Consider the following 100,219-nt stretch of genomic DNA (forward strand, 5'->3'; position numbering starts at 1 on the left):
CGGGGAGACAGGATTCGAACCTGCGACCTCTACGTCCCGAACGTAGCGCTCTACCAGACTGAGCTACACCCCGAAGGGAGCCGCCTATTCTAGCGATTTACCCCGATGGCGGCAAGGGGTAAATGCCGTTTTCTTCACACTGCCGAAGCAGTGCCACTTCAGGGAACAAAAAAGCCTGGACGACTTCACCAGGCTTCAATGCGACCACCGAAGTGGTCGGGGAGACAGGATTCGAACCTGCGACCTCTACGTCCCGAACGTAGCGCTCTACCAGACTGAGCTACACCCCGAAGGAGCCGCCTAAGATACCGTGTGAAGGCCAAGGCGGCAAGGTTTTTTTACAGCTCAGCGACGATTTTCTTTCTCGATGCGGTTCTGCTCGCGGGCTTCGAACCACATGCCGTTGAGGATGGCCACCGTCGAGGCGAGGCCGGCGCCGAGAATCCAGGCGAAATACCACATGATCAGTCTCCTTCATTCCGGGTAGGTGCCGACCGTTGGTCGGCACACATGCAAGCGATCAATACGCGTTCGGGTTGTTGCCCATCTCTTCGGTGGTGGTCTTGCCCTTCAGCACGCGGTACACCCAGGTGGTGTAACCGATGATGATCGGCAGGAACACCGCCGTGGCCAGCAGCATGATCCACAGGGTCAGGTGGCTGGACGAGGCATCCCACACGGTCAGGCTGGAGGTGGGCTGGCTCGAGGACGGTAGCAGGAACGGGAAGATGGCGAAGCCGACGGTCAGGATGATGCCGGCGATGGCCGCACCGGAGGCGATGAAGGCCAGGCCGCCGCGACGGGCACGCAGCAGCACCGCACTGGCCAGCAGGCCGGCCAGGCCGAGCAGCGGGGCCAGGATCGTGGCCGGCATCGTGCTGTAGTTGCGCATCCAGCCACCGGCGGCGCCGAGTTCGGCGGTCTTCAGCAGCGGATTGGTGGCGCCATCGGTGACCACCTGCGAGGTGATCTGGTAACCCGGCAGGCCGAAGGCCACCCAGGCGCCACCGACGGCGAACAGCACGAAGGCGATGATCGCGGCGATGCTGCCGAAGCGGGCCGCACGCTCGGCCACCGGGCCATCGGTCTTCAGCACCAGCATGGCGGCACCGTGGGCGACCAGCATCGACACGCTGAGCAGGCCGGCCAGCAGTGCGAAGGGCATCAGCAGGCCGAAGAACGAGCCGGTGTAGAAGATGCGCATGCTGTCATCGAAGTGGAACGGCACGCCCAACACCACGTTGCCCACTGCCACGCCCATGATCAGCGCCGGGATGAAGCCGCCGATGAACAGCGCCCAGTCCCAGGTGTTGCGCCAGCGCTCGCTGGGCATCTTGCTGCGGAACTTGAAGCCGACCGGACGCAGGATCAGGGCGAACAGGATCACGAACATCGCCAGGTAGAACCCGGAGAAGCTGACCGCATACAGCGGCGGCCAGGCGGCGAAGATCGCACCGCCACCGAGCACCAGCCATACCTGGTTGCCTTCCCAGACCGGGCCGATGGTGTTGATCACCAGCCGGCGCTCGGCATCGTTGCGGGCGACGAAGGGCAGCAGGGTGCCCACGCCCAGGTCGAAACCATCCATCACGGCGAAACCGATCAGCAGGATGCCGAGCAGCAACCACCAGATCACGCGCAGCGTGGTGTAGTCCAGAAGAATGAAATCCATCTTGGTTCTCCTGCCTCAGGCCTGGCCGGCGGCCGGCGCCGAGGCATTGTGGGAAGCATGCGGCTGGGGCGACTGCAGCGACGGCAGCACCTCGTCCGGACCCTTGCGGATCGCCTTGAGCATCAGCTTGATCTCGACCACGATCAGCGCGGTGTAGATCGCGGTGAAGCCGGCCAGGGTCAGCACGATTTCATGCAGGGCCAGGCCCGATGCTGCATAGAAGGTCGGCAGCACGCCGTCGACCGCCCACGGCTGGCGACCGTATTCGGCCACGAACCAGCCACATTCGATCGCGATCCACGGTGCCGGCAGCGTCCACAGGGCCAGGCGCAGGAACCAGCGCTTGTCCTGGAAGTTGTTGCGGCAGGAGTAGTAGAAGGCCAGGGCGAAGAAGGCGATCAGGTAGAAGCCCAGTCCGGCCATCACGCGGAAGGTCCAGAACAGCGGCATCACGCGCGGCACGGTGTCCATCGCCGCCTGCGAGATTTCCTGCGGGGTGGCGTTGAGGATGTCATCGCGGTAGCGCTTGAGCAGCAGGCCATGGCCCAGGTCCTGCCAATGGCGGTCGAACATCTCGCGCGCTTCAACGTCGTTCTTGTTCGCGCGCAGGCGTTCCAGCGCACCGTAGGCCAGCTGGCCGCCGCGCACGCGGTGTTCGGCGCGCTCGACCAGTTCCAGGATGCCCGGGATCGGCTGGTTCAACGAACGGGTGGCGATCAGGCCCATCAGGTACGGGATCTTCACCGCGTAGTCGTTCTGGTGGGTTTCCTGGTTCGGGATGCCGAAGGCGGTGAAGTCGGCCGGTGCACGCTCGGTCTCCCACATCGCTTCGATCGCGGCCAGCTTCATCTTCTGGTGTTCGCTGGCGGCGTAACCGCTCTCGTCACCCAGCACCACCACCGACAGCGACGACAGCAGGCCGAAGGCTGCGGCCACGGCGAACGAACGACGGGCTAGGTCCTTGTGCTTGTTGCGCAGCAGGAACAGGGCGCTGATCGCCATCACGAACACTGCACCAGTCACGTAACCGGCGCTGACGGTGTGCACGAACTTGGCCTGCGCCACCGGGTTGAACACCACGGCCATGAAGTCGACGACTTCCATGCGCATGGTTTCCGGGTTGAACACCGCGCCGGTCGGGTTCTGCATCCAGCCGTTGGCGATCAGGATCCAGATGGCCGACAGGTTGGTGCCCAGCGCCATCAGCCAGGTCACCATCAGGTGCTTGACCTTGGTCAGGCGGTTCCAACCGAAGAAGAACAGGCCGACGAAGGTGGCTTCCAGGAAGAACGCCATCAGGCCTTCGATGGCCAGCGGTGCACCGAAGATGTCACCCACGTAGTGGCTGTAGTAGGACCAGTTCATGCCGAACTGGAATTCCATGACGATGCCGGTGGCGACGCCCATGGCGAAGTTGATGCCGAACAGGACGCCCCAGAACAGGGTCATCCTGCGCCAGATCTCCTTGCCGGTCATCACGTACACGCTCTCCATGATGGCTACCATGAAGGACAGGCCGAGGGTGAGCGGTACGAATAGGAAGTGGTACATCGCGGTCAGCGCGAATTGCAGCCGCGACAGTTCTACGACTGTCTGATCAATCATGGCCTGGCTACCTCGTTGGATAGTGCCGTTGCAGGTGGCGGGAAGGGTGGTCTACGACGTGAATGATGTGACCGACTACTTCAAACAGCCTTGATCCAGATCAATGTATGAACAGGTGCCCCGGTTGATCGTATGCCAACCTGATGAAGACTGCGACCGCTGGCCGCAGAGGCCGGCTATTGCCTGCGCCTACAATGCCGTGTCTCCCCTGTTACCCGTGAAGACCCCTTGAGCGCTGCCGAAACGACCCCTGACGGCCTTTCCCCGGAAGCCGAAACGACCCGCCAGCGGCGTGCCCGCACCGCCTGGCTGGCCGATCTTGCGCGCTCCGCTCGAGGTCGCCAGCGTCTGGCGGCGCTGTGCATCAGCCTGTCTGGCGCGCTGCTGATCGGCCAGGCCGCTGCCATCGCCTGGCTGGTGCAGCAGGTGCTGGTGGAGCGCGCGCCGCTGGCATCGGGCCTACCGGTGCTGGCGGGACTGGCGGTGATCCTGGTGCTGCGCACCCTGCTGGGCAGCGCCACCCAGGCCGCCGCCGGTGACGTGGCCGACGCTGCACGCCTGGCATTGCGCGAACGCGTGTTCGCACGCCTGCTGGGCCACGGCCCACTGTGGCTGCGGCAGCGCCGCACCGGCGAACTGGGCGAACTGATGCTGCATCACGGTGATGCGATCGAGAGCTATTACAGCGGCTTCCTGCCGGTGCGCACCGAAGTGGTGGTGGTGCCGCTGCTGATCCTGGCCGCTGTGGCCTGGGTGGATTGGGTGGTGGCGCTGATCCTGCTGTTCACCGCACCGCTGGTGCCGTTCTTCATGATGCTGGTGGGCTGGGGCGCTGAAGCCGCCGGCCGTGCGCAGCTGGGCGAGCTTGCGCGGATGAGCGGCCACTTCGCCGACCGCATCAAGGGTCTGGGCCTGCTGCGCCTGTATGGCCGCGGCGAGGCCGAACTGGACGGCATCGCGGCCGCCGCTGAAGGCGTGCGCGTGCGCACGATGAAGGTGCTGCGCATCGCCTTCCTGTCGTCCACGGTGCTGGAATTCTTCGCCTCGGTGAGCGTGGCGATGGTCGCGCTGTACCTGGGCCTGAGTTATCTGGGCCTGATGACGCTGCATGCAGCAGTGCCGACGCTGGGCGCTGGGCTGTTCTGCCTGCTGCTGGCGCCGGAGTTCTACGCGCCGCTGCGGCGTCTGGCCGCGCACTACCACGATCGTGCCAACGCACTGGCTGCCGCCGCCGAGGTGGAGCGCCTGCTGCAGTCGCTGCCCGATGAGCAGGGCCTGATCGAGAACGAGATCGCGCCGCTGGCGGCGGAGCCGGCCGAGGCCGCATTGCCGCCGCTGCAGGCGCAGGGGCTGGTGCTGCGCCCGTTGGGCGCGCCGCAGGACGTGCTGCAGGATCTGGACCTGCTGCTGGAGCCGGGCCAGCGCCTGGCCCTGGTCGGTCCCAGCGGGTCCGGCAAAAGCACGTTGCTTGAGGCGCTGGCCGGCTGGTTGCCGCCGCGTGCCGGCAAGCTGCAGCTGCGGCCCGGCGTGCAGGTGGCCTATGCCAGCCAGCGACCGTACCTGTTCCACGGCAGCATCGCCGACAACCTGCGCCTGGCAGATCCCGGCGCCAGCGATGCGCGGTTGCGCGCAGTGGCCGAGGCCTCGCAGGTGCTGCAGTTCGCACAGCGCCTGCCACAGGGCCTGGATACGGTGATCGGCGAACGTGGCTTCGGCCTGTCCGGCGGCGAAGCCCGCCGCATCGGCCTGGCCCGCCTGTTGCTGCGTGATCCGCAGGTGCTGCTGCTGGACGAGCCCACCGCGTTCCTCGATGCCGATACCGAGGCCGCACTGCTGCGCAGCCTGGCCGCGTATGCACGTGGCCGCAGCGTGGTGGTCGCCACCCACAGCCCGGCGGTGATCGCGTGGGCTGACCGTTGCCTGCTGTTGCCGGAAGGCCGCCTGGTGGAACCGGCACAGGCGGTGCGCGCATGAGCCGCTCGCCTGATTCGCTGCGCGCGGTGTTCCTGCGCCACCGGCCGCGCCTGCTGCTGACCATGCTGCTGCTGTGGATCACGATGCTGGCCGGCACCGCCCTGCTGGGCCTGTCCGGTGGCTTCCTGACCGCCGCTGCGCTGGCCGGTGCGGCCGGGCTGGCGCAGGGCTTCAACTTCTTTTCGCCGTCGGCCGGCATCCGCGGCCTGACCATGGCGCGCATCGTGTCGCGCTACTTCGAGAAGCTGGTCGGCCACGATGCCACGCTGCGCATCGCCCGCGACCTGCGCGTGTGGTTCTTCCGCCGCGCGCTGCCACTGGCGCCGGCGCGGCTGGGGGCCACGCGTACCGGCGAACTGCTGGCACGCCTGCTGGGTGACATCAATGAGGTGGATGGCCTGCTGGTGCGTGCGATCGGGCCGCTGGTGGCGCTGGGTGCGCTGTCACTGGTGGCGATCGCCTCGGCCGCTGTGATCCTGCCGTCTGCGGCGGTACTGCTGGCGGTGCTGGCGTTGCTGATCGCCTTCGGTGTGCCGTGGCTGGGCGTGCGTGGTCGCGACGATGAGGAGGCCGACCGTGCCGCGCATCGTGCTGCCCTGCGTACCGCAGCCTTCGAAGGACTGGAGGGCGCGGGTGATCTGGCCGCGTTGCATGCCGGTGCAGCGTGGCAGTTGAAGGTGCGCGTGGCCGCCAAGCAGCTGGCTTCGCGGGATCGTCGTCGGCGCTGGCGCCTGATCGCGGCCTCGACCCTGCATGGCCTGGTCGCCGGACTGGGCCTGGTGGCGATGCTGGCGTTGGCCCTGCATGCGGCCGAACAGCAGCGCATCGCGCCGGAAATGGCAGCGGGTCTGGTGTTCCTCACCGTGGCACTGATCGAACTGTGGGCCGGCATGGGCCTGGCCTGGCAGTCGCTGCAGTCCGGGCGCATCGCCGCCGATCGCCTGCAGGCCATCGTCGAGCAACCGCCGACGGTGGAGGACCCGCAGGCGCCGCAGGCGGTGCCGCAGGCCGCGCGCGTGCATTGGGATGACGTGCACTTCCAGTGGCCCGGTGCGGCGCGGCCGGTGTTGTCCGGCCTGCAGCTGACCCTGGCGCCGGGCGAGCGGATCGCGATTCGCGGCGACAGCGGCAGTGGCAAGACCACCCTGTCGAGCCTGCTGCTGCGGTTATGGGATCCGCAACAGGGACGGTTGACCTACGGGGGCCGCGACCTGCGTGATTTCGCCCAGGCCGACTGGCACCGGCAACTGGCGTGGCTGCCGCAGAACGCGCCGGTGTTTGCCGGCAGCGTGGCCGAGAACCTGCGATTGGGTGATCCCGATGCCAGTGACGCAGCGTTGTGGGCGGTGCTGCGTCGCGTGCGCCTGGGCGAGTGGGCCGAGCGCAACGGTGGCCTGCAGACCTGGGTGGGCGAGAACGGCGCGACGATGTCGGCCGGCCAGGCACGACGCCTGGCGCTGGCGCGCGCGCTGCTGCGCAATGCGCCGATCCTGCTGCTGGACGAACCGACCGAAGGCCTGGACGTGGATACCGCACGTGCGTTGCTGCAGGACCTCTCCGGGTTGCTGGACGGGCGCAGCCTGCTGATGATCACCCACGACGACCTGCCCGACGGCGTGGTGGATGCGCAGTACCGGTTGCGTGATGGGGGAGTGGTGCGCGAAGCGTGAATGGTAGTGCCGGCCGCTGGCCGGCAACCTCATGGCGCTTGATACGGATACGGAATTGCCGGCCAGCGGCCGGCACTACCCATTCGAACGGTTACCGCGAGAACTCGCGCAGCATCACCGCGATCGAGGCCACGTTGGCCAGCACGCACAGCCAGAACACCCACTGGAATTCGGCTTTGCGATGCTTGTGGCGGAACAGCGCCTGGCCCAGCAGCGCGCCCGGCCAACCGCCGGCAAAAGCCAGCAACTGCAGTGTGCGCTCGGGAATCCGCCACTGCTTTCGCTGCGCCGCGCGCTTGTCGTGGCCGTACAGGCCGAACGACACTGCGCTGGCGAGCAGGCACCAACCGCCCAGCCACAGCGGCAGCACGCCGCTGACCGTCAGTGCGATCAACGCACCGAATGCGGCCAGCGCGAGGTTACGCCGCCATGCCACTTACAGCGCGTCGAGGAAGCCGCGCACGGCCGGGCCGAAACGCTCGAAATCGACGAGGAAGGCGTCATGGCCCTGCGGCGACTCCAGGCCGATGAAGCGCGCATCGGCACCGCCGGCGCGCAGGCCGTCGGCGACCTGTTGCTGCTGCTGTACCGGGAACAGGATGTCGGTGTTGGCGCCGATCGCCAGCGCCTTCTCCACCCGGATCTTCGCCAGCCCGGCCAGCACGTCGCCGTCGGCGTATTCGGCCAGGTCGAACCAGTCCATCGAACGGCTCAGGTACAGATAGCAGTTCGGATCGAAGAAGCGCACGAAGCGCCGTGCATGGCCTTCCAGATAGCTTTCCACCTGGAATTCGAGGCCGAACGGATCGTCGTCGGCCTGGTCCGAATCCAGCCGCACGCGGCCGAAGCGGCCATCCCATTCCAGTGCCGAACGGTAGGTGATCACGCCCAGCTTGCGCGCCATGCGCATGCCGGACTCGGGATACTCGGCATCGTCGTAGTGACCGCCATTCCAGCGCGGATCGAGACGGATCGCCTCGCGCTGCAGCGAACGGATCGCGATCGAGAACGGCAGTGCCTGCGCACTGCCGGAAATGTTGACGTGGCTGCGCGCAATGCCCGGGTGCAGCATCAGTACCGCGAGTGCGGTCATGCCGCCCATCGAATTGCCGACCACGCAGGCCAGCTGTTCGATGCCCAGTGCACGCACGACTTCGATCGCGGCGCGTGCGCCGTCTTCGATCGACAGCTCGGGGAAGTCGAGGCGATACGGTTGGCCCGTGGCCGGGTTGAGCGAGGCGGGACCGGTCGAGCCCTTGCAGCTGCCCAGCGAATTCACGCAGACCACGAACCAGCGGTCGGTATCGATCGGCTTGCCGGGGCCGACCATGCCTTCCCACCAGCCCGGTGCGGAGTTGGCGTCATTGGCCGCGGCGTGTGCATCCGGCGACAGGCCGGTCACGATCAGGATCGCGTTGCTGGCGTCGGCGGCCAGCGTTCCCCAGGTTTCGTAGGCCACGCGTGCGCCGTGCAGGGCGCCACCGCGCTTGAACGGGAACGGCGAGGGCAGGGCGTGGAAGCGGGTGCCGGGCGGAATGAATTCGGTCATGCACGCATTCTAGCGGGGCCGCATGTGGAGCTGGCGACACGCTGGTTTCCATCGGCGATGCACCCGGTAGTGCCGGCCGCTGGCCGGCAACCTCATGAATCTGGATGCGCCCGCGTGGTTGCCGGCCAGCGGCCGGCACTACGGGAACCGCAGCTCCACCACGCCTTCATGCGGCAGGCTCACCTTCACCGGCACGCTCTGCAGATCGTCCTCGCTGCGGTTGGCACTGCCGCTGCGCGAGATGCGTGCCAGCACTTCCACTTCGCGATGCGCGGACAACGGTGCGGTCGGCATCGGGCTGTCTGCGTCGCCCAGCCCGACCGTGGCCGGGAAATCGGCCAGAGGCAGCTTGCGTGCGGCCACCGGCATCGGCGGTCCACCCACGGCGCGGGCCAGCACGAATACTTGGGTGCTGGTGGGCCACTCAGCGTTGTTCAGCGCAGGCAGTTGCACGCGCACCTGCAGCAGCGCCGGTGGCGTCGCAGCGGCAGCATCGGGCGCCTGGCCGGCGGCTTCGCGGGCGATGGCGATCTGCGCCTGCAGCGCCTGCGCGGCGCCGGGCTCAAGCCGTGGCAGCAGGCCGCTCCAGATGTCGGCAGCCTCGGCATTCTTTCCGCGCTGGCGCAGGGCGATGCCCAGCAGCCAGCTGGCGCGCTCTGCATCGGGCGCCAGCGCACGGGCCTGCTGCAACCAGGCCATCGCGGTGTCATCGAACTGCTTGCCGGCATCGGCCTGCGCACGTGCCTGCGCCGCTTCCACCAGCACGCCGGGGTCTTCCGGGGCGAGAGCGGCAGCACGTGCGAAGGCATCCGCTGCGGCGGCGGCGTTGCCCAGTTCGGCCTGCGACCGGCCCAGCAACGCCCAGCCATCGGCTCGCTGCGGGTCTCGCTGCAGTGCATCCTGCAGGGCCTGCACACCATCGCGCAGGGTGGCTACCGACGGGGTCGGTTGTACCTGTGCTGCACGCGGATCACCAACCAGCAGATACAGGCAGGCACCGGCCACGCCCAGCGCGAGCACGCCCACCACGAAACCGCGGCGACCGTGGTGGCGCAGCGGCCACAGCACCAGCGCCGCCATCAGTGCGGCCACCAGTCCAGCCAGCATCGGCAGCCAATGGCTCACCATCCGTCTCCTTCATCGGTCTTGCTGGCGGGGGCGGCAGCAACCGTGCGGCCACGGCGGCGGACGATGCCCAGTACCACCAGCGCGCCGGCGCCCAGCACCAGCAGCGGACCGCCCCACAGCAGCCAGGTGCCCGGCTGCAGAGGCGGTTGATAGAGCACGAACTCACCGTAGCGCGCGACCAGGAACTGCTTGATCTGTGCGTCGTCGCGGCCCTGCTGCATCAGCTGCAGCACCTCGCGGCGCAGGTCCTGCGCGATCTGCGCGTTCGAGTCGGCCAACGACTGGTTCTGGCACTGCACGCAGCGCAGCTGCGCGGCCAGGTCGTGGAAGCGGCGTTCTTCGGCGCCATCGCGGAACTGCAGGGGCTGCGGATCATGCAACGGCTGCTGTGCCAGCACGGCCAGGGGCAGCATCAGAAGCAGCAATGCCAGCAGCCAGCGCATGGGCTCAGGGCGCCGTGTGCAGCGTGCTGCCGGCATTGCCCTGGGCCTTCTCGATCTTCTCCAGTGCCGGGATCAGCTTCTCGTCGACCACGCGCTGGGTCATCGCACCGCTGTACTTCCAGCGCACGACGCCGCTGCCGTCGACCAGGAAGGTCTCCGGTGCGGCGGTCACGCCCCAGTCGATCGCGGTGCGGCCTTCCACGTCGCTGAGCACGACCATGAACGGGTTGCCCAGCTGTTCCAGCCAATGCAGGGCATCGGTCGGTTCATCCTTCCAGTTGTAGCCGATCACGCGCACGCGCTTGCTCTCGGCGAAACGGGTCAGCACCGGGTGTTCCTCGCGGCAGGCCGCGCACCAGCTGCCCCACACGTTAAACAGGTAAGGCGCGCCGCGCAGTTCGTCGCTGTGCACGATCATTTCCGGGTCGTGCAGCACCGGCAGCGCGAACGCCGGCGCCGGCTTGTCGATCAGCGCCGATGGCAGCACGTCGCGCTGCGGGTCGCCCGATTTCATCACCCCGTAGATCATCAGCCCGAGCAGGCCGAAGAAGAACAGCACGCCGATCACGATGGCTACCGGCGGCAGCGGGCGGGAGGAGCGCGGGGTGGGGGACTCGGACATGGGAACTCCTACGGACGACGGAAGCGGCGGTCGGCGGCGGTGATGAATCCGCCCAGGGCCATCAGCAGCGCGCCCAGCCAGATCCAGCGCACGAACGGCTTGATGTGCACCCGGACCGCCCATGCATTGTTGCCCAGCGGCTCGCCCAATGCCACGTAGACATCACCATCGAAGCGTGCATCGATGCCGGCCTCGGTCATCACCTGGCCGCCGCTGGCGTACTGGCGCTTTTCCGGATGCAGCAGGGCCAGCTCGCGGCCGTTGCGGAACACGCGCAGGTGGCCGCGGTCGGCGATGAAGTTCGGTCCTTCACGATGGTCCACGCCCTCGAAGCGCACCTCGTGGCGGCCGACCACCACCTGTTGGCCCGGTGCCAGCGCCACTTCACGCTGTACGTTCAGGGCTTCCACCAGCAGCGCACCGGCCAGGAACACGGCGATGCCGGCATGGGCGACGATCATGCCGAGCATTTCGGCGGTGAAGCGGCCATTGCCGCGCAGTCGCTGCCAGACGAAGCGTGCGGTACCGAACCCGACCCAGACCGCAGCGGCGACACCAAGACCGGCCTTCCAGCCGTTCTGCGGCGCCTGCCACCAGGCCAGCGCACCCAGCAGCACCGCCAGCCCCAACCAGGGTGCCAGCAGCGCGAACGCGCGCGAGGGCTGGTCGCGTTGCCACTTCACCAGCGGGCCGAACGGCAGCAGCAGGATCATCGGTGCCATCAGCAGCAGGAACAGGCTGCCGAAGTAGGGCGGGCCGACCGAGATCTTGCCCAGCGACAGTGCATCGGCCAGCAACGGATACAGTGTGCCGAGCAGCACCATCGCGCAGGCGGTGGCCAGCAGCAGGTTGTTGGCCAGCAGCAGGGTCTCGCGCGAGGTGGCGGTGAAGCCACGGCGCGGATCGTCGGCGTCCACGCTGAGCTGGCTGGCACGCAGCGCGTACAACAGCAGGCTGCCGCCGACCAGCACCGACAGGAACACCAGGATGAACAGGCCGCGCGACGGATCTGCAGCGAACGAATGCACGCTGGTCAGCACACCGGAGCGCACCAGGAAGGTGCCGAGCAGCGACAGCGCGAAGGCGGCGATCGCCAGCAGCAGGGTCCAGCTGCCGAAAGTGCCGCGCTTCTCAGTGACCGCCTGCGAATGGATCAGTGCCGCACCGACCAGCCACGGCATGAAGCTGGCATTCTCCACCGGGTCCCAGAACCACCAGCCGCCCCAGCCCAGCTCGTAATACGCCCACCAGCTGCCCAGCGCGATGCCCAGGGTCAGGAAGCCCCAGGCGACGTTGGTCCACGGCCGCGTCCAGCGCAGCCAGCGCGCGTCGACGCGGCCTTCCAGCAGTGCCGCCACCGCGAACGCGAACGGCACAGCAAAGCCCACGTAACCGATGTACAGCATCGGCGGATGGATGATCAGGCCCGGGTCCTGCAGCAGCGGGTTGAGATCACGGCCTTCCAGCGGGGCCGGATTCAGGCGCAGGAACGGGTTGGAGGTGAAGATCAGGAAGGCGAGGAATCCGACGCTGACGATGCCCATCACCGCCAGTACACGCGCCTGCACCGGTGCCGGCAGGTGCCGCGAGAACAGCGCCACCGCGCCGGTCCACAGCGCCAGCACCAGTGCCCACATCAGCAGTGAGCCCTCGTGCGCGCCCCACACCGCCGAGTAGCGGTAGATCATCGGCAGCAGCGAATTGGAGTTCTCGGCCACGTAGCGCACCGAGAAGTCCTGCTGCACGAACGCAGCGGTGAGCACCGCGAAGGCGCCGGCGAGCAGCAGCAGCTGTGCGAAGGCGGCTGGCCGTGCCACCGCCATCCATGCCGTGTTGCCGCGATGCGCGCCGACCAGCGGCAGGCCGGCCTGCAGCAGCGAGGCGAGCAACGCGCACAACAACAGGATCTGACCCAGTTCGGGCAGCACTCAGCGCACCTCGGGTGCCGTCACCGGCACGTCATGCTTGCGATGGGCGTCGCCCATCTTGTCGGCCACTTCCTTGGGCACGTACTTCTCATCGTGCTTGGCCAGCACCTCGTCGGCGACGAACACATCGTCCTGCAGGCGGCCACTGGCGACCACTGCGGTGCCTTCGGCGAACATGTCCGGCAGGATCCGCGACGTGGTCACCGCCAGCTGGGCATCGCCGTCGGTCACTTCGAAACGTGCTTCCAGCGAACCGACCGGGCGGTTGAAGGAGCCCTTCACCACCATGCCGCCCAGGCGGAACCGCGACTGCGCATCGACATCACCGCGCAGCACTTCCGAAGGCGTGTACAGGTAGGCGATGTTGCGCTCCAGTGCCATCGCCACCAGCGCAGTGGCCAGCCCGGAGGCGAGCAGGGCCAGCAGCACCCATGCCAAGCGGCGACGCTGTACCGGGGTCATCGTTCCAGCTCCGTCGACAGCGGCACAGCTGCGTCCTGCCTGCCGGCGCGGGTCTGCTGCCGCTGCTGGCGGGCCAGTGCCAGCCGGCGTGCCACGCGCAGGCGCAGCCACGAACCGATGGCGTCGGCGCCGAGCACCAGCACGAACACGGCGTAGGCGCCGATCACATAGGGAAGGTGGGTCATGATTGGGCCTCCCCGGCCGCACGTGCGGCATCGACGCGACCACCGACCCAGGCCTTGCCGGCCTCGCGGTCGAGATTGTCGGCGCGGGCCTTGGCCAGCACCGAACCAGCGAACCAGAACTTGGTGCCGATCACCATCCACCACAGTGGCGCGATCATCGCGCTGCTGATCGCCGATTCACCGAACACGTTGATCGACTGGCGCTGGTGCAGGCCGCCCCACCAGTCCACCGAGTAGCGGATCACCGGCAGCAGGCTGACACCGACGATGGCCAGCAGGCCGGCTGCGCGTGCGGCGCTGCGGCGGTCCTCGATGGCGTGATACAGGCCGATCACGCCCAGGTACAGGAACAGCAGCACCAGCTCGCTGGTCATGCGCGGGTCCCAGTCCCACCAGGTGCCCCAGGTGCCCTTGCCCCAGATGCTGCCGGTCAACAGGGTGATCAGGGTGAAGCCTGCGCCCATCGGCGCGCAGGCCATGGCCAGGATCTCGCAGACCTTGATCCGCCAGATCAGGGCGATGGCGGCATACAGCGCCATCAGCGCGAATACGAACAGGCTCATCCAGGCACTGGGCACGTGGATGTAGAGGATGCGGAAGCTGTCCAGCTGCTTGGCTTCCGGCGGCACCACCAGCAGCGCCTGCCACATGCCGACCAGCAGCACCGGCACCGCCGCGAGGTAGAACACCCGCGACCAGCGGGCAGCGAAACGGTCGAACGTGGGAGGCGAACCGAGTTGGTGGAACCAGCGGACAATCGGATTCATGCGTGGCGGCTATCCAGCAGGGGTGGATTGGCTCTCAGCTCGGTCAACTCAGAGAAATACGTATTGCAGCGGCGGTGGCCAACGGCGCCAGCACCAGCGCGACCAGCAGGCCGGCGCCCAGCATCAGCAGCGCACCGACCGGATCCTGTCCGCGCCCCGCCGCTGCCAGGCTGCCTGCACCGAACACCAGCACCGGCACATACAGCGGCAACGACAGCAACGCCACGAGAATACCAGAGCGCCGGATGCCTACGGTCAGTGCGGCGACCACGCCACCGATCAGGCTCAGCAACGGCGTTCCCAGCAGCAACGATGCCAGCAACATCGGCAGCTGGTCATGCGGCAGATGCAGCATTTCGGCCAACAGCGGGCTGACCACGATCAGCGGCAGCGCAGTGGTGGCCCAGTGCAGGAGCACGCGCACCAGCACCAGCCAGGCCAGCGGCACCGGCGCCAGCAGCCACTGTTCCAGCGAGCCATCTTCGGCGTCGGAACGGAACAGCGAATCCAGCGACAGCTGTCCCGCCAGCAGCACGGCCAGCCACAGCACCGCGCCCGCGGTGGCGGCCAGCAGCTGTGGTTCGCGGCCTTGGGCCAGCGCGAACAGCACCACTACCAGCACAGCGAACAGCAGTGGTTGCAGCGCATCGCCGCGGCGGCGCCAGAGCAGGCGCAGGTCGCGCTTGAGCAGGGCGCCTGCGGTCTGCCACAGGCCTGGTTCGGTACCCGGCGCGATCATGCGGCACCGCCGAGGTCGAGCTGGCGGGTACGCACCGGCGGTGCGGCATAGGCGCCATGGGTGGTGACCAGCGCAGCGCCGCCGGCACGCAGGTGCGCCGAGATCATCCGGTTGACCAGGGTGATGCCCTCCAGGTCGAGGTTGGCATAGGGCTCGTCCAGCAGCCACAGCGGCGCCGGTGACAGCCAGATGCGTGCCAGTGCCAGCCGCCGCTTCTGTCCGGCGGACAGATGCCGAACGAGAGTGTCCTCATAACCGGCCAGGCCGACGATGGCCAGCGCGTTGCCCGGCATCTGCCGTGCGCGACGGCCGTGCAGGCCACACAGGAAATGCAGGTTCTCCAGCGTGTCCAGATCGGGCTTCAATGCGGGCAGGTGGCTGAGGTAGGCGACGTAACGCGCGCGCTCGGCATTGCCGGCCGGCCTGCCATCGATCTGCACCTGCCCGGCACCAGGCCGGGCCAGGCCCGCCAGCACGCGCAGCAGGGTGGTCTTGCCGGCGCCATTGCCGCCCTGAACCAGCAGGGCTTCGCCGGCGTCCACATGGAAGTCCAGCGGGCCGAACACCGGCTCGTCATTGCGGGAAAAGCTCAGGCCGCTGGCGGCCAGCAATGCAGGGGTGTTCAAGGGGCAAAGGTCTTCATGCCGGAGTGCGATGGCAATTGTAGCGGTGAATGCCGATGGTAGTGCCGGCCGCTGGCCGGCAGATGCGACCCGGCGTCGCAGATCGTCCCAGGGGTGCCGGCCAGCGGCCGGCACTACCGACGCGCGGATTGCGTAAACTCGCAGGCCTGTTCCCCCACAGCCCAGGCCGATGCAACCGAACACCAAGCTGCCCAAGGTCGGTACCACGATCTTCACCGTGATGTCCCAGCTCGCCGCCGAACACGGCGCAGTCAACCTCGGTCAGGGGTTCCCGGACTTTTCCGCACCGCAGCGCCTGATCGATGAAACCGCCAGGGCGATGGCCGCCGGGCTGAACCAGTACCCGCCGATGACGGGTGTAGCGCCGCTGCGCCAGGCCATCGCGCAGAAGGCGTTGGACTGCTACGGCGCGCAGGTCGACGCGGACAGCGAAATCACCGTCACCAGCGGCGGCACCGAGGCCATCTTCAACGCTATTCACGCTGTGGTGCGTGCGGGCGAGGAAGTGATCGTGCTCGACCCGGCGTATGACTGCTATGAACCGGCGATCGATCTGGCCGGCGCCAAGGCCGTGCATGTGTCGCTGGATCCGCAGACCTTCGCCGTCGACTGGGACCGCGTGCGTGCGGCGATCACCCCGCGTACCCGCATGCTGATCGTCAACACCCCGCACAATCCGTCCGGTGCGATGCTGTCGGCGCAGGACATGCAGGCGCTGGCCGAGCTGCTGCGCGGCACGCAGATCTACCTGATCTCCGATGAGGTGTACGAACACATCATCTATGACGGTCGCCGCCACGAGTCGGCGCTGCGCTACCCGGAACTGCGCGAGCGCGCGTTCGTCATCTCCAGTTTCGGCAAGACCTACCACTGCACTGGCTGGAAGATCGGCTATGCGATCGCCCCGCCGGCGCTGACCGCCGAGTTCCGCAAGGTGCACCAGTACAACACCTTCACCAGCTTCGGCCCGGCGCAGTACGGCTTCGCCGCGATGATCCGCGATGAGCCCGAACACCACCTGGAGCTGGGTGCGTTCTACCAGGCCAAGCGCGATCGTTTCCGCGAACAGCTGGCCAGCACCCGGCTGAAGGCGCTGCCGGTGCCGGGCGGTTACTTCCAGCTGGTCGACTACTCGGCCATCAGCGACCTGCCGGACCATGAGTTCGTGAAGTGGCTGACCATCGAGAAGGGCGTCACTGCCATTCCGCTGTCGCCGTTCTACGAGAACCCGCCGGCCGGCCAGCGCCTGGTGCGCCTGTGCTTCGCCAAGAATGAAGCAACGATGGACGCGGCGATCGAACGCCTGCGCCTGCTCTGAGCGGAGGCGTGAACATGCAGGATCTGCGCATTTCCCTCGTCCAGGGCGACACCCGCTGGCATGACCCGGCGGGTAACCGTGAGTACTACGGCGCGCTGCTGGCACCGCTGGCCGGCAACACCGACCTGGTGATCCTGCCGGAGACCTTCACCAGTGGCTTTTCCAACGAAGCCATTGCCCAGGCCGAAGGCATGGACGGCCCGACTGTGGCCTGGGTGCGTGAACAGGCCAAGGCGCTGGACGCGGCGGTGATCGGCAGCGTGCAGCTGCGTGATGGCGAAGGCGTCTACAACCGGCTGCTGTTCGCCACCCCCGACGGCGAGCTGCAGTACTACGACAAGCGCCACCTGTTCCGCTATGGCGGCGAGCACGAGCGCTATGCGGCCGGCCGCGAGCGCCTGAGCGTGGAATGGAAGGGCTGGCGGATCAATCCGCAGGTCTGCTACGACCTGCGTTTCCCGGTGTTCTGCCGCAACCGCTACAACGTTGAACGTCCACAGCAGCTGGATTTCGATCTGCAGATCTTCGTCGCCAACTGGCCGTCGGCACGTGCCTATGCGTGGAAGACGCTGCTGCGTGCACGTGCGATCGAGAATCTGTGCTTCGTGGCCGCAGTGAATCGCGTGGGCGTCGATGGCAACCAGCTGCATTACGCCGGCGACAGCGCGGTGCTGGATTTCCTCGGCCAGCCGCAGGTGGAAATCCGCGAGCGCGAACAGGTGGTCACCACCACCATTTCGGCCGAGGCGTTGGCCGCGCACCGCGCGCGCTTTCCGGCGATGCTTGATGCCGATGCCTTCCACCTGGACGAGCAGGCCTGAGCGACGGCCTGAACGCCGCCGCACCAGCGCGCGCGCCTGCATCCAACGTGCACGCGCGCGCTGCTAGATTCGCCGCCAGTCCGACCGAACTGGAAGTCCTGCCATGAACACGTCCTTCGCCCTGCTGCTGGCCCTGTCGGCCGCATCGCTGGCCCCGGCCGCGCACGCCGCCGGCAACCTCGACTGCCAGCTGCGCTACAACCTGTCCGGCTGGTCGCTGATCTACAAGACCGCCTCCGGCAATGGCACGGTCACCTGCAGCAATGGCGCCAGCATGCCGGTGCGCATCCAGATGAAGGGCGGCGGCCTGACCGTGGGCAAGTCGAAGATCACCAACGGGCGTGGCAGCTTCACCGGCGCGGTCAGCGTCAACGAACTGCTGGGTACTTACGCCTCGGTCGGCGCGCATGCCGGTGCGGTGAAGTCCAGCAACGCGCAGGTGATGACCAAGGGCGACATCTCGCTGGCCCTGTCCGGTACCGGCAAGGGCTGGGACCTGGGCGTGGACGGCACCGCGTTCACCCTCAGCCGGCGCTGAGGCGCGACGGCTCGGCAGATCCCCAGCTGATGCGGATGTAGTGCTGTTCGGAATCGCTCAACAACCGTTCGACATCGAAACCATTCTTGAGCAGTTGTGCGGTCACGTCTTCGACAAGCTGCTCGCTGGCCATCACCTGGCTGAAGGCGAACACGAGATAGCGGCGGCCATTCTCCGAGCCGATCTGGATCGAGTTGTCGAGGTCGCGGTAGAACTGTTCGATCGGGCGCTTGGCGGCATCGGCGTTGGCGCGGGCCTGTTCGGCGGTAATGGTGATCATGGGCATCTGCCTGGTGTGGGAGAGCGCGCACGATAGCCAGCGCCCTGATGTGAATTCCGGGCGTGGCGCACAATGCCTCGTGTTTGCAGCAATTCCTAACATGCGGTGTGAGCGTCGATCCGCGCCGGAAAAGTGCCGCGCGGCGGTGAGCATCCTGCATCGACATGAAGTCATCGGGCAGGGATAGGGGCCAACCGCAGTGGAGGCTGTGCAACGCACCGCCCAGAGCGGGTCCTGCAGCTATCCGACGCTGTGGGCGCGCAGTGCATTTACGTTTCCTTGACCCTGCAGTAACCCCACAATGCCTAACAGGGACGTCCCAGCGATTCTGCTGGGATCATTGGAGACGCTGGAATGGAGTTCAGAACGTCCGTGCTGCTCGTGGCCCTCATCGCCACGCCCGCCATCGCCCACGCCGAGGTCTGCCTGTCTGACAGCGGACTCGTTGTGCCGTGTCCCAGCCTGTTGCCGCATCCGGTGACGGCCAGATTCGAGATCGGCACCCTGCCGCGTGTGGCTGGCTCGCCGTCGGAAATCTACATCACAGGCGGCGGCCAGGTGGATGGAACGAGTAATTTCTCGGTCTATGCCAATGGTCAGTTCCTGTGCCGTACCAATGACAATTACGACGGTGGCAACACCACGCCCATCCGCCATTGCACCGCGACCATCGCAACACCCGGGACCTATGTGATCTCGGCGTCGCGCAACAGTCCTGGCAACTTCCTCGCGCCGATGGACGAAGTGATCAACGTGCAGTAACCCGCTGTTTGCTGATCCAGGCCCCGGGGCAGGGACCTCGGGGCCCCTGCTGCCCGCGTGGCAGCAGGAGCGAGTCCTTCATCGTTACGATCGGCAGCCAGGCCTTCCGCCGTCGACTGACCGATCCCGCTGCAGCCACAAGGCCAGCAGGCCACACACGATGAGGGTCGGTGCCAGCAGCTGCACTGCGCCGACCAACGCCATTGCCGCGCCGATCAACAGGTAGTAGAGCAGGCCGAACAGCGCGCCTGCGCTGCCGAGACAATGCGGATAGCCGCGCAGAGCCTGGCCGAGCACATTGGGAATGGCAAGGCCGAAGCCCGTCACCACCGGCACCATCGCCGCGACCAGGGCAGGGTGATCATCCAGCAGCGTGGCCAGCAGGCCTCCCGTCAGGACCAGTCCTGCGGCGATGCGGATGCGCGTGGTTGCGGCAACGCCTGCACGCAGCAGGCGGCCATTGCCCCACGCGCCCAGTGCCGAGCCCAATGCCAGCACCGCGCCGCTGGCGCCGAACCAGGTGGCTGGCCAGTGCAGGCGCGCAAACACGAAGGGGCCGAGTGCATACCAGCTGTACATCGCCACGTTGAAGGCCATCACCAGCAACGCGTGTGACCAGATCCAGCGATCGTGCAGCAGTTCGCGCAGCAGCGGCAGCATGGGCGTGTGCGGGATCTGTGCAGGGCGGCTTTCGCGCAGGCCAGCCAGGCATGCGACTGCCAGCAGGACAGCTATCAGCAGCAGGCCGGACTGTACGCCGAGATAGCCATTGGCGGTGACCAGCAGCGTGCCCAGTGCAAGACCGATGGCCGGGCTCAGGGCCAGGGCCATGCCGATCCAGGAGAATGCCTGGGCCAACGCTGGCCCCTGCAGATGGTCGCGCAGCACGGTCTGGGTCACCACCGAAGCGGCGGCGGCGCCGACTGCGGCCAACGCCTGGGCCAGCAGCACGTGGCCGAAGCTGCCAGCCACCAGCCCGCCCAATGCGCCCGCTGCGAAAACGCCGAGGCCACAGAGAAGGGCAGGGCGACGACCGATACGATCGGCCAGACGCCCCCACAGCAGCACGCCTGCAGCGAAGCCGAACAGGTACAGGCTCATGGCCTGGCTGGCGGCACTCGGCGGCAGGGCGAAGCGTTCGGCCAGATCGGCCAGGGCCGGGCTGTACAGGGTCTGTGCCAACTGCGGAAACATCAGCAGTGCAATGGTGAGCAGCAACAGGCGGCGCGACATGCGGGCGCTCCAGGAACAGGGCCGCGCATTGTGGTCGCGTCCGCAATGGCGCACTCTGTCTATCCTGTCATCGAATACATGAAATAAGACATGGCCTGGTTGCAGCCGGATGCACACTTCGACGCCGATGCCTGGGGCGCTCCGGTGCTGGGTATCGCGGCCTCATTGGCGGATCACGACTCGGGTTGGCACCAGCACGCACGCGCGCAGCTGCTGTACACCCGGCAGGGCTGTACGCGCCTGACCTACGGTGATCGCATCAGCCTGCTGCCGCCCGCGCGCGCCGCGTGGATTCCGGGTGGGCTGCGCCATCGCGCGCAGATGCGCCAGGCGGTCGACTACCGTTCGTTGTACTTCGACGCCAGCCTGTCGGCCCAGCTGCCCCGGCAGCCGGCGATCATCGGCGTGGGTCCGCTGCTGCAGGCCTTGCTGGAGCCGATCGCGCAGGCACCGTTCGACCATGACTGGCAGTCGCCGCGCGCACACCATCAACTGGCGTTGTGCGTGCTGGAAATCGCCGCTGCACCGGTGGCGCCGATGGATCTGCCTCTGCCGCGTGATCCGCGAATCGCACGGTGCTTGCCGCTGGCCGAACAGCTGCCGCCTGAACTGGGGGAGCTGGCCGCGCGCACGGGCCTGAGCGCGCGTACCGTCGGCCGGTTGATGCAGCGTGATACCGGCATGAGCTATCAGGCCTGGCGCCAGCAATGGCGCCTGATGCGGGCCATGGAGTTGCTGCTGCTGGGCCATCGCGTCGCGCACGTGGCCCAGGACACCGGCTTTTCCGCCGAGAGCCCGTTCATCGCCTTCTTCCGCAGCATGACCGGCACCACACCCGCCGCGTTCCAGCGCCACGCAAAAGGGGACGGAGGGGATTAAGTCGCTTTCGCCCCTTCGACACACGCCGTGGCAAAAACGACTTAATCCCCTCCGTCCCCTTTTTAAAGAAAAACCCCGGCCGGAGCCGGGGTTTTTCATTTCAGTCGGATCGCTGATCAGCCGCCGCGCGGGCCGCTGCGGCGCGGGCCGCCCGGACCGCGGTTGCCACCGGGGCCGCCCGGGCCACGGTTGCCACCCGGACCACCGGGACCGCGATTACCGCCCGGACCACGGTTGCCACCGCCCGGACCGCGACCGCCCGGACGGGCGCCCTGTGCCGGCTTCGGGCTGCCATACGGGTTGAAGCCCGGCGTGGCGTGGTCGGACGGGAAGCTCGGGGCATTGCCCGGATGGCCGTACGGGTGCTTGTTGCCCTGGCCCTGCGAGCGGTTGCCGGCTCCGGCCGGACGACCCTGGCCGCCTGCGCCGCCACGGCCTTCACCGCCGAAGCCGCCACGGCCCTGGCCGCCACCGGCGCCAGCACCCGGCCCCTTCGGCTTGCCGTACGGACGGCCCTGGCCGCCTGCGCCCGGACCACGGGCACCCGGGCCACGTGCGCCCGGACCGGCATTGCGATGGCCGCTCGGGCCGGTGCTCACGCCATCCGGCACGTACCAGGTGCGGAACGCGGCCGGATTGCCTTCCGGCAGCGAACGATCGTTCTTCTGGGCACGCTGCTTGAACGGCTTCTGCGACTGCTTGGCTGCCGCTTCACCGCTGACCGTCAGGCCGCCCTTGAAGCCGCCGCCCTTGCCACCGCGACCACGGCCGCGGTCTTCGCGCACGTTGTCGAAGCGACGCAGCTCGCGGCCTTCGTCAGCGGTGTTGTGACCGTTGACGTAGGCGTTGCCGCGGCCACCTTCGCGCACGCGCACGGTGGTCTTGGCGGCGCGGCGCTGGCCGATCACCGGCTGCAGGGTCAGTGCCGACGGTGCGCCTTCTTCCAGCTTCAGCTGCGCGCGCAGGGCTTCAACCTGCGCGGTGCCCAGTTCCACTGAATGGCCACGGGCCAGTTCGCGCGGCAGGCTCACCTTGCCGTAGCGGGTGCGCTTCAGGCGGCTGACCTGGCAGCCCTGCGATTCCCAAAGACGACGCACTTCGCGGTTGCGGCCTTCCTTCACCACGACGCGGAACCAGTCGTGCGAATCGGTGCCGCCGATGCGTTCGATCTCGTCGAACTTGGCCGGGCCGTCTTCCAGTGCCACGCCACGGGTGAGGCGGTCGACGATGGCGTCGGAAACCTTTTCCTCGCCTTCCGGTGCACGCACGCGCACCACGTATTCGCGTTCGACCTCGAACGACGGGTGCATCATGGCGTTGGCCAGTTCACCGTCGGTGGTGGCCAGTAGCAGGCCGGTGGTGTTGATGTCCAGGCGGCCGATCGCGATCCAGCGCGCGCCCTTCAGCGGCGGCAGCGATTCGAACACGGTCGGGCGGCCTTCCGGATCATCGCGGGTGGTCACTTCGCCTTCCGGCTTGTTGTAGACCAGCACGCGCGACGGCTCGGCCAGGGCGGTGGCGACGAAGCCACGGCCATCCAGTTCGATCTTGTCGCCGCTCTTGACCGACATGCCGGTCTGCGCGACTTCACCGTTGACCTTGACCAGGCCTTCGGCGATGCGCTGTTCCAGCGCGCGGCGCGAGCCAAGGCCGGCCTGTGCCAGCACCTTGTGCAGGCGTTCTTCCAACTTGAACTGTTCGGAGGTGGCTTCACGCTTCAGCGAGAGCTTGTTCAACGACAGCTTGCGAGGGGTGTCACTCATCAGTTTTGCTCCGGCCGACGGTTTCGAGGTCGGCCTCTGGTTCGGAATCGGCTTGGTCAACAGCCACGGTCGTCATCGCGACGGCGTTGTCTTCGCGTTCGTTCACTGGCACCGCGCGCTCGCCCGGCGCGGAATCGGGGTGCCCATCATCGAAGGGCGAAGGTGCTTGCTCATCGGAGGCCGACGCAGGGGCTGCATCGACGGAATCAGGGGTGTCACTGCCGGCCTGGCCGGCATCATCGTTTGCGGCAGCGCCTTCGGCGCCGGCCGAGAGGTCAGGGCCATCGGCGCTTGCCGCCGCCGGTGCATCGCGGTCCAGGGACAGCTGGGGTTCCAGCTCGCCCAGGTCCTTCAGTTCCGACAGTGGCGGCAGCTCATCCAATCGCTTCAGGCCGAAATAATCCAGGAAGCCCTTGGTGGTGCCGAACAGCGCCGGCTTGCCGGGTACGTCGCGGTGGCCGACCACGCGGATCCACTCGCGTTCTTCCAACGCCTGGATGATGTTGCTGCTGACCGCCACGCCGCGCACCTGCTCGATCTCGCCGCGGGTGATCGGCTGCCGGTAGGCGATCAGCGCCAGGGTTTCCAGGGTGGCGCGGGTGTAACGGGTCTTGCGTTCGGTCCACAGCCGGCTGATCCAGCCATGCACTTCGCCGGTGACCTGGTAGCGGAAGCCGGAGGCGACCTCGACCAGTTCCACGCCGCGGCCTTCGCAGGCTTCGCGCAGGCGCTCCAGTGCGCGTTCGATGCTGCCCGGCGGTGCCGGTTCCTCTTCCGGGAACAGGTCCTTCAGCTGGGCCAGGGTGAGCGGCTGGCTGGAGGCCAGCAGCGCACCTTCGACAATGCGGTTGATCAGCAATTGATCCATCGGCAGTCAGCGCTCACTCGTCTGCATTGGCGGCGTCGTTGTCGTCGAACTCGCTGCTGAACTGCAGCGGGGCGTTGGTGTTGCCGGCGGCCAGCGATTTCACGTAGATCGGCGCCAGCGGTTCTTCCTGGACGATGTCCAGCAGCTGTTCCTTGGCCAGTTCCAGCACCGCCAGGAACGTGACCAGCACGCCCAGCTTGCCTTCTTCGGCCGTGAACAAGCCTTCAAAACGATAGAACTTGCCATCTTCCAGGCGTCCCAGCACTTCGCCCATGCGTTGCCGCACGCTCAGTGCCTCACGCTTGATGGCGTGGCCGCTGAACAGCTCGGCGCGCTTGAGCACGTCGTGCAGCGCCAGCAGCATCTCCTTCAGGTCCACCGGCGGCGGCAGTTTCACCGTAGCGCGTTCGGGCATGAAGGCATGGGCCAGGCTGGTGTCGCGGTCCTGGCGGGGCAGGGCGTCGATGTCCTCGGCGGCCTGCTTGAAACGTTCGTATTCCTGCAGCCGGCGCACCAGCTCGGCGCGCGGGTCGGCTTCATCGCCTTCCTCGCTGACCGGGCGCGGCAGCAGCATGCGCGACTTCACCTCGGCCAGGATCGCGGCCATCACCAGGTACTCGGCGGCCAGCTCGAAGCGCAGCTCGCGCATCACGGTGATGTATTCCACGTACTGCCGGGTGATCTCGGCGACGGGAATGTCCAGGACATCCAGGTTCTGGCGGCGGATCAGGTACAGCAGCAGGTCCAGCGGGCCTTCGAAGGCATCCAGGATGACTTCCAGCGCGTCCGGCGGAATGTACAGGTCCTGCGGAATCTGCAGGACCGGTTGCCCATGCACCACGGCCAGCGGCATTTCCTGCTGCTGGGGGGCGGGCGGCCGGGTTGGCGGGTTCGCGTCGAGCGCGAGTTCGGAAGTCATCTAATGGACATCAGGATTGCAACGGACCAGTCGCGGCACCGGGTTCGCCGGGCCAACGCCACGGAGCCCCAGGGCACCAGACACGCCGGGATCGGCGCGATTCCACACATATCAAACAGCAGGACGCGCCGTAGGAAACGGCAGCGACGGAACTACGGGGAGGTCGTCTACGTGGCCCGGCCAGGTGGTCCGGTTTGAAGCAGCGGGACGGTCGTCGGGGGCTGCGTTGGCCGCAAAAACCGACGGGCTGCTGCATCCAGCCACGTGCAATGGAGTCTAGGGTAAGCCTTTGTTGCGCCAGTGTCCAGCCGGGCCGGGGCAGGGGCCGCATTGGCTAGAATCTGCGGACCCGACAACGCAAGCGAGGAAATGCCGGTGTGGTATGTGATCGAAGGGTATGACGGCCAGGATGTGCTGGCGCAGCGGCTGCAGGCGCGGCCGGAACACCTGGCGCGGTTGCACGCGCTGCGCGACGAGGGACGCCTGCTGCTGGCCGGCCCCTGCCCGGCGGTGGACAGTGAAGACCCGGGCCCGGCCGGTTTCAGTGGTTCGGTGGTGATCGCGCAGTTCGAGTCGCTGCTGCAGGCCCAGGCCTGGGCCGACGCCGACCCGTACGTGGCCGCCGGCGTCTACACCCGCGTGCAGGTGCGACCGTTCCGGAAGGTGTTGCCGTGAACGCGGAACGGATCTCGCGAATGCGTGATGCGCTGCAGCATGCGCTGGCGCCGAGCGTGCTCGAGATCGAGGACGACAGCCATCGCCACGCCGGCCATGCCGGTGCGCGCGATGGCCGCGGCCATTTCAACGTACATGTGGTCAGTGAACGCTTCGCCGGACTGGGCCCGCTGGCCCGGCATCGCGCGGTGTACGCCGCGCTGGGGACGATGATGGAGACCGATATCCACGCGTTGTCCATCCGCGCGCAGACCCCGTCAGAACAGGGCTGAGCCCTTGTCCCACGCTGTCCTGGCGGGTCCCTGCGGGGGCTCGCTGCAGACAGATTTCCATGTCCATTTCGGGACATTCGCCTAACGGACTGTTTACAAGCCCAGATGGAAACGCTTACATTCCGCGCCAATGCTGGTAGGTCCAAGCCGTGGAGGGCGGCTTCGTGAACAAGGCAGCTATCACAATCAAAGACGTCGCTCGCGAAGCCCGGGTCTCCGTGGCCACGGTTTCCCGCGCGCTCAACGGGCATGAAAATGTCGCCGAACCGGTCCGCCAGCTTGTGCTGGAGGTGGCCGCACGGCTGCGTTACACCCCGCACGCCGCCGCCCGCAGCCTGAGCAGCCGCCGCACCAATACGGTGGGCGTGGTACTGCCTGACCTGTACGGCGAATTCTTCTCCGAACTGATGCGTGGCATCGACAATGTCGCCCGTAGCCGTCGCCAGCACCTGCTGGTGTCCAGCTACCACGGTGACCAGGAGCAGCAGGGCGCGGCCCTGCGCGCCATGCGCGGCCGCGTCGACGGCCTGCTGGTGCTCTCGCCCTATGCCGAGAGCCCCGGTTTCCTGACCGACAACCTGCCGCAGTCGTTGCCGACGGTGTTGATCAACACCTATCTGCCCGGGCAGGACCACCCGGTGCTGAGCATCGACGACCATGCCGGTGCGATGGCGATGACCCGCCATCTGCTTGACGCCGGCCACCGTCGTATCGCTTTCATTTCTGGCCCGGATCTCAACTTCGACGCGCGCGAGCGCCTGCGCGGCTTCCGTGACGCGCTGGCGACTTTTGGCGGTGGCGCCGAGGGCATCGAGCTGCCCGGTGATTTCGACGAAGCTTCCGGCCATCGCGCCGGTCAGGAGTTGCTGGCAGCCGGAGCGCTGCCTGATGCCGTGTTCGCCGCCAACGACATGATGGCCCTGGGATGCCTGTATGCATTCACGCAGGCCGGTGTCCGTGTTCCGACCGATGTCGCCCTGGCGGGTTTCGATGACATTCCACTGGCGCGTTTCGTCCACCCGTCGCTGACCACCATGCAGGTCAGCATCGCCGAGCTCGGCGACCGGGCCATGACGCGCCTGCTGCAGTTGATGGACGGCACCTCCACGGACGGGACAGGGGACAAGCAGACCCTGGTTCCCCGCTTGATAGTTCGCGATTCCACCACTCCGCCATCGGGCCATTGAAGCCAGAGGCGTTCCTTCTTTTTTGATTGATCGCAGGGACCGCGCGAGCGGTCACCGCCACCCGGAGATTGAGTTGATGATGCATACCACCTTCCGCACGCCGGCACGCCGGCTGCTGAGCACCGCACTGGTCAGCTGCCTGATGCTGGCCGCCGCTCCGAACGTCATGGCGCAGTCGGCCAATGCCAGCCTGCGCGGCCAGGTTTCCGGCGCCCAGGCCGGCGCCGAAGTGACCGCCACCAACCTGGCCACCGGCACCGTCCGTCGCGGCACCGTCCGTGCCGATGGCAGCTACTCGCTGATGGGCCTGGACCCGGGCACCTATGACGTGGTCGCCAACGGCCAGTCGCAGAAGGTCACCGTCACCGTGGCCTCGACTGCTACCCTGAACTTCGCCGGTGCCGCCAGCAGCACCCCGGGTTCGACCGCGGCCACCAACCTGGACACCGTCAACGTTGTCGCACCGACCCTGCTGCAGGAAGTGCGCACGTCCGAAGTCGGCAAGACCGTCAGCCTGCAGCAGATCCAGACCACGCCGCAGGTCTCGCGCAACTTCCTGGAGTTCGCCGACGCGGTGCCGGGCATGATCTTCACACGCGATGCCAAGGGCAACACCTCGCTGCGTGGCGGTGCCACCAACTCCGACGGCACCAACGTCTATATCGATGGTGTGGGCCAGAAGAGCTACGTCAAGGGTGGCGGCATCTCCGGCCAGTCCGGCAGTGCGGGCAACCCGTTCCCGCAGCTGGCCATCGGTGAGTACAAGGTCATCACCGGCAACTACAAGGCCGAGTACGGCCAGGTGTCCAGCGCCGCGATCACGGCTGCGACCAAGTCGGGTACCAACGAGTTCAAGGGTGAGACCTTCTACCGTTATACCAACGAAAGCATGCGTGCGATGACCCCGGCCGAACGCCAGCCGGGCAAGAGCAAGGAAGACTCGGCCGAGAAGGAATACGGCTTCGCGCTGGGTGGCCCGATCATCAAGGACAAGGCCCATTTCTTCGTCACCTATGAAGCCAAGCGCTTCGATCTGCCGGTGACCATCGCGCCGGACGGTGCCGTCACTCCGTCGGCCGCCAATCTGCCCGCCGATGGTCTCGCAGGTCTCGGCCCGGCCAGCCAGCCGTTCCAGCAGGACCTGATCTTCGCCAAGATCGACTTCGAGCCGACTGACAACGATCGCATCGAACTGACCTTCCAGGACCGCGACGAAACCCAGCAGCAGTTCAGTGGCCAGACCGCGAAGGTACACGGCAAGGTCGTGGACAACACCGACCGCCGTTATGCGCTGCGCTGGAACCACAGCGGTGAGCGTTTCTACAACGAGTTGATGGTGACCCACGAGGAGGCCTTCAACAATCCGCTGCCGTTGACCATGGGCAACGGCATCATCTACACCGCACCGGATTTCGGCGACTCGGACGCCAACCGCCCGCAGGAGAAGACGCTCGTCCAGGTTGGCGCGGCTGATGCCTTCGCCTCGCAGGTGAAGGGCCAGAAGGGCTGGGCGATCGAGGACAACCTGACCCTGGACGGCCTGCAGTGGGCGGGCGACCACACCATCAAGATGGGCGCCAAGTACAAGCAGATCGACCTGTACGCTTCCGACGCGGCGCAGATCAACCCTCAGTTCTCCTACACCATCGACAACCCGGCGTTCCCCTCGAGCACGCCGTATAAGGCGCAGTTCACCAAGGCCAGCACCGGCGTCACCGGCGTGCAGTCCGAAGTGCGCGCCAAGGTCAAGCAGATCGGCTTGTTCATCCAGGACGACTGGCAGGTCAATGACCACCTGCAGCTGAATATCGGCCTGCGCTGGGACTACGAAAAGAACCCGGTCTACACCGATTTCGTGACCCCGCCGGAGGTAGTGAAGGCCCTGTTCTCGCAGGATCCGAACGCGCCGGCGGGCGTGTCCCAGACCTATGCGCAGACGCTGGCGCTCAGCGGGCTGAACGTCAACGACTACATCAGCACCGGCCACAACCGCAAGAACTTCAAGAACGCCTGGCAGCCGCGCCTGGGCTTCTCGTATGACGTCAATGCCGACGAACGGCACGTGTTCCATGGTGGCGCCGGCCGTTCCTATGACCGCGACCTGTTCGACAACCTGGCACTGGAAACCACCAAGCTGGCACTGCCGCAGCCGACCGTTTACTTCCGCAACCCGGCCACCGGCAACTGCATGTACGGCCAGACTCCGTGCTTTGACTGGAACCCGAACCTGATGAACGGCATCGAGAACGTGCAGGCACTGCTGGGTTCCACCAGCAATGAAGGCATGGAAGTCGATCTGCTGAACAACAACATGAAGGTGCCGTACGCCGACCAGTTCAGCCTGGGCATGAGCAACCAGTTCGGTGAGTGGCTGACCGACGCGACGATTTCTCGCACGCTGACCTATGATGGGTTCGCCTTTACCCTGGGCAACCGCTTCAACAACGGCAACTTCTTCGATAACCAGATGCTGTGTGGTGCCAAGGAGCCGACCTACGGCCAGCCGTGGAACTGCAACATTCCGGGCTTCGGCAGCCTGATCATCGGCCAGCAGGGCATCAAGACCCGTTCCACCCAGGTGCTGCTGTCGGCGCAGAAGCCGTACAGCAAGGAAAGCGGTTGGGGCACCTCGATCGCCTATACCTGGACCAACGCGCGTCACAACCGAAACATCAACGAGCATTACTCGTTCGATCGCGGCACCATCGGTGAGTACCCGACCATCAAGTCCAACGGCGCGCCGCGCCATCGCCTGGTGGTCACCGGCTCGTATGACGGCTTCTGGGGCATCACCTTTGGCGGCAAGCTGACCCTGGCCACGCCTACCCCGGGCAATGACTGGTCCTGCATCGCGCAGGCTGGCACTGCCAACTGCCTGCCGACTCCGGCCGCGGGTACTCCGGGTGGCAATGGCCGCTTCCTGCTCGGTGGCAAGATCTTCGGCTACCGCTCGCTGGACCTGCAGGCGACCAAGACCTTCAAGCTGGCCGGCGATACCGAGCTGTATGCGCGTATCGACATCATCAACGTGCTCAACTTCGACAACTTCTCGAACCTGAACTACGTGAAGAGCGATGGCAAGCTGCTGGTGAGCTACAACGAGACCGGCGATGTGATCGGTACCCCGCGTCAGGTGAAGGCCGAAGTGGGCTTCCGCTTCTAAGCGGATCCACCTGAAGCAATACCCCGATGCCGCCGCTCCGCCGGCGGCATCGGCAGGAAGAAAAAAGGCAATGGCCGGCCCCGTGCCGGTCCATTGCCCATGCCGCTGCGGGCCAGGCGGCAGCGGCATGGGCAATGATCGCGGTGTCAAACCACGTTTTTCGTGGTTTTTTCAGAACGCATCTTGTAAACGATTTCAGATCATTGGACGGTATGCTTTCCCATCGATCAGACCACCGGAGAAATCGCGCCATGCAGGCACGCCATCTGTTGTCCGCCGCAGCGTTGAGCCTGGCCGTGGCCGCCTGCCAGCCGGCCCAGCAGGAACCTGCCAAGCCGCGGCCGCCGGTGATCCTGATCGAGGCCGACGCACCGCCGCGGCCGATGAAGCCGGTGCTGCCGCCGCTGTTCGATGACATCGAGCGGCGTACCTTCCAGTTCTTCTGGGATACCACCAATGAGATCAACGGCCTGACCCCGGACCGCTATCCGTCGCGGCCGTTCGCCAGCATCGCCTCGGTCGGCTTCGCGCTGACCGCCTATCCGATCGGCATCGAGAACGGCTGGGTCAGCCGCAACCAGGCGATCGACCGCACCCTGACCACGCTGAAGTTCTTCCGCGACGTGCCGATGGGGCCGCAGCGCACCGGCAAGGCCGGCTACAAGGGCTTCTACTACCACTTCCTGGACATGCAGGAAGGGCGTCGCTACGACAGCTGGGTTGAACTGTCCTCGGTGGATACCGCGCTGTTGATGATGGGCGTGCTGTTCGCGCAGTCGTACTACGACGGTGACGATCCGCGCGAGAAGGAGATCCGCCAGATCGCCGACACGTTGTACAAGAAGGTCGACTGGCCGTGGCTGCAGCAGCGTGCGCCGCTGATCTCGATGGGCTGGTTCCCGGAGAGCGGCTTCATCGACCACGACTGGATGGGCTACAACGAGGCGATGATGGTCTACATCCTCGCCCTGGGGTCGCCGACGCACCCGGTCAGCCCGGATGCGTGGACGGTGTGGACGCGCACCTACGACAACGACTGGGGCGTCTACCAGGGCCAGGAATACCTGTCGTTCGGCCCGCTGTTCGGCCACCAGTACAGCCATGTCTGGATCGACTTCCGCGATATCCAGGACGCGTACATGCGCGAGCGCGGCAGCACCTACTTCCTCAACAGCCGCTCGGCTGCGCTGGCCCAGCGCGAGTACGCCATCGCCAACCCGATGCAGTGGAAGGACTATGGCGAGAACGTATGGGGCCTGACCGCCAGCGACGGCCCGCAGAACACCACCCAGGAGTACCGCGGCGAGCAGCGCCAGTTCCGCCACTACTCCTCGCGCGGCGCCGGCCTGCGCGAGAACTTCGATGACGGCACCATCGCCCCGACCGCCGCGATCGCCTCGGTGGTGTTCGCGCCCGAGCAGGTGATCCCGGCCACGCTGGAAATGCACAAGCGCTACGGCGACTACATCTATTCCAGCTACGGTTTCCTGGATTCGTTCAACCCCAGCTTCAACTACGACATCCCGATCAAGACCGGTCGCCTGGTGCCGGATCGCGGCTGGGTCGCCAGCGATTACATCGCCATCGACCAAGGCCCGATCCTGACCATGATCGCCAACTACCGCGATGACTTCGTCTGGGAAGTGATGAAGAAGAACCCGTACATCCGCAAGGGCCTGGAACGGGCCGGGTTCAGCGGTGGCTGGCTGGCACCGGAAGGTTCGTTCCAGCCGCTGGAACTGCAGAAAGACGAAAAGGCCGCGGCGGCACGCGCGGTGGGTATCGCCGAATCACGCGCGGCTGCCGCGCAGGAACAGAAGAACAATGCCAACCGCAATACAGGCCAGGGCAAGTAACCCGATGCCGAACTGGATCGACCGCCTGCGCCGCTGGGCGCTGCCTGCCCTGGCCGTGTTGGCCGTGGCCGGCTGCGCCCGTACCGAACCGGGCACCACCACCGTGCGCTTCTGGGCGATGGGACGCGAGGCGGAGGTGGTCAGCGAGCTGATCCATGAATTCGAGGCCGAGAATCCGGGCATCAAGGTGGATGTGCAGAACATTCCGTGGACCGCCGCGCACGAGAAGCTGCTGACCGCGTTCGCCGCGGACGGCCTGCCGGACGTGTGCCAGCTGGGCAACACCTGGGTGCCGGAGTTCGCCGAACTGGACGCGCTGACGCCGCTGCAGCCGTTCGTGCAGCGTTCGTCCGTGGTCGACCCGAAGGACTATTTCCAGGGCATCTGGGATACCAATGTGATCCACGGCGAACTGGTAGGCGTGCCGTGGTATGTCGATACCCGCCTGATCTACTACCGCAAGGACCTGCTGGCCAAGGCCGGCTACGACCACCCGCCGCGCACCTGGCAGGAGTGGGACGAGCAGATGGCGGCGATCAAGCGCATGCAGGGCCCGAACCGCTATGCGGTGCTGATGCCGATCAACGAGTTCGAGCAGCAGCTGTCGCTGGCACTGCAGCAGCCTGATCCGTTGCTGCGCGACGACGACACCCGCGGCAATTTCGCCAGCCCGGGCTTCCGTCGCACGCTGGCCTTCTACGCCAACATGTTCGAGCAGGGCTGGGCGCCGAAGATGTCCGAGACGCAGATCTCCAACGTCTGGGATGAGTTCTTCCGTGGCTTCAACGTGTTCTACATTTCCGGCCCCTGGAACATCCGCGAGTTCAAGAAGCTGCAGCCGAAGGAACTTGAAGGGCAGTGGGGTACGGCCGCGCTGCCGGGTCCGGACGGCCCGGGCGCCGGTATTGCCGGTGGTACCAGCCTGGTGATCTTCCGCAAGTCGCAGCAGAAGGCGGCGTCGTGGAAGCTGATCGAGTTCCTGTCGCGACCCGAAATCCAGGCGCGCTTCCATTCGATCATCGGCGACCTGCCGCCGCGCCGCAGTACCTGGAATGCGCCGTCGCTGGCCAACGATCCGCTGGCCGCTGCGTTCCGTGACCAGCTGGAGCGGGTCAAGCCGACGCCGAAGGTGCTTGAGTGGGAGCGCATCGTGCAGGAAATGCGCATCGTCACCGAGAAGGTGGTGCGTGGTGGCCTGGCGCAGGACAAGGCCGTGGAAGAGCTGGACCAGCGCGTGGACAAGGTGCTGGCCAAGCGCCGCTGGATGCATGAACAACAACGCCTGCAGCAGCGCGTGCCGTCGCCGCAATCGAGCAGTGTCGTGGCCGCCGGGAGCGCGCAATGAAACGTACCTCGCTTGCCGGCTGGGTTTTCGCCGGTCCCTCGCTGATCGTGCTGGGCATGTTCTTCGGCCTGCCGGTCGCCTCGGCGCTGGCGCTGAGCGTGACCGACTTCGACCTCTATGCCTTGGCAGACAGCAGCAACCTGCGCTTCGTCGGCCTCGGCAACTACATCGATCTGCTGCAGACGCCGATGTTCTGGAAGTCGCTGTGGAACACCACCTACTTCGTGTTGATCGGCGTGCCGTTGTCGATCGGCGTGTCGCTGGGCGCAGCGATGCTGCTGAATGCACCTGCCGCGCGTTTCAAGGCCTTGTTCCGCACCGCGCTGTTCGCGCCGGTGGTGACCACACTGGTGGCAGTGGCGGTGATCTGGCGCTACCTGTTCCATACCAGCTACGGCCTGGTGAACTACGGCCTGGGCCACCTGGGCATCAGCCCGATCGACTGGCTGGGTGATCCCAACTGGGCGATGCCGACCATCATGCTGTTCGCAGTGTGGAAGAACTTCGGCTACAACATGGTGATCTTCCTGGCCGGACTGCAGGCCATCCCGCATGACCTGTACGAGGCCGCCCGCATCGACGGTGCCTCGCGCTGGAAGCAGTTCCTGCACATCACCCTGCCGATGCTCGGCCCGGTGCTGCTGGTGGTCGGGGTGATCACCGTGTCCGGCTACTTCCAGCTGTTCGCCGAACCGTATGTGATGACCCGCGGCGACCCACTGCAGAGCACCGTCAGCGTGCTGTATTTCATGTTCGAGGAAGGCTTCAAGTGGTGGAACCTGGGACGCGCCTCCGCGGTGGCGTTCCTGCTGTTCCTGATCATCCTGGCGGTGACCACCGTGATGCTGCGTTTCGGCCGCAAGAGGCAGTTGGTATGAGTCGTGAAATCGGCCAGTCGCGCTGGTACCCGTGGTTGATCAATGGTGCGTTGCTGGTGCTGGCCCTGGTCAGCCTGGCACCGCTGCTGTGGATGCTCTCGGTTTCGTTCATGCCGCAGGGCGAGGCGACCCATTTCCCGCCACCGCTGCTGCCATCCAGCATCACCACGCGCAACTACCATGAGTTGTTCGCGCGCACCGGCATGGGCGGCAACTTCGCCAACAGCCTGCTGGTGTCGGTCGGCATCACCCTGGGTTCGCTGCTGCTCAACACCATGGCCGGCTATGCCTTCGCCAAGCTCAACTTCGTCGGCCGCGAGCGCCTGTTCCAGGTGCTGATGGCGGCGCTGGTGATTCCGGCCCAGGTGGCGATGCTACCGCTGTTCCTGCTGATGAAGCAGCTCGGTCTGGTCAACAGTTTCGGCGGCGTGATCGTGCCGGCGCTGGCCAGCGTGTTCGGCATCTTCCTGGTGCGCCAGTACGCGCGTTCCATTCCGGACGAACTGCTGGAAGCGGCCCGCATCGACGGGGCAGGGGAGCTGCGGATCTTCTTCCAGATCGTGCTGCCGATGCTCAAGCCGGTGCTGGTGACCCTGGCGATCTTCACCTTCATGGGTGCATGGAACGATTTCATGTGGCCGTTGATCGTGTTGACCGACCAGGAGCACTACACTTTGCCGGTGGCGCTGGCCACCCTCTCGCGCGAGCACATCATGGACGTGGAAATGATGATGGCCGGCGCGGTGGTCACCGTGGTTCCGGTGCTGGCGCTGTTCCTGGTGCTGCAGCGGTACTACATCCAAGGTCTGTTGTTGGGGAGCGTCAAAGGATGAAGCGAGCGATCGCCGTTGGACTGGGCCTGTTGTGGACCTCCCTGGCGATCGCCGCACCTCCGGCGCTGCCGGCACCGAAGGTGCTGGACGATTTCGACGACATCGCAGCCTGGAAGCTGGTGCTGTCCGACCAGGTCAGCGGTTCGCTGCGGCCGGTCAGCGGCGCCGGTGGTGGCCGCGCGCTGTGCCTGGACTATGACTTCCACGATGTCTCCGGTTACGTCGGCATCCGCCGCGCGCTGAACATCGACTACCCGGTCAATTACCGTTTCGGTTTCCAGCTGCGCGGTGATTCACCGGGCAACGACCTGCAGTTCAAGCTGATCGATGCCAGCGGCGACAACGTCTGGTGGGTCAATCGTCCCGGCTACAGTTTCCCCAAGGCGTGGACGCCGGTCGAGTACCGCCGCCGCCAGATCGACAAGGCGTGGGGGCCGTCGCCCGAGAAAGAAATGGCACGCAGCGCTGCGGTCGAGTTCACGATCTACAGCAAGGTCGGCGGCCGCGGCACAGTGTGCTTCGACAAGCTGACCCTGCAGGGCCTGCCAGCCCAGGATGACTCGGCGCTGGTGCCGTCGGTGATCGCCGATACCGCCACCGCGCTGCAGGACCGCATGATCGACGGCAAGAGCGATACGTTCTGGATCAGCGGTGGCGTCAAGCAACAGACCATCAGCCTGGACCTGCACAAGAGCCGCGAGATCGGTGGTGCGGTGATCGACTGGCTGCCGAACCTGGAAGCCCGCCGCTATACCGTGCGCACCTCCGAGGATGGCCGCGACTGGCGCACCGTGCGCGAAGTCACCAGTGGTGCCGGTGGCCGCGACTGGCTGGCGCTGCCGGACACCGATGCGCGCTACGTGCGCTTCGATCTGCAGGACGGCCCGAACTGGCGCTACGGCATCCGCGACATCGCGCTCAAGCCGCTGGCCTTTGCTTCCACCCCGAACGCATTCCTGTCCTCGGTCGCCGCCGACCTGCCACGGGGCTCGCTGCCTCGTGCCTATGTGGGCGAGCAGCCGTACTGGACCCTGCTCGGCCTTGATGGTGGCCAGGAACAGGCATTGATCAGCGAGGATGGCGCACTGGAGCCGGCCAAGGGCAGCTTCAGCATCGAGCCGTTCATCCGCCTCGATGGCAAGCTGCTGGACTGGTCGAAGGTGGCCATCACCCAGTCGCTGCAGGATCACTACCTGCCGATCGCCAACGTCGACTGGGTGCATGAGAAGGTCGGCCTGGCAGTGACCAGCTTCGTGCAGGGTACGCCGGAGCGCGCGCAGCTGATCGGCCGCTACCGTCTTAGCAATCCGGACAAGGTCGCGCACGAGTACACCCTGGCGCTGGCGATCCGCCCGTGGCAGGTCAACCCGCCCACCCAGTTCCTCAACACCGTCGGTGGTTTCAGCCGCATCGATGCACTGGATGTGGGTGAGCAGCTGGTGCGGGTCAACGGTGAGCCGCGCATCTACCCGCTGCAGGTGCCGGACGCGCGCTTTGCCAGTACGTTCGACGGCAAGCTTGATGCGATGCATCTGGAAAGCGGCACATACCCGGCGACCACAGCGGTGAAGGACAGCACCGGCATGGCGTCGGGTGCGCTGATGTACACGATCAAGCTGGAGCCCGGCCAGAGCCGTGAAGTGGCGGTGGTGCTGCCACAGACCGGTGGCTGGGCACCGCAGGCGCTGGACGTGGCCAAGGCGCAGGCGCAGGTGGCCGAGCAGTGGCGCAAGAAGCTGGGCGTGGTCTCGCTGCAGGTGCCGGCTGCGGGCCAGGCGCTGGTGGATACCCTGCGCACCGCGGTCGCGCACATGCTGATCTCGCGCGTCGGCCCACGCCTGCAGCCGGGCACGCGTTCGTATGCGCGCAGCTGGATCCGCGATGGCGCGATGATTTCCGAGGGCCTGCTGCGCATGGGCCGCAGTGATGCGGTGCGCGACTACATCAACTGGTATGCGCCGTATCAGTTCGAGAACGGCAAGGTGCCGTGCTGCGTCGATGCCCGCGGCAGCGACCCGGTGCCGGAGAACGACAGCCATGGCGAGTTGATCTACAGCATCGCCGAGTACGGGCGCTACACCGGCGACAGTACTTTCACCGAGCTGATGTGGCCGCATGTGCAGGGCGCCTACGGCTACATGGAGCAACTGCGCGCCAGCGAGCGCACCGAGGAGAACCGGGCACGCAACCCGGCCTTCTACGGCATGATGCCGGCCTCGATCAGCCACGAAGGCTATTCGGCCAAGCCGATGCACTCGTACTGGGACAACTTCTGGGCACTGCGCGGCTACAAGGACGCAGCCCTGCTGGCGACCCAGCTGGGCAAGGTCGAGGCGATGCAGATCGCCGAGTCGCGCGACCAGTTCCGGGATGATCTGCAGGCCTCGCTGCTGTCGGCGATGCAGCAGCACAACATCGACTACCTGCCGGGCTCGGCCGAGCTGGGTGACTTCGACGCGACGTCGACGACCATCGCGCTGGCCCCGGGCGGCGAACAGGGCAGGTTGCCGCAGCAGGCGCTGGAGGCGACCTTCGAACGCTACTGGAACGAGTTCGTTGCCCGTCGCGACGGCAAGCGCGAGTGGAAGGACTACACCCCGTACGAGTGGCGCAACGTGGCCGCGTTCGTGCGCCTGGGCTGGCGCGATCGCGCCTGGCAGGCCACCGAGTTCTTCTTCAAGGACCGCGCACCGCAGGCCTGGAACCAGTGGGCCGAAGTGGTTTCGCGCACGCCGCGCAGGCCGTTCTTCGTCGGTGACCTGCCGCATGCCTGGGTGGCCTCGGACTTCGTGCGCTCGGCCTTGGACATGTTCGCCTACAACCGCGACATGGACGAGTCACTGGTGCTGGCCGCCGGCGTACCGACCGCGTGGCTGCAGGGCGAGGGCATCGCCGTGCAAGGCCTGCGTACGCCGCAGGGCCAGCTCAACTACCGCCTGCAGCGCAGCGACAAGCAGCTGGTGCTGGAGGTGCAGCCGGGCCTGGTGCCACCGGTGGGAGGCGTGGTGTTGCCGTGGCCATACGCCGGTGATCCGGGCGAGGCGAGTATCAACGGCGAAGCAGCCGAGTGGGTCAACAAGGAACTGCACGTGCACCAGCTGCCGGCGCGGGTTGAGATCGACGTACCGAGCGCAGTGCGCCGCGCCGAACGCAAGGGGCAGTAACGATGAAGCAACAGGGGGCAGGGGTGCGCACGTCGGTGCGTGCCTTGGGGCTGGCAATTGCATTGGCAGTGCCGGGCGTGATGATGGCGGCCGAGCCGGCTGCCGCGAACGCGGCGCCCGACGTTGCCAGCGCAGCGGGCATGAGCATGGTCACCTTCAACCTGCATCATGATCGCGAGGACTGGCCGAGCCGCCGGCGCAGCATCGTTGCCGAACTCAAGCGCCTGCAGCCCGATGCGATTGCCCTGCAGGAGGTGATCCAGCGCCGTACCCTGCGCAACCAGGCGCAGTGGCTGGCCAGCCAGCTCGGCTACACGTATCTGTTCGTTTCCACCGATCCGGTCGGGGCACCGAAGCGCTATGGCAATGCGCTGCTGACCCGGCGCCCGGTGCTGGCCCGGAACGATCACCTGCTGTTGCCGCTGGACGACTACCGCACCGTGGCTCACCTGCGCATCGACGTCGACGGTACGCCGGTGAACGTCTACGCCACGCATCTGAACGAGCGCAGCGATGAGAGTGGGCAGCGCATCCGTCGCACCCAGGTCGAGGACCTGCTGCGCTTCATCACCACGACGTCGGCCGGTGCGCCGGTGGTGATCGCGGGCGACTTCAATGCGCTGGTGGATGCCGGTGACCTGAGCGAGCTGCGCAGCCACTACGGCGACAGCTACGGCAGCGTGCACGTCAATACCGACCTGTCCGGGGTCAGTACGCTCAACCGCCACTATTACCAGGCGCCGTCGCGGATCGACCACATCTTCTTCCAGCAGGACGAGATGGTCGCGCGCGAGGCGAAGCTGCTGTTCGACCAGCCCGATGACAGTGGACGCTGGGCCTCGGACCACTACGGCGTGTGGACCCGCCTGCAGTTCGCACCGAAGCCCTGACGGAGCAGGCTCCGGCAGGTGCCAACCCTGGTTGGCACGAACGTGTCTGCGTGCGCTGAATCAACGGCGCCAACCAAGGTTGGCTTCTACCAAAGCAGTGACCGTGCGCGGGTTGTGCGCTGGTTGGCCTCCACCAAAGCAGTGACCGTGTGCGGGATGTGCCCTGGTAGGTGCCAACCCTGGTTGGCACGGACGTGTCCGCGTCCGCTCAATCAACGGCGCCAACCAAGGTTGGCTTCTACCAAAGCGAAGCCAGCGCCAAACGCACACACAAAAACGGCGGGGATCATTGATCCCCGCCGTTTCGTTTTCACGCGATCAAGGAGCGATCAGTTCGCCGGCGGCGTGCGCTTGGCGGCCTCTTCGTCTTCTTCATCGGTCTTGGCTTCTGCGGCCTGGGCCGCAGCGTCGGCATGGCCATCGGCGACCGGGTCGATCGACGGCGTCACCACCGCTTCGGCGACCGGGGCAGCGGCCTCGATCGGCGCGGCTTCCACCGCCACCGGAGCGACCGGCTGTTCGGCGGCCACGACAGGCTCGACGACCGGTGTGGCTTCAACCACCGGCGCAGCCTCAACGGCCACCGGCTTGGCTTCAACCACCGGCGCAGCCTCGACCGCCGCCGGCTTCGCTTCGATCACCGGAGCGGCTTCAACCGCCGGGGCGGCTTCAACCGCGACCGGCTTTGCTTCGGTCACCGGCGCAATGGCTTCGATCACCGGCGCGGCAGCGGCTACCGGCTGGGCCGGGGTCGCGGCGTCGATGGCATCGAGCATGCTGGTCTGCACCGGCGAGGACACCGCTTCAGCCTTCGCAGCAGCTTCGACCGGGGCCTGCACTTCAGCCACGACCGGGGCGGCGGCTTCGACCACAGCGCTGCTCACCACGGCAACCGGTGCGGCGGCAACAGCGGCGGCAGCACGGACCGGCTTTGCGGCGTCGGCAGCGGCCGGTTCGGCTTCGTCATCGAAGTCGAACTCCGGCTGCGAACGGGCCGGCTGCGCAGCAGCGACCGGCGCAGTGCCGGCAGTGCTGTCGACGCTCGGCTCGGCGCCGTCGGCGTCATCACCGTCGTCACCATCATCCTGGTCATCGCCCAGGGCGTCGCTGCCGGCGGCATTCTCGGCGCCACCGCGACGACGGCGACGGCCACCGCGACGGCCGCGACGACGGCGGGTCGCGCCTTCGCCGGTCTGCTCGCCATTGGCGTCGGTTGCAGCCTCTTCACCGGCAACCGCAACCACCTCGGCCTCGCTGGCGGTGTTGGCAGTCGTGTCGACCGGTGCTGCGGCTTCCGCCGGAGCGGCGGCCACCGGAGCAACCGGCGCGGTCGCTTCCTGCGCGGTCACCGTATTGGCGGCGACCGCCGTGGCGGCCACGGCTGCAGCCGCGGTCACGGCTTCGGCCGGTGCTTCTGCGGCGTTGCGCTGCGGCTTCTCGGCCGGCTTGTCACCGTCCTGCTGCGGGCGCGGCTGCTTCGGCTGCTTCAGCTTCGGCTGCTGCGGGTTCTGGCCCTGCTGCTCGTTGCGCGGCTTGTTCTGCTGCTGCGGCTGCTGCTGGCCATCCTTCTGCTGCGGCTCCTTCTGCTTGCCCTGCTGCGGCTGCTGCTGGGCATTGCCGTTGTTACCGTTGCGGCCGTCCTTGCTGCGCTGCTCACCGCGCTCCTTGCGGTTGCCGCCGTCCTTCTGCTGCTGCGCGTTGCCGTTGCCGCCGTTGCCACGGTTGTCGTCGCGACGGTCCTTGCGGTCCTTGTTGCGATCCTTGTTGCGGTCCTTGCGGCCGCCGTCCTGCTGCTGGCGGGCGACCGGAGCCGCCGGTGCCGGTGCCGGCGCCGGTTCGCCACCGAACACGCGCTTGAGCCAACCGATCACGCCGCCGCTCGGGGCCGCTGCAACCGGCGCTGCCACGACCGGGGCCGGTGCCGCTGCGGCCGGCTCCACTTCCTCGCGCACCGGAGCGGGGGAGGTGTGCTTGACCTGGGTCACCGCCGGCGGCGGGATGTTCAGCTGACCCTTGGTCAGCGCGTGCACCGGCAGCTTGCGCGGGGTGCCGCGCTGGTAGCTGGGCTTGTTGCTCTCTTCACCCAGCTCGTTCTCCCGCAGGCGGGTGACGGTGTAGTGCGGGGTGTGCAGCTGCTCGTCGGCGACGATCACGATCGGCGCCTCGTGGCGCTGCTCGATCTCACGCAGGGCGCTGCGCTTTTCGTTCAGCAGGTAATTGGCGATCTCCACCGGGGCCTGCACCAGCACCTGCCCGGTGTTCTCCTTCATCGCATGCTCTTCGGCGACGCGGATGATCGACAGCGACAGCGACTCGACGCTGCGCATGCGGCCGTGGCCGTCGCAACGCGGGCAGACGATCTGGCTCGACTCGCCCAGGCTCGGGCGCAGGCGCTGGCGGCTCATTTCCAGCAGGCCGAAGCGCGAGATGCGGCCGACCTGCACGCGCGCACGGTCGTACTTCAGCGCGTTGGCCAGGCGGTTCTCGACCTCACGCTGGTGCTTGTTGGAGGCCATGTCGATGAAGTCGATCACCACCAGGCCGCCCAGGTCACGCAGGCGCAGCTGGCGGGCCACTTCCTCGGCCGCTTCCAGGTTGGTCTGGAAGGCGGTGTCCTCGATGTCGCTGCCCTTGGTGGCGCGCGAGGAGTTCACGTCGACGGCGGTCAGCGCTTCGGTCTGGTCGACCACGATCGAGCCGCCCGACGGCAGGCGCACGTTGCGCTCGTAGGCACCTTCGATCTGCGATTCGATCTGGAAGCGGTTGAACAGCGGGATGTCGTCCTTGTAATGCTTGAGCTTGCGCAGGGTCTGCGGCATCACCTGCTGCATGAACTCGCGGGCGTGCTCGTACATCTCCTCGGTGTCCACCAGGATCTCGCCGATGTCGGCGCGCAGGTAGTCACGCAGGGCGCGCACGATCAGGCGCGATTCCTGGTAGATCAGGAACGGGGCCGGCTTGCTCAATGCGGCTTCGGCGATGGCGCGCCAGACGTTGAGCAGGTAATCCAGATCCCACTGCAGCTCTTCCGCATCGCGGCCGACGCCGGCGGTACGGATGATCACGCCCATGTCGTCGGGGATGTTCAGCTTGTCCAGGGCGTCCTTCAGGGCGGCCCGGTCTTCGCCCTCGATGCGACGGGAGACACCGCCGGCGCTGGGCGAGTTCGGCATCAGCACCATGTAGCGGCCGGCCAGCGAGATGAACGTGGTCAGGGCGGCGCCCTTGTTGCCACGCTCTTCCTTGTCGACCTGGACAACGATCTCCTGGCCTTCCTTCAGCAGTTCGCGGATGCCGGCCTTGTTGTGGTCGACGCCGGCCTGGAAGTAATCGCGGGAGATTTCCTTCAGCGGCAGGAAGCCATGGCGGCCGCCACCGTATTCAACGAAGGCCGCTTCCAGCGAGGGCTCGATGCGGAAGATCCGGCCCTTGTAGATGTTGGACTTCTTCTGTTCCTTCGACGGCTGCTCGATGTCGATGTCATACAACGACTGGCCATCCACGATGGCAACACGCAGCTCTTCAGCCTGCGTGGCGTTGATCAGCATTCGCTTCATTGTTGCGTTCCTCGCAAGCGGCTACCGCGCGGAACGCCATGGGGTTTCGCCTCTGGACACGGTTCGCCGCCCATTCGCGCAAGCGCGGGGAGGGCGGCTTGGGTTTCCAGCGCTACGACACCACGGCAGGCCGCGGGAGCGCTTCACTCTTATGGGTTTTGGGGTGTTACAGGCCGCAGGCAGCTGTCAGCCAGGCTGGAGCGCCACGCGGGACATGTTCAGCACGGTTGCGTGTCAGGCATCCGGCGATGGCCGGGAAGGCCGGTGAGCCGCTAACATGGCCGCCCCGCGGGCGGTGGTCGCGCACTGTGCCGGATTCGTCGGAAGCTGGGCTTCTGGCCCTGAGTAACTTCCAACGAAATCAATCCCTTATCTCGCCCCCCGAGTGTAACAGAATAAACAGCCTGATGACCGCCCAAGACCCCACCAAACCCGCTGGCGACAAGCCTTCCGTGCGTATGATCACCGTTCCCGCCGACCGCGCCGGCCAGCGCCTGGACAACTTCCTGCTCGGCCAGCTGAAGGGTGCCCCGCGCAGCCTGGTCTACAAGCTGGTGCGCAGCGGCCAGGTACGTGTGAATGGTGGCCGCGCCAAGGCCGAGCGCAAGCTCGAGGCGGGTGATGAGGTGCGTGTGCCGCCGGTCCGTCTCACCGAAGAGGGAGACAAGGCCGGTCCGCCGGAGGCGTTCATGCGCCGCCTGGAGCAGGCCATCGTCTTCGAGGATGCCCGCCTGCTGGCCCTGAACAAGCCCACTGGCGTGGCCAGCCATGGTGGCAGCGGCATCAGTTTCGGTGCCATCGAGACCCTGCGCGCCCTGCGCCCGGGCCAGACCCTGGAGCTGGTCCACCGGTTGGATCGAGACACCTCGGGCCTGCTGATCGTGGCCAAGAAGCGCTCGGCGCTGAGCGAACTGCAGGCGCTGCTGCGTGAAGATCACGGCGCCGGCATCCGCAAGCGCTACCTGACCCTGCTGGCCGGGCGCATGCCGGACGGCGTGATGACGGTCGATGCGCCGCTGCACGTGGGCCTGCGCCAGGGCGGCGAGCGCCATGTGCAGGTCAATGCGATCGGCAAGGAATCGATCAGCCACTTCCGTGTGCTGGAGCGTCGCGGTGGTCATTCCTACTGCGAAGTCCGCATCGAGACCGGCCGTACCCACCAGATCCGCGTGCATGCCCAGCATCTGGGGCATCCGGTGGCCGGTGACGATAAATACGGCGATCCTGCGGTCAACAAGCGGCTTCGTGAGCAGATCGGGCTGAAGCGTCTGTTCCTGCACGCGGCCTCGCTGGAGTTCGCGCTGGACGACGGCGAGAGCCCGTACGTGCTGAACGCACCGCTGGCCGATGAGCTGGTCGAGGCGCTGGACCGGCTGCGCTGACGGCGGTTCGGCGGCGCCGGGTGCTTGGTCGGCGCCGTCGCTTCCCTGCGATGAGTGGGCTTGTCACTTTCTTTGCTCGCGCAAAGAAGGTAACCAAAGAAACACGCCGCCATCCGCGAGCCGGCGCTGCGCGCCGGTGCCCTGCGGTCCTCGGTCCGCCGAGGGGCGGCGCGGAACTCGCTGCGCTCAGACACCCGCGCCTCTTCACCCTCGCCGGACCTGCGGTGCTCGGCTAGCTACAAGGCGGACCAGGCAGCCGCAGCGTAGACCCATACCCGCACGTAGCCTTTGTAGAGTCGAGCGACGCTCGACTCGCGCGCGCAGCGCGGGCTTCGCTTTCTTATTCTTTCATCGCGTGGCTGGCACGCACAGAAAAATGACGGGGCACGGGCGGGGGCGGCTTGCAGGGGTGTCCGCCGCATGGATGCGGCGGCCAAGCCTCCATGGATGGATTCACGGCGTCCCCTGCAAGCCGCCCCCGCCCGTGACCTCTCGATGCTGCGGGACGTACCAGCCGCGAGGGGGCTCAGCCCGTTGGCCGCAAACCCCTCACCACTTGAACAGCACCAGGCTGATCGCCAGCGTGCCCATGCCCGCCACCAGCCCGTAAACCGTCTCGTGGCCCTTGGCATAGCGCTTGGCCGCCGGCAGCAGCTCGTCCAGTGCCAGGAACACCATCACGCCGGCGATCAGCCCGAACACCCAGCCGAAGGTGGCGTGCGACAGCGACCCGGACAGCAGCCAGTAGCCCAGCGCCGCGCCTACCGGTTCGGCCAGGCCGGACAGCAGGCTGGCGCTGAATGCATACAGCTTGTTCTGGGTGGCGAAGTACACCGGCACTGCAATCGCAATGCCCTCGGGGATGTTGTGGATGGCGATGGCGAAGGCCAGCGGCATGCCCACCGACGGGCTTTCCAGCGTCGCGAAGAAGGTTGCCAACCCTTCCGGGAAGTTGTGCGCAGTGATCGCGATCGAGGTCAGCAGGGCGACGCGCTTCAGGTACTCGCGGCTGTTCTCGCGGAATGCCGGGTCCTGCTTGTCCAGGCTGTCATGCGGGTTGGGGATGAAGTGGTCGATCAGCACGATCACGATCACGCCCAGCAGGAAGGCCAGAGTGCCGTAGGTGAAGCCGGTGCGCTCGCCATAGGCCAGTGCGAACGAGGCAATGGACTTGTTGAGGATCTCCGACAGCGACACATAGACCATCGCACCGCCGGCGAAGGCCAGGCCGAAGGCCAGTAGGCGCGGGTTGGGGCGGCGCGAGAACAGCACCAGCAGGCTGCCGATGGCGGTGGCCAGGCCGGCCGCGAGGGTGACCGCCAGTGCGATCCAGACATTTTCGGGGGGAATCTGCAGCATGTACCGACGCGGTCCTGGTCAACAGACAACCGCCCCGGATGAACCCGGGGCGGGGAGGGCGAGGCGGGCGTCGGCTGGCCTCGTCGGGGCGCGCGCGATCAGCCGCCGCGGCGCAGGCGTTCTTCGATGGCGAAGCACTGGTCCGGCTTCGGCTGCGGCGGGTTGAAGCTCACCGGCACCTGGATCGTGGCCGGCACCGGCTGGCCGTTGCGGGTGGCGGCATTGAACTGCCAGCCCTGCACGGCGGTCCTGGCCAGCTCGTCCAGCTGAGGGTTGCCGGCGCCGGTCAGCAGAGCCACTTCGCTCGGCTTGCCATCGGTGCCGATGGTCACCTTGAAGGTACTGGTGCCGCCCACACCCATGCAGGCCAGCTCAAGCGGGTACTGCGGCGGCGGTGTCTTCACCGCTGCGACTTCGGTGGGCGGCGGCGGTGGTGGTGCCGCTGGTTCGGACGCGCCACAGCCGGCCAGGCCGGTCGCAGCGATCAGGGACAGGCTCAGCAAACGTACGTTCATGGCAGTTGCTCCGTCAGGGCCGAAGTCTTCGCCGCACAGATGAAGTCGTTCTCGCTCAGGCCGCCCACATCGTGGGTGGAGAAGCGCACGACCGCGCGGTCGTAGTGCACGCCCAGGTCCGGATGGTGGTCCTCGCGATGGGCGATCCAGGCCAGCGCGTTCACGAAGGCCATGGTGGCGTAGTAATCCTTGAAGCGGAAGGTGCGCGACAGGGCCTGGCCGCCCTCGCTCAGCTCCCAGCCGGGAATCTGCGGCAGCAGTTCGGCCAGGCGGGCTTCGCCAAGCTTGTGATCGCTGCCTTTGCGCGGCACGCAACGGGCCTGGGCCAGTGGAATCAGGTCGGCCATGGGAATCTCCACCTCGTGTTGACTGAACAATGCGCCGGACGGTGTATAAACCGAATGAGCGGTTGACGCTTACTTGGCTAGAATAGCCTGATGATCCAGATCTCCGACACTGCCCAGACCCATTTCCGCAAGCTGATCGAACGCGAGGGCGTGCCCGGCATGGGCGTGCGCTTGAGTGCGGTCGAGCCCGGCACCCCGCGCGCCGATGCCCGGTTGGAGTTCGCCGAACCGACCGACCTGCTCGGTGACGAGTGGGCGGTGGACTGCGATGGCTTCACCCTCTACGTCGATGCGAGCAGCGTCGGCTGGCTCGATGGCGCCGAGATCGACATCGTCGCCGGCACCGCCGGTACCCAGCAGTTGACCATCAAGGCGCCGCGCATCAAGGGCGAGGCCCCCGGCGATGCCGCTTCGCTGGTCGAGCGCGTGCACTGGGTGGTGGAAAACGAAGTCAATCCGCAGCTGGCCTCGCATGGCGGCAAGGTGGCCGTGCAGGAAGTCTCGTCCGACGGCGTGGTGCTGCTTCGCTTCGGTGGTGGCTGCCAGGGCTGTGGCATGGCCGACGTGACGCTCAAGCAGGGCATCGAGAAGACCCTGATGGGCCGCGTGCCGGGCGTGACCGCCGTGCGCGACGCGACCGACCATGACAGCGGCCACGCGCCGTATATCCCGCGCGGCAACGTCGCCTGACCGCTGACGCGTGCCTCTGACCCGGGCCGAGCAACTCATCGAACTGCTGCTGGCCCGCCAGCAGCCACGCGCCGTCCTCGAGAAGTCCACGCGCCTGCCCTATGGCTGGGCGCTGTGGCTGCGCTCGCTGGGCCCGCTGCCGCGGCCGTTCCACGCCCGCGAAGTGATTGCGGTATTGCTGCCGCGCCCGCTGCCTGGAGCGCCGGGCCAATCACCCCGGCTGTCGCCGTGGCAGGCGCTGCGCCGGTTGTTCTGGCAGGACTGGGACGCTGCGCCGCGCGATCAGCGCTGGATGCGCTGGACCTCGGCGTTGGCCAGCGCGCTGCTGCACCTGCTGTTCTTCATGCTGCTGCTGTGGGTTGCGGTGATCCGCACCACGGCACCGGAAGCAGAGGGCGCCGAAGGCGAGCGTGTGCAGGTGGAATTCGTCGGCCGCGCCTCCCAGGAGGGCGGAGGCGATCAGCCGGGTGCCGGGGCGGCTGCGGCTGCACCGGCCGGCCAGGTTGCCGCCGGCCAGGCAGCAGGGGCCGCGACTGCACCTGAGCCGCGTCCTGCGGCCGCGTCGGCGCCTGCGCCTGCACCGGCTCCAGCACCGACAGCCAGCGTGCCGTCGCCGCCGGCCGAAGCCGAGCCGGCCCCGCTTGCGGCCCCGCCACCCTCGCCGGTGCAGGCCACCGAAGTGGCGCAGGCCAGCACGGATTTCGTGGTGCCGCCGATCAGCGTGCCGCGCACCGAGGTCAGCATCGTGCCGCGTGACACCACGCCCACGGTGCGCGAGCGCAGCGTGCAGCCGGTGCAGGCGCCGCCAACCCTAACCGCGATGCGTGCGCCGCAGATCGCGGTGCGGACGCCGCAGCTGCGTGACATCCCGGTGCAGGAGCGCGAAGTCAGTACGGTCGATGCACCGGTGGTGTCGCAGCCACTGCGCACGGCCGATGTGCAGGTGCGCGTGCCGCAGCGCGACGTACAGGTGCGCGAGCGTGAAGTGCAGGCGGTGGTCGATCCGCAGGTGCGGATGGCGGCCGTCGCCGGTCGTGAACCGGCAGTGCATGCGCCGGCGGGTCGTGACGTACAGGTGCGCGAGCGCGAAGTAGCCTCGGCACCGGTGGCAGCCCCTTCGTCTTCCAGTGGCAATGCACCCGCGGTAACGCCCGCGCCGGCGGCCAATGGCAGCGCGACGCAGGCGAGCAGCAGCGCCGCGCGGCCTGCTGCATCCAGCACGACCCCGGCCCAGGCTGGAGCGCGCCCGGCCCCCAATCCGGGCAACTGGGCCACGCCCGCCAAGGGCGATGACTGGGGGGCATCGAGCCGCAACCAGGACGGCGCCAACAAGGGCGCCCGCCAGGCCAGTACCAGCGGCAAGGGCAGTGACCTGTTCAATGCCGATGGCAGCGTCCGCGTGCCGGGCCAGGAAGGCGAGGGGCGTGCCGAGCGCGGTGCGCCCGGTGGCGCCAACGACGGCTGGAGCAAGGAACGCATCGCGCAATCGGGCACCTGGCTGAAGCGACCGCCGTACGACTACACGCCCACTTCGTTCGACAAGTACTGGGTGCCGCAGGAATCGCTGCTGGCCGAATGGGTGCGCAAGGGCGTCAAGGCGATGGAGATCCCGTTGCCGGGTACCAGCACGAAGATCTCCTGCGTGATCTCGATCCTGCAGGCCGGTGGTGGCTGTGGCCTGACCAATCCGAACATGTTGGACCAGCCAGCGGTGGCACGACCGCCGCCGGACATCCCGTTCAAGAAAGAGCTGCAGGAAGACAACGGGAGCCGCTAACGGCTCCCGCTGTCCACGCATGCTTCCTTATCCCCGCGCCGTTGGCGCGCCCCCTTGAACAACAAGGGGGCTTTTCGATGGACCCATCGCGGGATGTGACGGCCATGCTGGCGCGCTTTGGTAGGTGCCAACCTTGGTTGGCACAGAAGCGCCGACCAAGGTCGGCATCTACCGGATGCACGTGCGCCGACCAAGGTCGGCATCTACCTGGGCGATGACCTCACGCGCTCTGCGACAGAAACATCCAGAACGGCAGGTCTCCGCCAACCCACTGGCCGGCTCGCACTTTGGTAGGTGCCAACCTTGGTTGGCACAGAAGCGCCGACCAAGGTCGGCATCTACCGGAGCACGTGCGCCGACCAGGGGCGGCCTCTACCTGGGTGGTGACCTCACGCGCTCTGCGACAGAAACACCCAGAACGGCACGTCTCCGCCAACCTGATGGCCGGCTCGCGCTTTGGTAGGTGCCAACCTTGGTTGGCACAGAAGCGCCGACCAAGGTCGGCATCTACCGGAGCACGTGCGCCGACCAGGGTCGGCGTCTACGTGGGCGGTGACCTCACGCGCTCTGCGACAGAAACACCCAGAACGGCACGTCTCGGCCGACCTGCTGGCCGGCTCGCACTTTGGTAGGTGCCAACCTTGGTTGGCACAGAAGCGCCGACCAAGGTCGGCATCTACCGGATGCACGTGCGCCGACCAAAGTCGGCCTCTACCTGGGCGATGACCTCACGCGCTCTGCGACAGGAACACCCAGAACGGCACGTCGCGGCCAACCCAGTCGCGGCTGGCTTCGTCCATCACGTCCAGCAACGTGTCAAAGTCCTTCTGCGTGGAGGCGCGCAACGTGTCCACGTCGGCCAGGAACAGTGCGTAGCCGTTGGCCGGCAGCCACTGCAGGTCGCGCAGGTTGTCCGACAGCGCATCCCAGTTGCCGCCGAAGCCGGCAGGGAAATCCAGTTGCGCGGCCAGCCGGGCCAGCAGGGTGCGCTTGTCGGCCACGCCTTCCAGGTCGATGCGGATCACCTTCAGCCCGGCATCGCGCATCGCCGCGGCCAGTGCGCCGATGTCGTCGCTGTCGATGGCGTAAACGCCGGCATTGTTGATGTCATGCAGGCCGAGGCCGAAATCATCGTGGCTCATCACTGCGCTCCCTGGGCCGGTACGGTGAAGCTGCGGAACGATTCGTAGTGGTCGTCGGTGTAGTACCACGCCTCCGGCGGATCGCCGCCGGTGACGATGCGGCGAGCGCCACGGGTGCGCGCACCGGGGGTGTCGACGGTGTATTCGCGGTAGTAGCCGCGCGGGCGCTGCGGCAGCTGCTGCTCGCGGTTGCCGAAGGTGCTGCCGTCCTGGCGGTGCGGGAACGGGCCGCCACGCTGGATCAGGGCGATGGTCTGCCGGGCTTCGGCGGGCAGGAATGCGGGCAGGCCGCTGTCGTTGCCGGTTGCGGCCGTGGCAGGCGCGCGCGCGGCAGGCGCACCCTGCAGGTCCGGCGCGAACTGCGGCACAGGCGGGCGCTGCATGAAATGGTTGACGACCAGGCCGAGCAGCAGCAGGGCGATGGCGGTGATCAGCAGCCGGGGGTTGCGCATGGGCAGGGGCGGGCGAGGGTGGTGCGGGCACTGTAGCGCCTGTGCGCTGCACGGTGCATGAGGACGGCGTCGCGTCACTGCTGCGTAACAATTGCCGTCATGCTCACTGGCAGGACGCAATTTCCTTTACATCCCCCTTGGTAATCTGGCGGTCTGTCCCCATCATTCACCGCGCAACGCCCGACACCGTCGGGTGCCCTCGCAATCAGGAGATGCATCATGGCCTATACCCTGCCCAAGCTGTCCTACGCCTACGACGCGCTGGAACCGCATATCGATGCGGCGACGATGGAAATCCATCACACCAAGCATCACCAGACCTACATCAACAACGTCAACGCGGCGCTGGAAGGCACCGAGTACGCTGACCTGCCGGTCGAAGAACTGGTGAAGAAGCTCAAGTCGCTGCCGGAGAACCTGCAGGGTCCGGTGCGCAACAACGGTGGCGGCCATGCCAACCACTCGCTGTTCTGGACCGTGATGGCTCCGAATGCTGGCGGCAACCCGGTGGGCGACGTGGCCAAGGCCATCGACAAGGACCTGGGCGGCTTCGACAAGTTCAAGGACGCCTTCACCAAGGCGGCGCTGACCCGTTTCGGCAGCGGCTGGGCGTGGCTGAGCGTGACCCCGGACAAGAAGGTCGTGGTCGAGAGCACCGGCAACCAGGACAGCCCGCTGATGGAAGGCAACACCCCCATCCTCGGCCTGGACGTGTGGGAACACGCGTACTACCTGAAGTACCAGAACCGTCGTCCGGAATACATCGGCGCGTTCTTCAACGTCATCGACTGGAACGAAGTCGAGCGCCGTTACCAGGAAGCGATCGCCTGATCGCGGTAACGGGATGAAGTGAGAAGGCCGGGGGAGACCCCGGCCTTTTCTGTTGCAGGAGTCATTCGGTAGTGCCGGCCGCTGGCCGGCAATCGTGTGGTACCCGAGGAGCCGGCCAGCGGCCGGCACTACCTATTCCGCGGTGGCCGTATCACCCTGCAGCCGCAGCGTAGCCATCACGCCCAGGCGCAGGCCGGGCAGGTCGCCGTCGGCTGGCAGCAGGATCGGCTGCTGGCGGATGCCGCCGAAGTGCTTGACCTGGAACAGCACATCCAGGCCATGGCCACTACTGCCACCGCCACTGGCCGCAGGCGCCTCGGCGCGGCCGCCGGGATTGCGCCGGGCCGGCTGGAAGCCGGGCGTGCTGCGCACCAGTTCCACCGTGTTGGCGGAGAAATCGCCGGCGATCAGGCTGGGCATGCCCTCGGCGGTGGCGCCGATCCAGGTCATCAGGTCGCTGGTCTGATGCTGGCGGGCGGTGGCCTCGTCCGGGTCCGGGCGCAGCCGTGCCACATAGATGTTGACCAGTGCCTCGCCCAGCTTCAGCCGCATCATGCCGGCGGCGCTGAAGGTGCCGGGTGGGTGCAGCAGGGTCACGCCATCCTCGCTGACCGGCAGCCGGGTCAGCATCGCGTTGCCATGCCGCAACGGCTGGCTGGGCGGATCGGCGGTAACGAAGTCGCAGCTGTAGCGCAGCCGGCTGGCCAGCCAGCAGGCTGGATTGCGGCCCTGCTGCTGCAGCACCTGCTGCACCGAGATCACGTCCGGCTGCAGCTCGGTCAGCAGTTGCGCGACCTGCTCGCGGCGCTGCTTCCAATGCGCATCATCACGGCTGGGCAGTTCCAGCGCGGCCACGGTGAGTTGCCGGGGCTCGTTGTCACTGGCAGTGGCGGCCGTTGCCTGCGGCCGCGCCTGTGCCTGCAACGCCATCAGCAGCACCAGGCAACTGAGCAGGAGACGGGCGGGGGCGAGGGGGCGCATAACGATAAGTTTACGCTTTTGTCGTGCAGGTGCCGTGACTTCCGGCACGGAGTGTCGCTGCCTGCCATGGATTGGCACCGTTGTCATGCAGCCCTGCAGCGTGCTTCGCAAGCCCCGGTTCCGGTAATCTTGCGCCTTTCGCTTTGCAGGAATGCCTTACAGGATGAGCCACGACGCAGTCGCCCCCATCGCCGGCCAGGGAAAGATGCCGCGCCAGATTCCGTACATCATCGGCAATGAGGCCTGCGAACGGTTCAGTTTCTACGGGATGCGCAACATCCTGGTGCAGTTCCTGATCACCTCGCTGCTGCTGCAGGAAATCACGGCGGAAGGCCGTGCCGGTGAAGCCAAGGACATCATGCACAGCTTCATGATCGGCGTGTATTTCTTCCCGCTGCTCGGTGGCTGGCTGGCCGACAGGTTCTTCGGCAAGTACCACACCATTCTCTGGTTCAGCCTGGTCTACTGCGCCGGCCACCTGTGCCTGGCGCTGTTCGAGAACAGCCGCGAAGGCTTCTTCCTCGGCCTGGGCCTGATCGCGCTCGGCGCCGGTGGCATCAAGCCGCTGGTGGCCTCGTTCATGGGTGACCAGTTCGACCAGAGCAACAAGCACCTGGCCAAGGTCGTCTTCGATGCCTTCTACTGGATCATCAATTTCGGCTCGCTGTTCGCCTCGCTGCTGATCCCGCTGGTGCTGAAGAACTGGGGCCCGCAGTGGGCGTTCGGCATCCCGGGCATCCTGATGTTCATCGCCACCTTCGTGTTCTGGCTGGGCCGCAAGCGCTACGTGCTGGTGCCACTGCCGCCGAAGGATCCGCATTCGTTCGCCAACGTGGTACGCACCGCGCTGACCGCGCGCGTGGCCGGCCAGGGCCGTCCGGGCCTGGTGATCGCCGTGCTCGGCCTGGTGCTGGCAGTGGCCTCGTTCGGCCTGGTTGGCTCGTTGGGCATTGTCATCTGCCTGTGCCTGGCGCTGGTATCGATCCTGGCCGGTATCGGCGGTGGCACTTGGCTGCAGCTCGATCGCGCCCGTGGCCAGCATCCGGCCGAAGCCGTCGAAGGCGTGCGCTCGGTGCTGCGGGTGCTGGTGATCTTCGCGTTGACCACGCCGTTCTTCTCGCTGTTCGACCAGAAGGCCTCGACCTGGGTCCTGCAGGGCCAGCAGATGCAGATGCCGAGCTGGTTCACCGCCTCGCAGATGCAGGCACTGAACCCGCTGCTGGTGATGATCCTGATTCCGTTCAACAACCTGGTGCTGTACCCGGCCCTGCGCCGCTTCGGCTTCGAGCCGACCGCGCTGCGCCGCATGACCGCCGGCATCGCCTTCAGCGGCCTGGCCTGGATCGTGGTCGGCGGCATCCAGGTGGTGATGGACGGCGGCAACGCCATGTCGATCTTCTGGCAGATGCTGCCGTATGCGCTGCTGACCTTCGGTGAGGTGCTGGTCTCGGCCACCGGCCTGGAGTTCGCCTACAGCCAGGCGCCGCAGGCGATGAAGGGCGTGGTGATGAGCTTCTGGAACCTGACCACCACCATCGGCAACCTGTGGGTGCTGCTGTCCAACGCGGCGGTGCGCAACGATGCGGTGACCCACAAGATCGCCAGTACGGGCCTGAGTGAAGCGGCGTTCCTGATGTTCTTCTTCGCCAGTTTCGCCTTCGTCGCGGCGTTGGCCTTCGGTTGGTATGCGAAACGCTATCGTATGGTCGACAACTACCGTAGCGCCTGAGCCTGACATGACCCCCGTCAATCTGCTGTTGATCGCCATCACCGCCATCCTGTCGTGGATGGCGTTCAACAACCGCAAGCTGGCCGACCGCCTGATCCTGTGGCCGCCAGCCGTCGACCGTCACCGCCAGTACGACCGGCTGGTGACCTATGGCTTCATCCACGCCGACTGGTCGCACCTGATCTTCAACATGATCACCCTGTTCTTCTTCGGGGGATTCATCGAGAGCGTGATGGTGCAGCTGACCGGCAGCTACCTGACCTACCCGGCGTTCTACATCGGTGCGCTGCTGGTCTCGATCCTGCCCAGCTACCTGAAGAACCAGAAGAACCCGAACTACCTCAGCCTGGGTGCGTCCGGTGCGGTGTCGGCGGTGCTGTTCGCCTTCATCCTGATCAAGCCGTGGTCGATCATCCTGGTGTTCTTCATCCCGGCGCCGGCCATCGTCTACGCCGCGTTCTACGTCGGCTACAGCATCTGGATGGACAAGCGCGGCGGTGACCGCATCAACCACAGCGCGCACCTGGCAGGCGCGGCGTTCGGCGTGATCTTCATGCTGGCCATGCAGCCGAGCATCTTCACTCACTTCCTGCGCGAACTCTCCAACCCGACCTTCCGCCTCGGCGGCGGTTGATGACGGGAGCGGGGCGGATCGGCAGCGATCCGCCCCCGCTGTTTCAGAGCGTGGGCTGCTGACCGTAGGTATCCAGCAGGCGGGCGAACACTTCTTCGCCGATGCGCTGGAAATCCTGGTCCTGGGTCTGCCCCTCCACGGCCAGTTGCAGCAGGCCCTCCAGCAGGGCGCGGTCGGTATCTGAATGGGAATCGCTGGGGTGCATCGGAGCCTCCGCGGTGGTGCGCATGATCAACGGTCGCAAGGGCCGTGCCAGCCTGGCCGTACCCCTCCACAGGCGATAGCGGCCGCCAGCGCTCCAGCTTGAGGGTCGCAAACTGACGTGAATGGAACGGACTTGCCCCTGTTCAGGCTTCACGCGATCATGGCGCCCGGCTGCGCACCATCCACGCAGTCGCCGCAGGAGACAGTTCCATGGCTTCGGTCACGCCCCCCGGTCTGGCCTACGAGGTCGAACACGACCTGGCCAACCATCGCTTCACCGCCCGTGTGCGCGGACAGCTGGCGGTGCTGGACTACCAGATCAAACGCAGGCGCATGGTCATCACGCATACCGAGGTGCCCGAGCCGATTGCCGGCCGAGGCATCGCCGGTGAGCTGACCCGTGTGGCGCTGCGTTTTGCCCGTGAGCAGAAGTACAAGGTGGTGCCGGCGTGTTCCTACGCCGAGGCCTTCCTGCAGCGACATGAGGAGTACCACGACCTGCTCGTTGGCTGAATGCCAGCGGGCCACGCTTCAGCCATGGCAGGCGATGATGTACAAACATGAACAGGGGATCCCGATGAAGATTGGAAACAACCGGCCATTGCACGGCAGCGTGCTGGCCGGCGTGGTGGGCGTGCTGTTGCTGGCCGGTTGCCAGCGTGAAAGCGAGCCGGCACCGGCGACCGACGCTGCGCCTGCCGCCGAGGCCACCGCCGCAGGTGAAACGCCGGCCACGGAAGCGCCGCTGGACCTGCGCGACGTGATCGAGAACAACGAACGCGAAGTGGTGGGTATCAGCTACCCGGCCGGCATCGACCGCTACCCGGGCCTGGCCCGCGCGCTGCAGAGCTATGCGACGAGTGCGCGCAGTGACCTGCAACAGGCGCTGGACGGGCTGGGCAATGACAAGCCGACCATGCCGTACGAGCTGTCGCTGAGCTTCGAGAAGCTGCTGGAAACCCCGCAGCTGGTGGTGGTCAGTGCCGATGGCAGCCGCTACACCGGTGGCGCCCATGGCGAACCGCTGGTGGCCCGCTTCGTGTGGCTGCCGCAGCATCAGCAGATGCTCAGCGCCGAAAAGCTGGTGGCCGATGCCAAGGGCTGGAAGGCGATCAGCGATTTCGTCGCCGACCAGCTGCGTGAACGCGTGGCCACCCGCCTCAGCGGTGAGGACATGGATCCGGCCCAGCTGCAGGAATCGCTGCGCAACGCATCGCGCATGATTGCCGACGGCACCGGCCCGCAGGCCGACAATTTCAGCCAGTTCCAGCCGCTGACCGACGACAAGGGGCAGATCACCGCGCTGCGCTTTGTTTTCCCGCCGTACCAGGTGGGTCCATACTCGGACGGCACCCAGACCGCCGATGTACCGGCGGCGGTGCTGTTGCCGCACGTGGCCAAGGACTACGTGGAGCTGTTCGCACGCGGTTGACCGCAGTCGAGGAGGTGGCGTGGATACAGGGTTGCAGGAGCGGGTCGCCGGCCTGCTGCAGGAAGCCGGGGTCCGCATCGGCGGTACCCAGCCACAAGATATCCAGGTGCATGACCCGCGCTTCTTCGCGCGGGTCATGGCGCACGGCTCGCTTGGCCTCGGCGAGAGCTACATGGACGGTTGGTGGGATGCCAACGTCCTGGACGACTTCCTTGTCCACCTGATGCAGGCGCACCTGGACGAACGGGTGCACGGTTGGCGCGAAGTGGCCGATGCACTGAAGGCGCGCCTGTTCAACCTGCAGGTGGGACAGGGCAGCTACGAGGTGGGCCGCCGCCACTACGACCTCGGCAATGATCTCTACCAGGCCATGCTGGGCCAGCGCCTGGTCTATAGCTGTGGCTACTGGCGCAATGCCGGCGATCTCGACGCCGCGCAGGAAGCCAAGCTTGACCTGGTCTGCCGCAAGCTGGGCCTGCGCCCGGGGCAGCGTGTACTGGACATCGGCTGTGGCTGGGGCGAAGCCCTGAAGTTCGCCGCCGAGCGCTACGGTGTCAGTGGCGTCGGCGTGACCATTTCGCAGGAGCAGGCCGAGTTCGCCCGCGAACTGTGCGCCGGCCTGCCGATCGAGATCCGCCTGCAGGACTACCGCGAACTGCACGAGCCGTTCGATGCGATCTTCTCGATCGGCATGTTCGAGCACGTCGGCGACAAGAACTACGCCAGCTTCTTCGAGGTGGCCAGGCGTTGCCTGTCACCGCGCGGCCTGCTGCTGCTGCACAGCATCGGCACCAACATCTCGCGGCATCGTACGGACCCGTGGATCGCGCGCTACATCTTTCCCAACTCGATGCTGCCATCGGCGGTGCAGATCACCAAGGCGTTCGAGGGCCGCTTCGTGCTGGAGGACTGGCACAACTTCGGCACCGATTACGACCTGACCCTGCAGGCCTGGCGGCGCAACGTGGAAGCGGCGTGGCCGCGGCTGGATGCGCGCTACGACGAGCACTTCCGGCGCATGTGGCGCTTCTACCTGGCCGGGTCGATGGCCACCTTCCGTTGCCGGCACGCGCAGCTGTGGCAGCTGGTGCTGTCGCCGGAAGGCGTGCCAGGTGGGTACGTGGCGCCACGCTGAAGCCAGCACGGGGCGGAGACCCCGGGGTCAGATCCCTTTTCGCAGAAAGGGCTCTGACCCCAACCACAACAAAAAAACCGCCCGGTCTCCCGGGCGGTTTTCGTTTCAGGCGACTGCGCTGGCGATCAGTTGCCGGCGCCGGTCAGGCCACGCTTTTCCAGCAGCGGTTCGATCTGCGGCTCGTGGCCGGCGAAATCGCGGAACAGCTGCATGGCATCCACGCTGCCGCCCTTGGACAGCAGGGTGGCGCGGAAGTGGTCGCCGTTCTTGCGGCTCAGGCCGCCGTTGTCCTTGAACCACTTCTGGGTGTTGGCGTCGAGCACTTCCGACCAGATGTAGGCGTAGTAGCCGGCCGAGTAGCCGCCCATGATGTGGCTGAAGTACGGGGTCTTGTAGCGGGGCGGGACCGGCGCGTAGTAGATGCCGTCCTTCTCCAGCGCGGCGCGCTCGAAGGCCATCACGTCCTTGGCGGCCGGCACCTGGTCGGCGCCGATCTGGTGCCAGCGCTGGTCCAGCATGGCCGCACCCAGGTACTCGGTGGTGGCGAAGCCCTGGTTGAACTTGGCTGCCGCCAGCACCTTGTCCAGCAGTGCCTGCGGCATCGCCGAACCATTCTGGTAGTGCTTGGCGTAGTTCTTCAGGATGACCGGGTTGTCGGCCCACATCTCGTTGACCTGCGAGGGGAACTCGACGAAGTCACGCGGCACCGAGGTGCCCGAGAAGTACGGGTACTTCACGTTGGAGAACATGCCGTGCAGGGCGTGGCCGAACTCGTGGAACGTGGTGTTCACCTCGTCCCAGGTCAGCAGGGTCGGCTGGCCGGCCGGCGGCTTCGGAATGTTCAGGTGATTGGCGACCACCGGCTTGAAGCCGGTCAGCTTGGACTGCGAGACGTAGGAGTTCATCCACGCGCCACCGCGCTTGGAGGCGCGTGCATACGGGTCGAAGATGAAGATCGCCAGCTGGCTGCCGTCGGCGTCGAACACGTCGTAGACGGTGACGTCATCGTGGTAGACCGGCAGGTCGGTGCGCTGCTTGAAGGTCAGGCCGAATTCCTGGCCCGCGGCGTAGAACACGCCGTTCTCCAGCACGTTCTTCATTTCGAAGTACGGCTTCAGCTGCGACTCGTCGAAGTTGTACTTGGCCTGGCGCACCTTCTCGCTGTAGAAGGCCCAGTCCCACGGTTCCAGCTTGAACGTCGGCTTGCCAGCGGCCTTCTGTTCCTGGTCGATCATCGCCTGCAGGTCGGCGGCTTCACGCTTGGCGTTGGCCACCGCGGCCGGGGCCAGCTTGCCCAGCATCGCGTTGACCGCTTCGGGGGTCTTGGCGGTCTGGTTGGTCAGGTTGTAGGCGGCGAAGTTCGGGAAGCCCATCAGCTTGGCCTTGTCGGCGCGCAGCTGCATGATGCGCGAGACCAGAGCGGTGTTGTCGAACTCACCGCCGCGGCTGCCGCGGCTCACCGACGCTTCGTAGATCTTCTGGCGCAGGGCGCGGTTGGCCAGGTTGGTCAGCGGCGGCTGGCCGGTGGTGTTGAGCAGGGTGATCACGTACTTGCCGTCCTGGCCGCGGGCCTTGGCGGCTTCGGCGGCGGCGGCGATCTGCTCCTTGGACAGGCCGTCCAGTTCCTTGACGTCGTCGACGGTGATCGCCGAAGCGTTCACTTCCGACTGCACGTTCTGGCTGAACTTGGTGCCCAGGTTGGCCAGCTCGGCGTTCATCGCCTTCAGCGTGGCCTTGTCAGCCTCGGACAGCTTGGCGCCGGCGCGCACGTAGTTGTCGTAGTACTTCTCGACCAGGCGCACGCCTTCGGCGTCCAGGCCCAGCTGGCTGCGGGTGTCGTACAGCGCCTGGATGCGGGCGAACAGCTTGCCGTTCAGCGCGATCGCATCGCTGTGCGCGGCGAACTTCGCCGAGTAATCAGCCTGCAGCTTCTTGCGGGTGTCGTTGGTGTCGGCGCCGACCAGGCTGAAGAACACGGTGGTCGCACGGTCGAGGATGTCACCGCTCTTTTCCAAGGCGATGATGGTGTTGTCGAAGGTCGGCTTGGCCTTGTTGTTGGCGATCGCCTCCACTTCCTTCAGCTGCTGCGCCATGCCGGCGTCGAAGGCCGGGGCGAAGTCGCTGTCCTTGATCTTGTCGAACTGCGGGAAGTGCAGCGGCAGCGGGCTTTCGGCGAAGAACGGATTGGCCTGCTGGGCATGGGTGCTGGCAGCCGGGGTGGCGGCGCCGGCCGAGAAGGCGGGCAGGGCAAGGCCGAGGGACATGGCCACGGCAAGGGCAAGGCGAGTGGTCAAGGTAGGAACTCCGGTAAGGCAAACAAGGGCCCGAGGGTAACCCGGCCGGCCGCGCCCGCACTTGTGTCAAAAGGCATGTTGCCGGGGCCGGGCGCGGGTACCATGCATTCATCGCCCACGGCCCGCTGCCATGACCACTGCCTACGACTTCAGCTTCCGCGACCTCGACGGCCAGCCGCAGGCCCTGGCCCGGTACCAGGGGCACCCGATGCTGCTGGTCAATGTCGCCAGCCGCTGTGGCTTCACCCCGCAGTACACCGGGCTGGAACAGCTGTGGCAGGAGTATCGCGAGCGTGGCCTGGTGGTGATCGGGTTCCCATGCAACCAGTTCGGTGCACAGGAACCGGGCGACGCCGCGCAGATCCGCCAGTTCTGTTCGCTGGACTACCCGGTCAGCTTCCCGCTGTCGGAGAAGATCGAGGTCAACGGCGACGGGGCTGATCCGTTGTGGGCATGGCTGTCACGCGAGAAGCGCGGCCTGCTGGGTAGCGCCCGCATCAAGTGGAATTTCAGCAAGTTCCTGGTCGACCGCCAGGGGCAGGTGGTGTCGCGTCACGCGCCCACCACCAGGCCGGAGCAGCTGCGCGGCGAGATCGAAGCGCTGCTGTGAGACGAACCCGAAAAGGGGACGGAGGGGATTAAGTCGTTTGTGCACAAACGACTTAATCCCCTCCGTCCCCTTTTTGCTTATTTCTCGACGAACGCGCGCTCGAACACGTAGTGGCCCGGCTGGCCGATGCGCGGCGAGACCTGGAAACCACGGGCATCGAGCACGCTGCGCAGGTCGGCCAGCATCTGCGGGCTGCCGCAGATCATCGCGCGGTCGTTCTCCGGGCTCAGCTCCGGCAGGCCGAGGGTGCGCTGCATCTCGCCGCTTTCCATCAGCTGGGTCAGGCGGCCCTGGTTGGCGAACGGCTCGCGGGTGACGGCCGGGTAGTACAGCAGCTTGTCGCCGATCATCTCGCCCAGGAACTCGTGCTCACGCAGTTCCTTCTCGAAGTAATCGCGGTAGGCCAGGTCCTTCTCGTAGCGCACGCCGTGGCAGAGGATCACCTTCTCGAAGCGCTCGTAGGTTTCCGGGTCCTTGATGACCGACAGCCACGGCGCCATGCCGGTGCCGGTGCCCAGCAGGTACAGGTTCTTGCCGGGGTGCAGATCGCTGATCAGCAGGGTGCCGGTGGGCTTCTTGCCGACCAGCACCTTGTCACCCGGCTTGATGTGCTGCAGGCGCGAGGTCAGCGGGCCGTCCTGCACCTTGATGCTGAAGAACTCCAGATGCTCTTCCCAGTTGGCGCTGGCGATGGAATACGCGCGCAGCAGCGGCCGCGCCTCGGTTTCCAGGCCGATCATCACGAACTGGCCGTTCTCGAAGCGGAAACCGCTGTCGCGGGTGAGGGTGAAGCTGAAGTAGGCATCGGTCCAATGACGGACCTCAAGCACCGTTTCGGCGCCAAAAGCGGAGGACATGGGCGTATCTATCGGAAGTCGTCGGGGTGATTCTATCTCAAATGAGACAGGTTCTCATTAGGCGGAACGAGAGGCGTTCTCAGCGGTAGCCGGCCGCCTGCAGCTCGAACAGCTCGGCGTAGCGGCCGCCCTGGGCCATCAGCTCTTCATGGGTGCCGCTGGCCTCGATCCGGCCATCGGCCAGCACCAGGATGCGATCGGCCATGCGTACCGAGGAGAAACGGTGGGAAATCAGCACTGCGGTGCGATTATCCGCCAGTTCCCTGAACCGCTGGAACACCTCGAACTCACTTCGCGCATCCAGCGCTGCCGTTGGCTCATCCAGGATCATCACCTGCGCATTGCGCATCCATGCGCGGGCGATGGCGATCTTCTGCCATTGGCCGCCGGACAGGTCCACGCCCTGCTTGAAGCGGCGGCCGATCAGCTGGTCGTAGCCGCCGGGCAGGTCGTCGATCACTTCCTCGGCCATTCCGCGCCGTGCGGCGTCGGCGATGCGCGCCTGGTCGTCCATCGCCTCGACCTGGCCGACGCCGATGTTCTCGCCGGCGCTGAGGTTGTAGCGCACGAAGTCCTGGAAGATCACCCCGAGATTGGCGCGCAGGTCGTCCAGGTCGTAGTCGCGCAGGTCGCGCCCATCGAGCAGGATGCGGCCCTCGTCCGGTTCGTACAGCCGCGCCAGCAGCTTCACCAGCGTGGTCTTGCCGGCGCCGTTTTCACCGACCAGGGCCAGTACTTCGCCGGCCTGCAGCTGGAAATCAAGGTGGCGCACCGCCCATTGCTCGGCATCCGGGTAGCGGAAGCCGACGTTCTCGAACACGAAGCCCTGCCGGATCGGCTGCGGCACGCGCACGGCCCCTTCGCGCGAGTGGATTTCCGGCTGGATCTGGAAGAACGAGAACAGGTCATCCAGGTACAGCGCCTGGCTGGCCACCTGCGAGAACCCGATCAACAGGCCCTCCAGCAGCTGGCGCAGGCGCAGGAAGCTGCCGGCGAGGAAGGTCAGGTCGCCGATCGAAAAGTCGCCGCGCACCGTGCGCCAGGCGATGTAGGCGTACGCTGTGTAGTAGCCCAGTGTGCCCAGTGCGGCCAGCAGCGTGCCCCAGAACGCACGCCGCCGGGCCAGGGCGCGGTTGGCCTGGAACAGCGCCACCGACAGGCGCCGGTAGCGCTCCACCAGGAAGCGGTGCAGGTTGTAGATCTTCACTTCCTTGGCCGTTTCCACGCTGGCACCGAGCTGGCGCAGGTAGTCGAGCTGGCGGCGCTCGGGCGTCCACTGGAAGTTGAGGCTGTAGCCGGCCGCGTTGAAGTGCGATTCGCCGATGAAGGCCGGCACCAGGGCCAGCGCCAGCAGCAGGATCAGCCACGGCGCGTAGACCAGCAGGCCGACGGCGAGGCTGGCCACGGTGATCGCGTCCTGCACCTGGCCGAACAGCTGGCTCATCAGGTTCATCCGGCCCATGGTCTGGCGTCGCGCACGGTCCAGCTTGTCCTGCAGGTCCGGGTCCTCGAAGTCCTCCAGATCCAGCGTTGCCGCGTGTTCCATCAACCGGATGCTGGTGACGTTGGCGAACAGTTCCGAGAGCAGGGCATCGGCGTAGCTGACCAGCCGGCCGAGCAGATCCGAGGCGATGGCCAGGCCGAATTCCAGCGCCAGCAGGCCCAGCAGCGGATTCAGTATGCCGCTGGACAGTGCTTCGCCCAGCGGCGGGAAGCCAGCGTCGTGCTGGCTCAGGTGCAGCGCGCTGTCGATGATCAGCTTGCCGACGTAGAGCATCGCCACCGGCAGCAGCGCACGGATCAGGCGCAGGCCAAGGCTGGCCAGGGTGAGCGCGGGGCTGGTCTTCCAGACCATGCGCAGGAACGGTGGCAGGTTGCGCATCGCCCTGAAGCGCTGGCGCAGGCTGGGTTTCTTCGCGGCGGCAGCGCCAGCGGTGGGGGTAGCAGGCATGTGCGTATTGTGCGCGCCCTGCGCGTGGCGGAGGCATGAACGGGGCGCATGCCTGCCATGCGCCGGCAGGGCAGCGCGTCGGCGCCGCCTGCGCGCTCAGTCCAGCGCAGCCAGCAGCGCAGGATGGTGAGCGAACCAGAAGCGCAGGGCCCCGCTGTCGATGCCGTAGGCGCCTTTCCAGAAATCGACGGGATAGCTCCAGTCCGAAGAGCGCGAGGTGCGCGGTGCCAGGCCGACCCGGGTGAAGCGTTGCGCCAGGCCGGGATGCTCGGGGGTCTGCAGCAGCCCGGCATGGCCCAGGGCATCCAGCAGGTGACGCGCCTGCTCGACGGACAGTTTCAGGCCCGGCAGCGCGCGCACGCGTTTGACGATGGTCGACGGGGTGTCCTTGGCGTCGCTCTCGTGGTGCAGCAGCCGCAGCAGTGCCACCAGTGTGCTCATGTCGCCGGGCGCCCGTCTGGGCGTCAGATTGTGTTGTTCCAACAGGAAGGTGATGGCGTTTACGCTTCCGCCGAGCACGACCCCGATGTTGTGGCGGACGCGCGCCCAGCTGGTCGGGTCGAATCTGCCTTCGCGGACCTGGCCGCAGACCGCACAGGCGAGGCTGGGGTGTGGCTGCTCCTGATGCCTTGGGAAGTGCACCATGAACGCATACGCCGACAGCCCGGCGCGCAGGTCGCTGCGGTTCTCCTGTACGCCGAGGATGAAGTTGTCTGCCACATGCTGGCGGTCGGCGCGGGCATAGGCGGCGAACATCCGCACCTGGAGGGCCTCATGGCCCGGATGTTCGACGGGCCACAACAGTCCATGCCGTTCAAGCGTCGACAGGAGTTCGGGCGGCGCGGTGTCCCGCTCCCGGTACTGGGTCAGCGCCTTCAGCGCCTCCTTGCTGGGCGTGTCGGGGGCTTCGTCGGCCATGACGTTCGGATGCTTCCTGCGGGGCAGGCACAGTGCCCGGCGGTCCAGGCACTGTCAACGAAGCGCTTAGGGCAGCGGCGGCAGCAGCCCGGCGCCCAGCCGGTTCCAGGCATTGATCACCGCGATGCCCATGCTCAGGTCGCTGATGCCCTTCTCATCGAAGTGCGGTGCCAGTGCATCGAACGCCGCCTGTGACGGTGCACCGTCGGTCAGCCGGGTCAGCGCTTCGGCCCAGCCCAGCGCCGCACGCTCGCGGGCATCGAAGAAACGGCTTTCGTGCCACGCGGGCAGCGTATCCAGCTTGCGCGGCTCGATGCCGCCCTTGCGCAGCGCCGTGCCGTGCATGTCCATGCAGTAGCCGCAGCCGTTGAGCTGGGACACCCGCAGGAACAGCAGTTCCATCAGGGTCGGATCGATCGAGCTGTCATGCACCGCCTGGCTGGTGGCCAGCAGGCCCTTGAAGGCTTCGGCGGCCAAGCGGGTGTAAGGGACGCGGGGAGAGGCGTGGTCGGACATTTTCGGCTCCACGGCGGCCACGATGGCCGCCTTTCATTACAAGGACGCCGTGCCGTCACCGCGCGTGACAACGTCCGGCAACTTTTCCGGATTCAACACGCTGTACACGTTGGCGATGCGGCCATCGACCACCTCGATGGTGGTGACCGAGTGCAGGCGATCGCCCTGGAAGCGCAGGATCGCAGGCTCGCCGTTGACGTAGCCCAACTGCGCCGGATGCGTCGCGCCACGGCGGGCGATGGCCCAGAACAGGCGGCCGATGCGCTCGGCGCCCAGCAGGGGCCGCACCGCCGCGGTAACCACGCCACCGCCGTCGGAAACCAGTACCGCGTTGGCGTGCAGCAGGGCCTGGATCGCTTCGCTGTCGCCACGCTGGGAAGCGTCCATGAAGCGCGCCAGCAGCTGCCGGTGCTGGCTGGCGTCGGCGTTGAAGCGCGGCCGCCCGGCCTGCAGGCGCTGCCGGGCACGATGCACCAGCTGCCGGCAGTTGGCCTCGCTGTGGCCGATCAGGTCGGCGATCTCACGGTAATCGTGGTCGAAGGCTTCCTTCAGCAGGAAGGCGGCGCGTTCCTCGGGGCCGAGCTGTTCAAGCAGGGTCAGGAAAGCCACCGAGACATCGTCGGCAAACGCATGCAGCTGGGCGGGGCCGGGCGCTGGGTCGGGCTCCAGGGCGACCGCCAGTGGCTCGGCCAGCCACGGGCCGACGTAATGCACGCGCTCGCGCTTGGCTGCGCGCAGCCGGTCCAGGCCGAGCCGGGTGGTGGTGGTGACCAGCCAGGCTTCGGGGTCGCGGACGGCCGCCGGGTCGGCGCCGGACCAGCGCAACCAGGCATCCTGGACCACGTCTTCGGCGTCGGCGCGACTGCCGAGCAGGCGGTAGGCCAGCGCCATCAGGCGCGGACGGTGGGTCTGGAAAGCGGTTTCAGCGTTCATGTGGGCAAGGACGCGCCAGCGGGGCGTCGCGTGACAGAGGGTTCGGGGTCTGATCTTGCCGGCCAGCGGCCGGCACTACCACCCCGCGGCCGGGGGAGGGGGTAAAATGGGGGGATTACCCCCGCCAGCCTCCAGCAAGCGAGCAAGTCGTGACATCGATCAAGCAGGAAGACCTCATCCAGTCCATCGCCGACGCGCTGCAGTACATCTCGTACTACCACCCGGTCGACTACATCAAGAACCTTGCCGCCGCCTACGAGCGCGAGGAGTCGCCGGCCGCGAAGGAAGCGATGGCGCAGATCCTGATCAATTCGCGCATGTGCGCCGAAGGCCACCGTCCGATCTGCCAGGACACCGGCATCGTCACCGTGTTCCTGGAAATCGGCATGGACGTGCGTTGGGACGACGCCACCATGGGCGTGGAAGACATGGCCAATGAAGGCGTGCGCCGCGCCTACATGCACCCGGACAACAAGCTGCGCGCTTCGGTGCTGGCTGATCCGGCCGGCAAGCGCATCAACACCAAGGACAACACCCCGGGCGTGGTCAACGTCAAGGTGGTGCCGGGCAACACCGTCGACGTCATCGTCGCCGCCAAGGGTGGTGGTTCGGAAGCCAAGACCAAGTTCGCCATGCTCAACCCGTCCGACTCCATTGTCGACTGGGTGCTGAAGACCGTGCCGACCATGGGCGCCGGCTGGTGCCCGCCGGGCATGCTCGGCATCGGCATCGGCGGCACCGCCGAGAAGGCGATGCTGCTGGCCAAGGAAGCGCTGATGGAGCCGATCGACATCACCGAGCTGCAGGCCCGTGGTGCGTCCAACCGCATTGAAGAGCTGCGCCTGGAGCTGTACGAGAAGGTCAACGCGCTGGGTATTGGCGCGCAGGGCCTGGGTGGCCTGACCACCGTGCTCGACATCAAGATCAACGACTACCCGACCCATGCGGCCAACCTACCGGTGGCGATGATCCCGAACTGCGCCGCCACCCGCCATGCGCACTTCACCCTGGATGGCAGCGGCCCGGTGATGCTGGACCCGCCGTCGCTGGAGGACTGGCCGAAGCTGACCTACGATTCGTCCAAGGGCACCCGCGTGGACCTGGACACGATCACCCCGGAAGATGTGGCCAGCTGGAAGCCGGGCCAGACCCTGCTGCTGAACGGCAAGCTGCTGACCGGCCGCGACGCCGCGCACAAGCGCATGGTCGACATGCTCAACAAGGGCGAGGAACTGCCGGTCGATCTGAAGGGCCGCTTCATCTACTACGTCGGCCCGGTCGATCCGGTGCGCGACGAAGTGGTGGGTCCGGCTGGTCCGACCACGGCGACCCGCATGGACAAGTTCACCCGTCAGGTGCTGGAGCAGACCGGTCTGCTGGGCATGGTCGGCAAGGCCGAGCGCGGTCCGGCGGCGATCGAAGCGATCCGTGACAACAAGTCGGCCTACCTGATGGCCGTCGGTGGTTCGGCCTACCTGGTGTCCAAGGCGATCAAGGCGGCCAAGGTGGTCGGTTTCGCCGACCTGGGCATGGAGGCGATCTACGAGTTCACCGTGCAGGACATGCCGGTGACCGTGGCGGTGGATTCCACCGGCGAATCGGTGCACAAGACCGGCCCGCGCGAGTGGCAGGCCCGCATCGGCAAGATTCCGGTGGTGGTGGAGTAATTCCTCCCGTTCCGGTCGAGACAACGGCGCCCGTGTGGCGCCGTTGTTGTATGCAGCCTGCCCGTGGATGGCATGCTCTGCTAACGTGCGCTGTCTGACGTATTGGAAGGGAGTCCATCGTGCTGCAGTGGTCGCGTGTTTTCGTGTTGCTGGTCGCTGCGCTGGCGTGCAGTGCCTGCGGGCCACGTTATTTCGTCGAACCGCCAACCCACGAAGCGGGGAGGATCTGCGCGGCGGTCTGCGAGAGCCAGAAGGCGACGTGCGACTTCCACAACCGCGCCCGCGCGGAATCGGATCAGCGCAGCTGCGAAAGCGAGAAGAGCCGGATCATCAGCCGTTGCAGTGGTATCGCCGACGACAAGCAGCGGCACAACTGTGAAGGGGGCAACGGCGCCGGCACCTACTGCGGTTCCCCGGCGCTTCCTTCATGCAGTGCTCCGTACGCCCAGTGCCTGCTCTCCTGCGGCGGCACCGTGAATGAAGTCCGCACCGACACCGGCATTCCCGTGTACTGATTCGGGGGCGCGCGTCGCTGCCTGCACGAGTAACCGTAGTCTGCTAAGGTCGGAACACCCCTGCACTGGATGTGCCCATGCGCCTGCATCGATCCGTCGCGGCTGTGTTCCTGCTGCTCCTGGCCGGCTGCAGCACAACGTCATCCTATGAAGGTGCGGATTTCTCCGCCTCCTCGCAGTGCCGCATGCAGTGCCAGGCCGACTATCGCAGCTGCATGGCGCGGGGCAGTATCGGCAGCAACGACTTCAGCTGCGAACAACAGATGGTGCCGGCGCCGGACAAGCGCTGCAAGGACATTGCCAACCCCGAGCTGCGCCGTTCCTGTGAACTGAAGACGCACGACTGCGCGATACGCACGCCGATCATGTCCTGTAGCGAAGGCCGCGATACCTGCATGAGCCGCTGCGGCTGAGCAACGATTGCGCGCGTGGGCGCATAATCGGCTGATCCACCTGCACAGGATCTTCCGCATGAGCACCACGCTGTATGGTTCAACCAGTACCGCCGCGCTGGTGGTGCACTGGCTGCTGATCGAGCTGGGCATCGAGCACGAACTGGTGCTGCTGGATTTCGACGCGCGCGAGCACAAGTCGGCGGAGTACCTGGCGCTGAATCCGGCCGGTGTGGTGCCGACGCTGCTGATCGATGGCTTGGTACTGACCGAAGCGGCGGCGATCGCGCTGTATCTGGCTGACCGCCATCCGGAGGCCAACCTGCTGCCCGCACTGGGCACGCCGCAGCGCGCCGATGCCTACCGCTGGATGTTCTGGTGTGCCAATACGCTGCAGCCGGCCTATCGTGCCTGGTTCTATCCGCATGAAATGGCGGGCGAGGCAAATATCGAAGCGAGCCGCGAGATGGCCCGTCAGCGCCTTGAGGCGGCCTGGCAGCAGGTCGCCACGCACCTGCAGGCGCATGGCCCCTACCTGCTGGGCACCACGCCCTGCGTGGTCGACTACATGCTGGTGATGCTGATGCGCTGGTCGCGCAACATGCCGAAGCCCAGCGACACCTGGCCTGTGCTCAAGGCACATGCCACGTCGATGAAGGCGCGCCCGGCGTTCGCCGAGGTGTACCGCCGCGAAGGCATCACCGACTGGCGGTAACCAGAAAAGGGGACGGAGGGGATTAAGTCGTTTGTGCACAAGCGACTTAATCCCCTCCGTCCCCTTTTCCGTTACAGGATCTCCAGCACCGTTTCCGGTGGACGGCACAGCCGGGTGCCCTTGGGCGTGCGCACCACGGGGCGGTTGATCAGGCGCGGGTGTGCGGCCATCGCGGCCAGCAGCGTGGCCTCGTCCGCATCTTCCAGGCCCAGTTCGGCGAACTGCGCTTCCTTGCTGCGCACCAGATCACGTGCGCTCAATCTGGATTCGGCCAGCACCTGGCGCAGTGTGGTCACATCGGGTGGATTGCCCAGGTACTCGATCACCTCCGGATCGAAGCCCGCATCGCGGATCAGCTTCAATGCGCCACGCGAGTTGCTGCAGGCCGGGTTGTGCCAGATCGTCACGTCCATCAGAACCACTCCAGCAGGGACACGCCCACGCCCACGTAGGTGGCCTTGTGGTTGTAGTCGATCAGGCTTTCGCCGTAGCCGTCGAAGATCTGCACGTGGCCGCGCAGCAGGTTGCTGATCGGGAAGCCGTAATCCAGCTGCAGGGCACCGTGTGAGCGGCTGCCGGTACGCAGCGAATGGCGTGCCATCAACGAGACTTCGTGGCCGTTGCGGTTCCAGGTCAGGGTCGCATCACCGCGGCCCATGTAGTCCTCGATGTCCGGATTGTTGTCGTCGCTGCGGGTCTCGGGAATGCGGTACCACGGCCGCAGCACCAGCGCCCAGTTCTCGCGGTCCAGGCCGATGTTGAGCATGACCCGGTTCCAGCTGCGCGACAGCGGATCGGCGCGGCCGTTGGACTGGTGGTTCAGCGCGATGCCGGTCATGCGGCCGCGCCAGCCACCGATCGAGTAGCCGTTGCGGAACACCATCATCACTTCCGGCTCGTAATTGGTTTCGCGGAACGGGCGCGAATCCTCGCCGTTGTAGGCCTGCCAGCGCGAGCTCTGGGTATAGCCGGCCCAGATGTCGCCGTTGTCGCCAAACAGGTTCTCGGCGATCTTGGTCTTGAAGCTGATCTGGAACTTCAGTTCGGCGCTGTCCAGCACCTGCGGCGTGGTGACCGTGTTGGCCGGGTTCGGCGAATGCGGCGTGGTGTTGCGGTCGCTGGTCCAGAACGCCGGCAGCAGGTACACCGGCTTGTAGGCACGCAGCTGGAATGGCCCGAGCTTGGAGTCCTCGGCCAGTTCCCAGCGGCTGTCCAGCAGCGAACCGCGGCCGGCATTGGCCAGCGCGCTGTCGGGCGCAGCGGGGCGGAACAGGTCGCTGACCCGCTCGCGCAGTTTCTCTTCGCCCTGGCTCACGCGTGCGGTCTGGCGTTCTTCGCGACGGGCCTGCGCGGCCGCCTCGGCAGCGGCATCGGCGGCGGCCGTGGCCTGCGGCGTATGCGCGAACAGGCGGTCATAGCAGGCCAGGCGCGCCGCGTCAGTGGTGATGGCGGCACACGCCGCAGGCGAGGTATCGGTGCTGGGCACGAATTCCTGCGCGGCCAATGGGGCACTGGCCAGGGCCAGCGCCAGCGGCGCAAGGCGGGGAAGCAGCGGGGGGAGGGTCATTCCAGCAGGCCCTTCGGTGAATACGGGAATCGCACAGTGTGGCGGCTGTACCGCATCGCGGCCAGCCCCCACGGTTTATGCACGGCCACCGCGTGCGCGCTGCGTGAAGACGGTGCGACTTACAGGAACCAGGCGAAGGCGAACAGGCCCAGCATCGCGATCACCACAGCCAGTTTCAGCGCCAGGCCGAGCAGGATGCCGAGCCAGGTGGCCAGACCCACCTTGGTCGAGCGGCCCAGTTCACGGGTGTGCCAGTACTCGCCGGCCAAGGCGCCGATCAGGGGCCCGGCAAAGAGACCGATCGGCATGAAGAACAGCCCGACGATGCTGCCGACGAACGTGCCCCACAGCGCCTTGCGGCTGGCACCGACCCGCTGCGCACCCACCACTGTGGCCAGTACGTCCACCAGCAGCGAGAGCAGGGTCAGTACGCCCAGCGCGACCAGGGTCGGCCAGCCGACGTGGGCGAAGCCGTCGGCCCATGCCGCCAGCAGCAGTCCGATGAATACCAGCGGGATGCCGGGGAGGGCCGGAAGGATGATTCCGGCGATGCCGACGAGGACAAAAATGACCGCTAGCAGATATAAGATGAATGAGAGTCCCATGCTGTCCCGTATGGTGGTCGTTTTGGGGTTGACAGTGAAAGATTTTGCCAGTTGATTTTTCGTTTTGGGCGGGTTAAGTTGCAGTCGCTGAGCTTGGCAAGGTCACCGTGGATCGTGGCCTGATGAAGCAAGATCTTCCCGATCCGCTGCATCGATGCACCTCGCTTCCCCCTTGCTTGTCAGCCGCCCACCAGGCGTTTCCTACAACAAGAGAGAGTCACCAGGGAGTTAGTGAGATGTCTGATCGCGAGACCGGTACCGTCAAGTGGTTCAACGATGCAAAGGGCTTCGGCTTCATCAGCCGTGAAAACGGCGAAGACGTGTTCGTGCACTTCCGTGCCATCCAGACCCAGGGCTTCAAGAGCCTGAAGGAAGGCCAGAAGGTCACCTTCACCGTCGTGCAGGGCCAGAAGGGCCTGCAGGCCGACGCCGTTCAGCCGACCTGATCGCGCTGCATACCGTCAAATGAAAAGGCCCGCGCAAGCGGGCCTTTTCTTTGCCATCGGCCCGATGCAGGTCAGCGCAGGATGACCTTGCCGTTGACCACGCGCACGTAGGTGTTCTCGCGGATGCCGCCGAGGTCGCGCTGGTTGACCACGATGGTGCGGCCATCGTCCATGCGCACGCTGATGTCGTAGGTGTCGCTGGTCACGTTCTTCTGGATCTGGTTGCCGGCCAGTGCGCCACCGACCGCGCCCGCAGCGGCGGCGATGTTCTTGTTGCCACGGCTGCCGCCGGTGTGGTCGGAGATCTCGTGGCCGGCCACGGCGCCGACGATGCCGCCCAGGATCGCGCCGGTCGCGCTGGGCGCGGTACGGCCGGACTGCACGGTGTTGATGCGGGTCACGATGCCGCAGTCGGCGCAGCGGCCCTGGTTGTAGCCACCATTGTTGCCGTAGCCGCCATTGTTGTAGCCGTTGTTGTAACCACCACCGCCGTAGCCGGGCGAGGTGGCACAGCCAGCCAGGGCAAGGGTAGCGATGGCGCTGGCGGCGATGAGCTGGATCTTCATGGGGCGTCTCCTGGCCGTGTAGGCGGGTGTCTGGGGTGGTACTGCGTCATGCAGCAGGGTGGACGAATCGTCCCCTTTTGAACGTGAACAAGGCGCCAACCGCGCAGGCCTTGTCCGGCTGCAGGATGAATGCGGCTCAGCGGAAGTCCTGGTGGCAGGCGCGGCAGTCGGCCTGCACCGTTTCCACCACCCGGGCCAGGGCCGTGCAGTCGCTGGGCGGCGCCGCCAGAGCGGCGTTGAGGTTGCCGCGCAGCTGGCTGGCATGCTGCTGGAACTGCGCGCTGTCCTTCAGCCCGGGAAAGGCCAGGTCCAGGTCGTTGGACAGCAGGCGCATCGCCTGCAACCGCGGCACGCTGTCGGCCAGGCTGCAGCGGTTCTGCTGCTGGGCCTGCTGCAGCAGCTGTGATTGCCGTTGCATCACCTGCATCAGGCTGTCCGGGAACGGATCGCGGCGGGCCTGCAGGGCGCGGCCGACCATCACCGTGGCGATCAGGCCGATCAACAGGCCCAGGCCGAGCACGAACAGATAGCGGTAGGCGGTGGACGGGCGGCGGGGCGGGCTGGCGTTCATGGCGGGCTCTCCGGATGGGTTCGATGCCGGCGCGCTGCAGGCGCTGGCGCCTGCACGTTAAAATAGCCGGATGAACGAACAGGTCAAACAACGCTTCGCCGGCATCGAACGGCTGTATGGCGTGGGCGCACTCGAGCGCCTGCAGAGCAGCCGCGTGGCGGTGGTGGGCATGGGTGGCGTTGGCTCGTGGGTGGTGGAGGCATTGGCCCGTTCGGCGGTCGGTCACCTGACCCTGATCGATGCCGATGACATCTGCGTGTCCAACACCAACCGGCAACTGCCGGCGATGGAAGGCAACTACGGCCGCAACAAAGCCGAGGCGATGGCCGAACGCTGCCGCGCGATCAACCCGGACATCGAGGTCGATGCCGTACAGGCGTTCCTGACGGTGTCGAACATGGCCGAACTGCTGGACCGTGGCTTTGATCTGGTGATCGATGCCTGCGACAGCTTCCGGGTCAAGGTCGAGACGATTGCCTGGTGCCGCCGCCGCAAGCTGCCGCTGCTGACCGTGGGGGCTGCCGGTGGTCGCACCGATCCCACCCTGGTGCGCATCCGCGATGTCTCGCGCACCGAGCACGACGCCATGCTGGCGTTGATCCGCAAGAAGCTGCGCAGCGAGTTCAACTTTCCGAAGAATGCCAAGCGCTACTTCGGCGTGCCGGCGGTGTATTCGCTGGAGAATGTGAAGTACCCGCAGGCCGATGGCAGCGTCTGTGGCATCCGCCCGAACCTGGGCGCTGATGCGGCATTGAAGCTGGACTGCGGCGCGGGCCTGGGTGCGGCGACCCACATCACCGGTGCGTTCGCGTTCGCGGCGGTCGGCAAGGCGCTTGAAATGCTGCTGGAGCCGAAGAAGGTGAAGGCCGAAGTGGTCGAGGATCACGCTGACGCGTGATGGCAGTGCCGGCCGCTGGCCGGCAACCCGGAATGATTGAATCAGCGCAGATGCCGGCCAGCGGCCGGCACCTACCGTTGCATTGCGGGCAGCGCGAACAGCCGCCGCGCGTTCTCCGTCGTGGCCTGGGCCACCGCGTCCAGCTCCATCCCGCGTAGCGCCGCCACGTGGCGGGCGATGATCGCCAGCCGTGCCGGTTCGTTGCGCTGGCCGCGGATGCCGGCGTCAGGCTGGTCCGGAGCGTCGGTCTCCAGCAGCAGCTGTTCCAGCGGCATCTCGCGCACCAGCCGCTGCAGGCGTTGCGCGCGTTCGTAGGTCAACGGGCCGCCGAGCCCGAGCAGGAAGCCCTGCCTGTGCAGTTGCGCTGCCTGTTCTGGACTGCCGGAAAAGCTGTGCACCACGCCGCGCAGGCCGCCGACGCGACGGATCGCGGCGATCACCGCATCCACCGCGCGCCGTGCATGCACGATCACCGGCAGCTCGAACTCACGGGCCAGTTCCAGCTGACCGATGAAATATGCCTGTTGCGCCTCGGCATCCAGGCCTTCAACGAAAAAGTCCAGACCACATTCGCCGATCGCGCAGGGGCGTTCGCGTTCGATCCACTCGCGCAGCAGCGGCAGGTGCCCAGGCTGGTGCTCGGCCAGGAACATCGGATGCAGGCCGTAGGCCGGGTACAGCCCCGGCGCCTGCTGGCAGACCTCGCGCAGCTTCGGCCAGCTGGCTGCGGTCACCGCCGGCACCACCTGCAGGTGCACGCCAGCGGCCTGCGCACGCTCGACCACCGCGGCGCGGTCGCGGTCGAACTCGCTGGCGTCCAGATGGCAGTGGCTGTCGACCAGCAGGCTCAATGCTGCTCCAGCGGCGGAGGCGTGGTGGCGTTGCGGCGCTTCCAGTTGGCCAGCAGCAGGGTGCCGAAGCCGAGCACCAGCTCATCGACGAACGGAATCGGGTCCGGGATGAACAGGGTCAGCGCGAACAGGCCCGCGGTGAGCTTGAACAGGGTGGGGTAGCGCAGCCGGCGCGCCCATTGCAGTACCGGCAGCAGCATCGGGTTGGCCATGGCGGGAGTCCTCCTGGGGGATATGCAAACGCTACCACGGGCCCAGCATTTCCCGATGCTGAATGGGTTACGGGAATGAGCAGGAAATGTGGAGATTCCGTTCAGGCAGCGCATGCTGCAATCTGGTTCGAGAACGTTGCGGATGGTCCGCAAGGAGCAGGTCATGAAAAGCACAACTACAACTGTCCTGGTCGCAGCGGGCGCGCTGCTGGTCGGTGGCATCGCCACTGCCGCCTTCATGAAGAGTGGCGACAGATCGCCCGATTCCATCAGCGCCGGAACCCCCAATGGTGAATCGCGCCTGGTCGATGGCAACGCCACCGACGATGGCGCGCGTGGTGACACTCTCGACCCGACCGCACCGCGTGGGCTGGAATATGCCGATGTGCTGAAGGTCGACCCGATCACCGAGAAGCAGAAGGCCTACGCCACCGTGATCGGCACCGACGCGGTGCGTGAGACCTCCACCACCCAGACCCCGCATGAAGTCTGCCAGGACGTGACGGTGCAGGAGCGCCTGCCGGAACGTGACGGCAACGTCGGCGGTACCGTGGTCGGTGCTGTGGTGGGTGGCCTGCTGGGCAACCAGGTCGGCGGCGGCAATGGCAAGAAGGCCGCCACTGCGGCCGGCGCGGTGGCCGGTGGCTTCATCGGCAACCAGATCGACAAGCGCCATGTGGGTGGCCGCGTGGTCAACCGCACCGAGCGCCAGTGCCACACCGAGACCGCGACCTCCGAGTCGAGCCGCGTCACCGGCTACAACGTGACCTACCGCAACGAGGATGGCACCACCGGTACCATGCGCATGGCCAGCAAGCCGGGCAACCGCATTGCCATGGGTACCAACGACGTGGTGAAGGGCTACAACGTGACCTACCGCTACGACGGCGCCGAGAAGACCGTGCGCATGGACAACAAGCCGGCCAGCGATCGCCTGCCGGTGGTCGACGGCCAGCTGGTCACGCAGACCGCTGCTGCCGGTGCCACGGCGGCCAGCACGCGCCAGTAATCCAGACGCCGCATGCAGTGCCTGACGGGCCGGCTTATGCCGGCCCGTTTCGTTGCAGCCGGCGAAATTCATCCGCGCGGGGCGCGAATCCACCATCATGGACGCTTCCTTCGACATGGAGCCGGCATGAGCATCTTCGACCTGCGCATCGAAACCGAACGGCTGATCCTGCGGCCGCTGCTGCGCGAGGACTACGAGCCGTATCTGGCGTTCTGCGCCGACGAGGAAACGATGCGCACCCTTGGTGGCGTGCAGCCGCCTTCGGTGGCCTGGCGTGGCTTCTGCAGCCTGGCTGGCGCCTGGCAGCTGTTCGGCTTCTCGATGTTCAGCGTGATCGAGAAATCCAGCGGTGACTGGATCGGGCGGATGGGGCCCTGGCAACCGCAGGACTGGCCCGGTACCGAGGTCGGCTGGGGCATCCGTCATGCCAGCTGGGGCCGGGGCTATGCGCCGGAAGCGGCGGTTGCAGCAATCGATTGGGCGTTCGACATGCTGGGCTGGGACGAAGTGATCCACACCATCGCCGAGAACAACGACAACTCGCGGGCCGTGGCGCGCAAGCTCGGCAGCACGCTGCTGCGGATGGGGGAACTGCCGCCGCCGTACAACGACAAGCCGATGCAGATCTGGGGCCAGTCGCGCGAGCAGTGGCGTCAGCGCGCGCGCTGAGCCTTGCCCGGTAGTGCCGGCCGCTGGCCGGCAACCGCGTTGCGGCAGATTCGCGCGATTGCCGGCCAGCGGCCGGCACTACCGGGTTGCCATGCTGCACCCGCGCTTGGCATTCATCGGCGCGCTTGCCAGACTGCACGCAGCTGGCCGCCGGCCGGATCCGATGGAGCAGGCGATGGTGGAAGAGCGCGTCCCGTTGACGGTGCATGGCATGTCGGTCTCGGGTAATTGCCACAAGGTGCGCCTGCTGCTGGAGCAGCTCGGCAGCCGCTACCGCTGGGTGGAAGTGGACAGTGCCCATGGCCAGACCCACACCCCCGAATTCCTGGCGTTGAATCCGAATGCCAAGGTGCCGCTGATCGTCCGCGACGATGGCCGCGTGCTGACCGAATCCAACGCGATCCTGTTCTGGCTGGCCGAGGGCACGCCGTACCTGCCCAGCGATGGCTGGGAGCGCGCGCAGGCGTTGAGCTGGATGTTCTTCGAGCAGTACACGCACGAGCCGTGCGTGGCGGTGGCGCGCTTCATCCGTGGCTGGACCCCCGCTGATTCACCGCGCCGCGCCGAACTGCCGCGCCTGCACGAGCGCGCCGCCACCGCGCTGGCGGTGATGGAGCAGCATCTGCGCCAGGCGCAATGGTTCACCGGCAACGGATATGGCATCGCCGATATCGCGCTGTTTGCCTATACCGACGTGGCGGGAGAGGGCGGTATCAGCCTGGAGCCATTCCCGGAAGTGCGTGGCTGGCTGCAGCGCGTGCGTGAACAACCGCGCTTCCTGCCGATGCCGGCCGTGACCGCCGAGGTGCGCGCTCGCTTCGAAGCTGCGTGACTCTCACCAGGGTGACCCCCACAGGGTAGCGTCTGGCCAGCGCCGGGCGGAATGCAACAACGACACGGAGGGTGTTCGATGTTCGCTGTGGTTCCAGATCCGATTCCCGCACGCATGCGCGTGCTCAACCGCGCCGAAGTGTGCGACGTCAACTTTCTCGATGCGGTGCGTGGCTGGCGTGGAACCCCGCGTCCGCGCCCGGCGCCGGATGCGCCGATCCTGCCGGGCAGCACGCTCACTGCCGCAGCGTTTGGCGAACTGTTCGATTCGCAGCTGGCCAGCCGCCAGCTGGACCTGATGGCACGCGTGCTGCGCGTGCAGAACAAGGTCTTCTACACCATCGGTTCCTCCGGCCACGAGGGCAACGCGCTGCTGGCGCGGGCCTGCCGGCATACCGATCCAGCCTTTCTGCACTATCGCTCCGGTGCCTTCATGGCCGAGCGTTCGCGCCAGGTGCCGGGCATCGATCCGCTACGCGATGCCGCGCTGTCTTTCGCCGCCAGCGCCGATGACCCGGCCAGCGGGGGCCGCCACAAGGTGTGGGGCAGCAAACCGTTGTGGGTGCTGCCGCAGACCTCGACCATCGCGTCGCACCTGCCGAAAGCGCTGGGCACCGCGCTGGCCATCGAGAGCGGCAAGCGCCTGGGGCAGCCGTTGCCGATCCCGGCCGACGGCATCGTGCTGTGCTCGTTCGGCGACGCCTCGGCCAACCATGCCACCGCGCAGACCGCGTTCAACACCGCGATGTGGTCGGCCTACCAGAAGCTGCCGGCGCCGATCCTGTTCGTCTGCGAGGACAACGGGCTGGGCATTTCAGTGAAGACGCCGGAAGGCTGGATTGCCGAGCGCTTCAGCCGCCAGCCGGGGCTCGACTATTTCTTCGCTGATGGTCTCGACCTGGCCACCGGGCACGCCCAGGTGCAGGCGGCGGTGGAGCACTGCCGGCGCACGCGGCGGCCCACCTTCCTGCATCTGCGCACCACCCGCCTGATGGGCCACGCCGGCACCGATTTCGAGGTGGAATGGCGCGCGCTGCCGGAGCTGTGCGCGGCCGAGGCGCAGGATCCGCTGCTGCGCTCGGCGCAGATCGCGATGGAGTCGGGCTGGATGGATGCGGCCACCATCGAGGTCGCCTACGAAACGATGCGCGCGCGCTGCATGGCCGCGGCGGCGGATGCCGAAGGCCGCCCGACGCTGCAGTCGCTACAGGAGGTGATGGCGCCGCTGGCACCGTACACGCCGGCGGCGGTGCAGGCCGAGGCGCGGCGCGAGGTGCCCGCCGATGCGCGCGAAGCGCTGTATGGCGGTGTGGAGGCCCTGCCCGAGCGGCAGGCACCTCGGCACCTCGCCATCCAGATCAACCATGGGCTGCAGGAACTGCTGGCGAAGTATCCGCAGAGCCTGCTGTTCGGCGAGGACGTCGCGCAGAAGGGCGGTGTCTATACCGTCACCAAGGATCTGCTGCGCCGCTTCGGCCCACGCCGGGTGTTCAACACCCTGCTGGACGAGACCATGATCCTGGGCATGGCGCAGGGCCTGGCCAACATGGGCATGCTGCCGATCCCGGAGATCCAGTACCTGGCCTACCTGCACAACGCCATCGACCAGGTGCGCGGCGAAGCGTGCTCGCTGCAGTTCTTCTCCAATGACCAGTACCGCAACCCGATGCTGGTTCGGGTGGCCGGGCTGGGCTACCAGAAAGGCTTCGGCGGCCACTTCCACAACGACAATTCGATCACCGCGCTGCGCGACATTCCCGGCCTGGTGGTCGGTTGCCCGTCGCGCGGCGACGATGCGGTGATGATGCTGCGCTCGTTGGCCGCGCTGGCGCGGGTGGACGGGCGGGTGGCGGTGTTCCTGGAGCCGATCGCGCTGTACATGAGCAAGGACCTGCATGCGCCGGGCGATGGCCAGTGGCTGTTCGACTACCCCGCCCAGGGCCAGGCGCTGGTGCCGGGCGAAGGGCGGGTCTATGCGCCGGAGGCAGGCGACCTGGTGGTCTACACCTATGGCAACGGCGTGCCGATGGCGCTGCGCGCGGCGCGGGCAATCGAGCAGCAGCTGGGCTGGCAGGTGCGGGTGGTCGACCTGCGCTGGCTGGTGCCGCTGGATGCCGGCTTCATCGCCAGTCAGGCGGCCAGTGCGCGGCGGGTGCTGGTGCTGGACGAGGGCCGCCATAGTGGCGGGGTGGGCGAGGGCGTGGTCACCGCCCTGGTCGAGGCCGGTTTCGGCCACCTGCCATTGCGCCGGGTCTGCGGTGCCGATACCTATACGCCGCTGGCGGGGGCAGCAATGTTCGGGCTTCCAAGCGACAATGCGGTGATTGGCGCCGCCCTTGAACTGGCGCAGGAACCCTGATGTATGTGTGGATTGGCGGGAATGTTGTTGCCGGCGCCGGTGGCGTCGGCCGAGGTGCTGCAGGCGCAGGTCCTGGCCATGGGCGAGGCGCTGCACCACCGCGGGCCGGATGATGGCGGCAGCTGGGTGGATGCCGGGGCCGGCATCGCGCTGGCGCACCGTCGGCTGAGCATTCTCGACCTGTCGCCGCTGGGCCACCAGCCGATGGCCTCGTCCGATGGCCGCTACGTGATGGCCTACAACGGCGAGGTCTACAACTTCGCCGCCCTGCGTGCCGAACTGGAGCCGCTGGGGCATGTTTTCCGTGGCCACTCGGACACCGAGGTGCTGCTGGCAGCGATCCTGCAGTGGGGCATGGAAGACACCCTGCAGCGCTGCAACGGCATGTTCGCCATTGCGCTGTGGGACCGCCAGGAGCAGTGCCTGTGGCTGGCCCGCGACCGTGTCGGCAAGAAGCCGCTGTACTACGGCTGGGCCGGTGACACCCTGGTGTTCGGTTCGGAACTGAAGGCGCTGTGGCAGCACCCGGCCTTCGACAACGACATCGACCGTGACGCCCTGACCCTGCTGCTGCGGCTGGATTACATTCCGGCGCCGCACAGCATCCACCAGCGCTGCTACAAATTGATGCCGGGCCGCGTGCTGCGCCTGGATGCGGAAGCCGTGGCGGCGGGTGCGGCAGCGCACCGGCCGGAACAGGCGCAGCGCCCATACTGGGATGCCCGTGCACGCATGCAGGCGGCGCTGGCTGCGCCGTTCCAGGGCCGCATCGAGGAAGCCGAGGAGCAGCTGGACGGGCTGCTGCGTGACGCGGTCGCGCTGCGCATGGTGGCCGACGTGCCGGTGGGCGTGTTCCTGTCCGGCGGCACCGATTCGTCGCTGGTTGCCGCGCTGATGCAGGCACAAAGTGGCCAGCCGGTGCACAGCTTCAGCATCGGGTTCACCGGTTCGGGCCACGACGAGGCGCCGCTGGCCAAGGAACTGGCCGCGCATCTGGGCTGCGACCACACTGAACTCTACGTCAGCGGTGCCGATGCGTTGGCGGTGGTGCCGCAGTTGCCGGCGATGTTCGACGAACCCTTCGCCGATGCCTCGCAGGTGCCGACCGCGCTGGTCGCCCGCCTGGCGCGGCAGGGCGTGACCGTGGCGCTGTCCGGCGATGGTGGCGACGAGCTGTTCTTCGGCTATACCCGCTATGTACGCGCGCTGCGCAACTGGCAGATGCTGGGCCGTGTGCCGGGGCCGCTGCGGCGCTGGATGGGCGCGCGCTCCCAGCAGCAGGGCGAGGCCTCGCGTACCGGCGGCCTGGCCGCGCTGCTGGCCGAGTCCGGTGCGCGTGGCATCGGTGACGTGTACCGCAACCGCATCTCGCGCTGGCGCGACCCGGCGGCGGCAGTGCCCGGGGCGCAGGCCGCGGGCAGCTTCTACGACCTGGCCGACCCGTTGCACGGTGCCGGCACACCGGCCGATGCGATGATGCTGGCCGATTACGTGACCTACCTGCCGGACGACCTGCTGTGCAAGGTCGACCGCACCTCGATGGCGGTCAGCCTGGAAGCCCGCGCACCGTTGTTGGATTCTCGCGTGGCCGAGTTCGCCTGGTCGCTGCCGCTGGGCTTCAAGCGCAGTGAAACCACCAGCAAGGTGCTGCTCAAGCGCGTGCTGGGCCGTTATGTGCCGCAGTCGATGGTGCACCGGCCCAAGCGTGGCTTCGGCGCGCCGGTCAGTGACTGGCTGAAGGGCGACCTGCGGCCGTGGGCCGAAGACCTGCTGCAGCCCGCGCGGCTGGAGCAGGAGGGCGTGCTGTCGGCGGCCGCGGTACAGCCGCTGTGGCAGCAGTTCCTCGGCGGCCAACGCAAGTGGCATACCCATCTGTGGAACGTGCTGATGTTCCAGGCCTGGCAGGCGCATTGGCGGCAGGTGCGCGCGGGCGTGACCGGCGGCTGATCTTCACCGGCATGCAAGGGCCCGGCGACTAGGCTGGGCCTCCCGCACCGTGAGGAGTATGTCCCGATGTCCGTCCCCACCATCGCCGTGTTCGTCGGCAGCCTGCGCAAGGATTCCTGCAACCGCAAACTGGCCCATGCGCTGGAGAAGATTGCCGGCGACCGTGCGCGCTTCCAGTACGTGCAGATCGGTGATCTGCCGCTGTACGACCAGGACTTCGATGGCCACTATCCGGCGCAGGGTACCCGGCTGAAGGACCAGGTCCGTGCCGCCGATGCGGTGCTGTTCGTGACCCCGGAATACAACCGGTCGGTGCCGGGCGTGCTGAAGAACGCCATCGATATCGGCTCGCGCCCGTACGGTGACAGCGCGTTTGCCGGCAAACCGGCGGCGGTGATCGGCGCCTCCATCGGCCAGATCGGCACCGCCGTGGCCCAGCAGCACCTGCGCAACAGCCTGGCCTTCCTGGATATGCACGTGCTCGGCCAGCCCGAGGCGTTCATTCATTTCAAGGACGGCCTGATCGATGCCGATGGCACGGTCCACAATGAAGGCACGCAGAAATTCCTGCAGGGCTACGTGGACCGGTTCCTGGCGCTGATCGCGGTTCACGTCAAGGGCGATTGACGCCAGCGGTTGCCAGCCCCATCTGCGATAATGTCCGCTCGGGTGCCGCAATGGCGCCCGTCGCAGGCAGTGCGACGCCCCCACGCCAGTCTGGCCAGGCACCGGCGGATATCCCCCGTTTCTCCACGGCTTATCCACAGGCTTGTCCATGGCCGCCGGGGTCGGCGCATGCCTACACTCGTCCGGCCCACTTTCGCAGGAAACACCGCAGCATGTCCGCTCGCCCCGGCTTCCGTTCCAACCGCAGAGAGCGCGGTGAAGGCTTCGATCGCGATCGCGACGAGTCGCGCATCGACCAGTTGCGGGTACCGCCCCATTCGGTGGAAGCCGAGCAGGCGGTGCTGGGTGGCCTGATGCTGGCCCCGGAGGCCTATGACCGGGTCAATGACCAGCTGACCGAAGGCGATTTCTACCGCCGCGACCACCAGATGATCTATCGCGCGATCCGTGAGCTGTCCGAGCGCGAGCGGCCGTTCGATGCGGTGACCCTGGGCGAGTGGTTCGAATCGCAGGGCAAGATGGAACTGGTGGGCGATGGTGCCTACCTGATCGAACTGGCCAGTACCACGCCGTCGGCGGCCAACATCGTGGCCTACGCCGAGATCGTGCGTGACAAGGCGGTGCTGCGGCAGCTGATCCAGGTGGGTACCGACATCGTCAACGACGGCTTCCAGCCCGAGGGACGAGAGAGCAGCGAGCTGCTGGCCTCGGCGGAAAAGAGCGTGTTCGCCATCGCCGAACAAGGCGCACGCGGACGTACCGATTTCGTGGCGATGCCCGGTGCATTGAAGGATGCCTTCGAAGAGCTGCGCAGCCGCTTCGAGAACGGCGGCAACATCACCGGCCTGCCGACCGGCTACAACGATTTCGATGCGATGACGTCCGGCCTGCAGCCGACCGATCTGATCATCCTTGCCGCGCGCCCGGCCATGGGCAAGACCACCTTCGCACTGAACATCGCCGAGTACGCGGCGATCAAGTCGAAGAAGGGCGTGGCGGTGTTCTCGATGGAAATGTCGGCATCGCAGCTGGCGATGCGCCTGATTTCCTCCAACGGCCGCATCAACGCACAGCGCCTGCGTACCGGCCAGCTGGAAGACGAGGACTGGAGCCGTGTCACCAGCGCGATCAAGATGCTGAAGGAAACCAAGATCTTCATCGACGACACGCCTGGCGTGTCGCCGGAAGTGCTGCGTTCCAAGTGCCGCCGCCTCAAGCGCGAGCATGATCTGGGCCTGGTGGTGATCGACTACCTGCAGCTGATGAGCGTGCCGGGCAACAGCGAAAACCGCGCGACCGAAATCTCGGAGATCTCGCGTTCGCTGAAGGGCCTGGCCAAGGAACTGCACGTGCCGGTGATCGCGCTGTCGCAGCTCAACCGCTCGCTGGAAACGCGTACCGACAAGCGCCCGGTGATGGCCGATCTTCGCGAATCGGGCGCAATCGAGCAGGATGCGGACATGATCGTCTTCATCTACCGCGACGATTACTACAACAAGGAAAATTCGCCGGACAAGGGCCTTGCCGAGATCATCATCGGCAAGCACCGTGGCGGCCCGACCGGGTCGTGCAAGCTGAAGTTCTTCGGCGAGTACACCCGCTTCGACAACCTGGCCCACGACTCGGTCGGTTCATTCGAATAACCGTAGTGCCGGCCGCTGGCCGGCAACCACCCCACGGCCGGCAAACCATTCGAAACGCCAAACGTCCGTATGTGGCGTGTAAATGACATGTAACGCGACGCTTCTACGATTCCGCCGCTGCTGCCCTTCGACGCCGCCCTTCGGCGTCCAGCGTGCCCAAGGAATCCGCCTCCATGCCGTCCCACGCTCCGCTCCGCCGCAATCTGCTGGCCCTGTTGGTCTGTGCTTCGCTGCCGTCGCTGGCTGCCGCTGAAACCGCCCCCGCCACCGACGCACAGTCGGCCACCACCCTCGATTCGGTCTCGGTGATCGGCCGCGGTGAAGCGCGTCAGGTGCAGCGCGTGACCGCCGAGGACATGAAGGTGCTGCCGCCGGGAGCCAATCCGCTGAAGCTGCTTGCAACCAAGCCGGGCGTGCATTTCGAATCGGCCGATGCCACCGGCGCCTACGAATGGTCCACCACCATCAGCCTGCGTGGCTTCAACCAGAACCGCCTGGGCTACACCCTCGATGGCATCCCGTTGGGCAACATGGCCTATGGCAACAGCAACGGCCTGCACATCAGCCGCGCGGTGATCAGCGAGAACCTGGGTGGTGCGGAGGTCTCCACCGGCATCGGCGCACTGGGTACACCGTCCACCAGCAACCTTGGCGGCGTGTTCCAGTTCTACTCGATCGATCCGTCCACCGAGTATGGGGTCGTGCTGGCACAGAGCTTTGGTAGTGACAGCGCACGCCGCAGCTATGCACGCCTCGATACCGGCGAGCACCAGGGCTTTGCCGCCTACCTGTCCGGCGTGTATTCGGAAGGTGACAAGTGGAAGGGCAAGGGCTCGCAGGAGCTGAAGCAGTTCAACGGCAAGGCCACCTACAACTTCGGAACGGACAGCAAGATCACCGCGCTGTTCAACGCCTCGCGCCGCGTCGAGGCCGATTACCAGGATCTGTCGCTGGAAATGATCGATCGCCTCGGCTGGGACTGGGACAACTACGCGCCGGACTGGGATCGCGCCGTCGCCGCCGCACGCGGCAAGTTCAGCGGCGGCGTCAACAGCCCGTGGGATGCGTACTACTCCGGCCACGGCCTGCGCAACGATGACCTGTCCAGCATTGCCGGTGATTTCGGCCTGAACGAGTCGATGCGCTTGAAGGTCAATGTCTACAACCACAGCAACCGTGGCCAGGGCCACTGGTTCAGCCCGTCCAATCCGTCCAACCCGGGCACCAGCCGCGAGATTCCGATCTCGATCCGCACCACCGAGTACGCGATCGACCGTACCGGCGTGACCTCGGCGTTCACCTGGAACGTCGGTGGCCACGAACTGGAAGCGGGCCTCTGGTACGAGGACAACGGCCACAGCGTGCAGCGCAACTTCTACTACATCGACGGCCCGATCACCGACGACTTCTTCCTGCGCAACCCGGACCAGCGCGTGTGGCACCAGCGCTACACCACCATCACCCGCCAGTTCTACGTGCAGGACCGCTTCCGCCTGTTCGATGATCGCCTGAACATCGACATCGGCGCGAAGTCGCCGCATACCCGCACCAGCGTGCGCACGCCGCTGGGCAGCTATGCCAACAACAGCAGCCTGACCTCGAAGAAGGGCCTGCTGCCGCAGGCCGGCTTCAACTTCAGACTCAACGAAGGCAACGAGATCTTCGGTTCGTTCGCCAAGAACATCGCCGCCTATGCGCTGGGCGTGGGCAGCCCGTTCAATGTGCCGCAGGCCGCCTTCGATGCCAGCGCGAAGAACCTGAAGCCGGAACAGTCGCGCACCATCGAGCTGGGTTGGCGTGGCTACGGCCGCGGCTATGAAGCCTCGGTGGCGGTGTACGACGTCAAGTTCGACAACCGCCTGCTGGCCATCGCGCAGTGCGTGGGCATCCTCGGTTGCCCGGCACTGTTCTCCAACGTCGGTTCGGTGACCAGCCGCGGCGCCGAGGCGACCCTGCAGCTGAAGCCGATGCAGGACCTGACCTGGTCCAATGCGCTGTCCTGGAATGACAGCACCTACGACAACGACTACGTGAACAACGGCGTGGTGCCGACCCGCGGCAAGACGACCGTCGACACCCCGGAATGGATGTTCGCCAGCACCCTGGCGTGGACCCCGGGCCCGTGGGACCTGCGCCTGGCCGCCAACCATGTCGGCAAGCGCTACGTGACCTATACCAACGATGTGTCGGTGCCGAGCTACTGGCTGGTCAACGCCTCGGCGGCCTATGACTTCGGCACGCTCGGCCCGGCGCAGAACCTGACCGTAGCGCTGAACCTGACCAACCTGACCGACAAGCGCTACCTGTCCTCGATCAACACCAATGGCACCTACGCCGCTGACCCGACCCGCAGCCTGGCGACCATGCAGGTCGGCGCGCCGCGCCAGGTGATGGCCACCGCTACCGTGCGCTTCTGATGCGCGGGCCTGTCGATCCGGAAAGCCGTCGTCGCCTGCTGCGCATGGCGTGGCAGGGCACGGGGGCGGCGATCGCGCTGGCGGCGATGCCGGGGTTGGCCACGGCCGGCCCACGGCCGCGGCTGGGGCGCGATCCGTTCACCCTCGGTGTCGCCGCCGGTGATCCGGATCCACAGGGGGCCGTATTGTGGACGCGGCTGGCACCGGACCCGCTCAATGGAGGCGGCATGCCATCGCGGGCGGTGCCGGTGCGCTGGTTCGTGGCCGAAGACCCGGGCATGCGCCGGCTGGTGCAGCGTGGCGTCGCCGCGGCGGTGCCCGAGCTGGCGCATTCGGTGCACGTGGAGGTCAATGGCCTGCGCCCAGGCCGCGACTACTACTACCGTTTTGCCTACGACGGTGACGAGGAAAGCGCGGTCGGCCACTTCCGCACCGCGCCGCTGCCCGACACGCAGCTGCAGCAGCTGCGGCTGGCCCTGTGCACCTGCCAGGCCTGGAACAGTGGCTACTACCCGGTGCTGCGCGATATCGCGAAGAGTGATGTCGACCTGGTGCTGCATGCGGGTGACTACCTGTACGAATACAGCCCGCTGCAGAACGCGCGTGGTCGTGCGCTGGATGCGCAACGCTTCAGTGGCGAGACCGTCAGCCTGGAGCGCTACCGTGACCAGTACGCGCTGTACAAGCTCGATCCGGATCTGCAGGCCGCGCATGCCGCACACGCGTTCGCGGTGATCTGGGACGACCATGAAGTACAGAACGATTACTCCGGCGTCCACCCGGAAAAGCCCGGCGTATCAACGGAGGACTTCATCATCCGCCGCGCCGCCGCCTACCGCGCGTTCTACGAGCATCTGCCGATGCGCAGCACACCTGCGGGCAACGGCGGCCTGCGCGTGCATCGGCGCCTGCGTTACGGCGATCTGGCACAGCTGACCCTGCTCGATTGCCGCCAGTTCCGCCCGGCCAATCCCTGTGGCGTGGGCGAGTCGCCACGCTGTGATGCTGCACTGGACCCGCGCATGAGCATGCTCGGCACGGGCCAGGAGGCGTGGTTCGCGCAGTCGATGGCGGCCGCGCAGGGCACGCGCTGGAACGTGGTGGTGCAGCAGTTGCTGATGGCGCAGCTGCGGCTGGACGGTGGCACGCCACGCGAGCGCTTCTGGAATGACGCCTGGGATGGCTATCCCGCCGCACGTAACCGGCTGCTGCAGGCGATGCAGGCAGGCGGGCAGGGCAATGCCATCGTGCTGGGCGGCGACTGGCATTCCACCTTCGTCAACGACCTGAAGCTGGATTTCGACGCGGCCAGTGCGCCGGTCGTAGCCACCGAATTCATCGCCCCGGCGATCAGCAGTGGCGGCGACGACACGCCGTACGGGCCGTACTACGGGCCGTCGATACCGCAGAACCCGCATATCCGTTACTTCGACGGTGACCGCCGTGGCTGGTGGAAGCTGCAGCTGAACCGGCAGACCGTGGATGCGGAACTGCGCTTCGCCGACAGTGTGCTGCGTGCGGACGCTGCGGTGCGCACCGCGGCGCGCTTCCAGGTGACCCACGGCCGCCCGGGCGCAGTCCCGGTGTGAATCCATTCGGTAGTGCCGGCCGCTGGCCGGCAACCTGATCAATCTTCGGTTTCCCCACCACCGGATTCATCGCCCCGAGCCGGGTTTCGTCGCAAACCGTTTGCGGGCGGCCAGAGCGGGGCGCCAAGGTGTCCGCAGGCGGCAAGGTGCCGCCACAAGGAGACCGTGATGAAGACCCTGTTCGCGCTCGGTGTGTGGTGCCTGCTGTTCGTGCTGTGCTGGCCGCTGGCGATCCTCGCCCTGATCGCCTGGCCGTTCGTGTGGCTGCTGAGTCTGCCGTTCCGCCTGGTCGGCATCACCTTCTCGGCGCTGTTTGCCTTCCTGCGCGCGCTGTTCATGCTGCCCGCGCGCCTGCTCGGCGGCGGCCCGGTGGCGGCATGAGGGCTGTGTTGCTGGTCGCGCTGGCATTGCTCACGGGGCCGGCACTGGCCACACCGGTGCCGCCGTCCGCATGGCTGGAACGCCAGCAGACCGCCGCTGCCGATGAGGCGGATGCTGCAGCGGCCAAGGCGGTCAAACCCAAGGAGCGCTGCCGGGTGGTGAAGGAGTGGAAGGCCGGTGAAACCCTGGTCCAGCACCGGATCTGTGATGATCCGCCGAAGAAGCCGGCTGGAAAGGTGTAGCGCCGAGCCGATGCTCGGCTCTTTTCCCGGGATAGCCGAGCGTGGGCTCGGCTCTACATCATCAGCGCAATCAAAAAACCCCGCCGAGGCGGGGTTTTTTGTTTGCTGGAGTGTGCCGGCCAGCGGCCGGCACTACCGGCGAACGATCAGTTCGCCTTGTGGATGGCGCGCTTGCTGACCGCCATTGCTGCGTCGTGGATCACTTCCGACAGCGACGGGTGAGCGTGGCAGATACGGGCCAGGTCATCGGCCGAGCCGCTGAACTCCATGGTCAGCACGCCTTCGTGCACCAGTTCGGAGACGTTGGCGCCGACCAGGTGCATGCCGAGGATGCGATCGGTTTCGGCATGGGCCAGGATCTTCACGAAGCCCGCCGGCTCGATCATCGCCACGGCACGGCCGTTGGCGGCGAACGGGAAGCTGCCGGCCTTGTACGGAATGCCTTCGGCCTTCAGCTGAGCTTCGGTCTTGCCGACCCAGGCCAGTTCCGGCTCGGTGTAGATGACCCACGGGATGGTGTCGAAGTTGACGTGGCCCGGCAGGCCGGCGATCAGCTCAGCCACCGCGATGCCTTCCTCGAAGCCCTTGTGCGCCAGCATCGGGCCACGCACGCAGTCGCCGACCGCCCACACGCCGTTGACGCCGGTGTGGCAGTGCGCGTCGACTTCGATCTGGCCGCGCTCGTTGATCTTGACGCCGGTGCCTTCGGCCAGCAGGCCCTTGGTGGCGGCGCGACGGCCAACGGCCACCAGCAGCTTGTCCACGGTCAGGGTCTTTTCGCCTTCGCTGTCGGTGTAGGTGACAACGACTTCCTTCTTCTTGCCCTTGCCGGTGATCTCGGTCTTGGAGACCTTGGCGCCGAGGCGGATGTCCAGGCCCTGCTTCTTGAATTCCTTGGCAGCGGTCTTGGCCACTTCGGCGTCGGCCACGGCCAGGAACTCCGGCAGTGCTTCCAGGATGGTGACTTCAGCGCCCAGGCGCTTCCACACGCTGCCCAGTTCCAGGCCGATCACGCCGGCGCCGATCACCGCCAGGCGGTTCGGCACTTCGGTGAAGTCCAGGCCGCCGACGTTGTCGACGATGGTCTCGCCGTCGAACTTGGCGAACGGCAGTTCGATCGAATCCGAACCGGCGGCGATGATGACGTTGGTGCCCTTCAGCTCGACGATGGAACCGTCATGCTGGGTGACCTTGACCACGTTGCCCGGCTGCAGTTCGCCGAAGCCGTAGTAGGCGGCGACCTTGTTGGCCTTGAACAGCATGCCGATGCCGCCGGTGAACTGCTTGACGATCTTGTCCTTGCGGCCAACCATCGCCTCGACGTCGATCTTGGCATCCTTGAAGCTGATGCCGTGGTCGCCAAAGATGTGGCCCATGTTCCAGAACTGGCGCGAGGAATCCAGCAGCGCCTTGGACGGGATGCAGCCCACGCGCAGGCAGGTGCCGCCCAGCGCCGGCTTGCCGTCCTTGCCCAGCGCTGCGTCGATGCAGGCGGTCTTCAGGCCCAGCTGGGCCGCGCGGATGGCAGCGTGGTAACCGGCCGGGCCGGCACCGATGACGACGACGTCGAATTGTTCAGCCATTGAATTATTCCTTGATGCATTACCAGAACCCCTCCGCGCGGGCGCGGAGGGGCGGGAGGTGTCTTACAGGCCGAACAGCATGCGGCCCGGGTTTTCCAGCTGGTTCTTGATGTCCACCAGGAACTGCACCGAGTCCTTGCCGTCGATGATGCGGTGGTCGTACGACAGCGCCAGGTACATCATCGGCGCGATCACGACCTGGCCGTTCTGGGCGATCGGACGCTCCTTGATGGCATGCATGCCCAGGATGGCGCTCTGCGGCGGGTTGATGATCGGGGTCGACAGCAGCGAACCGAAGGTGCCGCCGTTGGTCACGGTGAAGGTGCCACCCTGCAGTTCCTCCAGGCTCAGCTTGCCGTCACGGGCCTTCTTGGCGTAGTCGGCGATGGTCTTCTCGATGTCGGCGAACGACATGCGCTCGACGTTGCGCAGCACCGGCGTGACCAGGCCCTTCTCGGTCGACACGGCGATCGAGATGTCCGAGTAGCCGTGGTAGATGATGTCGTCGCCGTCGATCGAGGCGTTGACCAGCGGGAAGCGCTGCAGGGCATTGGCAGCGGCCTTCACGAAGAAGCTCATGAAGCCCAGCTTGATGCCGTGTGCCTTGACGAACTCGTCCTGCAGTTCCTTGCGCGCCGCCGAGACCTTGGACAGGTCGACTTCGTTGAAGGTGGTCAGCATGGCGGTGGAGTTCTTCGACTCCATCAGGCGCTCGGCGATGCGCTTGCGGATGCGGGTCATCGGCACGCGCTCTTCCGGACGTGCGCCACCGGCCTTGCCGGCGCCGCCGTTGCGGGCGAAGTTGACGATGTCTTCCTTGGTCACTGCGCCGCGACGGCCGGTGCCGTCGACGTCGGCCGGGTTCACGCCTTCGGTGATGGCGGTGAAGCGGGCGCCCGGCGGCAGGGTGTCGGCGGCCGACTTGGCAGCCGGGGCCGGAGCGGCGGCAGCGGCCGGCGCAGCGGCGGCCGGAGCGGCCTCGGCCTTCTTCTCTTCAGCGGCCGGAGCCGGGGCAGCAGCGACGGCGCCTTCCTCGATGATCGCCACGACCTGGCTGGAGGTCACGGTCGAGCCTTCGGCGAACTTGATTTCCTTGAGCACGCCGTCGACCGGCGACGGCACTTCCAGGACGACCTTGTCGGTTTCCAGGTCAAGCAGGTTTTCGTCGCGCTTGACGGCGTCGCCCACCTTCTTGTGCCAGGTGGCGATGGTGCCGTCGGCGACGGATTCGGGCAGTACCGGGGCTTTGACTTCGGTGGCCATTGCGGGAGCTTCCTGGTTTGTCTTCTAAATAGGGGGAGGATTATTCAGCGAACGTGTCGTTGAACGGGTTGACCAGTGCATCGGCGACCAGCTGCTGCTGTTCGCGGACGTGGTCAGCCATGTGACCGGCAGCCGGCGAAGCCGAACGTGCGCGACCGGCGTAGTGCAGGTTCTGGCCATCGGCCAGGCAGAACTGCAGGTGGTGGCGGATCTGGTACCACGCACCCTGGTTCTGCGGTTCTTCCTGCGTCCACACCACGTCGGTGGCCTTGCCGTACTTCTTCAGTTCGGCAGCCAGCAGCGCACGCGGGAACGGGTACAGCTGCTCCACGCGGATGATCGCCACGTCGTCCTGGCCACGCTTGGTCTGGTCTTCCAGCAGGTCGTAGTAGACCTTGCCCGAGCACAGCACCACGCGCTTGACCTTCTTGGCGTCCGCGTTGGCGTCGCCGATCAGGTGCTGGAACTCGCCGTTGGCCAGTTCGTCCAGGGTCGACACGGCCAGCTTGTGGCGCAGCAGCGACTTCGGCGACATCACCACCAGCGGCTTGCGGGTGGTCAGGTGCTGCTGGCGACGCAGCATGTGGAAGGCCTGTGCCGGGGTCGACGGCACCACCACCAGCATGTTCTCCAGCGCGCACAGCTGCAGGAAGCGCTCCAGGCGCGCCGAGCTGTGTTCCGGGCCCTGACCTTCATAGCCATGCGGCAGCAGCAGGGTCAGGCCGGAGATGCGGCCCCACTTGGCCTCACCGGCGGCGATGAACTGGTCGATGACGACCTGGGCACCGTTGGCGAAGTCGCCGAACTGGCCTTCCCAGATGCACAGCGTGTTCGGATCGGTGGTGGAGAAGCCGTACTCGTAGGCCATCACCGCTTCTTCGCTCAGCAGCGAATCGATGACGGTGGCCTTCTCCGGCGAATCCACCAGCTGCCGCAGCGGCATGTAGTAGTTGTCGGTCTTCTGGTCGTGCAGGATCGCGTGGCGGTGCGTGAACGTACCGCGACCCACGTCCTGGCCGACCAGGCGCAGGGCACTGCCTTCGTCGAGCAGGGTGGCGTACGCCAGGTTCTCGGCAAAGCCCCAGTCGCCCGGGATCTCGCCAGCGGCCATCTTGCGGCGGTCGTCGTAGACCTTGGCCACGCGCGAGTGCAGCTGCACTTCGTCCGGAATGGTGTTGATCAGCTTGGCCAGTTCGACCAGCTTGTTCTTCTCGACCTTGGTCGAGATCGGGTCGGACAGCTTGCCTTCCAGCAGCTTCGGCCAATCGACGAACAGCGGGCTGGTCGGCGGGGTCTTCTCGACCTTGGCCAGCTCGGTGGTCACTTCACCGGCATCCAGCTTCTCGCGGTAAGCATCGACCATCGCCTTGCCGGCACCGGCGGCGATCACGCCCGCCTTTTCCAGCTGCTCGGCGTACATCTCGCGGGTGGTGGCGTGCTTGCGGATCACCTGGTACATCAGTGGCTGGGTGATCGCCGGTTCGTCGGCCTCGTTGTGGCCCCAACGGCGGTAGCACATCAGGTCGATGACCACGTCCTTGGCGAACTTCTGGCGGAACTCGAAGGCCAGCTGAGCGGCGAACACAACGGCTTCCGGATCATCGCCGTTCACGTGCAGCACCGGGGCGGCGATCATCTTCGCCACGTCGGTGGCATAGCGCGTGGAACGCGTATCCAGCGGGTTGGAGGTGGTGAAGCCGACCTGGTTGTTGACCACGATGTGCACGGTGCCGCCGACGGCGAAGCCGCGGGCCTGCGACATCTGGAACAGTTCCATGACCACGCCCTGGCCGGAGAAGGCCGCGTCGCCGTGGATCAGGATGGGCATGACCTGCTTGCGCGCGGTGTCCTTGCGGCGCTCCTGGCGCGAACGCACGGAACCGGCCACGACCGGGTCGGCGATTTCCAGGTGCGACGGGTTGAACGCCAGCGCCAGGTGCACCGGGCCGCCATCGGTGGCGACGTCGGCGGAGAAGCCCATGTGGTACTTCACGTCACCGGCCGAGGCGTGCTCGTCGTGCTCGAACTTGCCTTCGAATTCGTCGAACAGCTTGCGCGGGTTCTTGCCCAGGGTGTTGACCAGCACGTTCAGGCGGCCGCGGTGGGCCATGCCGATCACCACGTCCTTGACGCCATCCTTGCCGGCGCTGCGGATGATGGTGTCCATCATCGGGATCAGCGAGTCGCCGCCTTCCAGCGAGAAGCGCTTCTGGCCGACGTACTTGGTGTGCAGGTAGCGCTCCAGGCCTTCAGCCGCAGTCAGGCGCTCCAGGGTGCGGCGCTGGGTATCAGCGTCCAGCTGGTAGTTGCCACCGGCCAGTTCCAGCTTCTTGTAGATCCACTGGCGCTGCTCGACCTCGGAGATGTGCATGAACTCCGCACCGATCGAGCCGGTGTAGGTCGCCTTCAGGCGTGCCAGCAGGTCGCGCAGCTTCATGCGCGGCTGGCCACCGACGCCGCCGGTGCTGAACTCGCTGTTGAGGTCGCCATCGGACAGGCTGTGGAACGGCAGGCCCAGGTCCGGGGTGTTGACCGGTGCGGCCAGGCCCAGCGGATCGAGGCGGGCGTCCAGGTGGCCGCGCGAACGGTAGGCAGTGATCAGACGACCGACATTGCGCTCGCGCTCGTCGCCTGCACCGTTGCCGGTACCGGCCTTCAGCGCATCCTTGGCCGCGTCCGCAATGTGGGAGATGACGGCCGAGTGCGGAATGTCACCTGCTTCACGGCCCTTGAAGCCGTCGAAGTAGGCTTTCCATTTGGGATCGACACTATCCGGGGAGACCAGGTACTGCTCGTACAGGTCCTCGACATAGGAGGCGTTGCCGCCGGCGAGTTGCGAAGATTGCGCAAACTGCTTCAGTTGATTGTCCACGATGGAGGGTGTTGATTCGCTTTGTGGGGTATGGCTTCAGAAGGACCCGGCAGGAAGATGAATAGCCCTGCGCGGGCGCGTTCAAACAGCCAAATTGTACCCCCAACCGGACACGAAGGGGCACCACCAGAGGTATCGCGCGTCCCCCGGTGCCGGTTCCAGACAGGTTGAGTCAGCCCGCTCCGCTCAGATGCCGAGCGCGCGCAGTTCGCTGCAATCACGCGAACGGTCCCAGACGCGCTGCAATTGCTGCTCGAACGGCTGCGAACGTGTCGGCAGCGCGATGCCGGCTTCGCCGTCGAGGCGATGGCCGATCAGACGAAAGTAGAAGTCGCCCGCATCGTTGAGCAGACAGGCCGAGGCCAGTGCACGGTCGACCGGGTCGGTGACCTCGCGGAACTGGATCACGCTGGGCAGGCGCTGGGCCAGCGCCAGCAGTGGCGCCCCGGCAGAGGCGATCGCGGCGGCGTCGTGCACGATCACCCGCAGCTGCTTGTCGTGGCGGGCGGTGACGAAGCGGCGCAGGGCGGCCTGTACCGGGGGCGCGTCGAGCAGCCCGGGGTCCAGCTGGCGGCTATGCAGCCACAGCTGGCGACGGGCGCGGTGGATGATGGCCGTGGTGATGGCCACCGCCTCGGCGCGGCTGTCGATGGCGCTGGCCGCGCCCAGCCGGCGGCGCATCTGCTGGTGGCCGATGCCGGCCTCCTCGAACACCTCGCCTTCGGGCAGGAAACCCTGGCGGGCATAGAAGTCACGGGCGGGCAGCTGGGCGTGCAGATGCAGCTCGGCCAGGCCGAGCCGGCGCCCGGCCTCGACCAGTGCTTCCAGCAGGGCCCCGCCGACCCCGCGGCTGCGATGGCTGGCCAGCACCGCCATGCGGCCGATGCGGCCATCCGGGGCCAGCCGGCCCGTGCCGACCGGCTGGTTGTCACTGTCCAGCGCCAGCACATGGGCACTGACCGGGTCCAGCGCATCGCGTTCCAGCTCGGCGGCGATGCCCTGTTCCTGCACGAACACGCGTTGGCGTACCTCGTGGATGGCTGCGTGGGCATCGGCGTGGCTGACCTGCTGGACCCGGATCATGGTGGCGACTCAGGCGCGGCCAGCACCGCTGTCGTCTTCCTCGTCGTCCTCGAAGTTGACGATGACCTCGATGCCGTCGTCGTGCACGGTCACGGAGTGGACATCGTCGGACACCGCGTCGGCGTCGATCGCATCCACGCGGTCGCGGCCTTCGACGACCTCGCCGAGCACCACGGCATCTTCGCCGTCGTCCTCGTCTTCGGCGTCATAGATCTCGTTCGGGTCGATCAGCTGGAACACGCCGCCGACCAGCAGCTGCTGGACCACGGCACGGCCCTTGTCGGACAGGCCGCGATAGGCGGCGGCGTCCAGCTGTTCGGCGCCAGCCAGGCGCTGCGCGTCCTTCACCGGCAGCGCGAAGTCCTGGCCGCTGACGTACAGGCTGGCGCCGCGCTTGGCCCGGCGCCAGGCCAGGCGGGCCCACGGGTGGCGCTGCAGCAGCAGGCCCGAGGCCAGGGCCTGGACCACTTCTTCCTGTGCCGGTGCGGCCTGGTGGGCCATCACTTCGCCGGCCGCGCGGTAGGTGGTGATGAAGCGGCCGAACCAGTCGCCCAGCTTGTCCGGGTCGTTCATGCGGATGGCGTTGAGCGCGGTGATCACCCGCGCCATCGCCACCGTGTCGATTTCGTTCGGGTCGGCCGGCACCTTCAGGTCGGCATCCTGGTAGCGGATGTTCTCGTCGGCATCGGCGATCAGGGTGTCCAGGTAGTCGCTGATCAGCTCGGCCGAGGACGGCGCGCGCATGCCGAACGAGAAGGTCAGGCAGGGATCTTCGGCGACGCCGTGGTGCGGCACGTTCGGCGGCAGGTACAGCATGTCGCCCGGCGCCAGCACCCAGTCGTGGGTCGGCTTGAACACCTTCAGCAGCTTCAGTTCCACGTCCGGGCGGAAGCCCAACGGCGGCTGCTTGCCCTTGATCGATTCGCTGGCATCGATCTGCCAGCGGCGATGGCCATGGGCCTGCAGCAGGAATACGTCGTACTGGTCGACGTGGGCGCCGACCGAGCCGCCGGTGGCGGCGAAGCTGATCATGACGTCATCCATGCGCCAGCGCGGCAGGAAGCTGAAGTGCTCGATCAGGGCGCGCACGTCCGGGTCCCACTTGTCCACGTCCTGTACCAGCAGGGTCCAGTCGTGGTCGGGCAGGGCGGGGAACACGTCTTCCTGGAATGGACCGGTGCGCACGCGCCAGCCGTCCTGGGTCTTGTCGTGCTCGATCAGGCGTGCCAGCACGCCTTCCTCGCAGGCCAGCCCGGCCAGGTCTTCCGGCTGCACCGGGGTCTGGAAGTTGGGGAAGGCGTTGCGGATCAGCAGCGGGCGTTTCTGCCAGAAGTCGCGCAGGAAGGTGGCCGGCGCCATGCCCAGCGGCTGGCCGGGGCGGGCGGTGACTTCGATCAGGGGGGCGGAGGACTTGCGGGCAGCCATGGGGGAATCCTTGCAGCGGAAAGCGGGAGGGGCGGCGCGGCGGGCCGCCTGAGATCTCCATTGTCCGCCGTTCGTGGGCATTGCGCACGTGCGCGGGTTTGTCGCGGGGGTTCCGGCCAACGGCTGAGCCCCTCGTGGCGGGGTCTGGGTTGGTCGCTGAAAGCAAAAGCCGCGCTTGGCCGGGCGGGTGGGCCATGCAGGGGACGCTGCAAGTACGTCCTTGTAAGCTCGATGGCGCCATCCATGGCGCCAACGCCCCTGCATGGCCCACCCGCCCGGCCCCTGACAGTTTCCTGCGCGGCCCGCCACGGAATGGAAGAAGAAGATCAAAGGCAAAAGCGGGTCGCGCGCTGCGCTTGCTCATGCTCCTGTAGAGCCGAGCCCATGCTCGGCTTGCTGTTGGAACAAGCAGCCGAGCATGGGCTCGGCTCTACAATCAGCCAAAAACAACAGAGGGACGCGGCGAAGCCGCGTCCCTCTTCCAAATTCCGTCCCGACAACCCAAAGCTCTTCGATCCGTCACCAGGAATCTGTCAGAGGTGGGACGGGATGGGCCAGCGGGACCGTTGGCGCCATGGATGGCGCCATCGAGCCCCCATGGACGGGTTTACGGCGTGTCCCGCTGGCCCATCCCGACCCGCCCAGCTAGCAGCAATCCAGAGCCGCTCTTGACGTTGCTGTTGCCGTTGCCGTTGCCGTAGAGCCTGCCGCAGGCAGCGCCCGCGGCCGCCGCCGCAAAGGAAACCCCTTAGATCTTCTTCGCCAGCGACTCGGCCAGACCGGTGTAGCTGCCCGGGGTCATCTCCAGCAGGCGCTGCTTCGCATCCGCCGGCAGCTCCAGCCCCTGCACGAACGCGCGCATCGACTCGGCGGTGATGCCCTGGCCGCGGGTCAGCGCCTTCAGCTGCTCGTACGGGTTCGGCAGGCCGTGGCGGCGCATCACCGTCTGCACGGCTTCGGCCAGCACTTCCCAGGCCGCGTCCAGATCGGCATCCAGGCGCTGCGGGTTCACTTCCAGCTTGCCCAGGCCCTTGGCCAGCGAATCCAGCGCCACCTGGCTGTGGCCGAACGCGGTGCCCAGCGCACGCAGCACGGTGGAGTCAGTCAGGTCACGCTGCCAGCGGCTGATCGGCAGCTTCGCGCTGAAGTGCTCGAACAGCGCGTTGGCAATGCCGAAGTTGCCTTCCGCATTCTCGAAGTCGATCGGGTTGACCTTGTGCGGCATCGTCGACGAGCCGACTTCGCCTTCCTTCAGGCGCTGCTTGAAGTAGCCCAGAGAAACGTAGCCCCAGATGTCACGGGCCAGGTCGATCAGGATGATGTTGGCGCGGCGTGCGGCATCGCCGATTTCGGCGATGTTGTCGTGCGGCTCGATCTGCGTGGTGTACGGGTTGAACACCAAGCCCAGGCCGGTCACGAAGCGCTCGGCGAAGGCCGGCCAGTCCACGTCCGGGTAGCTGGCGATGTGGGCGTTGTAGTTGCCCACCGCGCCATTGATCTTGCCGGTCAGTTCGACCGCAGCGATCTGCCTGCGCTGGCGCTCCAGGCGGGCGACCACGTTGGCCAGTTCCTTGCCCAGGGTGGTGGGCGAGGCGGTCTGGCCGTGGGTGCGCGACAGCATCGGCTGGCCGGCCTGGGCGTGGGCCAAGCTGCGCAGGCTGTTGGCGATGCCGTCCAGGGTCGGCAGCAGCACCTCGCGGCGGGCCTGTTCCAGCATCAGGCCGTAGCTGAGGTTGTTGATGTCTTCGCTGGTGCAGGCGAAATGCACGAATTCCAGCGCCGGGGCCAGCTCGGCGTCGTCCTTCAGCTGTTCCTTGATGAAGTACTCCACCGCCTTGACGTCATGGTTGGTGGTGCGTTCGATCTCCTTCACGCGCGCGGCCTGGACCGGGCTGAAGCTGGCGGCCAGGGCGCGCAGGCGGGCGACGGCGGCGTCGGAGAACGGGGCCAGTTCGACGATGCCCGGCTCGGCGGCCAGGGCCAGCAGCCACTCCACTTCGACCGTGATGCGGGCCTTGATCAGGCCGTACTCGGAGAAGATCGGGCGCAGGGCGTCGACCTTGCCGGCATAGCGGCCATCGAGCGGGGACAGGGCGAGCAGGGCGGAATCGGACATGTCGGCAGGGCTGGGGCGAGCGGCGGGGGCCATATTCTACGACGTGCCGGTGAGGTAGTGCCGGCCGCTGGCCGGCAACCACGCCCGGCCCACGCTTCCATGGATTGCCGGCCAGCGGCCGGCACTACCCTTGCGCGTGCAGATCGGCCCTGCGGATGAAACGATCTGGCCCGCCCTCGTCATCCCACGCTGCGGGCAAGGGAGTATCGTTGGCGCAGCCGCCAGCCCGGGAAGCGACACCCTGCCAGCCGCCGCTTCCCTTTCCCCAACTGAAGTAGTGCGGAGTTGATGCAATGAGCAAAGCTGCAAGCAAGGGTTTCAGAATCGAACACGACAGCATGGGCGAGCTGCAGGTGCCTGCGGACGCCCTGTGGGGCGCCCAGACCCAGCGTGCCGTGCAGAACTTCCCGGTGTCGGGCCAGCGCATGCCGCGCGGTTTCATCCGTGCCCTGGGCCTGGTCAAGGGCGCCGCCGCGGGCGTCAACGCAGAACTGGGCCACCTGCCGAAGAACGTGGCCAAGGCCATCCAGACCGCTGCCGCCGAAGTGGCCGCCGGCAACTGGGACGCGCAGTTCCCGATCGATGTCTATCAGACGGGTTCTGGCACGTCCTCGAACATGAATGCCAACGAGGTCATCGCCACCCTGGCCAACCGTGCCGGCAAGGCGGGCAAGACCAGTGTGCACCCCAATGACCACGTCAACCAGGGGCAGAGCTCCAACGACGTGATTCCGACCGCGTTGCGGGTGTCGGCGGTGTTGGCGACGCATGAGCAGCTGCTGCCGGCGCTGGTGCACCTGCGCAAGACCCTGGACAAGAAGGGCCGCAGCCTGCGCAAGGTGGTCAAGACCGGCCGCACCCACCTGATGGATGCGATGCCGCTGACCTTCGAGCAGGAATTCGGCGCGTGGTCGGCGCAGCTGGCGTCGGCGCAGGAGCGTATCGAAGACAGCCTCAAGCGCGTGCGCCGGCTGCCGCTGGGTGGCACCGCCATCGGCACCGGCATCAATGCCGATCCGCGCTTCGGTGCACAGGTGGCCAAGGCACTGAAGCAGCAGACCGGTTTCAAGTTCGACAGTGCCGAGAACAAGTTCGAAGGCCTGGCCGCACAGGACGACGCGGTGGAGCTTTCCGGTCAGCTCAATGCGCTGGCGGTGGCGCTGATCAAGATCGCCAACGACCTGCGTTGGATGAACGCCGGTCCGCTGGCCGGGCTGGGCGAGATCGAACTGCCGGCGCTGCAGCCGGGCAGCTCGATCATGCCGGGCAAGGTCAACCCTGTGATTCCGGAAGCGACGGTGATGGCCTGTGCACAGGTGATCGGTCACCACACTGCGATCACCGTGGCCGGGCAGACCGGCAACTTTCAGCTCAACGTCACCCTGCCGCTGATCGCAGTGAACCTGCTCGATGGCATCGGCCTGCTGGCCAATGTGTCCAGGCTGCTGGCCGACAGCGCGATCGCCGGGCTGAAGGTGCGCGAGGATCGCGTGGCCGAGGCGCTGGCGCGCAACCCGATCCTGGTCACCGCGCTGAACCCGATCATCGGCTACGAGAAGGCAGCGGCGATTGCCAAGCGTGCCTACAAGGAACAGCGCCCGGTGCTGGACGTGGCGCTGGAAGACAGCGGGCTTGACGAGGCCGAGCTGCGTCGCCTGCTGGACCCGACTGCGCTGACCGCCGGTGGCATCCAGGCCGGTGGGGGCGGCGCCGGCGGTTGATCGGCCGGTTGTAGAGTCGAGCCACGCTCGACGGTTGTTCCGGAGTCGAGCATGGCTTGTATGTTCCTCCCGGCTCCTACGCGGTATGTAGGAGCCAGGGTGGAGGGACCGTCAAGCATGCATCTGCGGATACTAGCCGACAGACGAGTCGAGCGATCC

Annotated in this window: 91 protein-coding genes and 2 tRNA genes; 45 read left to right on the forward strand and 48 right to left on the reverse strand. The window is 66.7% G+C overall.

The genetic code is table 11. The annotated features are described in order from the left end of the window. From ACX9OT_RS06180 to ACX9OT_RS06200, 5 genes are all read right to left on the reverse strand, one after another. A tRNA-Pro gene (locus tag ACX9OT_RS06180) sits at window positions 1-73 on the reverse strand. Between the two features lie 140 nt (window positions 74-213). Next, window positions 214-290 (reverse strand) — tRNA-Pro (locus tag ACX9OT_RS06185). A 55-nt stretch (window positions 291-345) separates the two neighbouring features. After that, the gene (gene cydX, locus ACX9OT_RS06190; RefSeq protein WP_005410354.1) at window positions 346-462 is read right to left on the reverse strand and encodes a cytochrome bd-I oxidase subunit CydX; all 117 of its coding nucleotides are present in this window, start codon (window positions 460-462) and stop codon (window positions 346-348) included. A 58-nt stretch (window positions 463-520) separates the two neighbouring features. Continuing rightward, window positions 521-1,672 carry a cytochrome d ubiquinol oxidase subunit II gene (cydB, locus tag ACX9OT_RS06195; protein WP_014037846.1) on the reverse strand — a complete coding sequence of 384 codons (1,152 nt, stop codon included), beginning with the start codon at window positions 1,670-1,672 and terminating at the stop codon, window positions 521-523. Window positions 1,673-1,687: 15 nt separating this feature from the next. After that, window positions 1,688-3,277: a cytochrome ubiquinol oxidase subunit I gene (locus ACX9OT_RS06200; protein ID WP_071229725.1), complete on the reverse strand. Its 1,590-nt coding sequence runs from the start codon at window positions 3,275-3,277 to the stop codon at window positions 1,688-1,690. 228 nt (window positions 3,278-3,505) lie between these two features. Here ACX9OT_RS06200 and cydD point away from each other — a divergent pair, with 228 nt between their 5' ends. Both cydD and cydC read left to right on the forward strand, forming a co-directional pair. Next, window positions 3,506-5,251 (forward strand): thiol reductant ABC exporter subunit CydD, encoded by a 1,746-nt coding sequence (gene cydD / locus ACX9OT_RS06205; protein ID WP_459001424.1) that lies wholly within the window; start codon window positions 3,506-3,508, stop codon window positions 5,249-5,251. Next, on the forward strand, window positions 5,248-6,921 hold the full coding sequence (gene cydC, locus ACX9OT_RS06210) for a thiol reductant ABC exporter subunit CydC (protein WP_459001426.1): 1,674 nt from the start codon (window positions 5,248-5,250) through the stop codon (window positions 6,919-6,921). The genes cydD and cydC overlap by 4 nt, the downstream gene beginning before the upstream one ends. A gap of 91 nt (window positions 6,922-7,012) precedes the next feature. Here cydC and ACX9OT_RS06215 read toward each other — a convergent pair whose 3' ends face one another. The 11 genes from ACX9OT_RS06215 to ccmA all read right to left on the reverse strand — a co-directional run bounded on the left by ACX9OT_RS06215 (window position 7,013) and on the right by ccmA (window position 15,370). Further along, the gene (locus ACX9OT_RS06215; protein ID WP_071229728.1) at window positions 7,013-7,357 is read right to left on the reverse strand and encodes a DUF1294 domain-containing protein; all 345 of its coding nucleotides are present in this window, start codon (window positions 7,355-7,357) and stop codon (window positions 7,013-7,015) included. Continuing rightward, entirely contained in the window at window positions 7,358-8,470 is a 1,113-nt protein-coding gene (metX, locus tag ACX9OT_RS06220; RefSeq protein ID WP_049423967.1) for a homoserine O-acetyltransferase MetX, read from the reverse strand. A gap of 138 nt (window positions 8,471-8,608) precedes the next feature. Beyond that, a complete protein-coding gene (locus ACX9OT_RS06225) occupies window positions 8,609-9,598 on the reverse strand; it encodes a tetratricopeptide repeat protein (RefSeq protein ID WP_459001429.1) in 990 nt (329 codons plus the stop codon). After that, a complete protein-coding gene (locus tag ACX9OT_RS06230; protein WP_032129419.1) occupies window positions 9,592-10,041 on the reverse strand; it encodes a cytochrome c-type biogenesis protein in 450 nt (149 codons plus the stop codon). The genes ACX9OT_RS06225 and ACX9OT_RS06230 overlap by 7 nt, the downstream gene beginning before the upstream one ends. Window positions 10,042-10,045: 4 nt before the next feature. Continuing rightward, window positions 10,046-10,663: a DsbE family thiol:disulfide interchange protein gene (locus ACX9OT_RS06235; protein WP_459001432.1), complete on the reverse strand. Its 618-nt coding sequence runs from the start codon at window positions 10,661-10,663 to the stop codon at window positions 10,046-10,048. An 8-nt stretch (window positions 10,664-10,671) separates the two neighbouring features. Continuing rightward, a complete protein-coding gene (locus ACX9OT_RS06240; RefSeq protein ID WP_459001434.1) occupies window positions 10,672-12,591 on the reverse strand; it encodes a heme lyase CcmF/NrfE family subunit in 1,920 nt (639 codons plus the stop codon). Beyond that, window positions 12,592-13,053 carry a cytochrome c maturation protein CcmE gene (ccmE, locus tag ACX9OT_RS06245; RefSeq protein WP_459001436.1) on the reverse strand — a complete coding sequence of 154 codons (462 nt, stop codon included), beginning with the start codon at window positions 13,051-13,053 and terminating at the stop codon, window positions 12,592-12,594. After that, window positions 13,050-13,238, reverse strand: a complete 189-nt coding sequence (ccmD, locus tag ACX9OT_RS06250; RefSeq protein ID WP_005413988.1) for a heme exporter protein CcmD — start codon at window positions 13,236-13,238, stop codon at window positions 13,050-13,052. Before ccmD ends, ccmE begins: the two co-directional genes overlap by 4 nt. After that, complete coding sequence (gene ccmC, locus ACX9OT_RS06255; protein ID WP_049460760.1) at window positions 13,235-14,005, reverse strand: heme ABC transporter permease CcmC; 771 nt, start codon at window positions 14,003-14,005, stop codon at window positions 13,235-13,237. Before ccmC ends, ccmD begins: the two co-directional genes overlap by 4 nt. Before the next feature lie 43 nt (window positions 14,006-14,048). Continuing rightward, a complete protein-coding gene (gene ccmB / locus ACX9OT_RS06260) occupies window positions 14,049-14,744 on the reverse strand; it encodes a heme exporter protein CcmB (RefSeq protein WP_006456616.1) in 696 nt (231 codons plus the stop codon). After that, entirely contained in the window at window positions 14,741-15,370 is a 630-nt protein-coding gene (gene ccmA / locus ACX9OT_RS06265) for a heme ABC exporter ATP-binding protein CcmA (protein WP_019336398.1), read from the reverse strand. The genes ccmB and ccmA overlap by 4 nt, the downstream gene beginning before the upstream one ends. Window positions 15,371-15,557: 187 nt before the next feature. Here ccmA and ACX9OT_RS06270 point away from each other — a divergent pair, with 187 nt between their 5' ends. From ACX9OT_RS06270 to ACX9OT_RS06280, 3 genes are all read left to right on the forward strand, one after another. Further along, a complete protein-coding gene (locus tag ACX9OT_RS06270) occupies window positions 15,558-16,706 on the forward strand; it encodes a pyridoxal phosphate-dependent aminotransferase (RefSeq protein ID WP_126927525.1) in 1,149 nt (382 codons plus the stop codon). Between the two features lie 14 nt (window positions 16,707-16,720). Continuing rightward, window positions 16,721-17,527, forward strand: coding sequence for an amidohydrolase (locus tag ACX9OT_RS06275; protein ID WP_458075110.1), 807 nt, complete (start codon window positions 16,721-16,723; stop codon window positions 17,525-17,527). A 103-nt stretch (window positions 17,528-17,630) separates the two neighbouring features. Then, window positions 17,631-18,065 carry a hypothetical protein gene (locus ACX9OT_RS06280; protein WP_071229733.1) on the forward strand — a complete coding sequence of 145 codons (435 nt, stop codon included), beginning with the start codon at window positions 17,631-17,633 and terminating at the stop codon, window positions 18,063-18,065. On the opposite strand, the gene ACX9OT_RS06285 is transcribed toward ACX9OT_RS06280, so the two are convergent. Continuing rightward, window positions 18,052-18,345, reverse strand: coding sequence for a hypothetical protein (locus ACX9OT_RS06285; protein WP_071229734.1), 294 nt, complete (start codon window positions 18,343-18,345; stop codon window positions 18,052-18,054). The two genes, ACX9OT_RS06280 and ACX9OT_RS06285, sit on opposite strands and share 14 nt — an antisense overlap. A gap of 354 nt (window positions 18,346-18,699) precedes the next feature. Here ACX9OT_RS06285 and ACX9OT_RS06290 point away from each other — a divergent pair, with 354 nt between their 5' ends. After that, a complete protein-coding gene (locus ACX9OT_RS06290; RefSeq protein ID WP_010486702.1) occupies window positions 18,700-19,107 on the forward strand; it encodes a hypothetical protein in 408 nt (135 codons plus the stop codon). An 84-nt stretch (window positions 19,108-19,191) separates the two neighbouring features. Here ACX9OT_RS06290 and ACX9OT_RS06295 read toward each other — a convergent pair whose 3' ends face one another. Then, complete coding sequence (locus ACX9OT_RS06295) at window positions 19,192-20,340, reverse strand: MFS transporter (RefSeq protein WP_459001443.1); 1,149 nt, start codon at window positions 20,338-20,340, stop codon at window positions 19,192-19,194. A gap of 90 nt (window positions 20,341-20,430) precedes the next feature. Between ACX9OT_RS06295 and ACX9OT_RS06300 the strand changes: the two genes are divergently transcribed. Continuing rightward, window positions 20,431-21,219, forward strand: a complete 789-nt coding sequence (locus tag ACX9OT_RS06300) for an AraC family transcriptional regulator (protein WP_317217048.1) — start codon at window positions 20,431-20,433, stop codon at window positions 21,217-21,219. Window positions 21,220-21,335: 116 nt separating this feature from the next. Here ACX9OT_RS06300 and ACX9OT_RS06305 read toward each other — a convergent pair whose 3' ends face one another. The 3 genes from ACX9OT_RS06305 to ACX9OT_RS06315 are packed head-to-tail and all read right to left on the reverse strand — an operon-like array spanning window position 21,336 to window position 24,769. Then, window positions 21,336-22,982 (reverse strand): pseudouridine synthase, encoded by a 1,647-nt coding sequence (locus tag ACX9OT_RS06305; RefSeq protein WP_110712888.1) that lies wholly within the window; start codon window positions 22,980-22,982, stop codon window positions 21,336-21,338. Then, window positions 22,975-23,850, reverse strand: a complete 876-nt coding sequence (gene scpB, locus ACX9OT_RS06310; protein ID WP_071229738.1) for an SMC-Scp complex subunit ScpB — start codon at window positions 23,848-23,850, stop codon at window positions 22,975-22,977. The genes ACX9OT_RS06305 and scpB overlap by 8 nt, the downstream gene beginning before the upstream one ends. Window positions 23,851-23,863: 13 nt before the next feature. Then, the gene (locus ACX9OT_RS06315) at window positions 23,864-24,769 is read right to left on the reverse strand and encodes a segregation and condensation protein A (RefSeq protein WP_006456456.1); all 906 of its coding nucleotides are present in this window, start codon (window positions 24,767-24,769) and stop codon (window positions 23,864-23,866) included. 375 nt (window positions 24,770-25,144) lie between these two features. Between ACX9OT_RS06315 and ACX9OT_RS06320 the strand changes: the two genes are divergently transcribed. The 10 genes from ACX9OT_RS06320 to ACX9OT_RS06365 all read left to right on the forward strand — a co-directional run bounded on the left by ACX9OT_RS06320 (window position 25,145) and on the right by ACX9OT_RS06365 (window position 39,032). Then, complete coding sequence (locus ACX9OT_RS06320) at window positions 25,145-25,444, forward strand: YciI family protein (RefSeq protein ID WP_032129789.1); 300 nt, start codon at window positions 25,145-25,147, stop codon at window positions 25,442-25,444. After that, window positions 25,441-25,716 (forward strand): BolA family protein, encoded by a 276-nt coding sequence (locus ACX9OT_RS06325; RefSeq protein ID WP_434060509.1) that lies wholly within the window; start codon window positions 25,441-25,443, stop codon window positions 25,714-25,716. Before ACX9OT_RS06320 ends, ACX9OT_RS06325 begins: the two co-directional genes overlap by 4 nt. Window positions 25,717-25,865: 149 nt before the next feature. Beyond that, the gene (locus ACX9OT_RS06330) at window positions 25,866-26,903 is read left to right on the forward strand and encodes a LacI family DNA-binding transcriptional regulator (RefSeq protein WP_189720866.1); all 1,038 of its coding nucleotides are present in this window, start codon (window positions 25,866-25,868) and stop codon (window positions 26,901-26,903) included. Window positions 26,904-26,979: 76 nt separating this feature from the next. Continuing rightward, window positions 26,980-30,066 carry a TonB-dependent receptor gene (locus tag ACX9OT_RS06335; protein WP_049401101.1) on the forward strand — a complete coding sequence of 1,029 codons (3,087 nt, stop codon included), beginning with the start codon at window positions 26,980-26,982 and terminating at the stop codon, window positions 30,064-30,066. A gap of 251 nt (window positions 30,067-30,317) precedes the next feature. Beyond that, a complete protein-coding gene (locus ACX9OT_RS06340) occupies window positions 30,318-31,922 on the forward strand; it encodes a glucoamylase family protein (protein ID WP_032129772.1) in 1,605 nt (534 codons plus the stop codon). A gap of 4 nt (window positions 31,923-31,926) precedes the next feature. Beyond that, complete coding sequence (locus tag ACX9OT_RS06345) at window positions 31,927-33,267, forward strand: sugar ABC transporter substrate-binding protein (RefSeq protein WP_459001448.1); 1,341 nt, start codon at window positions 31,927-31,929, stop codon at window positions 33,265-33,267. Further along, complete coding sequence (locus ACX9OT_RS06350; RefSeq protein ID WP_032129770.1) at window positions 33,264-34,145, forward strand: carbohydrate ABC transporter permease; 882 nt, start codon at window positions 33,264-33,266, stop codon at window positions 34,143-34,145. The genes ACX9OT_RS06345 and ACX9OT_RS06350 overlap by 4 nt, the downstream gene beginning before the upstream one ends. Then, window positions 34,142-34,978, forward strand: coding sequence for a carbohydrate ABC transporter permease (locus ACX9OT_RS06355; protein ID WP_006378064.1), 837 nt, complete (start codon window positions 34,142-34,144; stop codon window positions 34,976-34,978). The genes ACX9OT_RS06350 and ACX9OT_RS06355 overlap by 4 nt, the downstream gene beginning before the upstream one ends. Then, the gene (locus ACX9OT_RS06360; RefSeq protein WP_154264027.1) at window positions 34,975-38,142 is read left to right on the forward strand and encodes a discoidin domain-containing protein; all 3,168 of its coding nucleotides are present in this window, start codon (window positions 34,975-34,977) and stop codon (window positions 38,140-38,142) included. The genes ACX9OT_RS06355 and ACX9OT_RS06360 overlap by 4 nt, the downstream gene beginning before the upstream one ends. Before the next feature lie 2 nt (window positions 38,143-38,144). Then, entirely contained in the window at window positions 38,145-39,032 is an 888-nt protein-coding gene (locus tag ACX9OT_RS06365; protein ID WP_459001452.1) for an endonuclease/exonuclease/phosphatase family protein, read from the forward strand. Between the two features lie 329 nt (window positions 39,033-39,361). On the opposite strand, the gene rne is transcribed toward ACX9OT_RS06365, so the two are convergent. Continuing rightward, window positions 39,362-42,589: a ribonuclease E gene (rne, locus tag ACX9OT_RS06370; RefSeq protein ID WP_459001454.1), complete on the reverse strand. Its 3,228-nt coding sequence runs from the start codon at window positions 42,587-42,589 to the stop codon at window positions 39,362-39,364. A 407-nt stretch (window positions 42,590-42,996) separates the two neighbouring features. On the opposite strand from rne, the gene ACX9OT_RS06375 reads away from it, so the two are divergent. Continuing rightward, on the forward strand, window positions 42,997-43,971 hold the full coding sequence (locus ACX9OT_RS06375; RefSeq protein WP_459001456.1) for an RluA family pseudouridine synthase: 975 nt from the start codon (window positions 42,997-42,999) through the stop codon (window positions 43,969-43,971). Between the two features lie 549 nt (window positions 43,972-44,520). On the opposite strand, the gene zupT is transcribed toward ACX9OT_RS06375, so the two are convergent. The 3 genes from zupT to ACX9OT_RS06390 all read right to left on the reverse strand — a co-directional run bounded on the left by zupT (window position 44,521) and on the right by ACX9OT_RS06390 (window position 46,192). Continuing rightward, a complete protein-coding gene (gene zupT / locus ACX9OT_RS06380) occupies window positions 44,521-45,330 on the reverse strand; it encodes a zinc transporter ZupT (RefSeq protein ID WP_049399991.1) in 810 nt (269 codons plus the stop codon). Between the two features lie 98 nt (window positions 45,331-45,428). Beyond that, window positions 45,429-45,845, reverse strand: a complete 417-nt coding sequence (locus ACX9OT_RS06385) for an energy transducer TonB (protein WP_032129663.1) — start codon at window positions 45,843-45,845, stop codon at window positions 45,429-45,431. Then, window positions 45,842-46,192: a 4a-hydroxytetrahydrobiopterin dehydratase gene (locus ACX9OT_RS06390; RefSeq protein WP_006456031.1), complete on the reverse strand. Its 351-nt coding sequence runs from the start codon at window positions 46,190-46,192 to the stop codon at window positions 45,842-45,844. Before ACX9OT_RS06390 ends, ACX9OT_RS06385 begins: the two co-directional genes overlap by 4 nt. A 90-nt stretch (window positions 46,193-46,282) precedes the next feature. Between ACX9OT_RS06390 and ACX9OT_RS06395 the strand changes: the two genes are divergently transcribed. Next, complete coding sequence (locus tag ACX9OT_RS06395) at window positions 46,283-46,882, forward strand: NfuA family Fe-S biogenesis protein (RefSeq protein ID WP_032129662.1); 600 nt, start codon at window positions 46,283-46,285, stop codon at window positions 46,880-46,882. Between the two features lie 10 nt (window positions 46,883-46,892). After that, window positions 46,893-48,659 (forward strand): hypothetical protein, encoded by a 1,767-nt coding sequence (locus tag ACX9OT_RS06400; RefSeq protein WP_459001460.1) that lies wholly within the window; start codon window positions 46,893-46,895, stop codon window positions 48,657-48,659. Window positions 48,660-49,387: 728 nt separating this feature from the next. Here ACX9OT_RS06400 and ACX9OT_RS06405 read toward each other — a convergent pair. Together ACX9OT_RS06405 and ACX9OT_RS06410 are read right to left on the reverse strand one after the other, a co-directional pair. Continuing rightward, window positions 49,388-49,801, reverse strand: coding sequence for a barstar family protein (locus ACX9OT_RS06405; protein WP_032129660.1), 414 nt, complete (start codon window positions 49,799-49,801; stop codon window positions 49,388-49,390). Continuing rightward, window positions 49,801-50,253: a guanyl-specific ribonuclease gene (locus ACX9OT_RS06410; RefSeq protein ID WP_459001462.1), complete on the reverse strand. Its 453-nt coding sequence runs from the start codon at window positions 50,251-50,253 to the stop codon at window positions 49,801-49,803. Before ACX9OT_RS06410 ends, ACX9OT_RS06405 begins: the two co-directional genes overlap by 1 nt. Before the next feature lie 219 nt (window positions 50,254-50,472). On the opposite strand from ACX9OT_RS06410, the gene ACX9OT_RS06415 reads away from it, so the two are divergent. Then, window positions 50,473-51,084, forward strand: coding sequence for a superoxide dismutase (locus ACX9OT_RS06415; protein ID WP_005410310.1), 612 nt, complete (start codon window positions 50,473-50,475; stop codon window positions 51,082-51,084). A gap of 132 nt (window positions 51,085-51,216) precedes the next feature. Here ACX9OT_RS06415 and ACX9OT_RS06420 read toward each other — a convergent pair whose 3' ends face one another. Then, entirely contained in the window at window positions 51,217-52,065 is an 849-nt protein-coding gene (locus tag ACX9OT_RS06420) for an endonuclease/exonuclease/phosphatase family protein (RefSeq protein ID WP_071229750.1), read from the reverse strand. A gap of 163 nt (window positions 52,066-52,228) precedes the next feature. On the opposite strand from ACX9OT_RS06420, the gene ACX9OT_RS06425 reads away from it, so the two are divergent. Together ACX9OT_RS06425 and ACX9OT_RS06430 are read left to right on the forward strand one after the other, a co-directional pair. Continuing rightward, window positions 52,229-53,794 carry a POT-type proton-dependent oligopeptide transporter gene (locus tag ACX9OT_RS06425; protein WP_132810487.1) on the forward strand — a complete coding sequence of 522 codons (1,566 nt, stop codon included), beginning with the start codon at window positions 52,229-52,231 and terminating at the stop codon, window positions 53,792-53,794. A 7-nt stretch (window positions 53,795-53,801) separates the two neighbouring features. Beyond that, the gene (locus ACX9OT_RS06430; protein WP_032129656.1) at window positions 53,802-54,428 is read left to right on the forward strand and encodes a rhomboid family intramembrane serine protease; all 627 of its coding nucleotides are present in this window, start codon (window positions 53,802-53,804) and stop codon (window positions 54,426-54,428) included. A gap of 43 nt (window positions 54,429-54,471) precedes the next feature. Here the strand turns inward: ACX9OT_RS06430 and ACX9OT_RS06435 are convergent, their stop codons facing one another. Beyond that, window positions 54,472-54,633 (reverse strand): hypothetical protein, encoded by a 162-nt coding sequence (locus ACX9OT_RS06435; protein WP_165929939.1) that lies wholly within the window; start codon window positions 54,631-54,633, stop codon window positions 54,472-54,474. 209 nt (window positions 54,634-54,842) lie between these two features. Here ACX9OT_RS06435 and ACX9OT_RS06440 point away from each other — a divergent pair, with 209 nt between their 5' ends. Genes ACX9OT_RS06440 through cfa form a run of 3 tightly spaced genes read left to right on the forward strand, consistent with a single transcriptional unit; the run spans window position 54,843 to window position 57,199 of the window. After that, window positions 54,843-55,145, forward strand: a complete 303-nt coding sequence (locus tag ACX9OT_RS06440; RefSeq protein WP_006455911.1) for a GNAT family N-acetyltransferase — start codon at window positions 54,843-54,845, stop codon at window positions 55,143-55,145. A 37-nt stretch (window positions 55,146-55,182) separates the two neighbouring features. Continuing rightward, window positions 55,183-56,064, forward strand: a complete 882-nt coding sequence (locus tag ACX9OT_RS06445) for a DUF3298 and DUF4163 domain-containing protein (RefSeq protein WP_071229774.1) — start codon at window positions 55,183-55,185, stop codon at window positions 56,062-56,064. A 19-nt stretch (window positions 56,065-56,083) separates the two neighbouring features. Next, window positions 56,084-57,199, forward strand: coding sequence for a cyclopropane fatty acyl phospholipid synthase (cfa, locus tag ACX9OT_RS06450; protein WP_149909190.1), 1,116 nt, complete (start codon window positions 56,084-56,086; stop codon window positions 57,197-57,199). 125 nt (window positions 57,200-57,324) lie between these two features. On the opposite strand, the gene ACX9OT_RS06455 is transcribed toward cfa, so the two are convergent. After that, complete coding sequence (locus ACX9OT_RS06455; protein ID WP_459001468.1) at window positions 57,325-59,493, reverse strand: M3 family metallopeptidase; 2,169 nt, start codon at window positions 59,491-59,493, stop codon at window positions 57,325-57,327. Between the two features lie 130 nt (window positions 59,494-59,623). Here ACX9OT_RS06455 and ACX9OT_RS06460 point away from each other — a divergent pair, with 130 nt between their 5' ends. Beyond that, a complete protein-coding gene (locus tag ACX9OT_RS06460; RefSeq protein ID WP_180845214.1) occupies window positions 59,624-60,103 on the forward strand; it encodes a glutathione peroxidase in 480 nt (159 codons plus the stop codon). Window positions 60,104-60,180: 77 nt separating this feature from the next. Here ACX9OT_RS06460 and ACX9OT_RS06465 read toward each other — a convergent pair whose 3' ends face one another. From ACX9OT_RS06465 to ACX9OT_RS06485, 5 genes are all read right to left on the reverse strand, one after another. Next, window positions 60,181-60,960, reverse strand: a complete 780-nt coding sequence (locus ACX9OT_RS06465) for a ferredoxin--NADP reductase (RefSeq protein ID WP_046984352.1) — start codon at window positions 60,958-60,960, stop codon at window positions 60,181-60,183. A 79-nt stretch (window positions 60,961-61,039) separates the two neighbouring features. Continuing rightward, window positions 61,040-62,911, reverse strand: a complete 1,872-nt coding sequence (locus ACX9OT_RS06470) for an ABC transporter ATP-binding protein (RefSeq protein ID WP_164080938.1) — start codon at window positions 62,909-62,911, stop codon at window positions 61,040-61,042. A gap of 96 nt (window positions 62,912-63,007) precedes the next feature. Next, window positions 63,008-63,829 carry a hypothetical protein gene (locus ACX9OT_RS06475; protein ID WP_107433039.1) on the reverse strand — a complete coding sequence of 274 codons (822 nt, stop codon included), beginning with the start codon at window positions 63,827-63,829 and terminating at the stop codon, window positions 63,008-63,010. A gap of 66 nt (window positions 63,830-63,895) precedes the next feature. Continuing rightward, window positions 63,896-64,345, reverse strand: a complete 450-nt coding sequence (locus ACX9OT_RS06480; protein WP_049460578.1) for a carboxymuconolactone decarboxylase family protein — start codon at window positions 64,343-64,345, stop codon at window positions 63,896-63,898. A 36-nt stretch (window positions 64,346-64,381) separates the two neighbouring features. Next, a complete protein-coding gene (locus tag ACX9OT_RS06485; protein WP_459001472.1) occupies window positions 64,382-65,278 on the reverse strand; it encodes an RNA polymerase sigma-70 factor in 897 nt (298 codons plus the stop codon). 149 nt (window positions 65,279-65,427) lie between these two features. Here ACX9OT_RS06485 and ACX9OT_RS06490 point away from each other — a divergent pair, with 149 nt between their 5' ends. From ACX9OT_RS06490 to ACX9OT_RS06505, 4 genes are all read left to right on the forward strand, one after another. Further along, window positions 65,428-66,945 carry a fumarate hydratase gene (locus ACX9OT_RS06490; RefSeq protein ID WP_006377486.1) on the forward strand — a complete coding sequence of 506 codons (1,518 nt, stop codon included), beginning with the start codon at window positions 65,428-65,430 and terminating at the stop codon, window positions 66,943-66,945. 119 nt (window positions 66,946-67,064) lie between these two features. Then, entirely contained in the window at window positions 67,065-67,460 is a 396-nt protein-coding gene (locus ACX9OT_RS06495; RefSeq protein WP_107433041.1) for a hypothetical protein, read from the forward strand. A 77-nt stretch (window positions 67,461-67,537) separates the two neighbouring features. Next, window positions 67,538-67,873: a hypothetical protein gene (locus ACX9OT_RS06500; protein ID WP_107433043.1), complete on the forward strand. Its 336-nt coding sequence runs from the start codon at window positions 67,538-67,540 to the stop codon at window positions 67,871-67,873. 58 nt (window positions 67,874-67,931) lie between these two features. Continuing rightward, window positions 67,932-68,567 (forward strand): glutathione S-transferase family protein, encoded by a 636-nt coding sequence (locus ACX9OT_RS06505; protein WP_049398760.1) that lies wholly within the window; start codon window positions 67,932-67,934, stop codon window positions 68,565-68,567. Between the two features lie 71 nt (window positions 68,568-68,638). Here the strand turns inward: ACX9OT_RS06505 and arsC are convergent, their stop codons facing one another. From arsC to ACX9OT_RS06520, 3 genes are all read right to left on the reverse strand, one after another. Continuing rightward, window positions 68,639-68,980 (reverse strand): arsenate reductase (glutaredoxin), encoded by a 342-nt coding sequence (gene arsC, locus ACX9OT_RS06510; RefSeq protein ID WP_071229758.1) that lies wholly within the window; start codon window positions 68,978-68,980, stop codon window positions 68,639-68,641. Next, entirely contained in the window at window positions 68,980-70,134 is a 1,155-nt protein-coding gene (locus ACX9OT_RS06515; RefSeq protein WP_019337376.1) for a phospholipase A, read from the reverse strand. Before ACX9OT_RS06515 ends, arsC begins: the two co-directional genes overlap by 1 nt. Window positions 70,135-70,253: 119 nt before the next feature. Next, a complete protein-coding gene (locus tag ACX9OT_RS06520; RefSeq protein WP_049398758.1) occupies window positions 70,254-70,739 on the reverse strand; it encodes a DUF456 domain-containing protein in 486 nt (161 codons plus the stop codon). 236 nt (window positions 70,740-70,975) lie between these two features. On the opposite strand from ACX9OT_RS06520, the gene ACX9OT_RS06525 reads away from it, so the two are divergent. Then, window positions 70,976-71,185 (forward strand): cold-shock protein, encoded by a 210-nt coding sequence (locus ACX9OT_RS06525; protein WP_005410290.1) that lies wholly within the window; start codon window positions 70,976-70,978, stop codon window positions 71,183-71,185. Window positions 71,186-71,256: 71 nt separating this feature from the next. Here ACX9OT_RS06525 and ACX9OT_RS06530 read toward each other — a convergent pair whose 3' ends face one another. Both ACX9OT_RS06530 and ACX9OT_RS06535 read right to left on the reverse strand, forming a co-directional pair. Next, entirely contained in the window at window positions 71,257-71,751 is a 495-nt protein-coding gene (locus ACX9OT_RS06530) for a glycine zipper 2TM domain-containing protein (RefSeq protein WP_010486804.1), read from the reverse strand. Between the two features lie 136 nt (window positions 71,752-71,887). After that, a complete protein-coding gene (locus tag ACX9OT_RS06535; RefSeq protein WP_049398757.1) occupies window positions 71,888-72,322 on the reverse strand; it encodes a cytochrome c in 435 nt (144 codons plus the stop codon). A 70-nt stretch (window positions 72,323-72,392) separates the two neighbouring features. On the opposite strand from ACX9OT_RS06535, the gene ACX9OT_RS06540 reads away from it, so the two are divergent. Beyond that, the gene (locus ACX9OT_RS06540) at window positions 72,393-73,220 is read left to right on the forward strand and encodes a tRNA threonylcarbamoyladenosine dehydratase (protein WP_107433047.1); all 828 of its coding nucleotides are present in this window, start codon (window positions 72,393-72,395) and stop codon (window positions 73,218-73,220) included. 71 nt (window positions 73,221-73,291) lie between these two features. On the opposite strand, the gene ACX9OT_RS06545 is transcribed toward ACX9OT_RS06540, so the two are convergent. Together ACX9OT_RS06545 and ACX9OT_RS06550 are read right to left on the reverse strand one after the other, a co-directional pair. Further along, window positions 73,292-74,071, reverse strand: a complete 780-nt coding sequence (locus tag ACX9OT_RS06545; RefSeq protein ID WP_049460565.1) for a TatD family hydrolase — start codon at window positions 74,069-74,071, stop codon at window positions 73,292-73,294. Next, window positions 74,068-74,283, reverse strand: a complete 216-nt coding sequence (locus ACX9OT_RS06550; RefSeq protein ID WP_032129638.1) for a DUF6116 family protein — start codon at window positions 74,281-74,283, stop codon at window positions 74,068-74,070. The genes ACX9OT_RS06545 and ACX9OT_RS06550 overlap by 4 nt, the downstream gene beginning before the upstream one ends. 163 nt (window positions 74,284-74,446) lie before the next feature. On the opposite strand from ACX9OT_RS06550, the gene ACX9OT_RS06555 reads away from it, so the two are divergent. The 11 genes from ACX9OT_RS06555 (at window position 74,447) to ACX9OT_RS06605 (ending at window position 87,997) form a co-directional block, all read left to right on the forward strand. Further along, window positions 74,447-75,292, forward strand: coding sequence for a glycine zipper 2TM domain-containing protein (locus tag ACX9OT_RS06555; protein WP_049398785.1), 846 nt, complete (start codon window positions 74,447-74,449; stop codon window positions 75,290-75,292). Between the two features lie 126 nt (window positions 75,293-75,418). After that, on the forward strand, window positions 75,419-75,961 hold the full coding sequence (locus tag ACX9OT_RS06560) for a GNAT family N-acetyltransferase (protein ID WP_049398752.1): 543 nt from the start codon (window positions 75,419-75,421) through the stop codon (window positions 75,959-75,961). Window positions 75,962-76,136: 175 nt separating this feature from the next. Further along, window positions 76,137-76,793 carry a glutathione S-transferase family protein gene (locus tag ACX9OT_RS06565; RefSeq protein ID WP_154264974.1) on the forward strand — a complete coding sequence of 219 codons (657 nt, stop codon included), beginning with the start codon at window positions 76,137-76,139 and terminating at the stop codon, window positions 76,791-76,793. Between the two features lie 78 nt (window positions 76,794-76,871). Then, on the forward strand, window positions 76,872-79,151 hold the full coding sequence (locus ACX9OT_RS06570) for a transketolase C-terminal domain-containing protein (protein ID WP_459001480.1): 2,280 nt from the start codon (window positions 76,872-76,874) through the stop codon (window positions 79,149-79,151). A gap of 3 nt (window positions 79,152-79,154) precedes the next feature. Continuing rightward, window positions 79,155-81,098: an asparagine synthase (glutamine-hydrolyzing) gene (gene asnB, locus ACX9OT_RS06575; protein ID WP_032129635.1), complete on the forward strand. Its 1,944-nt coding sequence runs from the start codon at window positions 79,155-79,157 to the stop codon at window positions 81,096-81,098. A gap of 66 nt (window positions 81,099-81,164) precedes the next feature. Then, window positions 81,165-81,725 (forward strand): NADPH-dependent FMN reductase, encoded by a 561-nt coding sequence (locus ACX9OT_RS06580; protein ID WP_032129634.1) that lies wholly within the window; start codon window positions 81,165-81,167, stop codon window positions 81,723-81,725. 212 nt (window positions 81,726-81,937) lie between these two features. Beyond that, window positions 81,938-83,368: a replicative DNA helicase gene (locus ACX9OT_RS06585; protein WP_049398749.1), complete on the forward strand. Its 1,431-nt coding sequence runs from the start codon at window positions 81,938-81,940 to the stop codon at window positions 83,366-83,368. Window positions 83,369-83,541: 173 nt separating this feature from the next. Continuing rightward, on the forward strand, window positions 83,542-85,785 hold the full coding sequence (locus ACX9OT_RS06590) for a TonB-dependent receptor family protein (protein ID WP_459001483.1): 2,244 nt from the start codon (window positions 83,542-83,544) through the stop codon (window positions 85,783-85,785). Next, complete coding sequence (locus ACX9OT_RS06595; RefSeq protein ID WP_459001485.1) at window positions 85,785-87,374, forward strand: alkaline phosphatase D family protein; 1,590 nt, start codon at window positions 85,785-85,787, stop codon at window positions 87,372-87,374. Before ACX9OT_RS06590 ends, ACX9OT_RS06595 begins: the two co-directional genes overlap by 1 nt. Window positions 87,375-87,542: 168 nt before the next feature. Further along, window positions 87,543-87,755: a hypothetical protein gene (locus ACX9OT_RS06600; protein ID WP_005410275.1), complete on the forward strand. Its 213-nt coding sequence runs from the start codon at window positions 87,543-87,545 to the stop codon at window positions 87,753-87,755. Continuing rightward, entirely contained in the window at window positions 87,752-87,997 is a 246-nt protein-coding gene (locus ACX9OT_RS06605; RefSeq protein ID WP_459001488.1) for a hypothetical protein, read from the forward strand. Before ACX9OT_RS06600 ends, ACX9OT_RS06605 begins: the two co-directional genes overlap by 4 nt. Before the next feature lie 146 nt (window positions 87,998-88,143). Here ACX9OT_RS06605 and lpdA read toward each other — a convergent pair whose 3' ends face one another. The 6 genes from lpdA to purB all read right to left on the reverse strand — a co-directional run bounded on the left by lpdA (window position 88,144) and on the right by purB (window position 98,339). Then, window positions 88,144-89,580 (reverse strand): dihydrolipoyl dehydrogenase, encoded by a 1,437-nt coding sequence (gene lpdA, locus ACX9OT_RS06610; protein WP_008264626.1) that lies wholly within the window; start codon window positions 89,578-89,580, stop codon window positions 88,144-88,146. Between the two features lie 63 nt (window positions 89,581-89,643). Beyond that, the gene (sucB, locus tag ACX9OT_RS06615; protein WP_032129627.1) at window positions 89,644-90,843 is read right to left on the reverse strand and encodes a dihydrolipoyllysine-residue succinyltransferase; all 1,200 of its coding nucleotides are present in this window, start codon (window positions 90,841-90,843) and stop codon (window positions 89,644-89,646) included. Between the two features lie 40 nt (window positions 90,844-90,883). After that, window positions 90,884-93,715: a 2-oxoglutarate dehydrogenase E1 component gene (locus ACX9OT_RS06620; protein WP_459001490.1), complete on the reverse strand. Its 2,832-nt coding sequence runs from the start codon at window positions 93,713-93,715 to the stop codon at window positions 90,884-90,886. A gap of 186 nt (window positions 93,716-93,901) precedes the next feature. After that, window positions 93,902-94,798, reverse strand: coding sequence for a GNAT family N-acetyltransferase (locus ACX9OT_RS06625; protein WP_459001492.1), 897 nt, complete (start codon window positions 94,796-94,798; stop codon window positions 93,902-93,904). Between the two features lie 9 nt (window positions 94,799-94,807). After that, on the reverse strand, window positions 94,808-96,223 hold the full coding sequence (locus tag ACX9OT_RS06630; protein ID WP_459001494.1) for a ribosomal protein uL16 3-hydroxylase: 1,416 nt from the start codon (window positions 96,221-96,223) through the stop codon (window positions 94,808-94,810). A 748-nt stretch (window positions 96,224-96,971) separates the two neighbouring features. Continuing rightward, window positions 96,972-98,339, reverse strand: a complete 1,368-nt coding sequence (gene purB, locus ACX9OT_RS06635) for an adenylosuccinate lyase (RefSeq protein ID WP_049462123.1) — start codon at window positions 98,337-98,339, stop codon at window positions 96,972-96,974. 293 nt (window positions 98,340-98,632) lie between these two features. On the opposite strand from purB, the gene ACX9OT_RS06640 reads away from it, so the two are divergent. Then, complete coding sequence (locus tag ACX9OT_RS06640) at window positions 98,633-100,060, forward strand: class II fumarate hydratase (RefSeq protein WP_459001497.1); 1,428 nt, start codon at window positions 98,633-98,635, stop codon at window positions 100,058-100,060. The last annotated feature ends 159 nt before the right edge of the window (window positions 100,061-100,219 follow it).

Source organism: Stenotrophomonas genospecies 3 (genome assembly GCF_054473855.1).

What these genes read in the sequence shown, in the direction of transcription:
- cydB (WP_014037846.1), bottom strand. Translation starts at nt 1,672, where the DNA reads ATGGATTTCATTCTTCTGGACTACACCACGCTGCGCGTGATCTGGTGG.
- ACX9OT_RS06445 (WP_071229774.1), top strand. Translation starts at nt 55,183, where the DNA reads ATGTACAAACATGAACAGGGGATCCCGATGAAGATTGGAAACAACCGG.
- ACX9OT_RS06335 (WP_049401101.1), top strand. Translation starts at nt 26,980, where the DNA reads ATGATGCATACCACCTTCCGCACGCCGGCACGCCGGCTGCTGAGCACC.
- ACX9OT_RS06600 (WP_005410275.1), top strand. Translation starts at nt 87,543, where the DNA reads ATGAAGACCCTGTTCGCGCTCGGTGTGTGGTGCCTGCTGTTCGTGCTG.
- ACX9OT_RS06560 (WP_049398752.1), top strand. Translation starts at nt 75,419, where the DNA reads ATGAGCATCTTCGACCTGCGCATCGAAACCGAACGGCTGATCCTGCGG.
- rne (WP_459001454.1), bottom strand. Translation starts at nt 42,589, where the DNA reads ATGAAGCGAATGCTGATCAACGCCACGCAGGCTGAAGAGCTGCGTGTT.
- ACX9OT_RS06640 (WP_459001497.1), top strand. Translation starts at nt 98,633, where the DNA reads ATGAGCAAAGCTGCAAGCAAGGGTTTCAGAATCGAACACGACAGCATG.
- ACX9OT_RS06480 (WP_049460578.1), bottom strand. Translation starts at nt 64,345, where the DNA reads ATGTCCGACCACGCCTCTCCCCGCGTCCCTTACACCCGCTTGGCCGCC.
- ACX9OT_RS06570 (WP_459001480.1), top strand. Translation starts at nt 76,872, where the DNA reads ATGTTCGCTGTGGTTCCAGATCCGATTCCCGCACGCATGCGCGTGCTC.
- ACX9OT_RS06285 (WP_071229734.1), bottom strand. Translation starts at nt 18,345, where the DNA reads ATGATCACCATTACCGCCGAACAGGCCCGCGCCAACGCCGATGCCGCC.
- ACX9OT_RS06530 (WP_010486804.1), bottom strand. Translation starts at nt 71,751, where the DNA reads ATGAAGATCCAGCTCATCGCCGCCAGCGCCATCGCTACCCTTGCCCTG.
- arsC (WP_071229758.1), bottom strand. Translation starts at nt 68,980, where the DNA reads ATGGACGTGACGATCTGGCACAACCCGGCCTGCAGCAACTCGCGTGGC.
- sucB (WP_032129627.1), bottom strand. Translation starts at nt 90,843, where the DNA reads ATGGCCACCGAAGTCAAAGCCCCGGTACTGCCCGAATCCGTCGCCGAC.
- ACX9OT_RS06590 (WP_459001483.1), top strand. Translation starts at nt 83,542, where the DNA reads ATGCCGTCCCACGCTCCGCTCCGCCGCAATCTGCTGGCCCTGTTGGTC.
- ACX9OT_RS06565 (WP_154264974.1), top strand. Translation starts at nt 76,137, where the DNA reads ATGGTGGAAGAGCGCGTCCCGTTGACGGTGCATGGCATGTCGGTCTCG.
- ACX9OT_RS06525 (WP_005410290.1), top strand. Translation starts at nt 70,976, where the DNA reads ATGTCTGATCGCGAGACCGGTACCGTCAAGTGGTTCAACGATGCAAAG.
- ACX9OT_RS06605 (WP_459001488.1), top strand. Translation starts at nt 87,752, where the DNA reads ATGAGGGCTGTGTTGCTGGTCGCGCTGGCATTGCTCACGGGGCCGGCA.
- ACX9OT_RS06435 (WP_165929939.1), bottom strand. Translation starts at nt 54,633, where the DNA reads ATGCACCCCAGCGATTCCCATTCAGATACCGACCGCGCCCTGCTGGAG.
- ACX9OT_RS06225 (WP_459001429.1), bottom strand. Translation starts at nt 9,598, where the DNA reads ATGGTGAGCCATTGGCTGCCGATGCTGGCTGGACTGGTGGCCGCACTG.
- ACX9OT_RS06355 (WP_006378064.1), top strand. Translation starts at nt 34,142, where the DNA reads ATGAGTCGTGAAATCGGCCAGTCGCGCTGGTACCCGTGGTTGATCAAT.
- ACX9OT_RS06485 (WP_459001472.1), bottom strand. Translation starts at nt 65,278, where the DNA reads ATGAACGCTGAAACCGCTTTCCAGACCCACCGTCCGCGCCTGATGGCG.
- ACX9OT_RS06200 (WP_071229725.1), bottom strand. Translation starts at nt 3,277, where the DNA reads ATGATTGATCAGACAGTCGTAGAACTGTCGCGGCTGCAATTCGCGCTG.
- ACX9OT_RS06340 (WP_032129772.1), top strand. Translation starts at nt 30,318, where the DNA reads ATGCAGGCACGCCATCTGTTGTCCGCCGCAGCGTTGAGCCTGGCCGTG.
- ACX9OT_RS06230 (WP_032129419.1), bottom strand. Translation starts at nt 10,041, where the DNA reads ATGCGCTGGCTGCTGGCATTGCTGCTTCTGATGCTGCCCCTGGCCGTG.
- purB (WP_049462123.1), bottom strand. Translation starts at nt 98,339, where the DNA reads ATGTCCGATTCCGCCCTGCTCGCCCTGTCCCCGCTCGATGGCCGCTAT.
- ACX9OT_RS06535 (WP_049398757.1), bottom strand. Translation starts at nt 72,322, where the DNA reads ATGAACGCCAGCCCGCCCCGCCGCCCGTCCACCGCCTACCGCTATCTG.
- ACX9OT_RS06505 (WP_049398760.1), top strand. Translation starts at nt 67,932, where the DNA reads ATGAGCACCACGCTGTATGGTTCAACCAGTACCGCCGCGCTGGTGGTG.
- ACX9OT_RS06415 (WP_005410310.1), top strand. Translation starts at nt 50,473, where the DNA reads ATGGCCTATACCCTGCCCAAGCTGTCCTACGCCTACGACGCGCTGGAA.
- ACX9OT_RS06520 (WP_049398758.1), bottom strand. Translation starts at nt 70,739, where the DNA reads ATGGGACTCTCATTCATCTTATATCTGCTAGCGGTCATTTTTGTCCTC.
- ACX9OT_RS06470 (WP_164080938.1), bottom strand. Translation starts at nt 62,911, where the DNA reads ATGCCTGCTACCCCCACCGCTGGCGCTGCCGCCGCGAAGAAACCCAGC.
- ACX9OT_RS06410 (WP_459001462.1), bottom strand. Translation starts at nt 50,253, where the DNA reads ATGCGCAACCCCCGGCTGCTGATCACCGCCATCGCCCTGCTGCTGCTC.
- asnB (WP_032129635.1), top strand. Translation starts at nt 79,155, where the DNA reads ATGTGTGGATTGGCGGGAATGTTGTTGCCGGCGCCGGTGGCGTCGGCC.
- ACX9OT_RS06360 (WP_154264027.1), top strand. Translation starts at nt 34,975, where the DNA reads ATGAAGCGAGCGATCGCCGTTGGACTGGGCCTGTTGTGGACCTCCCTG.
- ACX9OT_RS06440 (WP_006455911.1), top strand. Translation starts at nt 54,843, where the DNA reads ATGGCTTCGGTCACGCCCCCCGGTCTGGCCTACGAGGTCGAACACGAC.
- ACX9OT_RS06540 (WP_107433047.1), top strand. Translation starts at nt 72,393, where the DNA reads ATGAACGAACAGGTCAAACAACGCTTCGCCGGCATCGAACGGCTGTAT.
- scpB (WP_071229738.1), bottom strand. Translation starts at nt 23,850, where the DNA reads ATGGATCAATTGCTGATCAACCGCATTGTCGAAGGTGCGCTGCTGGCC.
- ACX9OT_RS06460 (WP_180845214.1), top strand. Translation starts at nt 59,624, where the DNA reads ATGACCACTGCCTACGACTTCAGCTTCCGCGACCTCGACGGCCAGCCG.
- ACX9OT_RS06580 (WP_032129634.1), top strand. Translation starts at nt 81,165, where the DNA reads ATGTCCGTCCCCACCATCGCCGTGTTCGTCGGCAGCCTGCGCAAGGAT.
- ACX9OT_RS06350 (WP_032129770.1), top strand. Translation starts at nt 33,264, where the DNA reads ATGAAACGTACCTCGCTTGCCGGCTGGGTTTTCGCCGGTCCCTCGCTG.
- ACX9OT_RS06290 (WP_010486702.1), top strand. Translation starts at nt 18,700, where the DNA reads ATGGAGTTCAGAACGTCCGTGCTGCTCGTGGCCCTCATCGCCACGCCC.
- ACX9OT_RS06395 (WP_032129662.1), top strand. Translation starts at nt 46,283, where the DNA reads ATGATCCAGATCTCCGACACTGCCCAGACCCATTTCCGCAAGCTGATC.
- ACX9OT_RS06235 (WP_459001432.1), bottom strand. Translation starts at nt 10,663, where the DNA reads ATGTCCGAGTCCCCCACCCCGCGCTCCTCCCGCCCGCTGCCGCCGGTA.
- cydX (WP_005410354.1), bottom strand. Translation starts at nt 462, where the DNA reads ATGTGGTATTTCGCCTGGATTCTCGGCGCCGGCCTCGCCTCGACGGTG.
- zupT (WP_049399991.1), bottom strand. Translation starts at nt 45,330, where the DNA reads ATGCTGCAGATTCCCCCCGAAAATGTCTGGATCGCACTGGCGGTCACC.
- ACX9OT_RS06585 (WP_049398749.1), top strand. Translation starts at nt 81,938, where the DNA reads ATGTCCGCTCGCCCCGGCTTCCGTTCCAACCGCAGAGAGCGCGGTGAA.
- ACX9OT_RS06295 (WP_459001443.1), bottom strand. Translation starts at nt 20,340, where the DNA reads ATGTCGCGCCGCCTGTTGCTGCTCACCATTGCACTGCTGATGTTTCCG.
- ACX9OT_RS06420 (WP_071229750.1), bottom strand. Translation starts at nt 52,065, where the DNA reads ATGCGCCCCCTCGCCCCCGCCCGTCTCCTGCTCAGTTGCCTGGTGCTG.
- ccmB (WP_006456616.1), bottom strand. Translation starts at nt 14,744, where the DNA reads ATGATCGCGCCGGGTACCGAACCAGGCCTGTGGCAGACCGCAGGCGCC.
- ccmE (WP_459001436.1), bottom strand. Translation starts at nt 13,053, where the DNA reads ATGACCCCGGTACAGCGTCGCCGCTTGGCATGGGTGCTGCTGGCCCTG.
- ACX9OT_RS06425 (WP_132810487.1), top strand. Translation starts at nt 52,229, where the DNA reads ATGAGCCACGACGCAGTCGCCCCCATCGCCGGCCAGGGAAAGATGCCG.
- metX (WP_049423967.1), bottom strand. Translation starts at nt 8,470, where the DNA reads ATGACCGAATTCATTCCGCCCGGCACCCGCTTCCACGCCCTGCCCTCG.
- cydC (WP_459001426.1), top strand. Translation starts at nt 5,248, where the DNA reads ATGAGCCGCTCGCCTGATTCGCTGCGCGCGGTGTTCCTGCGCCACCGG.
- ACX9OT_RS06475 (WP_107433039.1), bottom strand. Translation starts at nt 63,829, where the DNA reads ATGGCCGACGAAGCCCCCGACACGCCCAGCAAGGAGGCGCTGAAGGCG.
- ACX9OT_RS06625 (WP_459001492.1), bottom strand. Translation starts at nt 94,798, where the DNA reads ATGATCCGGGTCCAGCAGGTCAGCCACGCCGATGCCCACGCAGCCATC.
- ACX9OT_RS06315 (WP_006456456.1), bottom strand. Translation starts at nt 24,769, where the DNA reads ATGACTTCCGAACTCGCGCTCGACGCGAACCCGCCAACCCGGCCGCCC.
- ACX9OT_RS06375 (WP_459001456.1), top strand. Translation starts at nt 42,997, where the DNA reads ATGACCGCCCAAGACCCCACCAAACCCGCTGGCGACAAGCCTTCCGTG.
- ACX9OT_RS06305 (WP_110712888.1), bottom strand. Translation starts at nt 22,982, where the DNA reads ATGAGTGACACCCCTCGCAAGCTGTCGTTGAACAAGCTCTCGCTGAAG.
- ccmD (WP_005413988.1), bottom strand. Translation starts at nt 13,238, where the DNA reads ATGACCCACCTTCCCTATGTGATCGGCGCCTACGCCGTGTTCGTGCTG.
- ACX9OT_RS06515 (WP_019337376.1), bottom strand. Translation starts at nt 70,134, where the DNA reads ATGACCCTCCCCCCGCTGCTTCCCCGCCTTGCGCCGCTGGCGCTGGCC.
- ACX9OT_RS06630 (WP_459001494.1), bottom strand. Translation starts at nt 96,223, where the DNA reads ATGGCTGCCCGCAAGTCCTCCGCCCCCCTGATCGAAGTCACCGCCCGC.
- ACX9OT_RS06270 (WP_126927525.1), top strand. Translation starts at nt 15,558, where the DNA reads ATGCAACCGAACACCAAGCTGCCCAAGGTCGGTACCACGATCTTCACC.
- lpdA (WP_008264626.1), bottom strand. Translation starts at nt 89,580, where the DNA reads ATGGCTGAACAATTCGACGTCGTCGTCATCGGTGCCGGCCCGGCCGGT.
- ACX9OT_RS06430 (WP_032129656.1), top strand. Translation starts at nt 53,802, where the DNA reads ATGACCCCCGTCAATCTGCTGTTGATCGCCATCACCGCCATCCTGTCG.
- ACX9OT_RS06550 (WP_032129638.1), bottom strand. Translation starts at nt 74,283, where the DNA reads ATGGCCAACCCGATGCTGCTGCCGGTACTGCAATGGGCGCGCCGGCTG.
- ACX9OT_RS06280 (WP_071229733.1), top strand. Translation starts at nt 17,631, where the DNA reads ATGAACACGTCCTTCGCCCTGCTGCTGGCCCTGTCGGCCGCATCGCTG.
- ccmC (WP_049460760.1), bottom strand. Translation starts at nt 14,005, where the DNA reads ATGAATCCGATTGTCCGCTGGTTCCACCAACTCGGTTCGCCTCCCACG.
- ACX9OT_RS06385 (WP_032129663.1), bottom strand. Translation starts at nt 45,845, where the DNA reads ATGAACGTACGTTTGCTGAGCCTGTCCCTGATCGCTGCGACCGGCCTG.
- ACX9OT_RS06555 (WP_049398785.1), top strand. Translation starts at nt 74,447, where the DNA reads ATGAAAAGCACAACTACAACTGTCCTGGTCGCAGCGGGCGCGCTGCTG.
- ACX9OT_RS06390 (WP_006456031.1), bottom strand. Translation starts at nt 46,192, where the DNA reads ATGGCCGACCTGATTCCACTGGCCCAGGCCCGTTGCGTGCCGCGCAAA.
- ACX9OT_RS06405 (WP_032129660.1), bottom strand. Translation starts at nt 49,801, where the DNA reads ATGAGCCACGATGATTTCGGCCTCGGCCTGCATGACATCAACAATGCC.
- ACX9OT_RS06300 (WP_317217048.1), top strand. Translation starts at nt 20,431, where the DNA reads ATGGCCTGGTTGCAGCCGGATGCACACTTCGACGCCGATGCCTGGGGC.
- ACX9OT_RS06275 (WP_458075110.1), top strand. Translation starts at nt 16,721, where the DNA reads ATGCAGGATCTGCGCATTTCCCTCGTCCAGGGCGACACCCGCTGGCAT.
- ACX9OT_RS06595 (WP_459001485.1), top strand. Translation starts at nt 85,785, where the DNA reads ATGCGCGGGCCTGTCGATCCGGAAAGCCGTCGTCGCCTGCTGCGCATG.
- ACX9OT_RS06500 (WP_107433043.1), top strand. Translation starts at nt 67,538, where the DNA reads ATGCGCCTGCATCGATCCGTCGCGGCTGTGTTCCTGCTGCTCCTGGCC.
- ACX9OT_RS06465 (WP_046984352.1), bottom strand. Translation starts at nt 60,960, where the DNA reads ATGTCCTCCGCTTTTGGCGCCGAAACGGTGCTTGAGGTCCGTCATTGG.
- ACX9OT_RS06345 (WP_459001448.1), top strand. Translation starts at nt 31,927, where the DNA reads ATGCCGAACTGGATCGACCGCCTGCGCCGCTGGGCGCTGCCTGCCCTG.
- ACX9OT_RS06365 (WP_459001452.1), top strand. Translation starts at nt 38,145, where the DNA reads ATGAAGCAACAGGGGGCAGGGGTGCGCACGTCGGTGCGTGCCTTGGGG.